Origin of the sequence: Streptomyces sp. NBC_01635, from assembly GCF_045209715.1 — a bacterium.
Classification (GTDB): Bacteria; Actinomycetota; Actinomycetes; order Streptomycetales; family Streptomycetaceae; genus Streptomyces; species Streptomyces hirsutus.
On sequence record NZ_CP109277.1, the window covers coordinates 3,643,842 to 3,759,184 of the forward strand.

Annotated in this window: 86 protein-coding genes, 3 rRNA genes and 2 pseudogenes (2 of these 91 cut by a window edge); 37 read left to right on the forward strand and 54 right to left on the reverse strand. The window is 71.2% G+C overall.

Annotated features, from left to right (window positions below; all coding sequences use genetic code 11):
* The 4 genes from betT to ftsE form a co-directional block, all read right to left on the reverse strand.
* Positions 1-87, reverse strand: the beginning of a protein-coding gene (gene betT / locus OHB56_RS17010; protein WP_406354218.1) for a choline BCCT transporter BetT. It extends 2,190 nt beyond the left edge of the window; the window shows 87 of its 2,277 coding nt (coding positions 1-87); the start codon lies at positions 85-87; its stop codon lies beyond the left edge, outside the window.
* Positions 88-755: 668 nt separating this feature from the next.
* The gene (locus tag OHB56_RS17015) at positions 756-1,919 is read right to left on the reverse strand and encodes a S41 family peptidase (RefSeq protein ID WP_326753033.1); all 1,164 of its coding nucleotides are present in this window, start codon (positions 1,917-1,919) and stop codon (positions 756-758) included.
* A gap of 67 nt (positions 1,920-1,986) precedes the next feature.
* Positions 1,987-2,904 carry a permease-like cell division protein FtsX gene (gene ftsX, locus OHB56_RS17020; RefSeq protein ID WP_326753034.1) on the reverse strand — a complete coding sequence of 306 codons (918 nt, stop codon included), beginning with the start codon at positions 2,902-2,904 and terminating at the stop codon, positions 1,987-1,989.
* 29 nt (positions 2,905-2,933) lie between these two features.
* Positions 2,934-3,623 carry a cell division ATP-binding protein FtsE gene (gene ftsE / locus OHB56_RS17025; RefSeq protein ID WP_055595116.1) on the reverse strand — a complete coding sequence of 230 codons (690 nt, stop codon included), beginning with the start codon at positions 3,621-3,623 and terminating at the stop codon, positions 2,934-2,936.
* A gap of 231 nt (positions 3,624-3,854) precedes the next feature.
* Between ftsE and OHB56_RS17030 the strand changes: the two genes are divergently transcribed.
* The gene (locus tag OHB56_RS17030; RefSeq protein ID WP_055629368.1) at positions 3,855-4,046 is read left to right on the forward strand and encodes a hypothetical protein; all 192 of its coding nucleotides are present in this window, start codon (positions 3,855-3,857) and stop codon (positions 4,044-4,046) included.
* A 231-nt stretch (positions 4,047-4,277) separates the two neighbouring features.
* Here the strand turns inward: OHB56_RS17030 and OHB56_RS17035 are convergent, their stop codons facing one another.
* The 4 genes from OHB56_RS17035 to OHB56_RS17050 form a co-directional block, all read right to left on the reverse strand.
* Positions 4,278-4,928: a hypothetical protein gene (locus tag OHB56_RS17035; protein WP_326753035.1), complete on the reverse strand. Its 651-nt coding sequence runs from the start codon at positions 4,926-4,928 to the stop codon at positions 4,278-4,280.
* A 308-nt stretch (positions 4,929-5,236) separates the two neighbouring features.
* Positions 5,237-6,343 (reverse strand): peptide chain release factor 2, encoded by a 1,107-nt coding sequence (prfB, locus tag OHB56_RS17040; protein ID WP_326753036.1) that lies wholly within the window; start codon positions 6,341-6,343, stop codon positions 5,237-5,239.
* 131 nt (positions 6,344-6,474) lie between these two features.
* A complete protein-coding gene (locus tag OHB56_RS17045) occupies positions 6,475-7,725 on the reverse strand; it encodes a serine/threonine-protein kinase (RefSeq protein WP_406354222.1) in 1,251 nt (416 codons plus the stop codon).
* Between the two features lie 173 nt (positions 7,726-7,898).
* A complete protein-coding gene (locus OHB56_RS17050; RefSeq protein WP_406354224.1) occupies positions 7,899-9,620 on the reverse strand; it encodes a serine/threonine-protein kinase in 1,722 nt (573 codons plus the stop codon).
* Positions 9,621-10,153: 533 nt separating this feature from the next.
* Between OHB56_RS17050 and OHB56_RS17055 the strand changes: the two genes are divergently transcribed.
* From OHB56_RS17055 to OHB56_RS17070, 4 genes are all read left to right on the forward strand, one after another.
* The gene (locus OHB56_RS17055) at positions 10,154-13,804 is read left to right on the forward strand and encodes an FHA domain-containing protein (protein WP_406359114.1); all 3,651 of its coding nucleotides are present in this window, start codon (positions 10,154-10,156) and stop codon (positions 13,802-13,804) included.
* Between the two features lie 342 nt (positions 13,805-14,146).
* Positions 14,147-15,574 (forward strand): ABC transporter substrate-binding protein, encoded by a 1,428-nt coding sequence (locus OHB56_RS17060; protein ID WP_406354226.1) that lies wholly within the window; start codon positions 14,147-14,149, stop codon positions 15,572-15,574.
* 7 nt (positions 15,575-15,581) lie between these two features.
* The gene (locus OHB56_RS17065) at positions 15,582-16,931 is read left to right on the forward strand and encodes a carbohydrate ABC transporter permease (RefSeq protein WP_406354228.1); all 1,350 of its coding nucleotides are present in this window, start codon (positions 15,582-15,584) and stop codon (positions 16,929-16,931) included.
* Positions 16,928-17,920 (forward strand): carbohydrate ABC transporter permease, encoded by a 993-nt coding sequence (locus tag OHB56_RS17070; RefSeq protein WP_406354230.1) that lies wholly within the window; start codon positions 16,928-16,930, stop codon positions 17,918-17,920. The genes OHB56_RS17065 and OHB56_RS17070 overlap by 4 nt, the downstream gene beginning before the upstream one ends.
* Positions 17,921-18,015: 95 nt before the next feature.
* Here the strand turns inward: OHB56_RS17070 and OHB56_RS17075 are convergent, their stop codons facing one another.
* A complete protein-coding gene (locus tag OHB56_RS17075) occupies positions 18,016-18,429 on the reverse strand; it encodes an organic hydroperoxide resistance protein (RefSeq protein ID WP_388928144.1) in 414 nt (137 codons plus the stop codon).
* 136 nt (positions 18,430-18,565) lie between these two features.
* On the opposite strand from OHB56_RS17075, the gene OHB56_RS17080 reads away from it, so the two are divergent.
* Complete coding sequence (locus OHB56_RS17080) at positions 18,566-19,063, forward strand: MarR family winged helix-turn-helix transcriptional regulator (RefSeq protein ID WP_406354233.1); 498 nt, start codon at positions 18,566-18,568, stop codon at positions 19,061-19,063.
* Positions 19,064-19,191: 128 nt separating this feature from the next.
* A complete protein-coding gene (gene galE, locus OHB56_RS17085; RefSeq protein WP_406354235.1) occupies positions 19,192-20,172 on the forward strand; it encodes a UDP-glucose 4-epimerase GalE in 981 nt (326 codons plus the stop codon).
* A 12-nt stretch (positions 20,173-20,184) separates the two neighbouring features.
* On the opposite strand, the gene OHB56_RS17090 is transcribed toward galE, so the two are convergent.
* Positions 20,185-20,811 carry a TetR/AcrR family transcriptional regulator gene (locus OHB56_RS17090; protein ID WP_406354237.1) on the reverse strand — a complete coding sequence of 209 codons (627 nt, stop codon included), beginning with the start codon at positions 20,809-20,811 and terminating at the stop codon, positions 20,185-20,187.
* Between the two features lie 334 nt (positions 20,812-21,145).
* Between OHB56_RS17090 and OHB56_RS17095 the strand changes: the two genes are divergently transcribed.
* Positions 21,146-22,072, forward strand: coding sequence for an ABC transporter permease (locus tag OHB56_RS17095; RefSeq protein ID WP_406354239.1), 927 nt, complete (start codon positions 21,146-21,148; stop codon positions 22,070-22,072).
* Complete coding sequence (locus OHB56_RS17100; RefSeq protein ID WP_406354241.1) at positions 22,065-22,985, forward strand: ABC transporter ATP-binding protein; 921 nt, start codon at positions 22,065-22,067, stop codon at positions 22,983-22,985. Before OHB56_RS17095 ends, OHB56_RS17100 begins: the two co-directional genes overlap by 8 nt.
* Before the next feature lie 104 nt (positions 22,986-23,089).
* Here OHB56_RS17100 and OHB56_RS17105 read toward each other — a convergent pair whose 3' ends face one another.
* From OHB56_RS17105 to OHB56_RS17115, 3 genes are all read right to left on the reverse strand, one after another.
* Positions 23,090-28,018 carry an NAD-glutamate dehydrogenase gene (locus tag OHB56_RS17105; RefSeq protein WP_406354243.1) on the reverse strand — a complete coding sequence of 1,643 codons (4,929 nt, stop codon included), beginning with the start codon at positions 28,016-28,018 and terminating at the stop codon, positions 23,090-23,092.
* Between the two features lie 539 nt (positions 28,019-28,557).
* The gene (locus tag OHB56_RS17110) at positions 28,558-29,223 is read right to left on the reverse strand and encodes an HAD family hydrolase (RefSeq protein ID WP_055597945.1); all 666 of its coding nucleotides are present in this window, start codon (positions 29,221-29,223) and stop codon (positions 28,558-28,560) included.
* Positions 29,224-29,348: 125 nt separating this feature from the next.
* Entirely contained in the window at positions 29,349-29,846 is a 498-nt protein-coding gene (locus OHB56_RS17115; RefSeq protein ID WP_326757018.1) for a DUF6912 family protein, read from the reverse strand.
* A gap of 377 nt (positions 29,847-30,223) precedes the next feature.
* Between OHB56_RS17115 and OHB56_RS17120 the strand changes: the two genes are divergently transcribed.
* The gene (locus OHB56_RS17120) at positions 30,224-31,015 is read left to right on the forward strand and encodes an Rv3235 family protein (RefSeq protein WP_406354245.1); all 792 of its coding nucleotides are present in this window, start codon (positions 30,224-30,226) and stop codon (positions 31,013-31,015) included.
* A 161-nt stretch (positions 31,016-31,176) separates the two neighbouring features.
* Here OHB56_RS17120 and secA read toward each other — a convergent pair whose 3' ends face one another.
* Positions 31,177-34,023, reverse strand: a complete 2,847-nt coding sequence (gene secA, locus OHB56_RS17125) for a preprotein translocase subunit SecA (RefSeq protein ID WP_326753049.1) — start codon at positions 34,021-34,023, stop codon at positions 31,177-31,179.
* A gap of 278 nt (positions 34,024-34,301) precedes the next feature.
* Between secA and OHB56_RS17130 the strand changes: the two genes are divergently transcribed.
* Together OHB56_RS17130 and OHB56_RS17135 are read left to right on the forward strand one after the other, a co-directional pair.
* On the forward strand, positions 34,302-34,871 hold the full coding sequence (locus tag OHB56_RS17130; protein ID WP_406354248.1) for a GNAT family N-acetyltransferase: 570 nt from the start codon (positions 34,302-34,304) through the stop codon (positions 34,869-34,871).
* 449 nt (positions 34,872-35,320) lie between these two features.
* The gene (locus OHB56_RS17135) at positions 35,321-36,508 is read left to right on the forward strand and encodes a DNA glycosylase AlkZ-like family protein (RefSeq protein WP_326753051.1); all 1,188 of its coding nucleotides are present in this window, start codon (positions 35,321-35,323) and stop codon (positions 36,506-36,508) included.
* A gap of 6 nt (positions 36,509-36,514) precedes the next feature.
* Here OHB56_RS17135 and OHB56_RS17140 read toward each other — a convergent pair whose 3' ends face one another.
* The 7 genes from OHB56_RS17140 to mtnA form a co-directional block, all read right to left on the reverse strand.
* Positions 36,515-37,285, reverse strand: a complete 771-nt coding sequence (locus OHB56_RS17140; RefSeq protein WP_055595157.1) for a response regulator transcription factor — start codon at positions 37,283-37,285, stop codon at positions 36,515-36,517.
* Positions 37,286-37,492: 207 nt separating this feature from the next.
* Complete coding sequence (gene hpf, locus OHB56_RS17145) at positions 37,493-38,185, reverse strand: ribosome hibernation-promoting factor, HPF/YfiA family (protein WP_355898134.1); 693 nt, start codon at positions 38,183-38,185, stop codon at positions 37,493-37,495.
* Positions 38,186-38,499: 314 nt separating this feature from the next.
* Entirely contained in the window at positions 38,500-39,528 is a 1,029-nt protein-coding gene (locus tag OHB56_RS17150) for a ComF family protein (RefSeq protein WP_406354251.1), read from the reverse strand.
* A gap of 133 nt (positions 39,529-39,661) precedes the next feature.
* Positions 39,662-41,527: an LpqB family beta-propeller domain-containing protein gene (locus OHB56_RS17155; protein ID WP_406354253.1), complete on the reverse strand. Its 1,866-nt coding sequence runs from the start codon at positions 41,525-41,527 to the stop codon at positions 39,662-39,664.
* On the reverse strand, positions 41,517-43,706 hold the full coding sequence (gene mtrB / locus OHB56_RS17160) for an MtrAB system histidine kinase MtrB (RefSeq protein ID WP_406354255.1): 2,190 nt from the start codon (positions 43,704-43,706) through the stop codon (positions 41,517-41,519). Before mtrB ends, OHB56_RS17155 begins: the two co-directional genes overlap by 11 nt.
* Position 43,707: 1 nt before the next feature.
* The gene (gene mtrA / locus OHB56_RS17165) at positions 43,708-44,397 is read right to left on the reverse strand and encodes a two-component system response regulator MtrA (RefSeq protein ID WP_193478414.1); all 690 of its coding nucleotides are present in this window, start codon (positions 44,395-44,397) and stop codon (positions 43,708-43,710) included.
* A 4-nt stretch (positions 44,398-44,401) separates the two neighbouring features.
* Positions 44,402-45,550, reverse strand: coding sequence for an S-methyl-5-thioribose-1-phosphate isomerase (gene mtnA / locus OHB56_RS17170; protein ID WP_326753056.1), 1,149 nt, complete (start codon positions 45,548-45,550; stop codon positions 44,402-44,404).
* A 147-nt stretch (positions 45,551-45,697) separates the two neighbouring features.
* Here mtnA and OHB56_RS17175 point away from each other — a divergent pair, with 147 nt between their 5' ends.
* The 6 genes and pseudogenes from OHB56_RS17175 to OHB56_RS17200 all read left to right on the forward strand — a co-directional run.
* Positions 45,698-47,038 carry a hypothetical protein gene (locus tag OHB56_RS17175; protein ID WP_326753057.1) on the forward strand — a complete coding sequence of 447 codons (1,341 nt, stop codon included), beginning with the start codon at positions 45,698-45,700 and terminating at the stop codon, positions 47,036-47,038.
* 4 nt (positions 47,039-47,042) lie between these two features.
* Positions 47,043-47,825 carry a DUF4129 domain-containing protein gene (locus tag OHB56_RS17180; protein ID WP_406354259.1) on the forward strand — a complete coding sequence of 261 codons (783 nt, stop codon included), beginning with the start codon at positions 47,043-47,045 and terminating at the stop codon, positions 47,823-47,825.
* Positions 47,822-49,018, forward strand: coding sequence for a DUF4350 domain-containing protein (locus OHB56_RS17185; protein WP_406354261.1), 1,197 nt, complete (start codon positions 47,822-47,824; stop codon positions 49,016-49,018). The genes OHB56_RS17180 and OHB56_RS17185 overlap by 4 nt, the downstream gene beginning before the upstream one ends.
* Positions 49,018-50,007 carry a MoxR family ATPase gene (locus tag OHB56_RS17190; RefSeq protein ID WP_326757020.1) on the forward strand — a complete coding sequence of 330 codons (990 nt, stop codon included), beginning with the start codon at positions 49,018-49,020 and terminating at the stop codon, positions 50,005-50,007. The genes OHB56_RS17185 and OHB56_RS17190 overlap by 1 nt, the downstream gene beginning before the upstream one ends.
* Entirely contained in the window at positions 50,007-51,317 is a 1,311-nt protein-coding gene (locus tag OHB56_RS17195) for a DUF58 domain-containing protein (RefSeq protein ID WP_326753059.1), read from the forward strand. The genes OHB56_RS17190 and OHB56_RS17195 overlap by 1 nt, the downstream gene beginning before the upstream one ends.
* A gap of 27 nt (positions 51,318-51,344) precedes the next feature.
* A pseudogene (locus tag OHB56_RS17200) lies at positions 51,345-51,581 on the forward strand (transposase); the annotation flags it as partial.
* Between the two features lie 26 nt (positions 51,582-51,607).
* Here the strand turns inward: OHB56_RS17200 and OHB56_RS17205 are convergent.
* The 8 genes and pseudogenes from OHB56_RS17205 to OHB56_RS17240 all read right to left on the reverse strand — a co-directional run bounded on the left by OHB56_RS17205 (position 51,608) and on the right by OHB56_RS17240 (position 60,627).
* On the reverse strand, positions 51,608-52,054 hold the full coding sequence (locus tag OHB56_RS17205) for a hypothetical protein (protein WP_406354263.1): 447 nt from the start codon (positions 52,052-52,054) through the stop codon (positions 51,608-51,610).
* A 66-nt stretch (positions 52,055-52,120) separates the two neighbouring features.
* Positions 52,121-52,757: pseudogene (locus tag OHB56_RS17210) on the reverse strand (transposase family protein); the annotation flags it as partial.
* Positions 52,758-52,888: 131 nt separating this feature from the next.
* Complete coding sequence (locus OHB56_RS17215) at positions 52,889-53,278, reverse strand: hypothetical protein (protein ID WP_406354265.1); 390 nt, start codon at positions 53,276-53,278, stop codon at positions 52,889-52,891.
* 107 nt (positions 53,279-53,385) lie between these two features.
* Positions 53,386-53,712, reverse strand: a complete 327-nt coding sequence (locus OHB56_RS17220; protein ID WP_406354267.1) for a transposase — start codon at positions 53,710-53,712, stop codon at positions 53,386-53,388.
* A gap of 178 nt (positions 53,713-53,890) precedes the next feature.
* Positions 53,891-54,007 (reverse strand): 5S ribosomal RNA (rrf, locus tag OHB56_RS17225).
* A gap of 84 nt (positions 54,008-54,091) precedes the next feature.
* Positions 54,092-57,216, reverse strand: a 23S ribosomal RNA gene (locus OHB56_RS17230).
* A gap of 307 nt (positions 57,217-57,523) precedes the next feature.
* Positions 57,524-59,053 (reverse strand): 16S ribosomal RNA (locus tag OHB56_RS17235).
* The 16S, 23S and 5S rRNA genes sit together here, the layout of an rRNA operon.
* A gap of 566 nt (positions 59,054-59,619) precedes the next feature.
* On the reverse strand, positions 59,620-60,627 hold the full coding sequence (locus OHB56_RS17240; RefSeq protein ID WP_406354269.1) for a stage II sporulation protein M: 1,008 nt from the start codon (positions 60,625-60,627) through the stop codon (positions 59,620-59,622).
* A gap of 171 nt (positions 60,628-60,798) precedes the next feature.
* Between OHB56_RS17240 and OHB56_RS17245 the strand changes: the two genes are divergently transcribed.
* Positions 60,799-61,803: an RDD family protein gene (locus OHB56_RS17245; RefSeq protein ID WP_406354271.1), complete on the forward strand. Its 1,005-nt coding sequence runs from the start codon at positions 60,799-60,801 to the stop codon at positions 61,801-61,803.
* A 30-nt stretch (positions 61,804-61,833) separates the two neighbouring features.
* Here the strand turns inward: OHB56_RS17245 and OHB56_RS17250 are convergent, their stop codons facing one another.
* The 9 genes from OHB56_RS17250 to OHB56_RS17290 all read right to left on the reverse strand — a co-directional run bounded on the left by OHB56_RS17250 (position 61,834) and on the right by OHB56_RS17290 (position 72,342).
* Entirely contained in the window at positions 61,834-62,448 is a 615-nt protein-coding gene (locus OHB56_RS17250; protein ID WP_406354273.1) for a hypothetical protein, read from the reverse strand.
* Between the two features lie 181 nt (positions 62,449-62,629).
* Positions 62,630-64,087, reverse strand: coding sequence for an adenosylhomocysteinase (gene ahcY / locus OHB56_RS17255; RefSeq protein WP_055628619.1), 1,458 nt, complete (start codon positions 64,085-64,087; stop codon positions 62,630-62,632).
* Positions 64,088-64,446: 359 nt separating this feature from the next.
* Positions 64,447-65,421: a cation diffusion facilitator family transporter gene (locus OHB56_RS17260; protein WP_326753063.1), complete on the reverse strand. Its 975-nt coding sequence runs from the start codon at positions 65,419-65,421 to the stop codon at positions 64,447-64,449.
* Positions 65,422-65,564: 143 nt separating this feature from the next.
* On the reverse strand, positions 65,565-66,716 hold the full coding sequence (gene manA / locus OHB56_RS17265; protein ID WP_326753064.1) for a mannose-6-phosphate isomerase, class I: 1,152 nt from the start codon (positions 66,714-66,716) through the stop codon (positions 65,565-65,567).
* A gap of 161 nt (positions 66,717-66,877) precedes the next feature.
* Entirely contained in the window at positions 66,878-68,005 is a 1,128-nt protein-coding gene (locus tag OHB56_RS17270; protein WP_055628456.1) for an SIS domain-containing protein, read from the reverse strand.
* A 93-nt stretch (positions 68,006-68,098) separates the two neighbouring features.
* On the reverse strand, positions 68,099-68,269 hold the full coding sequence (locus tag OHB56_RS17275) for a Trm112 family protein (RefSeq protein ID WP_079034855.1): 171 nt from the start codon (positions 68,267-68,269) through the stop codon (positions 68,099-68,101).
* 242 nt (positions 68,270-68,511) lie between these two features.
* Positions 68,512-69,876 carry a phosphomannomutase/phosphoglucomutase gene (locus OHB56_RS17280; protein WP_326757021.1) on the reverse strand — a complete coding sequence of 455 codons (1,365 nt, stop codon included), beginning with the start codon at positions 69,874-69,876 and terminating at the stop codon, positions 68,512-68,514.
* Positions 69,877-70,030: 154 nt separating this feature from the next.
* Complete coding sequence (locus OHB56_RS17285; RefSeq protein ID WP_326753065.1) at positions 70,031-71,647, reverse strand: L-lactate permease; 1,617 nt, start codon at positions 71,645-71,647, stop codon at positions 70,031-70,033.
* 236 nt (positions 71,648-71,883) lie between these two features.
* Positions 71,884-72,342, reverse strand: coding sequence for a DUF3499 domain-containing protein (locus tag OHB56_RS17290; RefSeq protein ID WP_406354277.1), 459 nt, complete (start codon positions 72,340-72,342; stop codon positions 71,884-71,886).
* 347 nt (positions 72,343-72,689) lie between these two features.
* Here OHB56_RS17290 and OHB56_RS17295 point away from each other — a divergent pair, with 347 nt between their 5' ends.
* Positions 72,690-73,139: a metallopeptidase family protein gene (locus OHB56_RS17295; protein WP_326753066.1), complete on the forward strand. Its 450-nt coding sequence runs from the start codon at positions 72,690-72,692 to the stop codon at positions 73,137-73,139.
* Between the two features lie 100 nt (positions 73,140-73,239).
* Here OHB56_RS17295 and OHB56_RS17300 read toward each other — a convergent pair whose 3' ends face one another.
* From OHB56_RS17300 to OHB56_RS17310, 3 genes are all read right to left on the reverse strand, one after another.
* Positions 73,240-74,805 carry a DUF5719 family protein gene (locus OHB56_RS17300; protein WP_406354280.1) on the reverse strand — a complete coding sequence of 522 codons (1,566 nt, stop codon included), beginning with the start codon at positions 74,803-74,805 and terminating at the stop codon, positions 73,240-73,242.
* Positions 74,802-78,662 carry a glycosyltransferase gene (locus OHB56_RS17305; protein ID WP_406354282.1) on the reverse strand — a complete coding sequence of 1,287 codons (3,861 nt, stop codon included), beginning with the start codon at positions 78,660-78,662 and terminating at the stop codon, positions 74,802-74,804. The genes OHB56_RS17300 and OHB56_RS17305 overlap by 4 nt, the downstream gene beginning before the upstream one ends.
* Positions 78,663-78,928: 266 nt before the next feature.
* A complete protein-coding gene (locus OHB56_RS17310) occupies positions 78,929-79,192 on the reverse strand; it encodes a WhiB family transcriptional regulator (RefSeq protein WP_010986447.1) in 264 nt (87 codons plus the stop codon).
* Between the two features lie 759 nt (positions 79,193-79,951).
* Here OHB56_RS17310 and OHB56_RS17315 point away from each other — a divergent pair.
* The 4 genes from OHB56_RS17315 (at position 79,952) to OHB56_RS17330 (ending at position 84,171) form a co-directional block, all read left to right on the forward strand.
* Positions 79,952-80,500 (forward strand): cysteine dioxygenase, encoded by a 549-nt coding sequence (locus tag OHB56_RS17315; RefSeq protein WP_406354284.1) that lies wholly within the window; start codon positions 79,952-79,954, stop codon positions 80,498-80,500.
* A gap of 129 nt (positions 80,501-80,629) precedes the next feature.
* Complete coding sequence (locus tag OHB56_RS17320; RefSeq protein ID WP_406354286.1) at positions 80,630-81,670, forward strand: 2-phospho-L-lactate transferase; 1,041 nt, start codon at positions 80,630-80,632, stop codon at positions 81,668-81,670.
* Positions 81,667-83,019 carry a coenzyme F420-0:L-glutamate ligase gene (locus tag OHB56_RS17325; protein WP_326753070.1) on the forward strand — a complete coding sequence of 451 codons (1,353 nt, stop codon included), beginning with the start codon at positions 81,667-81,669 and terminating at the stop codon, positions 83,017-83,019. Before OHB56_RS17320 ends, OHB56_RS17325 begins: the two co-directional genes overlap by 4 nt.
* A 117-nt stretch (positions 83,020-83,136) precedes the next feature.
* On the forward strand, positions 83,137-84,171 hold the full coding sequence (locus OHB56_RS17330; RefSeq protein ID WP_326753071.1) for a DNA-3-methyladenine glycosylase 2 family protein: 1,035 nt from the start codon (positions 83,137-83,139) through the stop codon (positions 84,169-84,171).
* Positions 84,172-84,280: 109 nt separating this feature from the next.
* Here the strand turns inward: OHB56_RS17330 and OHB56_RS17335 are convergent, their stop codons facing one another.
* Both OHB56_RS17335 and OHB56_RS17340 read right to left on the reverse strand, forming a co-directional pair.
* On the reverse strand, positions 84,281-85,363 hold the full coding sequence (locus OHB56_RS17335; protein ID WP_364744970.1) for an NDP-sugar synthase: 1,083 nt from the start codon (positions 85,361-85,363) through the stop codon (positions 84,281-84,283).
* A 132-nt stretch (positions 85,364-85,495) separates the two neighbouring features.
* Positions 85,496-87,052, reverse strand: a complete 1,557-nt coding sequence (locus tag OHB56_RS17340; protein ID WP_406354289.1) for an N-acetylmuramoyl-L-alanine amidase — start codon at positions 87,050-87,052, stop codon at positions 85,496-85,498.
* A 129-nt stretch (positions 87,053-87,181) separates the two neighbouring features.
* Here OHB56_RS17340 and OHB56_RS17345 point away from each other — a divergent pair, with 129 nt between their 5' ends.
* From OHB56_RS17345 to OHB56_RS17370, 6 genes are all read left to right on the forward strand, one after another.
* Positions 87,182-87,937: a TIGR03089 family protein gene (locus tag OHB56_RS17345; RefSeq protein ID WP_360041230.1), complete on the forward strand. Its 756-nt coding sequence runs from the start codon at positions 87,182-87,184 to the stop codon at positions 87,935-87,937.
* 267 nt (positions 87,938-88,204) lie between these two features.
* Positions 88,205-89,494: an LCP family protein gene (locus OHB56_RS17350; protein WP_406354292.1), complete on the forward strand. Its 1,290-nt coding sequence runs from the start codon at positions 88,205-88,207 to the stop codon at positions 89,492-89,494.
* 239 nt (positions 89,495-89,733) lie between these two features.
* Complete coding sequence (locus OHB56_RS17355) at positions 89,734-91,581, forward strand: LCP family protein (protein WP_406354293.1); 1,848 nt, start codon at positions 89,734-89,736, stop codon at positions 91,579-91,581.
* A 345-nt stretch (positions 91,582-91,926) separates the two neighbouring features.
* Complete coding sequence (locus tag OHB56_RS17360; RefSeq protein ID WP_326753077.1) at positions 91,927-93,678, forward strand: LCP family protein; 1,752 nt, start codon at positions 91,927-91,929, stop codon at positions 93,676-93,678.
* Between the two features lie 153 nt (positions 93,679-93,831).
* A complete protein-coding gene (locus tag OHB56_RS17365) occupies positions 93,832-95,538 on the forward strand; it encodes an LCP family protein (RefSeq protein ID WP_406354294.1) in 1,707 nt (568 codons plus the stop codon).
* 509 nt (positions 95,539-96,047) lie between these two features.
* Entirely contained in the window at positions 96,048-96,413 is a 366-nt protein-coding gene (locus OHB56_RS17370; RefSeq protein WP_326753078.1) for a four-helix bundle copper-binding protein, read from the forward strand.
* Positions 96,414-96,542: 129 nt separating this feature from the next.
* On the opposite strand, the gene OHB56_RS17375 is transcribed toward OHB56_RS17370, so the two are convergent.
* Positions 96,543-97,817 (reverse strand): LCP family protein, encoded by a 1,275-nt coding sequence (locus OHB56_RS17375; RefSeq protein WP_326753079.1) that lies wholly within the window; start codon positions 97,815-97,817, stop codon positions 96,543-96,545.
* A gap of 117 nt (positions 97,818-97,934) precedes the next feature.
* On the opposite strand from OHB56_RS17375, the gene OHB56_RS17380 reads away from it, so the two are divergent.
* Positions 97,935-98,501 carry an acyl-CoA thioesterase gene (locus OHB56_RS17380; RefSeq protein WP_326753080.1) on the forward strand — a complete coding sequence of 189 codons (567 nt, stop codon included), beginning with the start codon at positions 97,935-97,937 and terminating at the stop codon, positions 98,499-98,501.
* A 121-nt stretch (positions 98,502-98,622) separates the two neighbouring features.
* On the opposite strand, the gene OHB56_RS17385 is transcribed toward OHB56_RS17380, so the two are convergent.
* A complete protein-coding gene (locus OHB56_RS17385; RefSeq protein WP_406354297.1) occupies positions 98,623-100,104 on the reverse strand; it encodes an LCP family protein in 1,482 nt (493 codons plus the stop codon).
* A gap of 231 nt (positions 100,105-100,335) precedes the next feature.
* Between OHB56_RS17385 and OHB56_RS17390 the strand changes: the two genes are divergently transcribed.
* A complete protein-coding gene (locus OHB56_RS17390) occupies positions 100,336-101,391 on the forward strand; it encodes a glycosyltransferase family 2 protein (RefSeq protein WP_406354299.1) in 1,056 nt (351 codons plus the stop codon).
* A gap of 108 nt (positions 101,392-101,499) precedes the next feature.
* Here OHB56_RS17390 and OHB56_RS17395 read toward each other — a convergent pair whose 3' ends face one another.
* The gene (locus tag OHB56_RS17395; protein WP_326753083.1) at positions 101,500-102,657 is read right to left on the reverse strand and encodes an acyl-CoA dehydrogenase; all 1,158 of its coding nucleotides are present in this window, start codon (positions 102,655-102,657) and stop codon (positions 101,500-101,502) included.
* A gap of 251 nt (positions 102,658-102,908) precedes the next feature.
* Between OHB56_RS17395 and OHB56_RS17400 the strand changes: the two genes are divergently transcribed.
* Complete coding sequence (locus OHB56_RS17400) at positions 102,909-104,252, forward strand: UDP-glucose dehydrogenase family protein (protein WP_406354302.1); 1,344 nt, start codon at positions 102,909-102,911, stop codon at positions 104,250-104,252.
* Positions 104,253-104,377: 125 nt separating this feature from the next.
* Here the strand turns inward: OHB56_RS17400 and OHB56_RS17405 are convergent, their stop codons facing one another.
* Positions 104,378-104,971, reverse strand: a complete 594-nt coding sequence (locus OHB56_RS17405; RefSeq protein WP_326753085.1) for a CGNR zinc finger domain-containing protein — start codon at positions 104,969-104,971, stop codon at positions 104,378-104,380.
* 148 nt (positions 104,972-105,119) lie between these two features.
* Between OHB56_RS17405 and OHB56_RS17410 the strand changes: the two genes are divergently transcribed.
* Positions 105,120-105,479, forward strand: a complete 360-nt coding sequence (locus OHB56_RS17410) for a VOC family protein (protein ID WP_326753086.1) — start codon at positions 105,120-105,122, stop codon at positions 105,477-105,479.
* Between the two features lie 14 nt (positions 105,480-105,493).
* Complete coding sequence (locus OHB56_RS17415; RefSeq protein ID WP_406354304.1) at positions 105,494-105,886, forward strand: VOC family protein; 393 nt, start codon at positions 105,494-105,496, stop codon at positions 105,884-105,886.
* Positions 105,887-106,015: 129 nt separating this feature from the next.
* On the opposite strand, the gene OHB56_RS17420 is transcribed toward OHB56_RS17415, so the two are convergent.
* From OHB56_RS17420 to OHB56_RS17430, 3 genes are read right to left on the reverse strand one after another with little or no spacing between them, the layout of a single operon-like run.
* The gene (locus OHB56_RS17420) at positions 106,016-107,224 is read right to left on the reverse strand and encodes a dipeptidase (RefSeq protein WP_326753088.1); all 1,209 of its coding nucleotides are present in this window, start codon (positions 107,222-107,224) and stop codon (positions 106,016-106,018) included.
* Positions 107,225-107,229: 5 nt separating this feature from the next.
* On the reverse strand, positions 107,230-107,760 hold the full coding sequence (gene purE, locus OHB56_RS17425; protein WP_406354307.1) for a 5-(carboxyamino)imidazole ribonucleotide mutase: 531 nt from the start codon (positions 107,758-107,760) through the stop codon (positions 107,230-107,232).
* Positions 107,757-108,896 carry a 5-(carboxyamino)imidazole ribonucleotide synthase gene (locus tag OHB56_RS17430; RefSeq protein ID WP_326753090.1) on the reverse strand — a complete coding sequence of 380 codons (1,140 nt, stop codon included), beginning with the start codon at positions 108,894-108,896 and terminating at the stop codon, positions 107,757-107,759. Before OHB56_RS17430 ends, purE begins: the two co-directional genes overlap by 4 nt.
* A 196-nt stretch (positions 108,897-109,092) precedes the next feature.
* Here OHB56_RS17430 and OHB56_RS17435 point away from each other — a divergent pair, with 196 nt between their 5' ends.
* On the forward strand, positions 109,093-109,656 hold the full coding sequence (locus OHB56_RS17435; protein ID WP_360030749.1) for a GtrA family protein: 564 nt from the start codon (positions 109,093-109,095) through the stop codon (positions 109,654-109,656).
* A gap of 67 nt (positions 109,657-109,723) precedes the next feature.
* On the opposite strand, the gene OHB56_RS17440 is transcribed toward OHB56_RS17435, so the two are convergent.
* Entirely contained in the window at positions 109,724-110,995 is a 1,272-nt protein-coding gene (locus tag OHB56_RS17440) for an ATP-binding protein (protein WP_406354310.1), read from the reverse strand.
* Between the two features lie 38 nt (positions 110,996-111,033).
* Positions 111,034-111,711 carry a response regulator transcription factor gene (locus OHB56_RS17445; protein ID WP_055592785.1) on the reverse strand — a complete coding sequence of 226 codons (678 nt, stop codon included), beginning with the start codon at positions 111,709-111,711 and terminating at the stop codon, positions 111,034-111,036.
* A gap of 512 nt (positions 111,712-112,223) precedes the next feature.
* Here OHB56_RS17445 and OHB56_RS17450 point away from each other — a divergent pair.
* Positions 112,224-113,720, forward strand: coding sequence for an oligopeptide:H+ symporter (locus tag OHB56_RS17450; RefSeq protein ID WP_406354312.1), 1,497 nt, complete (start codon positions 112,224-112,226; stop codon positions 113,718-113,720).
* Positions 113,721-114,286: 566 nt separating this feature from the next.
* Here OHB56_RS17450 and OHB56_RS17455 read toward each other — a convergent pair.
* Both OHB56_RS17455 and OHB56_RS17460 read right to left on the reverse strand, forming a co-directional pair.
* A complete protein-coding gene (locus tag OHB56_RS17455; RefSeq protein WP_326753093.1) occupies positions 114,287-114,883 on the reverse strand; it encodes an ATP-binding protein in 597 nt (198 codons plus the stop codon).
* A gap of 309 nt (positions 114,884-115,192) precedes the next feature.
* Positions 115,193-115,343 carry the end of an STAS domain-containing protein gene (locus OHB56_RS17460; protein WP_326753094.1) on the reverse strand. The gene runs 227 nt beyond the window's last position, so 151 of the gene's 378 nt are visible here — the last part of the coding sequence; its start codon lies off the right edge, out of view — the gene reads right to left on this strand; the stop codon is at positions 115,193-115,195.

Genomic DNA, 115,343 nt, shown 5'->3' on the forward strand with positions numbered 1-115,343 from the left:
CCGTTCGGTGCCGCCGAGGTGGCGGCGCTCGATCGGGGCCTTCGGCTGCTCGCTCGCGGGGCGGGGCGCGTCTACGGCTTCGGGCATGCAGTCCTGCTCCTGTCGGTAACGAGTTCGGCGGGCGTCGGCGTGAGCAGAGGTCCGCGGCCTCGATCCCGAAAGGATGGGGGGAGAGGCTGTGCACAGGGGGGACTCTGCCGTACGTCCTGTCTGGCCATGTTAGCCCCGATATCGGGCATTCCCTCCGGGCGGCGGCTCACGGCGCAGGGGGCCGGGGCGCCGCGCGGGGCCCGCCGGGACCTGTCCGGTACGTGCCCGTCGTCCGCCCGGAGCGCGGGTCCGGTGGCGTCAGGGAGGTGGCCCCTCACCGCTGCTCACAGGGGTTCCCCTGTGCGGTCGGAGCCGGGAGGGGGAGGAGCCGCGCGGGCGTTTCGGCAACACGGCCGGGGTCTTCCCCTGCTCGCGGAGCCCGGGAAAGAGTGTGCCCGACGTCACCGGGCGGGCGGGTGCCCGACGGCCGGGGTCCTGGTGCCCCCGCAGACGACGTCCGCCCCGTCGCGACGGACGTCCGCCGCGACGCGAGGCCCGGCACACGCCCCCGAGTTCCCGGGTTCGTCCGAGCAGGGAGGTCCCCCCTTCGCCGCACCGGCCGAAAGCACCAGGCCGTCCCGCACGAGGACGTCCGGGCGGCACACCGGGAGCACGCACCGGACGGCCGCTCCTCGACGGGTGAACACGGCTTCGGGTCAATACGCCTAGCGGCCGAGACCGGCGAGGATCGTGCCCACCTGCTGGAGCGCCTGCTCCTCGGCCTCCAGGTCGGGGGTGATGCCCTGACCGTCGACGCCCCGGCCGGACGGGGTGCGGTAGTGGCCCACGGTCAGTTCGGCGACCGAGCCGTCGGGCAGCCTGCCGGGCATCTGCACCGCGCCCTTGCCGAAGGTGCGGGAGCCCACGACGACCGCCCGTCCGCGGTCCTGGAGAGCGCCGGTGAGCAGTTCGGCCGCGCTCATCGTCCCGCCGTCGACGAGCGCGACCAGGGGTCTGACGGTGTCGCCGCCGGGCTCGGCGTGCAGGGCGTGCTGCTCGCCCTCGACGTCGTACGTGGCGACCAGGCCGCCGTCGAGGAAGGCGGAGGCCGCGGTGACCGCCTCGGCGACCAGTCCGCCGGCGTTGCCGCGCAGGTCGAGGACGATGCCCGCGTCGGCCGGGGCCTTCCGCACGGCGTCCCGGACCTCGTCGCCGGAGCCCTTGGTGAAGGCGGCGACCTTGACGACGGTGATCCCGCCGGGGAGTCCGTCGACGGTGACGGCGTCGCGGGAGAGCCGGGCCCGGCGCAGGGTCTCGCTCCAGGTGCGCGTGCCGCGCTCCAGGCCGAGGCGGACGGTGGTGCCGGCGGATTCGTCGGTGTCGTCACCGCGCAGTAAGGAGACAACCTCGGTGACGGGCCTCCCGTCGACCGTCGCGCCGTCGACGCTGCGCAGCCGGTCGCCCGCGCGGATGCCGGCGTCGGCGGCGGGGGTGCCGCTGCCCACCCCGGTCACCTCGATGCGGCCGGACCGTTCCCGGGCCCACAGACCCACGCCGGTGTACCTGCCGTCGAGGGCGTCCGCGAACTCCTCGTACTCGTCCGGGGAGTAGACGGCACCCCACCGGTCCCCGCTGCGGCTGACGGCGCGCTGCGCGGCCTCCACGGGGGACGTGCCGGCGGCCATGGCCGCCTCGGCCGCCTCGGCGACCTCTGCGTGGCGGCCGACGGGGGCGGCCGCCTGGGTACTGCCCGCGGCGGGCTTCCGGTCGGTCGGCCCGGGCAGGCTGCCGGTGACCGCGCCGGCTACGAGCACACCGGTGAACACCAAGGCCAGGGCGCCCCCTCGACGGATCCGACGGGGCTCGCAGAACAGGGCACGACCTGACATGCCGGCGAGTCTAGGACAACACGAAGGGGCGCACGGCCCGTTGACCGTACGCCCCTCTTGGCAAGAGTCACACCTTCAGATACTTGCGCAGCGCGAAGAAAGCGGCCAGGGCCGGCATCAGGAGACTGGTGGCGAGAATCAGCGGAAGCTTCGTCAGCACCGCGTCCCAGCCGATGAAGCTGATCAGGTTCAGCTTCTCCGACAGCGCCAGTCCGGCGTCGATGATGAAGTACCGGCCGACCAGCAGGAATCCGCAGGCGAGGGCGCCGCCGATGAGTCCGGCGACGGCGGCCTCGGCGATGAACGGCGCCTGGATGTAGAAGCCCGAGGCGCCGACCAGCCGCATGATCCCGGTTTCACGCCGACGGCTGAACGCCGAGACGCGCACCGTGTTGACGATCAGCATCAGGGCGACGATCAGCATCAGCGCCATCACCGCGAGAGCGGCCAGGTTCATGCCCTCCAGCAGCCCGAAGAGGTTGTCCAGGGTGCCCTTCTGGTCCTGTACCGACTGCACCCCGTCCCGCCCGTCGAAGGCGGTCGCGACGACCTTGTACTTCTCCGGGTCCTTGAGCTTGATCCGGTACGACTCCTGCATCTGGTCCGGCGTGAGGGAGCTGGCCAGCGGGGAGTCGCTGAACTGCTCCTTGTAGAGCTTGTACGCCGTGTCCTGGGACTCGTAGGTGACCGAGTCGACGACCGTCATCTTCTCCAGGTCGCCCTTGATCTGCCCCTTCTGGTCCTCGGTCACCGCACCCTTGGCGCAGTTGGGGTCGGACGCGGCGTCACTCTTGTTGCACAGGAAGATGGAGACGTTGACCTTGTCGTACCAGTAGCCCTTCATGCTGGTGACCTGGTCGCTCAGCAGGAGCGAGGCACCGAACAGGGTGAGCGACAGGGCGACGGAGACGACGACGGCGAAGGTCATCGTCAGATTGCGGCGGAGACCGACACCGATCTCCGACAGAACGAACTGGGCGCGCATGGCGTGGGGTTAAGCCTTTCCGTTCCTCGTCAGTGCTGGTAGCCGTAGACGCCGCGTGCCTGGTCCCGGACGAGGCGGCCCTTCTCCAGCTCGATGACGCGCTTGCGCATCTGGTCCACGATGTTCTGGTCGTGCGTCGCCATCACCACGGTGGTGCCCGTCCGGTTGATCCGGTCGAGCAGCTTCATGATGCCCACCGAGGTCTGCGGGTCGAGGTTGCCGGTGGGCTCGTCGCAGATGAGCAGCTTGGGCCGGTTGACGAAGGCCCGCGCGATGGCGACGCGCTGCTGCTCACCGCCGGAGAGCTCACCGGGCCTCCGGTCCTCCTTGCCGCCGAGCCCCACGAGGTCGAGCACCTGCGGCACGGACTTGCGGATCTCGCCGCGGGACTTGCCGATGACCTCCTGCGCGAAGGCGACGTTCTCGGCGACCGTCTTGTTGGGCAGCAGACGGAAGTCCTGGAACACCGTCCCCAGTTGGCGCCGGACCTGCGGCACCTTCCAGTTGGAGACGCGCGCGAGGTCCTTGCCCAGGACGTGCACCTGCCCGTGGCTGGCCCGCTCCTCGCGGAGGATCAGCCGCAGGAAGGTGGACTTGCCGGAGCCCGAGGACCCCACGAGGAACACGAACTCGCCCTTCTCGACCTCCAGGGAGACATCCCGGAGGGCTGGACGGTTCTGTTTGGGGTAGGCCTTGGAGACGTTGTCGAATCGGATCACGGGTGCACCACGGGTCGCCGGGGGTAGATGTGCGTGACCTTACGCGAATCGGAAGGCCGCCCGCAGTCACCGGCCCGGGTTGCGTAACACTTGCGCGCTATATACCGGATGTGCGGGACGGCACACGGAGGGCCGCGCCGATTGCCGCGGAACCTGGCACAGTGGTAGGAGGAACGTTCGCGTGGTCGTGGGCGTTGTACTGACCGGAACCGGTGCGAGGAGGGCGAGCGCATGACGTACGACCGGCTGGTGTGCGCCAACTGCGCCGCACCCGTGAGCGAGGGCCGGTGCCCGGTGTGCCGCGCGAACCGTGAGCGGCTGCAGCAGGTGAACTTCTTCACGGGTCTGAACCCGACGGCGCTGATCGCGCTGCTGGTGGTGCTGGTCGCGGCAGTGGCGCTGCTCGCCCACCAGACCGTCTGACGCCGCGGAGCGGCCGCACCCGCGAGGACACCCGGGCCACCGGGGCCCCGGGCCCGTACGGCACGGCTCCCGCACGGGACGGCAGGGGGCCACGGGACGGCGGGAGCGGGGACAGCGGCAGGGGCGAGGACGGAGAAGCCGGACGCCCGAGGGGCCCGGAGCGGCGAACGCGCTCCGGGCCCCTCGGCCTGTCTCCCGCCGTGCGTACGGTACGTACGCGCGCCGTCACCGTCAGGCGGCAGCGGCCCCGCGGTTGCCCATGAGGCGCGGCAGCACACGGAAGCCGATGCCACCGGCGATCATCGTGGCGGCGCCGATCACCAGGAAGGTCATCTCGGCGGCACCGGTCTCGGCGAGCTCCTTGCCGTTGCCCTGGGCCGACGGGGCGGGCGCGTCGCCCGTGTCGGTGAGGGCCGAGGAGCCCTCCTCCTGGACGGAGGCACCGGCACCGCCGGCCGGGGCGTTGCCGCCACCGCCGCCGCTGCCGCCGCTGCCACCGCCGGTGCCGCCACCCGGGGTGGTCGGGGCCTCGGTGGGCTCCTCCGGGTCGGTGGGCACCTCGGGCTCCGTGGGCTCCTCCGGGTCGGTGGGCACCTCGGGGTCCGTCGGCACCTCGGGGTCGGTCGGCACCTCCGGGTCCGTCGGCACCTCCGGCTCCTCCGGAATGGTGGTCGGCGGGTCCGTCGGCTCCTCCGGCTCGTCGGTCGGGTCCTCGTCGCCGGCCTCCAGGCTGACGCCGACGTTGACACCCTCGCTCCCGACACCGGCGCTCACGCCTATGTCGAGGGCGGAGGCCGCGCCGGCGGCGGTCAGCGAGGCGCCGGCCGCGATCACGGCGCCGGCCGCGATCCGTGCGACACGGACGCGCGTCTTCTTGGTCATGTGGTTGCTACCCCCAGTAGCTCATCGTCAGTGAGGCGGCGCTCGGGGCGGTGATCAACAGGGCCGACTGCGTTGGCAAGCCCCCCGGTTCACATGCGCCCCAGAGATACGCATGCCGAGCTTCACCTTTCCCACTTTTCAAATGAACGTCAAGGCCGTTGCGTACGCGATGTCCACGTAAGCGCGCTTTGCCGAGAGTGGAAGCTGTGATTGTGATGTAAAAGCCCGACATCCCCGACGCGCAAAAGGCAACTGCCGCCACTGGGGCGGCAGTTGCCTTGTCGATAAAGCGCTGTTCGCGCGCGGGGTTACTTCTCCCGCTGCTTGCGCCAGCGAATTCCGGCTTCCAGGAAGCCGTCGATCTCACCGTTGAACACGGACTCGGGGTTGCCGACCTCCTGCTCCGTGCGCAGGTCCTTGACCATCTGGTAGGGGTGCAGCACGTACGAACGCATCTGGTTGCCCCAGGAGTTGCCGCCGTCGCCCTTGAGGGCGTTCATCTTGGCCTGCTCCTCCTGGCGGCGCCGCTCCAGCAGCTTGGCCTGGAGGACGTTCATCGCGGTGGCCTTGTTCTGGATCTGCGAGCGCTCGTTCTGGCAGGAGACCACGATGCCGGTGGGGAGGTGGGTGAGCCGCACCGCGGAGTCGGTGGTGTTCACGCCCTGGCCGCCGGGACCGGACGACCGGTACACGTCCACCCGCAGCTCCGACTCGTCGATCTCGATGTGGTCGGTCTGCTCGACGACGGGCAGCACCTCGACGCCCGCGAACGAGGTCTGGCGCCGGCCCTGGTTGTCGAAGGGCGAGATGCGCACCAGCCGGTGGGTGCCCTGCTCGACCGAGAGGGTGCCGTAGGCGTACGGCGCCTGCACGGCGAAGGTGGTCGACTTGATGCCGGCCTCCTCCGCGTACGACGTCTCGTAGATCTCGGTCTTGTAGCCGTGCTGCTCGGCCCAGCGCAGGTACATGCGCTGGAGTTTCTCCGCGAAGTCGGCGGCGTCGACGCCGCCGGCCTCCGCGCGGATGTTGACGAGCGCCTCACGCGCGTCGTACTCGCCGGACAGGAGGGTGCGGACTTCCATCTCGTCGAGCGACTTGCGGACGTTGGTCAGCTCGGACTCGGCCTCCGCGCGGGTGTCCGGGTCGTCCTCCTCCTCGGCCATCTCGAAGAGCACGGCGAGATCGTCGATCCGCCCGCGCAGCGTCTCCGCCTTCCTGACCTCGGCCTGGAGGTGGGAGAGCTTGCTGGTGATCTTCTGCGCCGCCTCCGGGTCGTCCCACAGGGACGGAGCGGCCGCCTGCTCCTCGAGCACGGCGATGTCTGCCCTCAGCTTGTCGAGGTCCAGAACGGCCTCGATCGACTCCATGGTCGAGGAGAGGGACTTGAGCTCTTCGGAAACATCGACGACTGCCACACCCCCAGCGTAACGGCTCGCCCGGGCACACCACGCCGGACGCCCGCCCCCAGGGCCCGTCGCGGACATCGGGGCAGGTCGGGGCCGTGGGGCGCGGCAGGGCCGTGGCCGGGATCAGGGGGTGGCGGGGGTCAGGGCGTGGCGGGAGCCGAATGGTTCGAGTCGCGCGGGTCCGCTCCCGGCTCGTCGTCCGAGGCGGCCAGCAAGGCGCCCGCGCCGACGGCGGCCAGCAGGGTCACCGCCAGCGCGGCCAGGGTGAGCCGGCGCCGGCGGGCCACCGCGCGGTTGCGGGCCGAGCCGGGACGGCGGGCGCCGCTCGCGCGGGGCGCGCGGGCCGTGCCGCGGGCGCCTCCGGCCAGCTCGTCGGGGCCCGGAACACGCATCGACGTGTGGGTGTCCCGGTTGGAGTCGGCCGGTTTCGCGCCCGGGACCAGCGGGACCGCGCCGCGCCGCCGCGCGGGCGCCCCGGCCGCCGGCGCCGGGCCGGAGGAGAGGGTGTCCTCGCCCCCCTGCTCCGTCGGCTCGGCGTCCGGCTCGTCCACGTCCAGTGGCGGCATCCCCGCCAGCAGGGGCAGCAGCTCCCGCAGCCGGTCCCCGAGCTCCGAGGCCCGCAGCCGCGAGGCCGGCGCCTTGGCCAGGCACTGCACGAGCAGCTGCCACAGCTCGTCGGGGATACCGGGAAGCGGGACGACCGACTCGGTGACGTGGCGGCGCAGCACCGCTCCCGGGTGTCCGCCGCCGAACGGCGTGAAGCCCGCGAGCAGCTCGTACAGGACCGTGGCGAGCGCGTAGATGTCGACCGACGCGCGCGGCGGCAGGCCCTCCACGATCTCCGGCGCCAGGTAGTCCGGCGTTCCGATGATCTTCGTGGCGCGGGTGCGGCGCGGGGTGTCGATGAGCTTGGCCACCCCGAAGTCGGTCAGCAGCGCGCGGTGCGAGCCGCCGGGGCCGACCGGGCCCTGCATGTCCAGCAGGATGTTCTCCGGCTTGACGTCCCGGTGGATGACCCCCGCGGCGTGCGCCGCCGCCAGGCCGTCCGCGACATCGGCGACGATCGCCACGGCGGCCTCCGGGGCGAGCCTGCGCTCGCGGTCGAGGCGGGTCCGCAGATCCGTACCGCGGACCAGGTCCATGACCAGCGCGAGATCGTTGCCGTCGACCACCAGGTCGCGCACCGAGACGACGTGCGGATGCTCCAGACCGAGCAGCGCCGTCCGCTCCTGCACGAAGCGTCCGACGAGCTCCTGGTCCGAGGAGAGGTCCTCGCGCAGCAACTTGACGGCGACGGGCCCGTCCGGCCCCTCACCGAGCCACACCGTGCCGGCGCTGCCCCGCCCGAGAATCTGGTGGGCGGTGTACCGGCTGCCGATCTTCCGTGCCAAGACTGCTCCTACCGACGCGTGTTGCCGCCAAAGCTACGCGCCCCGGAAGCCAACCTTCACGGGGGATCCGGAAATCACCCGGCGGGTGTCGACATATCAGCAAACCGGCCGGACGCGCCCCGGACGGCCGGCGGCTCCGGACCACGGAGTCACCGGCCGTCCGGGGCGCCGGACTACTGCGACGGGTCGGACCCGGACCCGCCCAGATCCTGGAACCAGTCCACCGTGCTGGTGAACCAGTCGGTGAGCTGCTCCCAGTAGCCCTTGCCGCTGCCGATCCAGTCCTGCAGCGGGCTCAGCTCCCAGATCAGCCAGCTCGCGACGACCAGGATGACGATCGTGAACAGGCAGCCCTTCAGGCAGCCGAGGCCGGGGATGCGCATCGGGTTGGCGCTGCGCTGCCGGGGCTCGCGCGCGGGGCGTCGCGGCTCCGGCGGCGGGGTGTACCGCTGCGGCTCCGGCTGGCGCGGCCGCTGGGACCGCTGGGACCTCTGGGGCCGCTGCGGCGGGGGCGGGGCGTACTGCTGGGGCTGCTGAGGTTGCTGTGCCTGCTGGTACGGCTGCGGCTGACCGTAGCCGGAGCCGGGCTGGGGCTGCGGGCGGTGCTGCGGGGGCTGCTGCTGCCGGGAGACCTGCCGTTGGGGGCGGCGGCGCAGCGGGTCCTCGCCCGGGTCGAGGTACTGGACCTGGGTCTGCTCGTTGCGGTCGCGGGCCGCGCGCATCTGGTTCTGCCAGGGGTGCGGGTCGTCGGACCCGGGCTGCCCCTGGCCGCCCTGACCGGGCGGGCCGGGCGGCACCGGGGGCATGACGGCGGTCGGGTCGGCGGCGCCGGAGGGGCCGCCGACGCCCGCCGAGGCGTTGGCGCCGGTCTGCGGCAGGACGCTGGTCGCGCCGTTGGGGTCGTACGCACCCCCGGTGTGCGGCAGCACCTGCGTCGGGTCGGCGGAACCGGGCGCGCCGGGTGTGCCGGGCACGGGGGCGGGCGCGGGGTCGGGCATGAGGAGCGCGCCGACGTTCTCCGCGGCGGAGATCTGCGCGGAGTTCACGTGCACGCCGATGCCGTCGGCGACGACACGCAGGCCGCGCGCGAGGTTCTCGGCGCTGGGCCGCTGCTCGGGGTTCTTGCTGAGGCAGCGCTCGATGACCGTCCAGAGCGGGTCCGGGACGGTGGAGGGGCGGCGCGGTTCGGCGTTCAGGTGCTGGTGCAGCACCTCCAGGGCGGAGCCGCCGGAGAACGGCGGGCGGCCGGTGACCAGTTCGTACAGCAGGATGCCGGCGCCGTAGATGTCGACGGCGGAGGTCTGCGGGCGGCCCTCGGCGGACTCGGGCGCGATGTACGCGGGTGTGCCGACGAACTCGTGGGTGCGGGTCAGCCCCGGGGAGTCGGCCAGCCGGGCGATGCCGAAGTCGGTCAGCATCGGGTGCAGCTCGCCGCCGCCCTGCTTGAGCAGCACGTTGGCGGGCTTCAGGTCGCGGTGCACCACGCCGTCGGCGTGGCTGGCGCCGAGCGCGTCGGCGATCTGGGCGGTCATGAGGGCGGCGGCCGCGGGGGTGAAGGGGCCGTTCTCGCGCAGGTACCGGTGCAGGTCGGGACCCTCGACCAGGTCCATGACCAGGGCCAGCAGATCACCCTCGACGACCAGGTCGCGGACCTGGACGATGTTGGGGTGGGTCAGTCTGAGCAGGACGGAGCGTTCCCTCAGGAAACGCATCACGATGTCCGCGTCGTTCGCGAGCTCCTCCTTGAGGACCTTGATCGCGACGGTCTCTCCCGGCCGGCCGGGCACTGCCGCCTCGGCCCCCGCGGTCTCCCGCTGGCGGGCTCGCCAGACGGTGCCCGTGGCGCCGCGTCCGATCGGCTCCTCGAGCAGGTACTTGCTGCCTACCGGCCGCACGTCATGCGCTCCCTGCTGCTTGCTTGACTGGCGTACACCGTGATGCGTCGTGCTCGGAAATGTTCCGCCCCACTGTAATGCCGCAACGCGGGGCACCGGCCTGACACCGTCGACGACTTCCTTCCCGGTTCTCGTACGGGTAGGCCGTGATCTCCCCCGGGCGCAGCCCGGAACAGGGCCCGGACCAGGGCCCGGACCAGGGCCCGGGCGGGGACCGCGGGGGTCCTGCCCGTGTTCGAGGAAAGACGCTCGACCCGGTCTGTTGGTTGCCGATGGCCGGACGTGACCGATCTCAAGTAGCGCTGGAACGATCATCCATGACGCATTGGTCAGGCACTTTTGAGGGCAGAGCCGACCAATCAAGATCATTTGATGCGGGGAGGCGGGCGCGTTGTCGGTGGCAGGTGCGAAGATGCCTGCAGCACTGGCCGTACGTGCGCGTGTGGTGGTGGGGGAAGTCCGCGGTGGGGGACCGCGGGGCGGTTCCGTCCTCCATGCCGCGGGCGCTCGCGCAGAAGGGACCGCTCACGGCGATGCAGATCCGGCTGACCGTGGTAGATCCGCTGGGTTTGACCTCCCCCGCGCGAGGCCATGTGGTCGTCACCGCCCCCGCCGGTACGGCCCTGGCGGCGGTGGCCGCCGCGCTGGTCTCGGCGGTCTCCGGCGGCGACGGCGCCTCCGGTTCCGCGGGCTCCTCCGGCGCCCCGGTGCTGTACGCCGGTGACCAGCGGCTGGACGCCCAGCGCTGCACACTCGGCGAGCCCCCGCTGATCGACGGCGCGGTACTGGCCGTGGGCGCCCCGGGCGAGCCGGAGCCGCACCCCGAGCTGGACGACACCCCGACCAGGCTCCATGTCGTCGCCGGTCCCGACGCGGGCGGCGTCCATCTGCTGCACGGCGGCGAGATCCGCATCGGGCGCTCGGCCGACGCCGATGTGCCGCTCGACGACCCGGACGTCTCCCGGCTGCACTGCGCGGTGACGGTCGGCCCGGACGGCAGGGTCTCGGTCGCGGACCTCGGCTCCACCAACGGCACGACCCTGGACGGCCGGCGGGTGGGCTCCCGGCCGGTCGGTCTGGCCCCGGGCGCGCTGCTGCGGATCGGCGAGTCGGCGCTGCGGCTCACCCCGGCCGCGGGGCCGGGGGCGCGGGCACGGACGACGCCGGACGGCGAGGGGCACGTCCGCGTGCCGGAACCGCCCGCGGGGACGTTCGCGGAGCCTCCCGCGAGGGCGGGGGCAGGGCCGGCGGCCGTGCGTCCGCCGGACGGGCCCACGCACCACGGCCACGGTTCCCCGGCGGCCGGGACCACCGGGGAGACCCCGCTGGTGCCCGGCCAGGGGGGCGCGCCGGGGATCGAGAACCACGGGACGGGCGACGCTTCGGACGCGGGCTCGGGATCCGGCTCCGGTGCCGGTCCCGGCTCCGACACCGGCTTCGACTCCGACTCCGGAAGCACGGGCCGCAACAGCGGCAGCGGCAGCGGCAGCGGCAGGCGTACGGTCCACACGGCTTCCCGGGGCGAGGTGCCACGGGTCCCCAAGGGGCGCCGGGTGTCGCAGCCGAGGCCCGCCGACGGCGGGTTCGACCCGGTGTCCGGGACGGAGACCGGTACCCGCGCGGGCAGCGCGGGCGCGTCCACCGGCCACGGCGCCGACGACGGGCTCACCGCCCGGCCCGCCGGAGGCCGCAAGGGCACGCCGGTGCACGGCACCGACCCGGTCGACGCCGGTCTCGCACCGCAGCCCTCCGGCGGGCGCCGACGCGGCGGGCTCTCGGCGTGGGCGCGCCGGCTGGCCGGGGGACGTCCGGAGCCGGAGGAGCGCACCGGGCCGGAGACGTACGGCGCGGAGGCGGCCGGTGCCGTCCCGGTCGAACCGGCCGTCGCCCTGCCCGGCCCGCCCGAGACCTGGCCCGACCCCGCCACCCTGCTGCTGACCGCGCTGGGTCCCGGACCCCGTCTGTGGGAACGCGGGCCCGGCCACCCGGAGGCCCTCGCGATACGCCTCGGCACGGCCGACCGGGCGGTCCCCGGCGGCTCGGGCCTGCTGCCCGCCGTACCCGTGACGTCGGGGCTGCGCGAGGTGGGCTCGCTGGGCCTGGCCGGTCCGCGCGAGCGGCTCTCCGGGCTGGCCCGCGCGGTGCTGGCCCAGCTCGCCGCGCTGCACTCCCCCGACACGCTCGAGATCGTCCTGATCACCGCCGACCGCTCCCGCACCCTGGAGGAGCGCACCGCGGAATGGGCCTGGCTGGGCTGGCTGCCGCACGTGCGGCCGGGACACGGGCAGGACTGCCGGCTGCTCCTCGCCCACGACCGCGACCAGGCCGCGGCCCGCGCCGAGGAACTGCTGCGCCGCCTGGGCGACCACGACCACGCGGCCCGCACCTCCCCCGCCCCGGCCTCCCCTCCCGCCTTTTCCTCCCGGTCCGGCCCCTCCGCCCAGGTCGCCCCGCTCATCCCCGAGCAGCCCCGGGCCTCCGGCGCCGACCGGGGCGCGCCCCGGCGGCCCGTCCGGGAGGCCGGCGAGGGTCCGGCAGGCGGCTTCAGCGGGCCGTACACCGTGGTCGTCGTGGACGGTGACCCCGGGGAACCCGAGGTGCGCGAGGCGGTGGCACGGCTGGCGGTGGAGGGGCCGCGGGCCGGTATCCACCTGGTGTGCCTCGCCGAGACGGCCGCCGCCTCCGCCTCGTCCCCGATGACGGAGACGTACGAGGCGGCCTGCGCGGTGACGCCCGCGTTCCGGGAGTGCGGTGCCGTCGCCCTGCTCAGCGGGGACGTGGCGACCACCCTGCGGCTGCTGCGGGTGGCCGCCACCGGCTCGGGGCCGGGTCCGGTCGGCCACGGCACGATCGCCACGGTCGACGCGGTCTCCCCCGCCTGGGCCGAGCGGTTCGCGCGGGCCCTGGCGCCCCTGCGCACGGCGGGCGTCCCCGGTACGCGGCACGCGCGCGTGTCGGCGCCGCTGCCCCGGTCGGCGCGGCTGCTGGACGAGTTGGGCCTGGCCCGCGCCACCCCGGCCTCGCTGATGGCCCGTTGGGCGGACGCGGCCGACGACAAGGAGCGGCTCGGCGGCCGGGTGTGCGCGGTGCTGGGCGCCGGGCCGCGCGGCCCGGTGTCCGCCGACCTCGTGGCCGACGGGCCGCATCTGCTGGTGGAGGGGCCGTCCGGCAGCGGCCGTACGGAACTGCTCCGGGCCGTCGTCGCCTCCCTGGCAGCGGCCGAACGGCCGGACCGGCTGGGCATCGTGCTGGTGGACGGCCGCGCCGGCACCACGGGCGGCGGACAGGGCAACGGGCCGGGCGACGGGCAGGGCGACGGACTGCGTGTGTGTACGGACGTACCGCATGTCACCACACATCTCAGCGCCAACGACCCGGTGCGGATGCGGGAGTTCGCCCAGTCACTGAGTGCCGAGCTGAAGCGGCGTGCCGAACTGCTCGGCCGGTCGGACTTCGTGGAGTGGCACACCGGGCGCGAGTTGTCGGACCGTATGGTCGCCCAGCGCACGGTCGCACCCCGCGGCCCCGCGGCCGCCGGCGGCGAGCACTCCGGGGGCGACCTGGAGGTCCCGTCCAGTTCCACGTTGCGGCTGCGGCCCGGGGCCGCGCGGCTCAGGGCCCAGGCTCCGCCGCCGCTGCCCCGGCTGGTGGTGGTCGTCGACGACCTGGACGCACTGGTCTCTCCCGCGCTCGGTTCGCCCGGGCGGCCCGCCGCCGGGTCGGTGCTGCGGGCGCTGGAGGCGGTGGCGCGGGAGGGCGAGCGGCTGGGCGTGCACCTGGTGTCGGCCACCGGCCCCTGCGCCCGTACGGCGGAGTCCGAGCCGGCGCGCCGTGCGGCCCTGCGCGTGGCGCTCGACGCTCCCGCACCGGGCCGCGGGGCCGCTTCCTCGTTCGAACCGAGCCGGGAGAGCGGAGGCGAACCGGCGCCGGGCCGGGGGCGTTTGTCCCATGCGGACGGCAGGGTGACCGCGTTCCAGGGCGGGCGAGTGACCGGGCGCATCCCGCGCACGGCGACGCTGCGGCCCACGGTCGTGCCGCTGGAGTGGCACCGCATGGGTGATCCGCCCGCCCGCCGCCCGGTCCGGGAGCTCGGCAACGGCCCGACCGATCTCGCCCTGCTCGCCAGCGCGCTGGAACGCGCGGGCCGCGAGGTCTCGGCCACCGAGGTGCCGTCGCTGCTGTGACCCCGCGCCCCTCTCGCCGCTCTCCCTCGCTCGTGCGGGAAGAGCGGCGAGAACGGCGAGGGCGCGCAACGCCTCGGCCCTCACGACCCTCGCGTCACCCCATCAGCCCTACCAGCACCGCCGACCCCGGTCCGTGACACCCGCGCCCTCGACGGGCGGTGCGGGCGTCCGGGCCTGCCTCGGCGGGCCGGCCCGGACGCCTTCGCGCCGGAGAGTCACGACGCGGTCACGATCCCGGACTTGACACGAGACGCACTCTTGCCGATCTCGACCTCACGGGCGTACACCAGAGCGCACGGGACAGCGCTCGACGTTCGACGAGGTACGAAGAACGGGGCAGTGATGCGCAGGACGAGCAGGATCATCCGGGCACGCAGGTCGTCCGGCACACCCACAGCGACAGCGGCCGCCCGCACCCGCAGGGCCGGCAGAGCGGGGGCCGCCGTCGTCGCGGGCGTGCTCGCGGTCTCGCTCACCGCGTGCGGGGGCGGCGACGACGACGGCGGCAAGGACGAGACGGGCAGCGGCGCCGACGAGACCGCCTCCACCGTCACCCTTCCCCGGCTGGACGGCCAGAGCCTCGAGGTGGCCGCCGTGTGGACCGGCACCGAACAGGCCAACTTCAAGAAGGTCCTCGCGGAGTTCGAGAAGCGCACCGGCGCGAAGGTGACGTTCGTTCCCGCCCAGGACCCCATCATCAACTTCCTCGGTTCCAAGATCGCGGGCGGCGCCCCGCCCGACGTGGCGCTGCTGCCGCAGCCGGGCGCCGTCAAGCAGGCCGTGGAGAAGGGCTGGGCCAAGCCGCTGGGCGCCGAGGCGCAGGCGGAGCTCAAGAAGAACTACTCGCCGGGCTGGCAGGACATCGGCTCGGTCGACGGCAAGCCGTACGGCGTCTACTACAAGGCCGCCAACAAGTCGCTGATCTGGTACAACGCCCAGGTCTTCGAGAACGCGGGCGCGAGCGAGCCGAAGACCTGGAAGGACCTGCTCACCACGGCGCAGACGGTCTACGACTCCGGTGTCACCCCGTTCTCGGTCGGCGGCGCCGACGGCTGGACGCTCACCGACTGGTTCGAGAACATCTACCTCTCCCAGGCGGGCCCGGAGAAGTACGACCAGCTCGCCGCGCACGAGATCAAGTGGACGGACCCGTCCGTGAAGGACGCGCTGACCACGCTGGCGGAGATCTGGGGCAAGGCGGACTACCTCGCGGGCGGTCCGGGCGGCGCGCTGCAGACCGAGTTCCCCGCCTCCGTGACGCAGACCTTCACCGGCGGCGACCAGCCCAAGGCGGGCATGGTCTACGAGGGCGACTTCGTCCAGGTCAACATCGGCGAGACCGAGGCGAAGGTCGGCACGGACGCGAAGGTGTTCCCGTTCCCCGCGGTCGGTGACAGCCCGCCGGTGGTGTCCGGCGGCGACGCGGCGGTGATCCTGGAGGACTCGAAGGCGGCGCAGGCGCTGGCGACGTTCCTCGCCTCCCCGGACGCGGCGGGCATCCAGGCGAAGCTGGGCGGCTACCTCTCGCCGAACAAGAACGTGCCGAACTCAGCGTACCCGAACGAGGTGCAGCAGAAGATGGCCCAGGCGCTCGTCGACGCCGGGGACGACTTCCGCTTCGACATGTCCGACCAGGCCCCGCAGGCCTTCGGCGGCACCCCCGGCAAGGGCGAGTGGAAGGCGCTCCAGGACTTCCTGAAGAACCCGAAGGACGTCGCGGGCACCCAGCGGCAGCTGGAGGCCGACGCGGCCGCGGCGTACGGGAACTGATCCGGCGATGAAGTCGGACACGGCGGCGGGGCCCTCCGGGGCCCCCGCCGCCGCCCCCACGTCGCGCAGGAGCGTCACCGGCACCCGCAGAACCGTCGCGGCGCTGTTCCTGCTGCCCGCGCTGCTGCTGCTCGGTGCGCTCGTGGTCTACCCGATCGGGTACTCCGTCGTCCGCAGCTTCTACGACCAGTCCGGCGACGGATTCGCCGGATTCGACAACTACCAGGCCCTGTTCACCGACGACGGCATCCGCACCGCCCTGAAGAACAACGTCATCTGGGTGGTGTTCGCGCCGACGGTCGCCACCGCGCTCGGCCTGATCTTCGCGGTGCTGACCGAACGGATCCGCTGGGGCACGGCGTTCAAGCTGGTCGTCTTCATGCCGATGGCGATCTCGATGCTGGCCGCGGGCATCATCTTCCGTCTGGTGTACGACCAGGACCCGGACAAGGGCGTCGCGAACGCGGTGTGGGTGGGCGTCCACGACACCTTCGCCGAGTCGTCGGCGTACCCGAAGGCGCACCCGGGCCGTGAGTCGCCGCTGGAGGCGGCCGGCGGGGGCGCCTTCGTCACCAAGGGGACGGTGGGCGTCGGCGAGACCGTCGCGCTGCCGCTGGTCGGCGTCGCCCCGGACCTGATCCCCGACGACGCCGCGCGGGCGGCGGCGCCGAAGCCGGAGACGGACCGAATCACCGGCACGACCTGGCAGGACTTCACCCGCGGCAAGGGCGTCGGCACGCTGAACGGGGTCGACGCGGACGAGCTGGGCTATCCCGGCATGAAGATCGAGGCCGTCAGGGACGGCACGGTGGTGGAGACGGCCACGGCGGCCGCCGACGGCACGTTCTCCCTGTCGGCGAAGGCGGACGGCGCACAGCTCAGGCTGCCGGCGAGCAACTTCCAGGAGCCGTACAACGGCCTGGACTGGCTGGGCCCGTCGCTGGTCACGCCCGCCATCATCGGCTCGTACATCTGGATGTGGGCGGGCTTCGCGATGGTGCTGATCGCGGCCGGGCTCGCGGGCATGCCCCGGGAACTGCTGGAGGCCGCGCGGGTCGACGGCGCCAACGAGTGGCAGGTGTTCCGGCGGATCACGGTGCCCCTGCTGGCGCCGGTGCTCGCGGTCGTCACCGTCACCCTGATGATCAACGTGCTCAAGGTGTTCGACCTGGTCTTCATCATCGCGCCCGGCTCCTCCCAGGACGACGCCAACGTCCTCGCGCTGGAGCTGTACCGCAAGGGCTTCTCCGAGGACCAGCCGGGCATCGCCAGCGCGATCGCGGTGTTCCTGCTGCTTCTGGTGATCCCGGTGATGTGGTTCAACGTGCGGCGGCTGAGGCGGGAGGTCAGGCGATGAACTCACGTCCGGAGGGCGACGGTTCACCGGAGTCCGGGACGCCGGGGTCCGGGCTTTCGGGGGCCGGGCCTTCAGGGGCCGTGGCGCCGGAGTCCGAGGCGCGCGGGTCCCGGTCACTCGGCTCCCGGTCGCTCGGGTCCCGGTCGCTCGGTTCCCGGCTGGCCGAGTGGGTCAGCGGTGGTCTGGTGCGGGTGTTCCTGATCGTCGTCGGCCTGTTCTGGCTGGTCCCGACGCTCGGCCTGCTGCTGGCCAGCCTGCGCACCCCGCAGGACATGGCCGCCGACGGCTGGTGGACGGTGTTCACCGAGCCCTCGCAGCTCACCTTCGGCGCCTACGAGACCCTGCTGGAGAACGACGACATCACCGGTTCGCTGCTGAACACGGTGTACATCACCGTCCCGGCGACGGTGCTGGTGGTGGTGATCGGCTCGCTCGCCGGGTATGCCTTCGCCTGGATGGAGTTCCCGGGCCGGGACTGGTGGTTCCTCGGTGTGGTGGGGCTGTTGGTGGTGCCGGTGCAGGTGGCGCTGATCCCGATCGCCGAACTCTTCGGCAATATCGGCATCTTCGGCTCGCTCGTCGGCGTGATCCTCTTCCACGTCGGCTTCGGTCTGCCGTTCGCGGTGTTCCTGCTGCGCAACTTCTTCGCGGAGATCCCGAAGGAGCTGCTGGAGGCGGCCCGGCTGGACGGCGCCGGCGAACTGCGCCTGTTCGCGCGGGTGGTGATGCCGCTGGGCGGGCCGGCGATCGCCTCGCTGGGCATCTTCCAGTTCCTGTGGGTGTGGAACGACATGCTGGTCGCGCTGATCTTCACGGACTCCGGGAGCCAGCCGATCACGGTCGCCCTGCAGACCCAGGTACGGCAGTTCGGCAACAACATCGACGTGCTGGCGCCGGGCGCGTTCATCTCGATGGTGATTCCGCTGGCCGTGTTCTTCGCCTTCCAGCGGCAGTTCGTCTCCGGCGTGATGGCGGGCGCGGTGAAGTGACGTGACGCGTTCGGGCCCCGGCGCGCACGGTGCGCGCCGGGGCCCGAAGCGGTGCCGAACCCGGGGCGATGCCTGACCCGGGCGGGGACCGGTGACTACTCGATGACGAGCTCGACCGGGACGTTGCCGCGCGTGGCGTTGGAGTAGGGGCAGACCTGGTGCGCCTGCTCGACCAGCTTGCGGCCGGTCTCCTGGTCCACGGTGTCGGGCAGCTCGACGCGCAGCGTCACCGCGAGCGCGAAACCCTCGCCCTGCTTGCCGATGCCGACCTCGGCGGTCACCGCGGCTTCGCTGACGTCCACCTTCGCGGCCCGGCCGACCAGCCCGAGGGCGCTGCCGAAACAGGCCGCGTAACCGGCGGCGAACAGCTGCTCCGGGTTGGTGCCCTCGCCGTTGCCGCCCAGCTCCACGGGGGCGCTGAGGCCGAGGTCCAGCTTGCCGTCGGAGGTGACGGCGCGGCCGTCGCGGCCGTGGGTGGCGGTGGCGACAGCGGTGTAGAGCGCGTCCATGGGGAAACCTTCCCTTTCGAGTCGTGGTCGTGGGGCGGCCGGTCCCGTCCGAGGGCCCCGGCCTCCGCACACCCCAAGTAGAGCACACAACTAAATTGCACACAACTAAATGACTCGAGAGAGATACCCTGGAGGCATGACACCGACCCCGAACCCCGGACCGGCCACCCCGGAGGCACCCGGGTCCGCCGGCGACTGGCTCCGCCTCGACCAGCAGATCTGCTTCTCCCTGCAGTCCGCCTCGCGCGCCTTCAACGGCGTGTACCGCGTGGTCCTCAAAGACCTCGGCCTCACCTACCCGCAGTACCTGGTGATGCTGGCTCTCTGGGAGCACGGCACGCTGCCCGTGCGGAAGCTCGGCGAGCACCTGCGGCTCGACTCCGGCACCCTGTCACCGCTGCTCAAGCGGCTGGAGGCGGCCGGCCTGGTGCACCGGGAACGCAGTGCGCGCGACGAGCGCTCGGTGGAGGTGCGGCCCACCGAGGAGGGCCTCGCGCTGCGCGAGCGGGCCCTCGACGTCCCGCGCCGGATCGTCACCGCGACCGGGTTCGGACTCGACGAGATCCAGGGCCTGAAGGCCCGTCTGGACCGTCTCACCACCGCACTGGACACGGCGGCGGCGAACGAAGCCTAGGATCCTGCCGAACGGTGGAAACCGGACGACCGGTGGAGACGGACCGCCCACCGCACGCCACGGCACCACCGGAGCACCACCCGCACCACCCGCACCACCACGGGTCAACGACGAGGGGACGGCCGCACATGACCTGGTTGATCACCGGCGGCGCCGGCTACATCGGGGCGCACGTCGTACACGCGATGACCGAGGCGGGGGAACGGGCGGTGGTGTACGACGACCTGTCCACCGGCATCCCCGACCGCGTGCCGGACGGAGTGCCGCTGGTGGTCGGCTCCGTCCTGGACGGCGAGCGGGTGGCGCGCGCCCTCGCCGACCACGAGGTCACCGGCGTCGTGCACCTGGCGGCGAAGAAGCAGGTCGCCGAGTCGGTGGACCTGCCCCTGCAGTACTACCGGGTGAACGTCGAGGGCCTGCGCGTCCTGCTGGAGGCAGTGACGGCGGCGGGCACGGCGTCGTCCTTCGTGTTCTCGTCCTCGGCGGCGGTGTACGGCACGCCGTCCACCGGCGCCGAACTGGTCACCGAGGACACCCCCTGCCTGCCGATGTCCCCGTACGGCGAGACGAAGCTGGCCGGCGAGTGGCTGGTCCGCGCGACGGGCCGGGCGACCGGACTGTCCACGGCCTCCCTGCGCTACTTCAACGTGGCGGGCGCCGCACGCCCGGAACTCGCCGACGCGGGCGTCTACAACCTCGTCCCCATGGTCTTCGAGAAGCTGACCGCGAACGAGCCCCCGCGCGTGTTCGGCGACGACTACCCGACCCCGGACGGCACCTGCGTCCGCGACTACATCCACGTCGTCGACCTCGCCGAGGCCCATGTGGCCGCCGCCCGCGCCCTGCGCGCCGCACCCGGCCGGGACCTCACCCTCAACATCGGCCGCGGGGAGGGCGTCTCGGTCCGGGGCATGATCGACCGCATCAACGCCCTCACCGGCCACGACCTCCCGCCCACGGTCTCCCCCCGCCGCCCCGGCGACCCGGCGAACGTCGTCGCCTCGGCCGACCGCGCCGCCGCCGAACTCGGCTGGAAGGCCCGCCTCAGCGTCGACGACATGATCGCCTCGGCCTGGACGGGCTGGCAGCGCCTCCACCCCGGAGCCTGACCGCGACCTGCCCTACAGCGCCTTGAGCGCCGCGGTCGTCGCCCTCGCCAGCGTCGCCAGGTAGCCCTTCGGCAGTTTCGGGTTGCGGATGATCACCGAGCGCCAGTACAGCGGGCCCGAGATCAGGTCGAGGGCCAGGGCGTGGTCGATGCCGGGGCGCACCTCGCCCCGCTCCTGTGCCGCCGCGACGATGCCCTTGGCGACCCCGTCCTGCCCCTCCCGCAGCGCCTTCTGCAGGGCCTCGGCGATGTCGGGGTTGCGGGCGGCCTCGGCCTGGAGGTCGGGGAGGATCTGCGAGGCGACGGGGTGGCGCAGGGCGCGTGAGGTGACCTCGTAGAGCAGGCGCAGGTCGCCCTCGAGGGAGCCGGTGTCCGGCGCGGGCAGGCCCTGCACGGCGAGGGCGGAGACCAGGTCCAGGACCAGGTGCAGTTTGGAGCGCCAGCGGCGGTACACCGCGGTCTTGCCGACGCCCGCGCGGCGCGCGATGCCCTCGATGGACATCCGCGCGTAGCCGACGGCCGCGAGTTCCTCGAAGACGGCCGCCCGGATCGCCTCCGTCACGTCCTCGCGCAGCACGGCCGCCCCGGCGGGGGCCCTGCGGCGCGGACGCGGCTGGGGCTCGTCGGCGTTCGTCGTCATGCGGCCCAGCATAGGGCGCGACGACGATACGGGCCCGTTCTGACGACAGCACGTACACCGATTCGACACGGACAGGCACCGGCCGGGCCCGCTCCGGATCCGCTCCGGAGCGGGCCCGGACCTGCTCCGAACCTGCTTCGAACCTGCTCCGGACCCGGGCCGTCACGACGAAACGGTTGCGTTCCGACGTGCGTTCCGCCTACGCTCGCGTGGCGACGATACGGTGCCGTCCCGACGTAGGTGAACACGCGAAGACACGCGGGGAAACACCGGGTGGGACCCGGCACCGCACCATCCCGCCGCCACCCCCACCCCCCTAGCGAAAGCAGCGGATGTGAGTCAGGCCCTCCACACACCGCCTCCCGCACCGGTCCCCCCGGCCGCCGAGGACGACCTCCCGGCCCTCGCCGCCCGCCACGGCCTCACGGTCAGCGGCGCCCGCCCCACCCTGCCCGGCTACGTCCGCGAGCTGTGGGCGCGCCGGCACTTCATCCTCGCCTTCTCGCGGGCGAAGCTGACGGCGCAGTACAGCCAGGCCAAGCTGGGCCAGCTGTGGCAGGTGGCCACCCCGCTGCTGAACGCGGCCGTGTACTTCTTCATCTTCGGTCTGCTGCTGGGCGCCCGTGAGGGCATCCCCAGCGACATCTACGTGCCGTTCCTGGTCACCGGCGTGTTCGTGTTCACCTTCACGCAGAGCTCGGTGCTCGCGGGCGTGCGCGCCATCTCCGGCAACCTGGGCCTGGTGCGGGCCCTGCACTTCCCGCGGGCCGCGCTGCCGGTCTCCTTCGCGCTGCAGCAGCTCCAGCAACTGCTGTTCTCGATGGTCGTCCTGGTCGTCGTGGTGATGGCGTTCGGCAGCATGCCCGCCCTGTCCTGGCTGCTGGTGATCCCCGCGCTGCTGCTCCAGTTCGTCTTCAACACCGGCCTGGCGCTGCTCTTCGCCCGCCTGGGCAGCAGCACCCCCGACCTGGCCCAGCTGATGCCGTTCGTGCTGCGCACCTGGATGTACGCCTCGGGCGTCATGTTCAGCATCCCGGCGATGCTCGCCGACAAGGACGTCCCGCCCTGGCTGGCCGACGTCCTGCAGTGGAACCCGGCCGCGGTCTACATGGACCTGGTCCGCTTCGCGATGATCGACGACTACGGCTCCTCGTACCTGCCGCCGCACGTGTGGGCCTTCGCGGCGGGCTGGGCCCTGCTGGCCGGCGTGATCGGCTTCATCTACTTCTGGAAGGCTGAGGAGACCTACGGCCGTGGCTGACAACACCGACGAGAAGATCCCCACCGTCGTCGCCGACGGCGTCGACATCGTCTACCGGGTCAACGGCACCGGCGCCGGACGCGGCTCCGCCACCGCGGCCCTCAACCGCATCGTGCGCCGCCGCAAGACCGAGAAGGCGTCCGGCGTGCGCACCGTGCACGCGGTGCGCAACGTGTCCTTCGCCGCCTACCGGGGCGAGGCCATCGGCCTGATCGGCACCAACGGCTCGGGCAAGTCGACCCTGCTCAAGGCCGTCGCCGGACTGCTCCCGGTGGAGAACGGCCGGATCTACACCGACGGCCAGCCCTCCCTCCTCGGCGTCAACGCGGCCCTGATGAACGACCTCACCGGCGAGCGCAACGTCATGCTGGGCGGGCTCGCGATGGGCATGTCCCGCGAGCAGGTCCACGAGCGCTACCAGGAGATCGTCGACTTCTCCGGCATCAACGAGAAGGGCGACTTCATCACCCTGCCGATGCGCACCTACTCCTCCGGCATGGCCGCCCGGCTGCGCTTCTCCATCGCCGCCGCGAAGGACCACGACGTCCTGCTCATCGACGAGGCCCTGGCCACCGGCGACCGCTCCTTCCAGAAACGCTCCGAGGGCCGCATCCGCGAGCTGCGCAAGCACGCCGGGACGGTGTTCCTGGTCAGCCACAGCAACAAGTCGATCCGCGACACCTGCGACCGCGTGCTGTGGCTGGAGCGGGGCGAACTGCGCATGGACGGCCCCACGGACGAGGTGCTCAAGGAGTACGAGAAGTTCACCGGCGGCCCGGACAAGGTCCGCAGGCCGAAACCGAAGCCGAAGCCGAAGGCCGAGCCGAAGCCGAACCTCGAGCAGCCCGAGCAGTCCGAGCAGCCCGAGGTGAAGACCCGAACCGAGCCCGAGTCCGCTTCGAAGCCTGCCTGAAGCCGGCACCGCAACGCCGCAGGGGGCGCCCCGGACACGACGGTCCGGGGCGCCCCCTGCGGGTTGTGCTGTGCGCCGTGAGCGGGGCGGGCGCGTACGGCCCCCTACGCGTGCGAGCGCAGCAGCGTCCGCATGGTCCGCATCGCCACCGACAGGTTCGCCAGGTCGAAGGTGTCCGAGCTCTGGATCTCCTCCAGGGTGGTGCGGGCCCGGCCGATGATGGCCTCGTTCTTCGCCTCCCACACCTTGAACCGCTGCTCCGGTGTCGACGTGCCGTTGCCCGCCGCCAGCACGTCGGCCGTGACCGCCGCGTGCGCCGCGTACAGGTCCTCGCGGATCGCCGCGCGGGCCATGGACTGCCAGCGGTCGGCGCGGGGCAGCTCGCTGATCCTGTCCATCAGCTGGGTGATGCGCAGCCGGTCGGCGAGGTCGTAGTACACCTCGGCGACGTCCAGCGGCTCCTTGCCCGTGCGGTCGGCCACCGAGACGATGTCGATCGCCGCGAACACGGAGGAGAACCCTGCCACACGGGTGGCGAGTTCCGCCGGGACACCGACGCCCGCCAGCTCGTCGTGGATCTTCTGGAACCACTCCAGGTCCGCGCCGCGCAGCAGCTTCGGCAGCTGCGACCAGACCAGTTCGACGCGCTCGGCGAAGAACGTCACCGTCTCCTCGAGCTCCAGCGGCTGCGGCCGGTTGTTCAGCAGCCAGCGCGTGCCGCGCTCCACCAGCCGGCGCGAGTGCAGCCTGATCCGGGTCTGGACGTCCGCCGCGACCACGGTGTCGAGGTCCTCGACCCCGTCCCACACCATGGCGGACCGGAAGATCGCGCGGGCCGCGGTCTGGGCCCGGACGATCTCCTCCAGCGACGCTCCGGTCTCCTCCCGCATCCGGTGCAGGTACGTCGTACCGCCCGTGTTGACCGTGTCGTTGACCAGGACGGTCGTGGTGATCTCGCGGCGCAGCGGGTGCGCGTCGATCCGGTCGGCGAACTGCTCGCGCAGCGCGGCCGGGAAGTACGAGTGCAGCAGCACCTTGAGATACGGGTCCTCGGGCAGTGAGGTGCTCAGCAGCTCGTCGGCGACCGTGATCTTCGTGTAGGCCATCAGGACGGCCGTCTCCGGGCCGGTCAGGCCCTGCCCGGCGCTCAGCCGCTCGCGGATCTGGCGGTCGGTGGGCAGGAACTCCAGGGCCCGGTCGAGGTGGCCCTCGCGCACCAGGTGCTTCATGAAGCGCTGCTGGGCGTGGAGCATGTCCTTGGACTGGGCCAGGGCGTTGGCGAGGGCGGTGTTCTGCGCGTAGTTGGTGCGCAGCACCAGCCGGCCGACCTCGTCGGTCATCGAGGCGAGCAGCTTGTTGCGCTGCTTGACCGTCATGTCGCCGTTCGCGACCAGGGTGTTGAACAGGATCTTGATGTTCACCTCGTGGTCGGAGGTGTCCACGCCGGCGCTGTTGTCGATGGCGTCGGTGTTGATCCGGCCGCCGTGCAGCGCGACCTCGATCCGGCCGAGCTGGGTCATGCCCAGGTTGCCGCCCTCGCCGACGACGGCGACCCGCAGGTCCCTGCCGTCGACGCGGATGGGGTCGTTGGCCTTGTCGCCGACGTCGGCGTTGGACTCGCTCGACGCCTTGACGTACGTGCCGATGCCGCCGTTCCACAGGAGGTCCACCGGCGCCTTGAGGATCGCCTGCATCAGGTCCGCCGGGGTCATCTTGGTGACGCCGGAGTCGAGGCCGAGGGCCTCGCGGATCTGGGCGTTGACCGGGATGGACTTGGCGGTGCGCGGGAACACGCCGCCGCCGGCCGACAGCAGGTCGGTGTTGTAGTCCTCCCAGGAGCTGCGCGGCAGCTCGAACAGGCGGCGGCGCTCGGCGTGGCCGAGGGCCGCGTCCGGGGTGGGGTCGATGAAGATGTGCCGGTGGTCGAAGGCGGCGACCAGCCGGATGTGCTCGCTCAGCAGCATGCCGTTGCCGAACACGTCACCGGACATGTCGCCGATGCCGACGACCGTGAAGTCCTGGCTCTGGGTGTCCACGCCCAGTTCCCGGAAGTGCCGCTTGACGGACTCCCAGGCGCCGCGGGCGGTGATGCCCATGCCCTTGTGGTCGTATCCGGCGCTGCCGCCGGAGGCGAAGGCGTCACCGAGCCAGAAGTCGTAGGCCTGGGCGACCTCGTTGGCCGTGTCCGAGAACCTGGCGGTGCCCTTGTCGGCCGCGACGACGAGATAGGTGTCGTCCCCGTCGTGCCGGACCACGTCGACCGGGGGCACGACCTCGCCGGCCACCATGTTGTCGGTGATGTCGAGCAGCGCCGAGATGAACGTCTTGTACGCGGCGATGCCCTCGGCCATCCAGGCGTCGCGGTCCACGGACGGGTCCGGAAGCTGCTTGGCGACGAAGCCGCCCTTGGCGCCGACCGGCACGATGACGGTGTTCTTCACCATCTGCGCCTTGACCAGGCCGAGGATCTCGGTGCGGAAGTCCTCCCTGCGGTCCGACCAGCGCAGGCCGCCGCGCGCGACCTTGCCGAACCGCAGGTGCACGCCCTCGACCCGCGGCGAGTACACCCAGATCTCGAACGCCGGGCGGGGCGCCGGCAGGTCGGGCATGGCCTGCGGGTCGAACTTCATGGAGACGTAGTCGTGCGGGCGGCCGCCGCTCGTCTCCTGGAAGAAGTTGGTGCGCAGCGTCGCCTTGATCACCGTGAGGAAGGAGCGCAGGATGCGGTCCTCGTCGAGCGAGGCGACTTCGTCGAGGGCGGCGTCGACCTCCTCCAGCAGAGCGTCCACCAGCTCGAAGCCGGCACCCTGCCGCTCCGGCGACATCCTCGCCTCGAACAGGGAGACGAGCAGCCGGGTGGTGTGGACGTTGTTGCGGAGGGTGTCCTCCATGTAGTCCTGGCTGAAGGTGGAGCCCGCCTGGCGCAGGTACTTGGCGTAGGAGCGCAGCACCACCGCCTGACGCCAGGTCAGTCCGGCGCTCAGCACCAGGGCGTTGAAACCGTCGTTCTCCGCCTTGCCGGTCCAGGTCGCCGCGAAGGCCTCCTGGAACCGCTCACGGGCGTCGTCGCCGAGGTGGTCGGCGCCGCCGGCGGCCTTGGGCAGCCGCAGTCCGAAGTCGTAGACCCAGGCCACGCTGCCGTCGTCGCGGCGCAGCTCGTAGGGCCGCTCGTCGACGACCTCGACGCCGAGCCGCTGGAGCACGGGCAGCACGGCCGAGAGGGAAACGGCCTCACCCTTGCGGTAGATCTTGAAGCGGCGCACCTCGGGGGTCGCGCCCACCGGCTCGTACAGGCTGAGATCGAAGTTCTGCTCGTCGTCGAGCTGTTCGATCCGGACCAGGTCGGCGACGGCGCCGCGCGGGGTGTGGTCGGCCTTGTACCCCTCGGTGAAGGCGTTCGCGTAGCGGCGCAGCAGTTCGGCGGCGCGCTCCTCGCCCAGTTCCGCGGTGAGGGCCTCGCCGAAGCCGTCGGCCCAGGAGCGGGCGGCCTCGACCAGCCGGGTCTCGATGCGCTCCCGGTCCTGGTCGGACAGCTGCGACAGCTCGGTGCCCTGCGGGACGCGGACCACGAAGTGCAGCCGGGAGAGGATCGACTCGGTGTTCCAGGCGGTGAAGTCGACGCTGATGCCGCCGAGTTCCTCCTTGAGGATGTCGATGATCCTCAGCCGCACACCGGTGGTGTACCGGTCGCGGGGAAGGTAGACGAGGGCGGAGTAGTAGCGCCCGTACTCGTCCTGACGCAGGTAGAGCCGCAGGCGGCGGCGCTCCTGGAGGTAGAGCACCGAGGTGGCGATGGCCCGGAGCTCGTCGGGCGGGGTCTGGAAGAGCTCGTCGCGCGGGTAGGTCTCCAGGATCTGCAGCAGGTCGCGCCCGTCATGGCTGTGCGGCGAGAAGCCGGCGCGCTCGAGGACCTCCTCGACCTTGCGGCGGATCACCGGGACCCGGCGGACGGACTCGGTGTAGGCGGCCGAGGAGAACAGGCCGAGGAAGCGGCGCTCGCCGACGACGTTGCCGTCCGCGTCGAACTTCTTGACGCCGATGTAGTCCAGGTACGACGGCCGGTGCACGGTGGCCCGGCTGTTGGCCTTGGTCAGGACGAGCAGCTTGTGCTCGCGCGCCTTGGCCCGGGCGTCGGCGGGCAGCCGCTCGAAGGACGGGCTGACCGGGTGGTCCTCGTCGGTGGCGTGGTGCGGGTCGGAGCGCAGGATGCCGAGGCCGGTGCCGGGGACGGCGGCCAGCGAGTCGTCGTCGCGCAGCTGGTACTCGCGGTAGCCGAGGAAGGTGAAGTGGTCGTCGGCGAGCCAGCGCAGCAGCTCCCGGGCCTCCTCGACCTGCGGGCCCGGCACGTCCACGGGGACGGGTTCGTCGGGCAGGTCCTCGGCCAGCAGGGTCGCCACCTGCCGCATCTTGCCCCAGTCCTCGACGGCCTCGCGGACGTCGGACAGGACGCGCAGCAGGTCGGCGGTGATCTGCTTGAGGTCGCCGCGGTCGCTCTCGCGGTCGGTCTCGACGTGGATCCAGGACTCGATGTGGGCGTCGTGCGGGAGTTCGCCCCCGGCGGGTGCGGCGGACACCTCGATCAGTTTGCCGGTGAGGTCGCGGCGCACCACCACCTGCGGGTGGATGACGACGTGGATGCCGCGGCCCTGCCGGGTCAGCTCATTGGTGACGGAGTCCACGAGGAAGGGCATGTCGTCGGTGACCACCTCGACGACGGAGTGGCTGCACGTCCAGCCGTTCTCCTCGACGGTCGGGGTGTGGACCCGGACGTTGGCCGTGCCCTGGGGACGGTTCTCGGCCAGCCGGAGGTGCGAGAAGGCGGCTCCGAAGACGTCGACCGGGTCGCGGCCGACAAGGTCCTCCGGGGCAGTGTGCAGGTAGTAGCGCTGGAGGAACGCGAGCACGGTGTCCCGGTCGGGCATGCCCTTGTCCGTGGTCCCGGTCGGCAGTTTCCCCCCGGCCGGGCTGTTCTCAGCTACCCGGGCGGCCTTTTCGAGCAGCTCGGCCTTTGCTTCGTCCAGCTTGGTCTGCATTGTCCTCTGGCTCCTGTCGCGCGCCATTGCGTGACGTAGAAGGAAGTACGGTCTCTGCGCCCGCGGTGCGGTGGTACGGCGCGGGGTGTCCGCTCCGTACCGACGCTATGCCGCAGGATGAGACGAGCGGGGGCTTCTCTGCCAATTCCGGCGCGCCCGACGGGTGTGACGCTGCTCTCCGCGACGTCCGTACCCGGGAGATGTGGCGCGCCTCGGGGACCCTCCGGGTCCCGTCCCGCCCGCGAGGACCAGCGAGCGCCGCCCGGTCACGGATGTCGTCCGTGCTCTCCGGGCGCACAACGGGGACGACGAGGCCCCCGCGAGCTATCGCGCTGATCACGCCACCCAGGCTATCCCCCCTCGCGGGGGGCCCGTCATGAGCCGTATGTGTACAAAACATGGGGTGGAACTTTGACGTTCTGCACAGTGCGTTTCCGGCGACATTCGGTCGTCCGCCGTCCGCTTCCTGGTCGTCCGCCGTCCGTTTCCCGCCGACCGCCCTTCGCCGTGGCGCCCGGCGTCCGGCTCAGGCGTCCGGCTCAGGCTGCCAGGCGTTCCGCTTCCTCGACGGCCTCCGCCAGCGTGTCCACCACCGGCACCCCCACCGCTTCGAGGCTGGCTCTGCTGTGCGAACCGCCGGTGTAGAGCACGGCTCCCGCCCCCACGTGCCGCGCGGCCAGCGCGTCGTCGGCGGCGTCCCCGATCACCACCGTGCGGGCCGGGTCCACGCCGGTCAGCGCGCCGAGGTGGCGCGCCATGTGCTCCGACTTGCCGCCACCGGACGGGCCGGTCCGCCCGTCGACGCGCAGGAAGTGGGACTCGATGCCGAAGCCCCGGACCAGGGGCACGAGGTCCTCGTGCCCGTACATGCTGAGGATCGACTGGCTGCGCCCCGCCGACGACCATCCGGCCAGCAGCTCCGCCACCCCCTCGGCGAGCGCGCACCGCACCCGGTGCTCGGTGTAGTACCGGTGGAAGGTCGCGTCCATCAGCTCCCACTCGGCCTCGGTGGGCAGCCGTCCCATCAGCCGCTCGTAGAACTTCGGCACCGGCACGCAGTACAGCTCCCGGTACCGCTCCAGCGTGAGCGGCTCCAGGCCGAGCTCGGCGAAGGCGGCGTTCGTCGCTCCGATGACCGCGTCGACGTCGTGGAACAGCGTGCCGTTCCAGTCCCAGACGATGTGCGCGTCCCTGTGCATCCCCATGGGAAAAAAGTACCCGCCGCCACTGACAGCCGGGAGACCACCGGATCGGCGCCGCACCCGGCGGCCGGGAACGCGACGCCGGCACCGGGCCTCTCCCCGGTCCGGCCCGGTGCGAACGGAAGACCTCAGACCGCCGGCCCCAGCAGGTTCGGGATCTCCTGCGTGGCGTACCACAGCAGTTCGTGCTCCTCCGCCCCGTCCACGACGGACTGGGCGCCGTCGTCCCCGCCGTCCGCCGCGGGCAGCGCCTGCGCGGCCGCCGTCACGTCCGGCTCCGCGTCCGCCGCGTCCACGTGCACCGCCGCCGCCCGGTCCAGCCGTACGGGCCCGTCGACCCACAGCGCACCGGGGCCGGCCGGATCGGCCGAGACCGCCCCGTCGGGCACGTCCACGGCGACCACGACCCGGCGCCGCGGCGCGCCGGCGTCCGCGGCCAGCAGCCGCAGCGAGGCCAGCGCGGCGAAGCCCAGCGCCGCGTACTCCTGGTCCTCGGCGTACTCGGAGGGGTACCACTCTCGCAGCGCGGGCGTCACACCGTAGGCGGGGAACCGCCCGGCGCCCAGCTCTCCCGTCCGGTACGCCTCGGCGAGACCGGAGAGGGTCAGGGGGACGTAGACGCGCATGTCGGCGGCTTTGACGCGCATGTGGGCAGCTTTCGTGGTCGGAGGTCCGCCGGGGATCGCGGGGCACCTCTGGGGCGGCCGCATCCGGCCGGGTGAGCCTTCAGGGTACGTGCGGCGTCCCCCATCGGGTTCCCGCCCACCCCCTCGGCGGTGTCCACCCCGAGCCCGGAATTCACCCGGCACGCCCGCTCCCGGACGGGATCGACCGGCCGTCATTCACTCGGATAAGTGAATCCTCCCGCCGTCCCGACACGGCTCACGGCGCCTTGCCGTCGCCCTCCGCCGCCCCGTACAAGATCCCCAACCACGAAGTTACCGCCCGGTATCGCCCCGGTCCCCCGGCCGGCGGCGACGCCCGGCCCGTCGAACGGGGTCCCGTGAACAAGGTCATGACCAGGGCTCAGCACCGCACCGGTACGCGTCCTCCCGGCCGCCGCGACATGCGCCGCCCGACCGGCACCACCCCTCCCCGCATCCCCTCGGGTGGCACCGCGCCCGCCCCGTCACCCGGTGAGGGCCGTCCCTCTCCCTCGGCCGGCGCCGCCTCCACCCGCCCCACCGACAACCGCCCGCCGTCCTTGACCGCGACAGCCGCGGCGGCGCCCGGACGTCCTCACCCCCTGCCGCTGTCCGCCGGCCCCGCGCAGGAAGCCTCCGTACGCGCCGCGAGGGCCGTCCCGGCCCGGGCCCCGCGTCCCGCCGCCCTCCGACCGCCGTACCTCACCGACGTTCCCGCGCCGCCCGCCGTCCCCGCACCGCTCATCCGTCCCGCACCTGCTCCGGCCGTCCCCCGGGTGCCCGCCCGGACCCCCCGCCGGCCCGTTCCGCAGCCCCGCCCCACCGACCACTTCGCCGAACTGCTCCTCGCCGTCCTGAGCGGTCAGCGGCCCGTCCACTCCATGCTCCGGCACACCGCGGGCCGCGCCTACGACGAGCTGGCGGACCTCGCCGAACGCGGTCCGCTGCGTACCCGCGGTACCCGCCCGGTCGTGCGCGACATCGGCTACTACGTCCCCCGCGAGGGCGCCCTCGAGGTGTTCGCCCGGATCGGCGCGGGCGACAGGCTGCGGGCCATGGCCTTCCGTCTGGAACAGGGCCACGACCTGCGCTGGCGCTGCACCGCCGTGGAACTGGGCGGCCCCCGTCCGCCCCGCCCGCACGGCCACTGAGCGCCGCACCCCGCCACCGGGCCGTGCGGGCCCCGCACGGCCCTGCCAGGCCCCCTACGCCCCTGCCTGGCCCCGTAGACGCCCGAGGGCCGGACACCCCAGGGGTGTCCGGCCCTCGGGCCGTCTCCGCCGGCAGCTCATCGCTCCCGGCGGAGCCGTGGTCACTTCTTGCGGCGGCGTCCGCCCCGCGCCTGCTTGCGGCGCTCGGCGCGGGTGAGGCCGTCGGCCTCGGAGCGCACCGGCTCGTCCTCGGCGAACTCGCCCTCGACGGTGCCGCCCTCGCCGTCCACCGTCGGCGCGGAGAAGTGCAGGTTCCGCCGCTGCGGGGCATCGAGCCCCTTGGCGCGGATCTCCGGCCGGGAACCCGCCTGCGCGGGCACCGCGTCCTGCGGGGTCTTGGCCAACGACGGCGCCGCCTCCTCCTCGACCGGGACCTCCTCGACCTGCTGCTCGACCTGGACCTCCAGGTTGAACAGGTAGCCGACGGACTCCTCCTTGATGCCGTCCATCATCGCGGTGAACATGTCGAAGCCCTCGCGCTGGTACTCGACCAGGGGGTCCTTCTGCGCCATCGCGCGCAGGCCGATGCCCTCCTGGAGGTAGTCCATCTCGTAGAGGTGCTCGCGCCACTTGCGGTCCAGGACCGACAGCACGACCCGGCGCTCCAGCTCCCGCATGATCTCCGAGCCGAGCTGCGCCTCACGCTGCTCGTACTGCTCGCGGATGTCCTCCTTGATGGTGTCGCCGATGTACTCGGCCGTCAGCCCGGCCCGGTCGCCGGCCTCCTCCTCGAGTTCCTCGACGGTGATCCTGGTCGGGTAGAGCTGCTTGAAGGCGCCCCACAGCCGGTCCAGGTCCCAGTCCTCGGGGAAGCCCTCGGCCGTCTCCGCCTGCACGTAGGCGTCGATGGTGTCGTCCATGAAGTGGTGGATCTGCTCCTGCAGGTCCTCGCCCTCCAGGACGCGGCGCCGCTCGCCGTAGATGACCTCGCGCTGGCGGTTGAGGACCTCGTCGTACTTCAGGACGTTCTTACGGGTCTCGAAGTTCTGCGTCTCGACCTGCGACTGGGCCGACGCGATCGCGCGCGTGACCATCTTGTTCTCGATCGGCACGTCGTCCGGCACGTTCGCCATGGACATCACACGCTCGACCATCTGGGCCTTGAACAGGCGCATCAGGTCGTCGCCGAGCGACAGGTAGAAGCGGGACTCGCCGGGGTCGCCCTGACGGCCGGAACGGCCGCGCAGCTGGTTGTCGATCCGCCGCGACTCGTGCCGCTCGGTGCCGAGCACGTAGAGCCCGCCGAGCCGCTCGACCTCGTCCTTCTCGGCCTTGACCGCGTCCTCGGCCCGTCCGAGCGCCTCCGGCAGGGCGTGCGCCCACTCCTCGATGTGCTCCTCGGGGTCGAGGCCGCGCTGGCGCAGCTCCGCCTCGGCGAGGTCCTCGGGGTTTCCGCCCAGCTTGATGTCCGTACCGCGGCCGGCCATGTTGGTCGCCACCGTGACGGCGCCCCTGCGGCCGGCCTGGGCGACGATCGTCGCCTCACGGTCGTGGTGCTTGGCGTTCAGCACCTCGTGCTGGATGCCGCGCTTGCTGAGCTGCTGCGAGAGGTACTCGGACTTCTCCACCGAGGTGGTGCCGACGAGGATCGGCTGGCCCTTGCCGTGCTTCTCCTCGATGTCGTCGACGACGGCCTCGAACTTGGCGACCTCGGTGCGGTAGATCAGGTCCGCCTGGTCCTTGCGGACCATGTCCCGGTTGGTCGGGATGGGCACCACGCCGAGCTTGTAGATCTGGTGGAACTCGGCGGCCTCGGTCATCGCCGTACCGGTCATGCCGGACAGGCCGGGCTGTTCCTTGCCCCCGTGGTCGCTGCGCTTGTAGAGGCGGAAGAAGTTCTGGAGGGTGATGGTGGCGAGCGTCTGGTTCTCGTCCTTGATCGGCACCGCCTCCTTCGCCTCGATCGCCTGGTGCATGCCCTCGTTGTAGCGGCGACCCGCGAGGATACGGCCGGTGTGCTCGTCGACGATCATGACCTCGTCGTCGATGATCACGTAGTCCTTGTCGCGCTTGAAGAGCTCCTTCGCCTTGATGGCGTTGTTCAGGTAGCCCACCAGCGGGGTGTTGACCGACTCGTAGAGGTTGTCGATGCCCAGCCAGTCCTCGACCTTGGCGACTCCGGACTCGTGGATGGCGACCGTGCGCTTCTTCTCGTCGACCTCGTAGTCGCCGGTCTCCTCGATGCCCTTGAGGGGGTTGCCGGGCTCGCCGCGCTTGAGGCGCTTGACCAGCTTGGCGAAGTCGCCGTACCACTTGGTGGCCTGGTCGGCCGGGCCGGAGATGATCAGCGGCGTACGGGCCTCGTCGATGAGGATCGAGTCGACCTCGTCGACGACGGCGAAGTTGTGGCCGCGCTGGACCAGCTCGTCCTTGGACCACGCCATGTTGTCGCGCAGGTAGTCGAAGCCGAACTCGTTGTTCGTGCCGTAGGTGATGTCGCAGCCGTACTGCTCGCGGCGCTGGGCCGGCGTCATGTTGGCCAGGATGCAGCCGACGTCCAGGCCGAGGAACTTGTGGACGCGGCCCATCGTCTCGGAGTCGCGCTCGGCCAGGTAGTCGTTGACGGTGATGATGTGGACGCCCTTGCCGGACAGCGCGTTGAGGTACGCGGGCAGGGTGCCGACGAGGGTCTTGCCCTCACCGGTCTTCATCTCGGCCACGTATCCCATGTGCAGGGCGGCGCCGCCCATGATCTGCACGTCGTAGTGCCGCTGGCCCAGGGCGCGCTTGGCGGCCTCACGGACGGTGGCGAAGGCCTCGGGGAGCAGGTCGTCCAGGCTCTCGCCGTCGGCGTACCGCTGTTTGTACTCATCGGTGAGGGCCCGCAGCTCGGCGTCGGAGAGGTCGACGAAGTCCTCTTCGATGGAGTTGACCTGGCCCGCGATGCGGTGCAGCTTGCGCAGGATCTTGCCTTCGCCTGCACGCATGATCTTGGAGAGGACGGACACGGGGGGTGGTCTCCTTGCCGGTCGGGCCTGGGACGGTCGGTTTCCATTTCATTGCTGAGCAACGGCCATCGTATGCGAGGACCCCACCACGCCGGGAGGCCTGCCGTGACCGTGGCCGCGCACAGCGTCATATCTGTTTCACGGCCGCTTTCAAAGGGACAACGCCCGTGCCCTCCGGATGGTGCCGCCCCGCCCACCGAATTGCACGAAGGGTGACTCTTTCCTCACACACGGCAAAGAGTTGGCGTCTCCTTCTCCTCCGCGAGCAGAATCGGCCGATGGACCCCGTCACCCTCACCACCGACCGTCTTCTGCTGCGCACGGCCGGCCCCCAGGACACCGACGCCGTGTACGCCGCCTGCCAGGACTCCGACATCCAGCGCTGGACCACGGTTCCCTCCCCGTACCTTCCCGAGCACGCGCGGGGCTTCACGGAGCAGATGGTCCCGGACGGCTGGGCGAGCGGTTCGATGTTCACCTTCGGCCTCTTCCTCCCCTCCGGGGAGCTCACCGGCATGCTCGGCATCACCATGCGGTCCCTGGGGGTGGGGGAGATCGGCTACTGGGGCGTCAAGGAGCACCGCGGACACGGCTACATCACCGAGGCCGCGGTCGCCGTGTCGCGCTGGGCCTTCACGAAGATGTCCGTCGACCGCGTGGAATGGCGCGCCGAGGTCGGCAACCGGGCCTCCCGCGCGGTGGCGGAACGGGCGGGCTTCGTCCTCGAGGGCACCCTGCGCTCCTCGCTCAACAACAAGGGGGTGCTGCGCGACTGCTGGATCGGCTCCCTGCTCCCGTCCGACCTGGGCCTCGCCTCGACGGTCCCCTACCTGCCCGCCAAGCAGTGACGCCCTCCGGCCCCGGACCGACCTCGGATCACCCCGGCCCGGCCTCCGGGCCGCTCCGGTCCGGCTTCCGGGCCGCTCCGGTCCGGCTTCCGGGCCGCTCCGGTCCGGCTTCCGGGCCGCTCCGGTCCGAAAGCCGGGGCTCGGGCGAGGCTCCGGGGCGGTCTGCGGGCCTCCCCGGTCCGATCTCCGGACGGTCTCCGGTCCGGATCAGGGGTGGCAGGGGGCGACGAGTGGCGGCAAGGAACCGCTCGGATCGTCCCCGGGCCGCGGTGCCCGCCCAGGGCCCGACGGCCCGTCAGGCGGATCGTGCCGGAGCCCCCTGTCCTGACAAACACCGCCGACCGCCTCCGGTCTTGATCCGCCGGGCAGGTCCCAGCCCGCCGCCCGGCCGTTTCCAGTGCCGCCCTCTGTCCGGCCGTTGTCAGTGCCGCCCTCTATCGTGCGGACGTATGACGACCCTCCCTCGTCCGTCCACGGACCTCTCGGCAGCCGAGGCCCGCCGCATCGCCCTGCGGGCGCAGGGCTTCCTGGGCGCCCCCGACCGCCGCTCCGGCATCCGGGGGGTCCTGCGTCACCTGGGCGCGGTGCAGCTCGACACCATCTCCGTCCTCGCCCGCTCCCACGAACTGATCCCCTACGCCCGTCTCGGCGCCGTCGGCCGGGCGACGGTCGAGGACGCGTACTGGAAGTCCGGGGCCGAGCCGCCGCGCGCCTTCGAGTACTGGTCGCACGCGGCCTGCCTGCTGCCGATCGAGGAGTGGCCGCACTTCGCCTTCCGCCGCCGCGCCTACCGCGCCCGCCCGCACTGGAACCACGAGCTGCCCGACGGCGCCTACGACCAGGTCGTCAAACAGCTCCGCGCCCGGGGCCCGCTCACGGCGACCGACCTGGGCGGCGCGAAGCGCACCAGCGAGTGGTGGGACTGGTCCGGCTCCAAGGTCGCCGTCGAGCGGGCCCTGATGTACGGCGAGGTGGTGTGCGTCGAGCGCCGCGGCTGGAAGCGGGTCTACGACCTCGCCGAGCGCGCGATCCCCACAGCCCTGCTGCACGACGAGCTGGACGACGCCGAGTGCCTGCGCCGGCTGGTCGGCCTGGCCGGCAGGTCACTCGGCGTCGGCACCCGCGCGGACCTCGCCGACTACCACCGGCTCAAGGGGGAGCAGGTCGACGCGGTGATCGCCGACTCGGGCCTGGTGCCGGTCGCGGTCGAAGGCTGGTCCAAGCCGGCCTGGGCCGATCCGGAGGCCCTCGCCACTCCCCCGCGCGGACGCCACCGTACGACGTTGCTGTCCCCGTTCGACTCCCTGGTCTGGGAGCGGGCGCGCACCGAGCGGATCTTCGGCTTCACGCACCGCCTGGAGGCCTACGTGCCGAAGCCGAAGCGGGTGCACGGCTACTTCGCGATGCCCGTGCTCGCCGGGGGCCGGCTCGTCGGCCGCGTCGACCCGGCCCGCGAGGGCCGCACCCTGGTGGCGAAGCAGGTCACGCTGGACGGCCCCAAGGCGGTCCCCGCCGTCGCACAGGCCCTGGTGGAGGCGGCGGGCTGGGTGGACTGCACGGACGTCCGCGTGGAGCGGGTCGACGCACCGGAGTTGCGCGAGCCGCTCACCGCGGAACTGTCCCGCGCCCTCGCCTGACGGCGCTCAGCGGATCTCGAGGATCTTCTCCCGCATCGCGTAGACCACCGCCTCCATCCTGGAGTGCAGCTGCAGCTTCTCCAGGATGTTGCGCACATGGTTCTTCACGGTGTTCTCGGAGATGAACAGCTCCTTGGCGATGTCCCGGTTGTTCATCCCCGTGGCGACGAGCTTGAGTACTTCGAGTTCACGGTCCGTCAGCCGGGGCGCGGGCACCAGCCGGCGCTCGTCGGTGCGCTGGATCATCGACTTGAACTCGGTGAGCAGCTTCGACGCCATGGACGGGCTGATCTGCGACTGCCCGTCGGCCACCGCCCGGATGGCGGTGGCCACCTCGTCCGTGGAGATCTCCTTGAGGAGGTAACCGGTCGCGCCCGCCTTGATGGCGTCGTAGAGGTCGGCTTCCTCGTCGCTGATCGTCAGCATGATGATCTTCGCGCTGGGGGCCACCTCCTTGATGGAGGTGCACGCCTCGATACCGCCCCGCTTGGGCATCCGCACATCCATCAGGATGATGTCCGGCAGCAGGTCGGCGGCCTTCTCCACCGCTTCCGCGCCGTCCCCCGCCTCGCCGACGACCTGGATGTCCTCCTCGGCCGCGAGCACGATCTCCAGACCGCGACGGAACAGCGCGTGGTCGTCCACCACGAGGACTCTGATCGGCTCCCGGTCCGCCTCCTTCGCCGGCTCCCCGTACCGGGAGCCCGCGTCCGGCCCCGTGCCGGTGCCGCTGTCGTCGGAGTCCTCTCCACGCATCGGTCCGAAGCTGTCCGCCATCGTTCCTCCCCCTGAAGGCTGTGGCCTGTGGTCCTGAGCCATCGCCAACCCAAGGCAACGGCCCACCGTTTGGGCCGTTGCCGCCATGATTCCATGCCCGGACGGCACCGGGGTGACAGCTCGGGGTGCGAAGTGGTCGCACACCGATGCCCCTGGGGGCGCACATGCGCGCACCAGGGGCACCGGCCCAGCTGTGACTCGGTTCGGTCAGCCGCCGAGCATCCCGCCCGCTTCGGGAGCATGCGGCTGCGTGACCATGGTGTCCGTGCTGAGGTGGATCACGCCGTAGTCGTAGGCGTGCCGCCGGTAGACGACACTGGGTTCCTTGGTCTCGGAGTCGACGAACAGATAGAAGTCGTGCCCGACCAGCTCCATCTCGTAGAGCGCCTGGTCCAGGGTCATGGGGGCGGCCACGTGGGTCTTCTCACGGACGATGAGGGGCCCCTCGCCCTGCACCTCCAGCGAGCCGATCTTCTTGGTGGGGACGGCTTCCGACCCCTCCTCGGAGGACAGTGCTCCCGTACCGTTGAGTGTCGCCGCGTCGGGGACGTGGGCGGGGACCTCCGCTGCCGAGATCCTGCGCGCTCCGCGCCGCGAGTAACGCTTGTCGTGCTGCTTGCGCAGCCGGGCGTCCAGCTTCTCCGCTGCCAGGTCGAGCGCCGCGTACGGGTCGCCCGCCGCTGCCTCCGCCCGGATCACCGGACCGCGGGAATGGAGCGTGATCTCCACCCGGGCGCTGCGGTCGGCCTGTCGGGGGTTGGGCTCCTTGGACACCTCGACGTCGAGGCTGATCACCTTGCCGTCGAGCTTCTGGATCTTCTCCAGCTTCAGCTTCTCGGCCACGTGCTTCCGGAACCGCTCGGGCACCTCGGTCTTGCGGCCCTTGACGACGATGTCCACGCAGAACTCCGTTCCCGGATCACTCCGCCTCGGTGCGGAGTGTCTCCCTTTTACACCAGGCTCCGGTTCAGCCCCGGAACCTCGGACTCGGCGACTTCCGCCTCCTCCCCCATGGGCGAGATCTCCGGTCCACCGGCCCGGGTGATTATGAAAAAAACCCGCAGCACGGCATTCGGATTCGAGAGGTGTGGCCTGCGGCTTTCCCTCACGACCGAACATATCTCGCCCGGACGGATGTCGTCACCCTCTCCTACCGCATACCTCCGTTCAGGTGAATTTACACTCTCACTACCTGCAACGATGCAAGTTCCCCATCAGTTCCGGTTTATTTTGAAAGAACCCGGTGAAGCCGCAACAACCGCAGCGCACTTCACGTCAATGGGCCGGTCGGCCCTGTCCGTACCCGCCGTGCCCACTGACCAGCCGAACCGCCGACCCGCCCTCACGTGAGCCGGTCCGTTTCGTTGTTCTCCTCTCCTTTCCCACCTCTCCCCTCTGTACACGAACGCGGGCGCCGAAATACTCGAATCGACCCCGAGATCCTCTTGCGCCCGCACCTGCGCACCCACTCCCGTACGTACTTCCGTACGTACTTCCGTACGTGTCCGCGTGCATGTCCCGGCGGACAGCACGTGCTCCACCGCGTCCGGGCCCGGGGCCCGCAGCGCGGTCCGCACCGCCCGCGCGGCCTCCGCCAGCGAGGCCCCGGTGGTCATCAGATCGTCCACGAGGACGACCTGCCCACCGCGCAACAACAGCCGGCCGCAGCCCGGTGCCACCGCCAGCGCGCCGGCGAGATTGGCCAGCCGCTGCCGGGCGTCGAGTTCCGACTGGTCGGCCACGCCCCGCCGCTGCCGCAGCGCGGGAAGTACAGAAGCGGGTACCCCCTGGCGCCGCAGTACACCCGCCGCCGCCCGGGCGATCCGCAGGGCCGGGTCATGACCGCGGGCCCGCACGGCTCGTGGCGCGGACGGCACGGGCACCAGCAGCACCGCGCCGCGATCGCCGTGGACCGGCCCCACCAGCCCGCCCGAGCCCAGCCGCGCCGCCTCCCGCAGCCCCGCGCGCACCGCTCCCGCCAGGGCTTCGCCCAGCGGCCGGGTCAGGGCCAAGGCGCCACGCTCCTTGTGGGCCAGCAGCGCGGCGCGCACCTCGTCCGCGTACCGGGCCGCGGCGTGCGTCACCGGCAGCCCGGCCGGCTCCGGCTCCGGCCGCACCCGGCGAGGCGCGGCACCGCTCAGCGCCGCACGGCACCGGGCGCACAGCACCGCACGGGGCCTGCCGCATCCGCCGCACTCGGCAGGAAGCACCAGGTCGGAAAGGTCCTGCCACCAACCCCGCATGACCCCACTGTGCCAAGGCCCACCGCACCCGGCCACCCCTGTGGAAAACTCCACCGGACCGGCCCTGCACTCCCGGCCCCCGGCCGGTGACGCCGGGCCCGCCCGGCACGCCCGGCCCCCGGCCGGTGAGCGCTCACCCCGGATAGACCGGCGCGATCCCTTCCGTCACCTTCTGCCACTGGGCCCCCGAGGGCAGCCGGACGATCCCGTCCACCGAGTGCGCCACCAGCGGCATCTTGTCGTCGGCGGATGCGGTGACCGCCTCGACTCCGGTCAGGGCGGCGGGCTGCGGGACCTCCGGTACGGAGCCGTCGACCTCGACGTACCGCATCTGCTCCACCCCTCCCTCCTCGCGCCCGACCACGACGAGCCGGCTGTCGCCGGTCCACGACATGGCGGTGACCTTCTCCAACTCGGGCGTCGCGGGCCGCATCTGCAGCACGGTCACGGCGGGTCGCGCGCCGGTCTTCTCGGCCGGCCCGGCCGGCCCCTCCTGACCGTTCGTCCCGCTCCGCTCGATCCGTCCGATCATCAGGGAGCGCCGGTCGCCCTTCGCCACGACGAGCGCGATCCTGACCCCGTCGGCGGCCACCCGGACCGCCTGGATACGCCCGTCCAGGCCCGGAGTGCGCACCTCCAGCGGCTCACCCGAGCCCTCCTCGAGAAGCAACAGCCGCGGATCGGCGGGATCACGGTCGGCCACCCACAGGCCACCCTGCGCGTCCCAGCTGGGCGCGGTCAGCCGGTCCTCCTCGGACGTGCCCCGGCTGCTCAGCACGGGCTCCCCGAGCGAACCGCCCGGCACGAGCGATCCGACGTACAGTGCCCCTCCGTCGAGCGCGACCCCGGCCGCCGCGCGTTCGTCCCGTGAGACGGCCACCGACCGCAGCAAGGTCTCGCCCTCGCCGAGCGCCCCGGGCACCGGGTCCGGCTGGGCGGCGTCGCTGTCGGCGGGGATCCGCACCAGCCGGTGCTCCCCGTCGACGAAGTACAGGTAGTTGGGGCTGTTGGGCGAGCCCCGGTCGGCCACGGTCCCGATGGCCTCCTGGGTCAGCGAGCACAGCTGCTTCCCGTCGGCCCGCAGCTCGACCTCGTCCACGGCGGGGCTGAGGTTGCGCAGCGTGAACAACAGCTGGGCGGCCATCTCCTTGCACCGCTTGGTGCCGGTGCCGGCCGCCTTGCCGTTGAGCGGCACGGTCAGCTTGCCGCGGTCGTCCGCCGTCAGCGGCCCGGCGTCCTCGTGCAGCGCCACGCCCTCGGGGAAGCCCGACCTGACGACCGGGTCCAGCCAGGTCGTGGGCCCGCCCAGGAGGGAACGCACCATCTGGGTGGTGGGCTCCACATGGCTGCGGACGTACACCGGGTCGGCGACCGCCATCGGCGGCCCGTCCGCGGCGGCCCTCATGGTGTTCGAGGCGAAGTAGTACTTGCTGACGGACATGTAGTTGCGCTGGAAGTCCGACTTCCCCATGACGACGCCCTGCGGCACCCCGGCGATACGCCACTGCCCGCTCTTCGCGTCCTGCGTGAGACGCACGAGCTTGTCGTACGGCCCGGTGGCGGACGCGTACGCCTGCTGCGCGTCCACGGTGGCGACCTTGTCGCCGGTCAGGGTGAAGGAGACCTCGCCTGTTTCCTCCCGGCCCGGCGGGTCGGCCTGCGCGCCCGGCCCGTCCGCCAGCACCGTGGTGGACAGCTCGGGTTTCCAGGCCTCGGCCGCCTCGGCGGTCAGATACTGGCGCGCGGTCCTGTAGTCCGGATCGTCACTCGTCAGCGCCTCGAGGAAGCCCTGCACGATCTGCGTGGGCGACGCGTCCTCGCTCGGCGGCATCGCGAACACCCGCACCTGCGCGTCCTGCCGGGGCGTGGACTCCACGCCCCGCAGATCCCCGCTGTCGGGCATCGAGGCGCACCCGGTCAGCAGTACGGCACCGCTGGTGGCGTACGCGATCATCCGTGCCGGCGTCCTTCGGCCGCGTCCTGCGCGCTCACCGCCCACGCGAAGTCTCCCCCTGCCTGTCCCCGAGGCCGTCGAACCCTTCCAGACCGTCCACATCGTCCAGGCCGTCCAGCTCGTCCAGCTCGTCCAATTCGTCCACGTCACCGGCGTCGGCAGTCCCACCGGCATCGGCCTCCGCGCCGGCAGGCGCCGCGTCCCCGGCGGCCGGTCCCGCCGGCTCCCCCCGGAGCGGAGCTCCCGCGGCCGACCGCGGCACCACGCGCGCGCCGTTGCCGGGCAGCGCCGTCGGGTCGGCCGTAGGCGTCACCGCGGCCGACAGCGGGCCGAGCGGATCGCGGGCCGCGCGGGCCGATCCCTCGGTGTCCGCGGGCGGTGCGGGCAGGGTGGCCCGCTTCTCGCCGTCCCCGCCGCCGTGCGGGGCGCCGGCGTCGTCGAGTCCGCGGTTGCGCCGCGAGTCCCTGGGCTCCAGCGGTATCGGAGAGCCCCGCAGCGGCTCGTCCGCCGTCCGGGGCAGGGTCAGCCGGAACTGCGAGCCGCCGCCCGGCTCGCCCCATGCCTGGAGCCAGCCGCCGTGCAGCCGCGCGTCCTCCAGGGCGATGGACAGGCCCAGCCCGGTACCGCCCGTGGTCCGCGCGCGTGCCGGGTCCGCCCGCCAGAAGCGGCTGAAGACGCGGGTCGCCTCTCCGGGCTTGAGTCCGACGCCGTAGTCCCGCACCGCGATCGCGACCGCCCCGCCCGCCGCGGCGAGCTTGACGACGACGTCCTTGCCGTCGCCGTGCTCCACGGCGTTGACGACGAGGTTGCGCAGGACGCGCTCCACGCGCCGGGCGTCGACCTCGGCGACGACGGGCTGCTGGTCGCCGACCACCTTGATCTGCGTGCCCTTGCGCTCGGCGAGCGGCTCGGCCCCGCCGGCCACACGCCGTACGACGGTCCGCAGGTCGACCGGCTCCGCCTCCAGGGCGGCCGCGCCCGCGTCGAAGCGGCTGATCTCCAGCAGGTCCGAGAGCAGTGACTCGAACCGGTCGATCTGGTCGGCGAGCAGTTCGGCCGACCGGGCGGTCACCGGGTCGAAGTCCTCACGCGCCTCATGGATGACGTCCGCCGCCATCCGTACGGTCGTCAGCGGTGTCCGCAGTTCGTGGGACACGTCCGACACGAACCGGCGCTGCATCCGCGACAGGTCCTCGAGCTGGTTGATCTTCAGCTGGAGGTTCTGCGCCATCTTGTTGAAGGCCTCGCCGAGCCGCGCGATGTCGTCCTCGCCGGTGACCTTCATCCGTTCCTGGAGCCGTCCGGCGGACAGCCGCTCGGCGATTCCGGCCGCCATCCGCACCGGCGTCACGACCTGCCGCACCACGAGCCAGGCGATGGCCCCGAGAAGGACGACGACGAACAGACCGGCGGTCGCCAGCGTGCCCTTGACCAGGCTCAGCGACTTCTCCTCCTGCGTCAGCGGGAAGAGGTAGTACAGCTGGTACGGATCACCGTTGGGGTCGTTGACCTGTTTGCCGATGACCAGACCCGGCTGGGAGTCGGCGCCGTTGCTGTAGACGATCCGCGTGTACCGCTGCGCGGCCCCGGTGTCGGTGTCGATCCGCTCCCGCAGATTGCCGGGCACGCTCTCCGCCGGGTCGACGTGCCCGGAGGCGCGCGGACCGCGCCCGCCGCCGCTCTCGTCGCCCATGGGCAGGGTGACCACGTCGAAGGCGCCCTGGCCGCCGCTGGAGAGCGACTCCACGAGGTCGCTCATCCACTGGATGACGCTCTGCGAGGACCGGCCGTCCACCGTGGACGCGTCCTCGCGGGTGCCGCTCGCGGCCTCGTCGGCCTGCTGCTTGGCCACCGCGAACCCGCCGGTGGCCTGGCTCTGGGACGCCTTCACCTTGGCGTCCAGCAGGCCGTTGCGCACCTGGCCGATGACGACGAAGCCCAGCAGCAGGACCACGCCCAGCGACATCAGCAGCGTGGTGACGACGACCTTGAGCTGGATGTTGCGCCGCCACAGCCGCATGACGGGCAGCAGCGGTCGGCGCACCCAGCGCACGAACAGGCGGATGACCGGGCTGCCCTGAACTCCGCCCTGGAGCAGCCCGCCCTCCCTGGGGCGCCCCCAACGGGAACGCCCCGAGGGGCGGCCCCGGGGCGTCCGGCCGACAGGCCGCTCCGGTCGGTCCCCGGGCCGGCCGGAGCCCGAAGCGGCGCTGTCACCGGACATGTCAGCTCGGTCCTGCCTTGTAGCCGACGCCACGGACGGTCACCACGATCTCCGGCTTCTCCGGGTCCTTCTCGACCTTGGAGCGCAGCCGCTGGACATGGACGTTCACCAGCCGGGTGTCGGCCGCGTGGCGGTATCCCCAGACCTGCTCGAGGAGCACCTCACGCGTGAACACCTGCCAGGGCTTGCGGGCCAGCGCGACCAGCAGGTCGAACTCCAGCGGGGTCAGCGCGATCGACTGCCCCTCCCGCTTCACGGAGTGCCCGGCCACGTCGATCACCAGGTCGCCGATGGCGAGCTGTTCCGGCGCCGGCTCCTCCGACCTGCGCAGCCGCGCCCGGATCCGGGCGACCAGCTCCTTCGGCTTGAACGGCTTGACGATGTAGTCGTCGGCGCCGGACTCCAGCCCGACCACGACATCGACGGTGTCGCTCTTCGCCGTGAGCATCACGATCGGCACCCCGGACTCCGCCCTGATCAGGCGGCACACCTCGATGCCGTCCCGGCCCGGCAGCATCAGATCCAGCAGCACCAGATCGGGCTTGGCCTCACGGAAAGCGGCCAGCGCCTTGTCGCCGTCGGCTACGAAAGACGGCTCAAAACCTTCACCACGCAGCACAATGCCGAGCATCTCGGCCAGTGCGGTGTCGTCGTCGACGACAAGGACTCGTCCCTTCATAAACGACATCATCCCATTAGCTATTCGTGACCTGGCGTGACCTGGCACACAGTGCGGCCAGGGCCTCTGCCGTCACGGGTGAGACGGCACCTTCCTCCGTGACGATCGCCGTGACCAATTCCGGTGGTGTCACGTCGAACGCCGGGTTGTACGCCTGGGTCCCCAGGGGTGCCACAAGAATCCCGCCTCCCGCTTCGGTTCCGGCCATCGGCACCTGCGGTGCCGTGACCTCGGTCACTTCATGGCCGGGGCGCTGCTCGACCTCGATGGAGGCCCCGTCCGGTGTGCGGGCATCGACCGTCGTCACCGGTGCCACCACTATGAACGGCACGTGGTGGTACCGCGCGAGCACGGCGAGCGGATAGCTCCCCACCTTGTTCGCCACCGAGCCGTCGGCCGCGATGCGGTCCGCCCCTATCAGTACCGCGTCCACCTCGCCCGCCGCGAACAGCGATCCCGCCGCACTGTCGGTGAGCAGCGTGTACGCCATTCCGCTGCGGGCGGCCTCGTATGCCGTCAGGCGAGCACCTTGCAGCAACGGACGTGTTTCGTCCACCCACAGCCGCCTGAGCCTGCCCGCCCGGTGCGCGGCCAGCGCCACCGCGAACGCCGTGCCCTCGCCGCCCGACACCAGCGAACCGGTGTTGCAGTGGGTGAGGATCCGGTGCCCGCCGCCGGGCATCAGCTCGTCCAGCAGTGCCAGCCCGTGCCGGGCCATCCGGGCACTGGCCTCGGCGTCCTCGCGGTGCAGCTGCCGCGCCGCGGCCAGCGCGGCCCCGGCCGCCTCCGGGAGACCGCCACCACGGGCGAGAACACCCTGATGGGCACTCAGAGCCCGGCGCACCCCCACCCCAAGGTTCACCGCGGTGGGCCGGGCACCCTCCAGCGCGGCGGCGGCGTCGTTCACGTCGAAGCCCCGTACGGCGGCGAGGGCGACGCCGTACGCCCCGGCGATGCCCAGCAGTGGCGCACCGCGCACGGCGAGCGAACGGATCGCCTCCACGAGCGCGGGGGCGTCCGTGCAGACGAGCTCCACCTCCTCGACCGGCAGCCTGGTCTGGTCGAGCAGCACCAGGACGGGTCCTTCCGGTGGCTCCTCCCAGCGGATCACCGGGATGTCGGTCAGCGGCTTGCGGTCGTCGCTTTGCGCGTACTGATCAGCCATGCGGTCAGTCTGCCCCCTGGAGCGCGGACAATTGAAGGCACAGTCCTCACCTCGGCCGGTCCGACAGGTCCGTTGAGGAACACCCCATGGCACGATGGCAGCGAACCTGCCGCCGCGACCGCGGACGGGCACCGTGAAGGAGCGACGATGAACGACACTCCGGGCTGGGCTTCGCCCGGATCCGCCCCCTCCGAAGGGCAGGGACCGGGTGCGTCCGGGCCTGCCGAGCCCGCAGAGCGCCCGAACCCCGAGCAGTCCGCCCCGCAGGGGCCGGGCTGGTCGAAGGAGCAGCCGCCGAGCCAGTGGTCCGCGCCCACCGACCGGCCCGGCGCAGCGGACCCCGGCCGGACTCCCCCACCGCCTCCGCCGGGCTGGGGCGCCCCGCCCCCCGGCGGACCCGGTTACGGCGGTCCCGGTTACGGCGGTCCCGGTTACGGCGGTCCCGGGGGATACAGCGGCTACGGCGGGTACGGGTCCTGGGGAGGAGGCTGGGGCGGGCCCCCGCCCGCGGCCAAGCCCGGTGTGATCCCGCTCCGCCCGCTCGGCGTGGGCGAGATCCTCGACGGCGCGGTCTCCACCATGCGCACCCACTGGCGCACGGTCCTCGGCATCGCACTGACCGTCGCCGTCCTCACCGAGATCGTCATCGTCCTCCTCCAGGGCTTCTTCCTGGACAGCCCCAGCTCCGCGGCCCTCAACGACCGGAGCGCCACCTTCGACGAGCTGACCGCCGCCATGGGCGACTCCCTGATCAACACCGGGGTCGTCTACGTCGTCGGCCTGATCGGCACCGTCGCCGCCACCGCCCTGCTCACCACCGTCACCAGCCGCGCCGTACTCGGCACGTCGGTCACCGCCGCCGAGGCCTGGCGCGACGCCCGTCCCCAGGTCCTGAGGCTGTTCGGCCTGATCTGCCTGCTGATCCTCATCACCGTGGCCGTCGTCCTGGTGGGCGCGGTGCCGGGCATCGTCATGGCCGCCACGGTCGGCGGTGCGGGCGCGGTGGTGCTCAGCGTCCTGGGCATCCTCGGCGCCGGCATCGTCGCCCTGTGGCTGATGATCCGCTACTCGCTGGCCTCCGCGACGCTGATGCTGGAGAAGCAGGGCGTCCTGAAGGCGATGAGCCGTTCCGCGAAGCTGGTGCGCGGCTCCTGGTGGCGGATCTTCGGCATCCAGCTGCTCGCGGGGATCATCGCGGGCTTCGTCGCGTCGATCATCGTCATCCCCTTCACCTTCATCGCCGCGGCCTTCACCGGCGACGGCATCACCGGTTTCCTCAACAGCGCCGGCGGGGACATCGGCTGGACGTTCCTCATCATCACCGGTATCGGCGCGGTCGTCGGGGCCATGATCACGTACCCGATCCAGGCCGGCGTCACGGTGCTCCTCTACATCGACCAGCGCATCCGCCGCGAGGCCCTCGACCTCGAACTGGGCCGCGCCGCCGGTGTCCAGGGCTACGGGCCCGGCACCGTCCCGGGGAGCTGAGAGGGTGTACATCGCGGGGGGAGCACTGACCGTGCTCATATCGGCGCAGACACTGCCCGAAGCCGCCGGCAGCGCCGTCCGGGCCCTACCGCTCGGTGACGGCGAGCCGCCCGTCACCATCCCGCGTGACCCCGCGCGGGAGGCGGCCCGGCGCGAACTGTCCAAGCAGATGTACCACGAGAACGACCCCAGCTGGTTCCAGCGGGCCCTGGACGCCTTCTGGGAATGGGTCGGCAAGCTGTTCGACGCCGCCTCCACCGCGACACCCGGCGGTGCGCTCGGACTGATCGTCATCGTCGTCGCCGTGCTCGCCGTCCTGGGGGCCCTGTGGTGGCGCCTGGGGACCCCGCGCCGCGGGCCGTCCTCCACTCCCGTCCTGTTCGACGACCGCCCCCGCAGCGCCGCCGAACACCGCGCGGCCGCCGAGGCCCACGCCGTCCAGGGCCACTGGAACCAGGCCGTCCAGGAACGCATGCGCGCCGTCGTCCGCGCTCTGGAGGAACGCACTCTGCTCGACCTCCACCCCGGCCGCACCGCCGACGAGGCCGCCGCGGAGGCCGGCCGCGCCCTGCCCGCCCACACCGGCCGGCTGCACACCGCGGCCCGGAGCTTCGACGACGTGACATACGGCGGCCGCACCGCGTCGGAAGAGTCGTACCGGCAGATCACCGAACTCGACCGCGACCTGGAACGGACCAAACCCCGGCTCGTGAGCACCTCCGCCGGTGGCCGGAACCACAGCGACAGCGCCACGGACGACAACGCCCGCCAGGGAGCCGCCGGATGACGACCGAGGTACCGCTCCCCTCCACCTCGGCCTCGCCCACCGCACGCCAGGTGTGGACCCGCGCGCGAGGTGTCGTCCTCGCGCTCGTGCTGCTGGTCGTGGCGGCCGTGGTCATCGCCGTGGTCCGCTCCGGGGCCCAGCACGGCGAACTCGACCCGCGCTCCGCCGACCCCCTCGGCAGCCGCGCGGTCGCCGAACTCCTGGCCGACCGCGGTGTGGACACGCGCGTGGTCACCACCCTGGAAGAGGCGTCGGCCGCCGCGAAACCCGACACGACCCTCCTGGTCGCCGTCCCCGACCTCCTGACGCACCGCCAGCAGTCGCGGCTGCACTCCGCCTTCGCCGAATCCGGCGGCCGCACCGTCCTGGTCTCCTCCGGCAGCGCGTCCGTCGACCGGCTCGCCCCGGGCGTCGTCGCCGATCCGGCCACCAGCTTCGGCTCCACCCTCGACCCGGTCTGCACCCTGCCCGCCGCCCGCAGCGCGGGCTCCGCCGACACGGGCGGCATCCGCTACACCACCACCCACCTCGACGCCGACAAGTGCTACCCCAGCGAGCGCCTGGCCACCCTCGTGCGCGTCCCGGCGGCCTCCGGGGCCGGCGACACGGTCCTCCTCGGCGCCCCCGACATCCTCCTCAACGACCGCCTCGACGAGCACGGCAATGCCTCGCTCGCCCTCCAGCTCCTCGGTTCCCACCCTCATCTGGTCTGGTACCTCCCCTCCCTCGCCGATGCCTCCGCCGCTTCCGAAGAAGGCGAACGCGGCTTCTTCGACCTGATCCCCTCCGGCTGGGTCTGGGGCACCGCGCAGCTCTTCGTCGCGGCGGCCCTGACCGCCCTGTGGCGGGCACGCCGGCTCGGCCCGCTCGTGCCCGAAAGGCTCCCCGTCGCGATCCGCGCCTCCGAAACCGTCGAAGGCCGCTCCCGCCTCTACCGCAAGGCGAACGCCCGCGACCGCGCGGCCGCCGCTCTCCGCTCCACCACCCGCACGCGCCTCGCCCCCCTCGTGGGCGTCCCCGTGTCCCAGGCACACACGCCCGAGACCCTGCTTCCCGCCCTGTCCACCCAGCTCCACGACGACGGGCAGTCCCTGCACGATCTCCTGTTCGGCCCGCCACCCGGCGACGACGCAGCCCTGACAGCCCTCGCCGACCGACTCGACGCCCTCGAAAGAGAGGTACGCCGTCCATGATGGACCCGACCACTGACAACGCCGCGCACACCGGGGACCCGGCTGCCGCCCGTGCCTCCCTGGAGGCCCTGCGCGCCGAGATCGCCAAAGCCGTGGTCGGCCAGGACCCCGCTGTCACCGGCCTCGCCGTCGCCCTGCTGTGCCGCGGGCACGTCCTCCTCGAAGGCGTCCCCGGTGTCGCCAAGACCCTGCTCGTCCGCACCCTCGCCGCGGCCCTGGACCTCGACACCAAGCGCGTCCAGTTCACCCCCGACCTGATGCCGAGCGATGTCACCGGCTCCCTGGTCTACGACGCCCGCACCTCCGAGTTCTCCTTCCAGCCCGGCCCGGTCTTCACCAACCTCCTCCTCGCGGACGAGATCAACCGCACGCCCCCGAAGACCCAGGCATCTCTTCTGGAGGCCATGGAGGAGCACCAGGTCACCGTCGACGGCACCCCCCGCCCCCTCCCCGACCCCTTCCTGGTCGCCGCCACCCAGAACCCCGTGGAGTACGAGGGCACCTACCCCCTCCCCGAAGCCCAGCTCGACCGCTTCCTCCTCAAACTCACGATCCCGCTGCCCTCCCGGCAGGACGAGATCGACGTCCTCACCCGCCACACCGAGGGCTTCAACCCCCAGGACCTGCGCGCCGCCGGCGTACGCCCCGTCGCGACCGCCGCCGACCTGGAAACGGCCCGCGCCGCGGTCGCGAAGACGACGGTCTCCCCCGAGATCACGGCCTACGTCGTCGACATCTGCCGCGCCACGCGCGAGTCACCGTCCCTCTCCCTCGGCGTCTCCCCCCGAGGAGCCACCGCTCTCCTGTCCACCGCCCGCGCCTGGGCCTGGCTGACGGGACGCGACTACGTCATCCCCGACGACGTGAAGGCCCTCGCCCTCCCCACCCTCCGCCACCGCGTACAGCTCCGGCCGGAGGCCGAGATGGAAGGCGTCACGACCGACTCGGTCATCAACGCGCTCCTCACCCACGTCCCCGTCCCCCGCTGATGGCCCTCACCGGACGCGCCGCCCTCCTGGCGGCACTCGGCTCTCTCCCCGTCGGCCTCTGGGAACCTGGCTGGACGGGTCTCCTCGCCGTCAACGCCCCCCTGGCGGTGGCCTGTGCCTGCGACTTCGCCCTGGCCGCCCCCGTGCGCCGGCTCGGCCTCAGCCGCTCCGGCGACACCTCGGTACGACTGGGCGACACCGCCGACATCACCCTGACGGTCACCAACACGTCCCGTCGCCCGCTCCGGGCCCGTATCCGTGACGCCTGGCCCCCCAGCAGCTGGCAGCCGGGCACCGAGGTGACGGCCTCCCGGCACCGTCTCACGGTCCCCGCGGGGGAGCGCCGCCGCATCACCACCCGGCTGCGCCCGACCCGCCGGGGCGACCGCCGGGCCGACCGCGTCACCGTCCGGTCCTACGGTCCGCTCGGCCTGTTCGCCCGCCAGGGCACCCACGTGATCCCCTGGACGGTCCGTGTGCTGCCGCCGTTCACCAGCCGCAAGCACCTGCCGTCCAAGCTGGCCCGTCTGCGCGAACTGGACGGCCGCACCAGCGTTCTCACCCGCGGCGAAGGCACGGAGTTCGACAGCCTGCGCGCGTACGTCCCCGGTGACGACACCCGCTCCATCGACTGGCGTGCCACGGCCCGCCAGTCCGCCGTGGCGGTACGTACGTGGCGCCCCGAGCGCGACCGGCACATCCTGCTGGTGCTCGACACCGGCCGCACCTCCGCGGGCCGGGTCGGCGACGTCCCCCGCCTGGACGCCTCCATGGACGCGGCGCTGCTCCTCGCGGCCCTCGCCTCCCGGGCCGGCGACCGCGTCGACCTCCTCGCCCACGACCGCCGCCTCCGCGCCCTCGTACAGGGCCGCTCGGCAGGGGACGTCCTCCCTTCCCTGGTCAACGCCATGGCCACCCTCGAACCGGAGCTCGTCGAGACCGACGCCCGAAGCCTCACGTCCACGGCCCTGCGCACAGCCCCTCGCCGCTCCCTGATCGTCCTGTTCACGACGCTCGACGCGGCCCCCATCGAGGAGGGCCTGCTTCCCGTGCTGGCCCAGCTCACCCAGCGCCACACGGTCCTGCTCGCCTCGGTCGCCGACCCGCACCTGGCCCAGATGTCCAAGGCCCGCGGAAACGCCGACGCGGTGTACGAGGCAGCGGCAGCAGCCCAGGCCCAGACCGAACGCGACCGCACCGCGGAACAACTCCGCCGCCATGGCGTCACGGTCGTCGAAGCGACCCCGGACAACCTGGCACCGGCCCTGGCAGACGCCTACCTCGCCTTGAAGGCAGCCGGACGCCTCTGAGAGGGCGTTTGAGATCTGCCGTGTCCCATGGCGGAAGCGGCCGTTGAACCTGTAGTGACCGGTAGTGGAGAGTATCCGTCGGACCTGACCGATGCGCAGTGGACGTTGGTGGAGCAACTGCTCCCGCCACCACGGACGGGACCGAAGGGCGGACGGCACGAGAAGCACCCGCGCCGCCGAATCCTGGATGCGATCTTCTACGTGGTGCGGACCGGCTGTGCATGGCGGCAGCTACCGCACGACTTTCCGCCCTGGCAGACCGTGAGCCTTTTCCAACCTCACGCTGTGTCTCAGTCGTCAGGCCACATCTGAGCGACCCACACCTCGAGGGGATCTTCGTGAGGCCCCTGCGGTGGGAAGGGGTCGAGCGCAACAAGGGCTTCCACGTGATCCCGGCCCCGACAGAGCAACCGCAGCTGATAACGCCCCGGCCGAAGAGCGATCTCGCCGTAGACAACGCCACCCAAGTCGACGACGCACAGACGCTCTCCCAGTGGGGAACGGAAAACCCGCTCGTAATCCCAGGAACCTGTCGGCTCACGCGCGGGTCCGTCCCAGACTTCCAAGCGCACCATGGGGTAAAAGTCGTTGTCGCTGGACGTAAGACTCCAGCCGTCTCCAGGGATCTGGACAATAGCGTCTTCCGCCGGTGATTCTTCGAAGAAGATGGGGCCGACCTGGATGGTCCTGTAGGACACACGCGGACGCACATCAACCGAGTTGATCAGACTGGGCACTTACTCTCCTCACCAGGCTGAACGAGCAGGCGCTGTCAGGCTAACCCCGACGCGAGCCGCACGCTCTCACCTTGTCACGCAAGGACCAGAAACAAGCACTGAGGCGAGGTGAAGGGCGAGGACGGCCTTGACGATATCGGTGATCCAGGTGGTACTGCAGCGCAGCTTGCGCAGCAGTCGCCAGCCTTTGATGGTGGCCATGGCCTGCTCGCCGACAGCTCGGATCTTGGCGTGGACGACGTTGACCGCCTGCTTGCCGGTGGAGAGGTTCCGGTGCTTGCCACGGAAGGGGACGACCGCGGTGCCACCCGCGCCCTGGTAGTCCTTGTCCGCGAACTACTTGATGTCCGCCTCGGCCAGGGCCTCGATGATCTGGTGTGTGCGGGCGCGGCGGTGAGGTCGTGGGTGGCGCCAGACAGGGCGGGCGAGGCCCAGATCGGGCGGCCGAAGGGGTCGGTGATCACCTGCACGTTCATGCCATGGCATTTGTGTTTGCCGGAGCAGTACGGGCGGTCGGCGGCGATCCGGTCGATGGGCAGCAGTGCGCCGTCGAGGATGACGAATGCCTTGGCGGAAGCGGCGGCTACGGCTTCTTCCAGGGTGGGGCAAGAGCGGCCAGGACGGTGATCGCCTCGTGTATGTCGCAGTAGACGGGGGCGATACCGATTCCGAAGCCGGCGGCGAGCCGGGCGTTGGGGGTACCCCCGGCCGGAGGCTAGATGATCAATTCCAAGGGATGCCTGCGGAGGGTGTGGGGTGGGCGGCGGCCGAAGCCACCGCGAGACGGTCAGGCGGCGAGCTGCCGGCCCTGGTTGTCGAGGTGGCAGCGGGCGGTCAGGCGTCAGGGTCGACTTCGGGGTGCGTGAACCGCACGGGCTTGCCCAGCGACCGGGCGTAGGCGATTTCGGCTCGGGTGCTGTCTCCGATGTAGTCGCCGACTACGAACACCTCATCAGCGAGCCGGATCTTCGCCCGGTGCAGATCGTCGAGTCGAACCTTCAGCGCCTCGGCCTCGACAGGATCGGACCAAAGTTCGTGCGGCGACTTCATGTCACAGCCCGGTTTGACGACAATCTTTCCGGCTTTGGTCTCCCGCAGATCGGCCTCGTTCATCTCGGTCATGAAGCGGGTGGAGCCGCAGATCACGACGATACGCGGGAGGCTCAACAGCTTCTTCGCGTCGGCGAGCTTCTCCTCGGGGGTGGGCAGTTGCGGGTATGACACTGGTTCCTCCTGGTGGTGTGTGGTCCAAGGGGTGCCTGCGGAGACGAGAACGAGGGTGTCCAAGATCGTTTTGTGACGAACGACGTGGACACCCTCTCGACAGCACTCTATGGACGACCGACGACATGCTGAAGGAGCATCCCAACCTGGCGCCGTGGCGCCCGCCGGTCGGCATTACGCCCCGCCTGAGCTATGCCGAACTGGTCACCCTCGCCACGATGCAGGCCATACTCGGCTACACCTCCGGTGAAGTACCAGTACACCGTGGGCCACGGCGCGAAGTCCTTCGGAAGCTGACGCCAAGCGCAGCCGGTCCGCACCACGTAGAAGATCGCATCCACGATCCGTCGCCGCGGATGCTTTCCCGCCGCCCACCCTTCGGGCCCACCCTCGCCGGCGGCAGCAACGGCTCGACCAGCGCGCCCACTGTTCATCCGTCAGGGCCGACGGATACCCACTCCCAGTACTGCTCACAACAAGCTCAACAACCAACACGGCAGATCTCAAACGCGGTCTGAGAGAGAAGAACAGAAAGAAAAAGAAAGGGACCTAAGGCCCCCAAGAATGCAGAAAGCCCCGTGCCATTGGCACGGGGCTTTCTCTGCAAGAATTGTTCGGCGGCGTCCTACTCTCCCACAGGGTCCCCCCTGCAGTACCATCGGCGCAATAAGGCTTAGCTTCCGGGTTCGGAATGTAACCGGGCGTTTCCCCTACGCTATGACCACCGAAACACTATGAAACAGACAACCGCACCATGTGTGGCACATGGGGTCGTTCGTGGTTTCAGAACCAACACAGTGGACGCGAGCAACTGAGGACAAGCCCTCGGCCTATTAGTACCGGTCAACTCCACACGTTACCGTGCTTCCATATCCGGCCTATCAACCCAGTCGTCTACTGGGAGCCTTACCCCATCAAGTGGGTGGGAGTCCTCATCTCGAAGCAGGCTTCCCGCTTAGATGCTTTCAGCGGTTATCCCTCCCGAACGTAGCCAACCAGCCATGCCCTTGGCAGGACAACTGGCACACCAGAGGTTCGTCCGTCCCGGTCCTCTCGTACTAGGGACAGCCCTTCTCAAGACTCCTGCGCGCGCAGCGGATAGGGACCGAACTGTCTCACGACGTTCTAAACCCAGCTCGCGTACCGCTTTAATGGGCGAACAGCCCAACCCTTGGGACCGACTCCAGCCCCAGGATGCGACGAGCCGACATCGAGGTGCCAAACCATCCCGTCGATATGGACTCTTGGGGAAGATCAGCCTGTTATCCCCGGGGTACCTTTTATCCGTTGAGCGACGGCGCTTCCACAAGCCACCGCCGGATCACTAGTCCCGACTTTCGTCCCTGCTCGACCCGTCGGTCTCACAGTCAAGCTCCCTTGTGCACTTACACTCAACACCTGATTACCAACCAGGCTGAGGGAACCTTTGGGCGCCTCCGTTACTCTTTAGGAGGCAACCGCCCCAGTTAAACTACCCATCAGACACTGTCCCTGATCCGGATCACGGACCCAGGTTAGACATCCAGCACGACCAGACTGGTATTTCAACGACGACTCCACCCGAACTGGCGTCCGAGTTTCAAAGTCTCCCAGCTATCCTACACAAGCCGAACCGAACACCAATATCAAACTGTAGTAAAGGTCCCGGGGTCTTTCCGTCCTGCTGCGCGAAACGAGCATCTTTACTCGTAGTGCAATTTCACCGGGCCTATGGTTGAGACAGTCGAGAAGTCGTTACGCCATTCGTGCAGGTCGGAACTTACCCGACAAGGAATTTCGCTACCTTAGGATGGTTATAGTTACCACCGCCGTTTACTGGCGCTTAAGTTCTCAGCTTCGCCACCCCGAAGAGTGACTAACCGGTCCCCTTAACGTTCCAGCACCGGGCAGGCGTCAGTCCGTATACATCGCCTTACGGCTTCGCACGGACCTGTGTTTTTAGTAAACAGTCGCTTCTCGCTGGTCTCTGCGGCCACACCCAGCTCAGAGGGAAAACCTCATCACCGGACATGGCCCCCCTTCTCCCGAAGTTACGGGGGCATTTTGCCGAGTTCCTTAACCATAGTTCACCCGAACGCCTCGGTATTCTCTACCTGACCACCTGAGTCGGTTTAGGGTACGGGCCGCCATGAAACTCGCTAGAGGCTTTTCTCGACAGCATAGGATCATCCACTTCGCCACAATCGGCTCGGCATCGGGTCTCACCCTTATGCCATCCGGATTTACCTGGATGACGGGCTACACCCTTACCCCGGGACAACCACCGCCCGGGCTGGACTACCTTCCTGCGTCACCCCATCACTCACCTACTACGGGTTGGGTTCGTCGGCTCCACCACTTTCCTTTCCCCGAAGGGTCCGGAACGGCTTCACGGACTTAGCATCGCCCGATTCAATGTTTGACGCTTCACAGCGGGTACCGGAATATCAACCGGTTATCCATCGACTACGCCTGTCGGCCTCGCCTTAGGTCCCGACTTACCCTGGGCAGATCAGCTTGACCCAGGAACCCTTGGTCAATCGGCGCACACGTTTCTCACGTGTGTATCGCTACTCATGCCTGCATTCTCACTCGTCAACCGTCCACCACTGCCTTCCGGCGCGGCTTCACCCGGCAGACGACGCTCCCCTACCCATCACAGCGGGCGTTGGCCCTATAGCTGCAATGACACGACTTCGGCGGTACGCTTGAGCCCCGCTACATTGTCGGCGCGGAATCACTAGACCAGTGAGCTATTACGCACTCTTTCAAGGGTGGCTGCTTCTAAGCCAACCTCCTGGTTGTCTGTGCGACTCCACATCCTTTCCCACTTAGCGTACGCTTGGGGGCCTTAGTCGATGCTCTGGGCTGTTTCCCTCTCGACCATGGAGCTTATCCCCCACAGTCTCACTGCCGCGTTCTCACTTGCCGGCATTCGGAGTTTGGCTAAGGTCAGTAACCCGGTAGGGCCCATCGCCTATCCAGTGCTCTACCTCCGGCAAGAAACACGCGACGCTGCACCTAAATGCATTTCGGGGAGAACCAGCTATCACGGAGTTTGATTGGCCTTTCACCCCTAACCACAGGTCATCCCCCAGGTTTTCAACCCTGGTGGGTTCGGTCCTCCACGAAGTCTTACCTCCGCTTCAACCTGCCCATGGCTAGATCACTCCGCTTCGGGTCTTGGGCATGCTACTGCGTCGCCCTGTTCGGACTCGCTTTCGCTACGGCTTCCCCACACGGGTTAACCTCGCAACACACCGCAAACTCGCAGGCTCATTCTTCAAAAGGCACGCAGTCACGACGCCGGATGACAAGTCATCCGACGCGACGCTCCCACGGCTTGTAGGCACACGGTTTCAGGTACTATTTCACTCCCCTCCCGGGGTACTTTTCACCATTCCCTCACGGTACTATCCGCTATCGGTCACCAGGGAATATTTAGGCTTGACGGGTGGTCCCGCCGGATTCACACGGGATTTCTCGGGCCCCGTGCTACTTGGGTGTCTCTTCAACGAGCCGTTGACGTTTCGGCTACGGGGGTCTTACCCTCTGCGCCGGACCTTTCGCATGTCCTTCGCCTACATCAACGGTTTCTGACTCGCCTCATGGCCGGCAGACCATGAAATAAGAGATCCCACAACCCCGCATGCGCAACCCCTGCCGGGTCTCACACGCCTGCGGTTTGGCCTCATCCGGTTTCGCTCGCCACTACTCCCGGAATCACGGTTGTTTTCTCTTCCTGCGGGTACTGAGATGTTTCACTTCCCCGCGTTCCCTCCGCATACCCTATGTGTTCAGGTATGGGTGACAGCCCATGACGACTGCCGGGTTTCCCCATTCGGACACCCCCGGATCAAAGTCTGGTTGACGACTCCCCGGGGACTATCGTGGCCTCCCACGTCCTTCATCGGTTCCTGGTGCCAAGGCATCCACCGTGCGCCCTTAAAAACTTGGCCACAGATGCTCGCGTCCACTGTGCAGTTCTCAAACAACGACCAACCACCCGTCACAACCCGCCGGAGCGGATTTTTACCGGGGTCGGCACTGAAGGCAGCCGATACGGCCGTGCCCTCAGACACCCAACAGCGTGCCCGGCGCTCCCTGCCGCGCTGCTCGTTCGTTCCATGCCCCGGGGGGCCGTACTGGAAAGAGCAGACGGTCGAGAGTGCCGACTAATCAACGTTCCACCCATGAGCTGACCACCGCCGGACAGGTGCCGGCGTAGTGGCTCTGGCCGCCTTGCGGCAGCTAGATGCTCCTTAGAAAGGAGGTGATCCAGCCGCACCTTCCGGTACGGCTACCTTGTTACGACTTCGTCCCAATCGCCAGTCCCACCTTCGACGGCTCCCTCCCCACGAGGGGGTTGGGCCACCGGCTTCGGGTGTTACCGACTTTCGTGACGTGACGGGCGGTGTGTACAAGGCCCGGGAACGTATTCACCGCAGCGATGCTGATCTGCGATTACTAGCAACTCCGACTTCATGGGGTCGAGTTGCAGACCCCAATCCGAACTGAGACCGGCTTTTTGAGATTCGCTCCACCTCGCGGTATCGCAGCTCATTGTACCGGCCATTGTAGCACGTGTGCAGCCCAAGACATAAGGGGCATGATGACTTGACGTCGTCCCCACCTTCCTCCGAGTTGACCCCGGCGGTCTCCCGTGAGTCCCCAACACCCCCGAAGGGGCTTGCTGGCAACACGGGACAAGGGTTGCGCTCGTTGCGGGACTTAACCCAACATCTCACGACACGAGCTGACGACAGCCATGCACCACCTGTACACCGACCACAAGGGGGCGCCTGTCTCCAGACGTTTCCGGTGTATGTCAAGCCTTGGTAAGGTTCTTCGCGTTGCGTCGAATTAAGCCACATGCTCCGCTGCTTGTGCGGGCCCCCGTCAATTCCTTTGAGTTTTAGCCTTGCGGCCGTACTCCCCAGGCGGGGCACTTAATGCGTTAGCTGCGGCACCGACGACGTGGAATGTCGCCAACACCTAGTGCCCACCGTTTACGGCGTGGACTACCAGGGTATCTAATCCTGTTCGCTCCCCACGCTTTCGCTCCTCAGCGTCAGTAATGGCCCAGAGATCCGCCTTCGCCACCGGTGTTCCTCCTGATATCTGCGCATTTCACCGCTACACCAGGAATTCCGATCTCCCCTACCACACTCTAGCCTGCCCGTATCGACTGCAGACCCGGGGTTAAGCCCCGGGCTTTCACAATTGACGCGACAGGCCGCCTACGAGCTCTTTACGCCCAATAATTCCGGACAACGCTCGCGCCCTACGTATTACCGCGGCTGCTGGCACGTAGTTAGCCGGCGCTTCTTCTGCAGGTACCGTCACTTGCGCTTCTTCCCTGCTGAAAGAGGTTTACAACCCGAAGGCCGTCATCCCTCACGCGGCGTCGCTGCATCAGGCTTGCGCCCATTGTGCAATATTCCCCACTGCTGCCTCCCGTAGGAGTCTGGGCCGTGTCTCAGTCCCAGTGTGGCCGGTCGCCCTCTCAGGCCGGCTACCCGTCGTCGCCTTGGTGAGCCGTTACCTCACCAACAAGCTGATAGGCCGCGGGCTCATCCCTCACCGCCGGAGCTTTCAACCCCCACCCATGCGAGTGGAAGTATCATCCGGTATTAGACCCCGTTTCCAGGGCTTGTCCCGAAGTGAGGGGCAGATTGCCCACGTGTTACTCACCCGTTCGCCACTAATCCACCCCGAGGGGCTTCATCGTTCGACTTGCATGTGTTAAGCACGCCGCCAGCGTTCGTCCTGAGCCAGGATCAAACTCTCCGTGAATGCTTTCCCGTGATCGGGAGAACACCACGAGAGCGGAACGGTCGGGCGGAATAGGCCCCACCGTTCACAGCGTCCTCGCTGTGTTGTTCTTCAAAGGAACCTCGTCCCGGCCTGCTGGCCGAAGACGGGGTATCAACATATCTGGCGTTGATTTTTGGCACGCTGTTGAGTTCTCAAGGAACGGACGCTTCCTTTGTACTCACCCTCGCGGGCTTTCCTCCGGGCGCTTCCCTTCGGTCCTGCGTGTCCGACTCTATCAGATCTTTCCGATCCGATTTCCTCGGGCTGTTCGCCTTCCCGGTTCCCGCATTTCGCGTTTCCCTTTCCGGCGACTCCGACTTTATCAGAAGTTTCGCGCCGGACTTGCCGGTCGAATTTTTCCGATTTATCGGGAGGGGCTTCGTCGAAATCTGAAGTTTCGAGAAGCAGTCAGATGTTCACACTTACCCTTGCGGACCATAGCCCAGCTCCAGGCAACTGTTCAAATCTACCTCCCCGCTCGGTCCGTGTCAACGGTTCCTGCGGGGCGAAGAGGAGACTAGCAGCTGGACGGAGCTCCACGCACATCAGGCTGCCGTCGGCACGACGGCGCTGCGTTCGGCCGTCTCCAGGTCGCCGGTCTCGCCGGCCCGAGCCGCGCGCCCGCCCAGGACATAGACGTAGGCCAGGAAGGCCAGCTCCGCGACGACTCCGATGGTGATGCGGGCCCAGGTGGGAAGGCCGGACGGGGTGACGAAGCCTTCGATCGCGCCGGAGACGAAGAGGACCAGCGCGAGACCGATCGCCATGGCCAGTGCCGCCCGGCCTTCCTCCGCGAGGGCCCTGCGTCGTGGCCGTGGTCCGGGGTCGATGAGGGTCCATCCGAGGCGCAGGCCGGTGCCGGCGGCGACGAAGACCGCGGTCAGTTCGAGGAGGCCATGGGGCAGAACCAGGCCGAGGAAGGTGTCCAGCCGACCCGCGGAGGCCATCAGGCCGAAGCCGACGCCCAGGTTGAGCATGTTCGTGAAGAGGATCCAGATGACCGGCAGGCCCAGGAAGACGCCCAGGATCAGACAGAGGGCGGCGACCCACGCGTTGTTCGTCCAGACCTGGGCGGCGAACGAGGCCGCGGGGTTGCTGGAGTAGTACGTCTCGTACTGGCCGCCGGGGCGGGTGAGCTCGCGCAGCTCGGCAGGTGCGGCGATGGATGCCTGGACCTCGGGGTGGGTGCCGATCCACCAGCCGAGGAGGGCCGCGACCGCGGTGGACAGGAGTGCGGTGGGCACCCACCAGTGACGGGCCCGGTACACGGCGGCCGGAAAGCTGTGCGAGAGGAAGTGCGTGGCGTCCCGCCAGGATGCGCGCCGTGCCCCCGTCACCGCGCCCCGCGCGCGTGCCACCAGCTGGCTGAGTCTTCCGGTCAGCTGGGGGTCGGGGGCCGCGGACTGGATCAGCGAGAGGTGGGTGGCCGTGCGTTGGTAGAGGAGGACGAGTTCGTCGGCCTCGGCGCCGGTCAGCCGGCGCTGGCGCCGTAGTAGGGCGTCGAGGCGGTCCCACTCCGCGCGGTGAGCGGAGACGAAGACGTCGAGGTCCATCGGTGTGCCTGCTCCTCGGCTGTTCGTCGGCTCCCGCCGCGAGCTCTTCGGTCGTACGGACCGGCCGGCTCGGCGGTACGGGATGATCGGCTGGTCGTACTCCGGTGCGATGTGCCATCAGCTTGGCAGACTGGCGGTGTTCCGGGCAGGGCAGGGGAAGGGCGGGCGGACGTGAGTGAGCTGGTGACGGGCGAGGCTGTGGCGTTGGAGCTGCGCCCCGCGAAGCTGCCCAGTAGGGCGCTGGCCGTGCTGCTCGACCTGGTCGCGGCGGTGACGGTCTATGTCGTGGTGACCATCGCGCTGCTGGCTGCCACCGCTTCGCTGGACCAGGCGGCTCAGACGGCGATATCCCTCGCGGTCTTTCTGTTGTTGCTGGTGGGCGTGCCGATAGCGGTCGAGACGCTCAGCCATGGACGGTCGCTCGGGAAGATGGCGTGCGGGCTGCGGGTGGTGCGGGACGACGGGGGGCCGATCCGTTTCCGGCACGCGCTGGTGCGGGGCCTGATAGGTGTGATCGAGATCCTGATGACGATGGGCGTCGTCGCGTGCATCGCCTCGCTCGTGTCGTCGCGGGGGCGGCGGCTCGGAGACGTCTTCGCCGGGACCCTCGTCGTTCGGGAGAGGCTGCCGGTCGGTCCCGTGGACTCGGTACCGCCGCCTCCGCCCTGGCTGGCCGGCCGGTTCGCGGGGCTCGATCTGTCCGCGGTGCCGGACGGGCTGTGGCTCGCCGTACGCCAGTACCTGACGCGGATGCGGCAGCTGGACCCGCAGGTCGGCCACGCGATGGCGGAACGGCTGGCGGCGGACCTGGCGGACCGGACGGGAGCGCCGGTGCCGCAGGGCGTGCCGGCGGCGGCGTACCTGGCGGCCGTGGTGCAGGAGCGGCAGGCCCGGGACGCCCGGCGTGCCTTCGGGCACGGCGCCGGTGGAGCGGCCTTCATCGGAGGCGGACCGGACGGCGCCTCCGGACCGGCGGATGCGTACGCCCCGCCGCCCGCCCCTCGGGCGGCTCCACCGACCGCATACCCCTCCGTTCCCGCTGCCCCCTCCCACCCCGCCGGTTCTTCGCACCCTTCTGTTCCCTCCGGTCCCGCCACACCCGGCGTTCCCGCCACGCCCGTGTCGCCCCCACCGGCGGCCGAGAGGCCGTCGACCGGGTTCGTGCCTCCGGCGTAGGGCGCATTCGGAACGGTCTCCGGGAGGCGGTCAGTCGAGGGCCGAGGGGGGTGACTCGAGGTCCTCGAGTTCGATGCCGGGGGCTGCGAGGACCACGTCCCCGGAGAGGTGCACGGTGTGCTGCTCACCGGTGTCCAGGGCTGTGACCTGGTACGCGTCCACGGTCAGGGGTCCGTTGTCAGTGGCGTGTGCTTCTCTTTCCACCAAGGTCCAGGACTGGTCCACGGTGAGGGGGGCGAGCACCGGATCCGTGAAGGCGACGAGCCGTACCCGGGTGGCCGGGGCGGAGGGGGTGAGGCGCAGGAGACGGGCGGTGGCGATGAGGAACGCGGGTGAGGAGCCGGTGAAGGCGTGGGCGCGCACATTGCCTTCGGTGGCGTGGGTTCCGGTGGGATCGGTACGGACCCAGGTGACGCCGTCGAGGGCGGCACCGCGGACCTGCCAGCTCGCGGCGTGCAGTTCGAGGCGGAGAGGGCGGCCGAGTTCGTCGAGGGTGAGGTCGACCGAGCCCAGGTGATCGCCGGACGGGGCGGTGAGCTGGGAGACGTAGCGCCAGCCGGAGGGGCCGGGGGCGCATTGGAAGTGTTCTTCGGCGAGGGGGGTGTGATCGTGCGGATCGTGGAGCGAATAACGGCCGCGGGGCATGGGGGTCCTGGGTCTTGACGGGCCGGCCCGGTCACTGGCCGGACAACGGGATAGGCCCCCGACACGGGGGTGCGGGGGCCTGTCCCGGAAGGTCCTGCCGCCGGGGAGCGCGCCGGTGCACGGGCGCGTTCCCCGCGGCGGGAGCCTCGGCCCGGTGGGCGTCGGCTCCTCGGGCGTCGGATCAGTAGCGGTAGTGGTCCGACTTGTACGGGCCCTCGACCGTCACACCGATGTACTCGGCCTGCTCGGGGCGGAGGGTGGTCAGCTTCACGCCGAGCGCGTCGAGGTGCAGCCGGGCGACCTTCTCGTCCAGGTACTTGGGCAGCACGTAGACGCCGGTCGGGTACTCGTCGGGCTTGGTGAACAGCTCGATCTGGGCCAGGGTCTGGTCCGCGAAGGAGTTGGACATCACGAACGACGGGTGGCCGGTGGCGTTGCCCAGGTTCAGCAGGCGACCCTCGGAAAGGACGATGAGGACCTTGCCGTCGGGGTACCTCCAGGTGTGGACCTGCGGCTTGATCTCGTCCTTGACGATGCCGGGGGTCCCGGCGAGGCCGGCCATGTCGATCTCGTTGTCGAAGTGGCCGATGTTGCCGACGATGGCCTGGTGCTTCATCTTGGCCATGTCCGCGGCCATGATGATGTCCTTGTTGCCGGTCGTGGTGATGAAGATGTCGGCCTTGTCGACGACCTCGTCCAGCGTCGTGACCTGGTAGCCGTCCATCGCCGCCTGCAGGGCGCAGATCGGGTCGATCTCGGTGATGATCACGCGGGCGCCCTGGCCGCGCAGCGACTCCGCACATCCCTTGCCGACGTCGCCGTAGCCGCAGACGACGGCGGTCTTGCCGCCGATCAGGGTGTCGGTGGCGCGGTTGAGGCCGTCGATCAGGGAGTGGCGGCAGCCGTACTTGTTGTCGAACTTCGACTTGGTGACGGCGTCGTTGACGTTGATCGCCGGGAACAGGAGGGTGCCGTCGCGGTGCATCTCGTACAGGCGGTGGACGCCGGTCGTGGTCTCCTCGGTCACGCCGCGGATCTCGGACGCCAGCTGGGTCCACTTCTGCGGGCTCTCGCTCACCGTGCGGGTGAGGAGTTCGAGGATGACGCGGTGCTCGTCGGACTCGGCGGTGTCGACCGAGGGGACCTTGCCGTCCTTCTCGTACTCGACGCCCTTGTGGACCAGGAGAGTGGCGTCACCGCCGTCGTCCAGGATCATGTTCGGGCCGCCGGTGGGGGTGTCCGGCCAGGTCAGCGCCTGCTCGGTGCACCACCAGTACTCCTCCAGCGTCTCGCCCTTCCAGGCGAAGACCGGGACGCCCTGCGGGTTCTCGGGCGTGCCGTTCGGGCCGACGGCGATGGCGGCCGCGGCGTGGTCCTGGGTGGAGAAGATGTTGCAGGACGCCCAGCGGACCTGAGCGCCGAGGGCGGTCAGGGTCTCGATGAGGACGGCGGTCTGCACGGTCATGTGCAGGGAGCCGGTGACACGGGCGCCGGCCAGAGGCTGGGCCTCGGCGTATTCCTTGCGGATCGCCATCAGGCCCGGCATCTCGTGCTCGGCGAGGGTGATCTCCTTGCGGCCGAAGGCGGCCAGGGAGAGATCGGCGACCTTGAAGTCCTGTCGGGTGTCGACAGTCGTCATGGAGAGCTGCTCCTCGGGGTGTGGGTCGAGGTGGGTACGGCTGTTCTGCGCGGCGGCGGACACAAGGGTGCCCGGGGAGGGCACAGGCATGCCCGCGTGCGCGCAGCGCAGTCCGTCGGAGGCCCTCTCTCCCTCGGCCGGTCCGCTGGGGGACCGCCCGACCGCCATCAGCAGCGACGTCTGGCTCCGTCCCAAGCTACACCGACGGGCGCGGCCGCCCCCAGCCGGTTGCCGAACACATCAGACCGAACACGGAGGGCGACGAAACGCGACGACCACCGGGGCCGGTGGTCGTCACCGGTCGGTGGTCGTGGCCGATCAGGGGGTGCGCCGGCCGGTGGGGCCGGGCGGGGGCGGGCTCAGTGCTCCGTCGGGGCCGGGCCGCCCGGGGTGGCTGCGGCGTCGGCGCCCTTGGCGGCCTCGGCCGCGCGGTAGACGTCGGGCTCCAGGTAGATCACGCGGGCGATCGGGACGGCCTCGCGGATGCGGGACTCGGCGGCGTCGATGGCGGCGGCGACCTTCGTGGCCGTGTCGTCGTGGTGTACGGCGATCTTCGCGGCGACCAGGAGTTCCTCGGGGCCGATGTGGAGGGTGCGCATGTGGATGATGCGGGTGACGGTGTCGCCGTCGACGAGGGCGGTCTCGATCTTCCGGGTCTCCTCGGCGCCCGCGGCCTCGCCGAGCAGCAGCGACTTCGTCTCGAGCGCGAGGACCACGGCGATCAGGATCAGCAGGACGCCGATGCAGAGGGTGCCGATGCCGTCCCAGACGCTGTCGCCGGTGAGCAGGGCCAGGCCGACGCCGCCGAGGGCGAGGACGAGGCCGACGAGGGCGCCGAGGTCCTCCAGGAGGACGACCGGCAGCTCGGGGGCCTTGGCGTGGCGGACGAACTCCTTCCAGGAGCGCTCGCCGCGCACCGCGTTGGACTCCTTGATGGCGGTGCGGAAGGAGAAGGTCTCGGCGATGATCGCGAAGACCAGCACGCCGACCGGCCAGTACCAGTGCGTCAGCTCGTGCGGGTTCTTGATCTTCTCGTAGCCCTCGTAGATGGCGAACAGGCCGCCGACCGAGAACAGCACGATGGAGACGAGGAAGGCGTAGATGTAGCGCTCGCGGCCGTAGCCGAAGGGGTGTTGCGGGGTGGCCTGCCGCTGGGCCCGCTTGCCGCCGACCAGCAGCAGGGCCTGGTTGCCGGAGTCGGCGACGGAGTGCACGGACTCGGCGAGCATCGACGAGGAGCCGCTGAAGAGGAACGCCACGAACTTCGCTACCGCGATCGCCGCGTTGGCGGCGAGTGCCGCGACGATCGCCTTGGTTCCGCCTGACGCGCTCATGTGTCCGCGTTGTCCCTTCGTACGCCGTTCACGGGCCCGGGCGGGCGTCTTCGTACGCCGCCCGGGTGTTGTCCGTGCTGTAACGGGGGGACATTGTTGCAGCCCGACGGGCCGACGGGGGTCGGATCGGCGTCGTCCGGCGGTCAGGCGACGACCGTTGCCCTGAACAGAGTTCCGGTACCGGACACTTCGGCCTTTTCGCCTGCGGGAACGAACACGGAGGTGCCCGGGGACAGCTCGTGCTCGCCCGCGCGTACGGAGCCCGCCGTGCAGAGCAGGATCTGAGGGGTGGCCAGGGTGAGGTCGTGGGTGGCGCCGCCGGCGGGCAGGACGTAGCGGGAGAGCCGGAACTCGTCGGTGGGGGTGTCGTAGAGCTCTTCGCCGTCCGGTGCGGCCTCCGGGCGCAGCACGCCGGGGTCGCGGGGCTCGAAGCGGACGATGCGCAGGAGTTCGGGGACGTCGACGTGCTTGGGGGTCAGTCCGCAGCGCAGGACGTTGTCGGAGTTGGCCATGATCTCGACGCCGAGGCCGTTCAGGTAGGCGTGCGGGACGCCGGCGCCGAGGTAGAGGGCCTCGCCGGGCTGGAGCCGGACGTGGTTGAGGAGCATGGCGGCGATGACGCCGGGGTCGCCCGGGTAGTGGTGGGCGATGGCGGCGTACGGGGCGTGGTCTCCGCCGAGGCGGTCGCAGGCGGCGGCCGCCTCGGTGACGGTGCGGGCCATCTCGTCGCGGTCGGCGGTGAGGATCGCGGTGAGGACCTCGCGCAGGGCCGCTTCCTCGGGCTGGGCGTGCAGCAGGTCGACGTACGGCTTGAGGGAGTCCACTCCGAGGGCGTCGAGCAGTTCGGCGGCGCGCAGCGGGTCGCGGAAGCCGCAGAGGCCGTCGAAGTCGGTGAGGGCGCAGACCAGTTCGGGCTTGTGGTTGGCGTCCTTGTAGGTGCGGTGCGCGGCGTCGGCGGGGACGCCGCGTCGTTCCTCGTCCGCGTAGCCGGCCTTCGCCTGGTCCAGGTCGGGGTGGACCTGGAGGGACAGCGGCGCGCCGGCGGCGAGGAGTTTGAGGAGGAAGGGCAGGCGTGGACCGAACTTCGCGACCGAGGCCGCGCCGAGTTCCCGCTCCGGGTCGGCGTCGATGACCTCGGCCAGGGTGCCCCGGCCGGTGCGCGAGGGCGCGCCGGGGTGGGCGCCCATCCACATCTCCGCCTGCGGCTCACCGGTCGGTTCGACGCCGAGCAGCTGGGCTATGGCGGTGGTGGAACCCCAGGCATAGGGGCGGACGGTGTTGTCGAGGCGATCCATGGGGTTCTCTCTGGGTCGTTCGGCAGGTTCTCGGCGAAGGGCGGGACGAAGGAGCGGGACAAAGGGGCGGTCCACCCGGTCGTCCCTGTGGACGCGGCACGGTGGACGCCCTCGCCGAAGTCCTGCTCAGGGCTTCCCGGGTGGGACTGTCCTCCGCATGATCAGGCTCTCGAAGTGAGCGCCAGGTAAACGGCGGCGAAATCCGTGACGGCGATCAGTTCGGCGAGGGTCTCCAGTTCGCCGCCCTCCTCCGGTTCGAGTTCGCTGATCGGCGTGTCGTGGCCGAGGGCCATCTCACGGGCGGCCGGGGCGGCGGTGAGGCCGCCGATCGGGCGGTCGCGGAGCAGCACCACGCGCGCGTGCAGGGCGGGGGCCTCCTCCACGCGGTCGCGGAAGAAGTCGTCCGGGTCGGCGCGGCCGGCGAGCGGGCCGGCCAGCAGGGCGCTGTGCGCGCCGAGCGCCTCGGGGAGTTCGGCGACGACGGCGGGGGTGCCGGACAGTTCCGCGAGCGCGGCGGCGAAGCGGCGGCCCGCCGGGCCGGCCGAGGTGCCCTCGGTCCACACGACGGGCAGCGCGTCGGCGAGTTCGGCGGCCAGGGTCTTGGCGGGGTTGCTGTAGGTGGCGAGGGCCGGGCCGCAGCGTTCGGCGATGCGGTCGAGGCGGTCGGCGACCTTCTCCAGGGCGTCCGGCGGGGCGGTGAGCAGACCGACGCGGTCCAGGAGCGCGAGCAGCGGGGTGAGCAGCGCCCACAGAACTCCGGGGGCGGAGGCGGCGAGGGGTTCGTCCTGGTCGTAGGACGTGGTCGCCATGGGGACGAACAGGCCGTGGGAGCCGCTGACCGTGTCGGCGAGCGGGGTCCGGGCGGGGGCCACGGCGACGACGGTGCAGCCGCGGCGGTAGGCCTGTTCGGCGAGCAGGGACAGGCCCGGCTCGGTGCCGTCCGGGGTGGCGATCAGGAGCAGGTCCACGGAACCGGCCCAGCCGGGCAGTTCCCAGCGCAGCGCGCCCGCGACGGGGGCCACGCCGGTGGGCGCGAGCCGGGTGACGGGGCTGCCCGCGCCGGCGAGCGTGCCGAGGAGGTCGGCGGCCTGGGTGGCGGCCGCGCCGGGGCCCGCGATGAGGACGGCGCGGGGACGGCCGTCGGGTTTGAGGTCGTGGACACCGGCCTCGGCGGCATGCCGCGCGGCGGTGCGGACACAGGCGCCCGCTTCGGCGGCGCCGCGGAGCAGCCCGCGGCGGTCGGCCTCGGTGAGGCCCTCCGGTGAGTCGAGCAGCGATTCGTCGAGCATGGGGCGGCTGCCTCCGATCGGCGGGGCGTCGTACGGGGGGCGGCGGTACTCGGAGCGGCGGGTCGCTGGTGCGCAGGGTCGCCGGATCGTCGGTTACGCGGGGCGGCGGGCCTCGTCGACGAGGAGGACGGGGATGCCGTCGCGGACCGGGTACGCCAGGCCGCACTCCTGGCCGGTGCAGATCAGCTCGTTGTCCTGCTCCTCGAGGGAGGAGTGGCAGGCCGGGCAGGCGAGGATCTCCAGGAGGCCGGTTTCCAGCGGCATGGGTGGGTTCCCTTCGGGCGGGCGTATGCGGATGTGCCTGGTCAGGGTACCGCCGGTGGGGACGCGGCGGACGGGAGGCGGCGGACGGGTCCGGCACCGCGGTCCGGCGGGGCTCGCGGTGACCGTCGGCCTGGGCCCCGGGCCCGACGTGACCGGGTGTGCGGCGGCCGGTTCGTCCCGGCCGCCGCACACCGTCGTACGCCGTCGCACGGGGACGGTTCCCAGGCCGTCCACGGACCGGATCAGCCTCGGATGACGGCCAGGGCCTCGTCGCGGATTCTGGCCATGGTGGCCTGGTCGCGGGCCTCCGCGTTCAGGCGGAGGAGGGGTTCCGTGTTGGAGGGGCGGACGTTGAACCACCAGTCGGCGGCGGTGACGGTGAGGCCGTCCAGTTCGTCCAGGGTGATGCCGTCGCGGTCCTCGTAGGCGGCCCTGATCGCGGCGAGGCGGGCCGCCTGGTCGTCGACCGTGGAGTTGATCTCGCCGGAGCCCGCGTAGCGGTCGTACTGGTCGACCAGGGCGGACAGGGTGCCCTGCTGGCCGCCGAGGGCGGCGAGGACGTGCAGGGCGGCCAGCATGCCGGTGTCGGCGTTCCAGAAGTCGCGGAAGTAGTAGTGCGCCGAGTGCTCGCCGCCGAAGATGGCGCCGTTGGCGGCCATCTCGGCCTTGATGAAGGAGTGGCCCACGCGGGTGCGGACCGGTGTGCCGCCGTTCTCCTCGACGACCTCCGGCACCGACCAGGAGGTGATCAGGTTGTGGATGATCGTGCCCTTGCCGCCGTTGCGGGCGAGTTCGCGGGAGGCGACCAGGGCGGTGATCGCGGACGGGGAGACCGGCTCGCCGCGCTCGTCGACGACGAAGCAGCGGTCGGCGTCGCCGTCGAAGGCGAGGCCGAGGTCGGCGCCCTCCTCGCGGACCCGCTGCTGCAGGTCGACGAGGTTGGCCGGGTCGAGCGGGTTGGCCTCGTGGTGGGGGAAGGTGCCGTCGAGTTCGAAGTACATCGGGACGACGGTGAGCGGCAGGCCGGCCAGGACGGTGGGGACGGTGTGCCCGCCCATGCCGTTGCCCGCGTCGACGACGACCTTCAGGTGCCGGACGGAGGTCAGGTCGACGAGGGAGCGCAGGTGCGCCGCGTAGTCGTCCAGCGTCTCGCGCCGGGTGACGGTTCCCGCCGTGGCGGCCGGCTCGGGGACCCCCGTCTCGCTCCACTTCTCGACGAGTTCGCGGATCTCCGTCAGGCCCGTGTCCTGGCCGACGGGCGCGGCGCCCGCGCGGCACAGTTTGATGCCGTTGTAGCGGGCCGGGTTGTGCGAGGCGGTGAACATCGCGCCGGGCAGGTCCAGGGCGCCGGAGGCGTAATAGAGCTGGTCCGTGGAGCAGAGGCCGATCTCGGTCACGTCGACGCCCTGGGCCGCGGCGCCGCGGGCGAAGGCGCCCGACAGGCCGGGCGAGGAGGGCCGCATGTCGTGCCCGGTGACGAGGGCGCTCGCTCCGGTCACGCGCGCGAAGGCGGCGCCGAAGAGTTCGGCCAGGGACTCGTCCCACTGGTCGGGGACGATCCCGCGTACGTCGTACGCCTTGACGATCTGTGACAGATCAGCAGCCACGGCCAGCCCTCCGGAGGTCATGTCGGTCACCACAAACTACCCGCAGAGGATGACACTCCGCTGCGGGCAGTCCCGTGGTGACCGGCAGGCCCGTGCCCGGGGACCGGCCGGACTCGTGCCCGGGGACCGTCCGGTCCCCGGGCGCCGCCTCGGGTCAGGGCAGCATCCACCCGAGCACGAAGGTGCTCTGCCCCACCACGATCAGGCACATGACGAGCAGTAGGCCGAGGCTCCAGGGCAGCACCTTGCGCAGCAGGTCTCCTTCCTTGCCCGCCAGGCCGACGGCGGCGCAGGCGATGGTGAGGTTCTGCGGCGAGATCATCTTGCCGAGGACACCACCCGAACTGTTGGCGGCGGCGAGCAGGTCGGGCGACAGTCCGGACTCCCGTGCGGCGGTCACCTGGAGGGCGCCGAAGAGCGCGTTGGCCGAGGTGTCCGAGCCGGTGACGGCGACGCCGAACCAGCCGAGGACGGGTGACAGGAAGGCGAGTCCGGCACCGGCGGCGGCCACGAAGTAGCCGATCGTCGCCGCCTGACCGGAGAGGTTCATGACGTAGGCGAGCGCCAGGACCGAGGTCACCGTGAGGATCGCGAACCGCAGTTCGTGCACGGTCGCGAGCCATTCCTTGAGCGCCACGCGCGCGTGCAGGCCGAGCACGACCGCGGTGGCCACGCCGGCGAACAGGACGAGGGTGCCGCCGGTGGAGACGATGGGCCAGGTGAACACGTTGGCCCCGACCGGTTCGCCGTTCGGCGCGGCGACGTCGAGAAGGGGCCAGTCGAACTTCTGGGTCGCCCCGGCCAGCCAGTCCTTGATCACCGGGATCTGCGCGAGGGAGAAGATCACCACGATCAGCGCGTACGGGGCGTACGCCCGCACGACCTCGCGGCGCGGGTCCTCCTCGTCCAGTTCCTCACTGCGCACACCGGTCAGCACGGAGGCGCGTACGGCCTCGGAGGCGGGCACGCGCGAGTGCGGTACGGCGACCAGGGCGCCCGCGCCGGCCAGGGCCGCGGCGATGTCGGCGAGTTGCGCGGAGACGTAGTTGGAGGCGACGAACTGGGCGATGGCGAAGGCGACTCCGCAGGCCACCGCGGGAATCCAGGTGTCCCGCAGCCCGCGCCGCCCGTCCACCAGCCAGACCAGCACCAGCGGCACCACGAGGGCGAGCAGCGGGGTCTGGCGGCCGACGACGGACGCCACCGAGTCCAGCGGCAGACCGGTCACCTGGGCGAGCGTGACGACCGGTGTGCCCATGGCCCCGAACGCCACCGGAGCGGTGTTGGCGACGAGCGCGACGACGGCGGCCCGGACCGGGTCGAAGCCGAGGGCCACGAGCATCACGGCGGAGATCGCGACGGGGGCTCCGAACCCGGCGAGCGCCTCCAGCAGTGCCCCGAAGCAGAAGGCGACGACCAGGGCCTGGATCCGCGGGTCGTCGGAGAGCCGTCCGAAGGAGCGGCGCAGGATGTCGAAGTGCTGGGTACGGACCGTCATCCGGTACACCCACAGCGCGTTGACGACGATCCACATGATGGGGAAAAGGCCGAAGACCGCTCCCTGGGCGGCGCTGGAGAGCGTCTGGTCCAGAGGCATGCGGTAGGCCAGGCAGGCCACCAGAACGGCGCCTAACAGACCGATCAGGCCCGCCAGGTGCGCTTTCATGCGCAGGCCGCCGAGCAGGACGAGCACGGTCACGAGGGGCAGCGCCGCCACGAGGGCGGACAGACCGAGTGAGCCGGCGACGGGTTCCAGTTCCTGGACGTACACGGACGCGCCTCCTGGATTCCGCAATGCGGAAGAAGATTCTCGCTACGTCCTCGGAATGGTCGTGTCCTCGACAAGTGCGCGTCAATGGGCGTGCGGCACCTTACTCACGGGACAGGTGGGGTGAGAGGGGAGCAAGGGCCGACGCACACGGGCCACCGGCACGACCGTGCGAAAGACCGCGCGGGGAGAAGGCCGTTCAGGGCTCGGGCGTCACGGCCGGAGCGCGGTCGCCGACGTCAGTTGTCGGGAGAGCGGAGCACGCGCAGGTGGCCGCGTCGCGCGACCTCCATCGGGTCCGCACCGCGTCCCGCACCGCCGGCCGACCGCTCCTGGGGGCGGGCCGCTTCACGCACCGCGTCCGCGAGCGCCTCGAGATCGTCTCCGCTGGGCCGCGCCGGGGCCGAACCGTCGAGCAGACGGACGACCTCCCAGCCGCGCGGCGCGGTGAGGCGCTCGGAGTGCTCGGCGCACAGGTCGTAGCAGTGGGGTTCGGCGTAGGTGGCGAGCGGGCCGAGGACCGCGGTCGAGTCGGCGTAGACGTACGTCAGCGTCGCAACGGCGGGACGGCCGCAAGCGGTGCGCGAACAGCGACGTACAGGGCTCACGGTGTTGGACGGTACCGCACTCTTGAGCGGGCCGCGACGACTCCCCTCCTGCGCGTTCCCCCGTGTCGTGGCCTGAAAGGTCCCCTGCACCCCGGTCGGCACACACCGTTTGACCTGCTCCGACGCTCTTGTTCGGAAGGTATGCGGTTTTCCCTCCGGTCATCACTTGGTACAAACACCGTCAAATACCTTGAGATCACCGGCCCATGAAAGATATGGAATCGAGCCGAACCTTGGCCGGAATGGTCATGCGGCGACATGCCGATCGGACGGCCCGCCACCGCGCCCCGACGCCGTACGGAGCGGCGCCCCGGCGCTGCGCGGGGGCCGGGAACCGAAGCGGGAGGCGAGCCGGGAGCCGAGCCGTGCGAGGTCGGGGTCCGGAAGCCGTGTGGGGGTCGGGCGCGTCGGACCGGCGGAGACTACGCTGCACCGTGATGGACACCCCTGTGACGCCCCGTGCCGCCGACCGCGGGCCCCGCCGTCGTGATCGCCACGGCCGGGGCATGCGCGGGCCGATCGCGCCGCCCCAGGTGCCGCTGGCCGCCAGCCGCGCGGAGACGTTCGCGGATCTGGTGCAGGACTCCGTGGAACGGCTGGAGCGTCGGTGGCCGCAGCTGGCCGACATCGACTTCCTCGTGCTGGAGGTCCCCCGCCTGGACGCGCCCGGAGCGGGGTGGAGCGACGAGCCGGTGCCGCTGGGCGGCACCGTGCCGACCCACGAGGGGAACCCCGCCCGGGTCGTGGTCTACCGCCGGCCGGTGGAGATCCGCACCAAGGGGCGCGACGAGCGGGCGGCGCTGGTCCACGAGGTCGTCGTGGAGCAGGTCGCCGAACTGCTGGGACTGACGCCGGAGACCGTGGATCCCCGGTACGGCGAGGACTGACACGCCGAGGCCCGAGGCACCCGGGCCTGCCGCGCCGAGGCCCGCACGGCCGCCCCGGCGCCCGAGCGGAGTGAATCTTCCGTACGGGCGCCGGCGGTTCCTACCTCTGCAGGACCGACAGGTCCTCCTCCGTGTGCGGTACAGCCACCATGCCCCGGTCGTCGGGGAGGGTCTGGACGGTGAAAGCGGGGACGCCGTCGTCCGGGGCGGTGAGGGTCCGGGAGGCGTAGACGGGGGCGTCGTCCGACTCGGGCTCGACCGTCAGCGCGTACGTCCCCTCGACGTCGTCCGGGACCGGGACCTCGATGTTCTGGGTGGTACCGGCCTTGATCGTGTACGTCTCGGTCGCCGGCGTACCGCCCTCGCTGCCCGCGGACACGGTGACCCTGACCTTGGCGGCGCCCTCGGGCGCGGTCACGGCGAGGGTGCTGCCCTCGGCCGTGTTGTCGACGGACGTCGCCCGCAGGCCGACCTCGCGGGCCGCCGGGACGAAGGCCGACTCCTGGTCGTCGCCCTGGCCGCGCAGCACCCGGACGGCCGCCACGACGGGCACCGAGCGGTCCGTCGGCGTGAGGACCAGGGAGCCCGCCTCGCCGCGCGTGACGTCACCGAGGTCGACGGCGGTCGTCATCCCGCCCTTCACGTGCACCGTCTCGTTGCCGGCCGGTGTGATCAGCCCGGAGGGCGACGCGAGCTGCACCTTCAGGTCGGCGTCGACGTTGCCGGGGGTGAAGACGACCAGGCGTACGGCGGTGGCGTCCTGGGGGATGCCGGGCAGGACCAGGCTGCCCGCCGGATCGGCCGACGCGGCCAGCCAGTCACCGCCGAGCGAGTCGTCCAGGGCCTGCACGGCCGCGCCGACCCGCCCGCTGCGCACGACGACGTGGACCGTCACATCGGTCTGCTCCTCGTCGGTGATCGTGGACAGCAGCACCGGTTCGGAGGAGTACGGCTTGACCGTGATGCCCTCCCCCACCTCGGTCTCGAGGGCGCCGTCCTTGCCGTAGACCTCGATGTCCACGACGGCGGCGGAGCCGTCGGGGTTGGTCAGGTGGACGTAGTCGGTGCGCTCGGTCGCGGTGCTCGCACCGGGGAACCAGAATTCCGTGTCCGGGGCGGTGCAGGTGACGCCCTGGAGGCCCCGGCCGGTGCCCGCGGCGACCTCGGTGGTCTGCTGCACGGTCCAGCCGGGAGCGAAGCGGCCCTCGGCGGTGCCCAGGAGCGCGGGCGCCTCGCCCCCGGAGGTGTCCGCGGTGACCGGCTTGCCGGGCTCCTTCTTGTGCTCCAGCACCGGCTTCTCGGGCTTCGCGGACGCGGCGGCCTCCTCCCCGCCGTCGTCCTCCCCGCTCTCCTTTTCGCTCTCCTTCTCGTTCTCCTCCGTGCCCTCCTCCGCGGGCCGTCCCGCGGTGGCCGGCCGGAGTACGGCGCTGCCCTCGTTCTCCGTGCCCTTCGTGACGGGCGTGAAGGACGTGTACCTCGTCTCGGCGAGGTCGGAGCTGCTGGGTGTGGGGCACAGCAGGCTCGAGCGTTCCACGGGCAGGCGGGCCGCCGCCGTCGCGACGCCGTCGTCCGCGGCCGTGGGGTCCGGCGCGGTCAGGACGGCGAAGCCGGTGACGGCGGCGAGTGCGGTGGCTCCCGCGATCAGGGACAGGGTGGTGCGGTTCACTGCTGGCTCCCGTCGGGACGCTCACTGCCCGGCTGCGGGCGGTGCGGCTGCTCGGGGTCGTACGACGCGTCGTAGCCCTGCGCGTAGGTCTGGTCGTAGCCGTCGTAACCCTCGTAGCCCTGTCCGTACGCCGACGGGTCGTGCGTCGTCGGGTTGTACGTCGGGTCGTACTGCGGCTGCTGGGGCGTTCCCTCGTAGGCGTACGGGTCGTACGGGCTGCCCGGACCGTCCTGGCCGCCCTGGTACGGGTCCGCCTGGTAGGGCTGTCCGTAGCCGTCCGGCGCGTACTGCTGCTCCTGTTGTTGCTGCTCCTGCTGCGACGGGGGCTGCTGCTGTCCCTGCGGGTACGGGGCGGCGGCGGTGTGGGCGCCGTCGTACTCGGGGTTCGGATCCGGGTTCGGATCCGGGTAGCTCGACGCGTCCCATTCGTCGTAGGGCCGCTGCTGCGGAATGGCCACGGGCTCCGGCGGGGCGTCGGATCCGTCGGCCGCGCCGTCGCCCGTGTCGTCGGCCACGTCCCCGTCCGCACCGCGGCCCGTGCGCGCCTCCTCGGCGGCCGCGGCTTCCGCCTCCGCCTCGGCCTGGGCGCGCAGGCGGCGGGCGCGGCGGCCGTCGCCGGCGAGTGCCTCGGCGGGGACGGCCGGTTCCTCGGGCAGGTCGTCGTCGATGTCACGGCGCCGGCCGGGCAGCGCGAGCACGACGAGGACGACGGCGAGCAGGCCCTGCGCCCACAGCCAGGCGGTGTGGGTGAACTGCTCCTCGTAGGTCACGGCCAGGCGTCCGCCGGTGGCGGGGAGCTGGAAGCCCTGGGCCCAGCCGTCGACCGTGGTGCGGGTCAGCGGCTTGCCGTCGAGGGTGGCGGTCCAGCCGTCGGCCGCGGCGTCGGCCAGACGCAGGACGCGTCCCCCTGCGCCGGCGGGGATCTCGGTGCTGATCTCGACCGGTCCGGCGGCCACGGCCTGCGGCTCGTCCTCGCCGTCCTTGGCGGGGACGATGGTCGCCCGGGACACGTTCTGGTCGACGCGCCACAGCGCGCCGCCCGCCTGCTGGCTGAGCCGGGTCAGGCCGGGCGTGGCGTCCAGGACGCGGGTGACGTCGCGGGGCGCGCCCGGGTGGACGAGGACGTAGCGCACCGCGAACCCGCCGAGCTGGTCGGCCTGGTCGGCGCCGGAGCCGGCGACGAGGTTGGCGACGACCTTGTCGAGCCCGGTGTTCACACCGGCCGAGCCCGTGATCTCGGCATCGCCCATGCGGGCGCCGGAGCCGCGGACCAGCACGTAGTCGACACGGGCGGCGGAGTCGCTGTCCAGGACGAGGGTGCGGGCCTGGTCGCGGGTTCCGCTCTCCTCGGCGACAAACGCGGGCACCTGCACGGGATCGCGCCGCTCGAGCGGTCCGTCGGCGCCGCGGAGCACCCAGCCGGCGGCGGCCAGCAGCGGGCCGACCGCGCAGGCGAGGGCGATCAGCACGGCGACCGGCTGACGCCAGCCGAAGCTCTGCTCGGCGACCCGTGAGCGCGCCCCGTCGGCGCCGAGCGCGGCCGCGGCCAGCAGGGCGATGCCGTAGACGAGCGTCGCGGGCCCGGCCCAGGTGGAGCCGTTGGACAGGACCGCGAAGACGAGTCCGACCAGGGCGGCCGCCCAGGCGGCGCGGATGGCGAGCAGACGCTCGGAGCGGAGCAGGGCCGCGAGGGCGGCGAGCACGATGCCGATGAGTACCGGCCCGCCGGCCGCACCGGGGCCACCGGGGCTCGCGCCGAGCAGGTCGAGGGCGGAGGCGGCGGAGGCGCCGTACTCCAGGCCCGCCTCCTGGAAGAAGCCGAACGGGAGCAGCGTCAGCGACCAGGGGGCGAGGACCAGCAGCGGGGTGCCGAGCTGGGCCAGGAAGCGGAGCCCGTACGCCGGGAGCTCGGACCTGCGCAGGGCGAGGACGCCGAGGCCCAGGACCAGGGCGATGGGCCAGACGATCGGGGTGAACGCGGTGGCGAGGGTCAGCAGCAGCGCGTACGCCCAGGTCGCGCGCCAACTGCCGCGGACGCCGGGGAGGCTGATGAGTCCGCTCGCGGCGATGCCCGCACGGGCGATCAGCGGCAGCAGTACGGCGAGCACGGCGGTGCCGATCCGGCCGCCGGCGAGGGCGCCCGCGACGGCGGGCAGGAAGGCGTAGGCGATCGCGGCCCAGGCGCGCAGCAGCCGGGATTCGACGAGCGGGCGGGAGGCGAAGTAGGCACTGAAGCCGGCCAGCGGCACCGAACCGATGAGCAGGACCGTCACGGCGAGCCCGGTCGAGCCGAGCATCAGGGCGGCCAGGGACGCCATGACGGCGAGGTAGGGGGGTGCGGAGCCGGTGCCGCCGGCGCCCACCGCGTGCCAGGCGTCCGTGTACCGCGCCCACAGCTCGCCGGAACCGGCGGGGGCGGGCAGCAGGGCGCCGCCCGCGAGCGCGCCGCTGCCGAGGAGGGCGCGGCAGGCCGCGAGGGAGACGAGCAGCAGGAGCAGGAAGAGCACCGGGCCGGGTTTGCGGGCGATCCGCTTGAGCCGGGCGAACTGCTCGACCTCGATGAAGTCGGCGTCGTCCCCGCCGGGTCCGGACTCGACGGCGCCACCGTGCCGTCCGGCACCGGTGGTGGCCTCGGGGTCGGAGCGGCCGACGAGGTCGCCCGCGACCTGTTCGACGGTGACGCGGATGGTCGCGCCGGGGGGCGGGAACAGGGCCCGCAGTTCGTCCTTGTCGATCTGCGGGCTGCCGCGGCGGCGGCGTCCGGCGAGGATGCGTTCGGGCCGCAGCAGAGTGCCCACGAGGCCGCGTATCTCGTCGACGGCCTGCCCCGGGACCTTGCCGACGAGATAGGCGAAGGTCCGCAGCACGGTTCCGAGGACGAGCCGCAGCAGTACCCAGGGCAGTGCCGCGGTACGGGTGTTGACGAGCAGGGTGTGGACGGCGCCCGCCTTGTCCACCTTGTGCGGGGAGGCGGCGGTGCGGCCCACGCAGTCGACGGCGCGGCGCTCGCGGGAGGCGGCCTCGGCGTGCCGTACGACCGCGTCGGGGGCGACGAGCACCCGGTGACCCGCCGTGTGCGCGCGCCAGCACAGGTCGACGTCGTCCCGCATCAGGGGCAGATGCCGGTCGAATCCGCCGAGTTCGTCGAAGACGTCGCGGCGGATCAGCATGCCCGCGGTGGACACCGACAGAACGGACCGGACCTGGTCGTGCTGGCCCTGGTCCTGTTCGCGGCGGTCCAGGCCGGTCCAGCGGCGGCCGGAGTTGGCGATGGAGACGCCGACCTCCAGCAACTGCCGGCGGTCGTACCAGCCGCGGAGCTTGGGGCCGACGACGGCGACGTCGTCACGGCCGAGTTCGTACTCGTTCTCCACGACGCCCAGCAGCCGGGCCAGAGCGTCGGGTTCGGGGGCGCAGTCGTCGTGCAGCAGCCACAGCCACTGGACCGGCTCCCCGTGCGGGAGGTCGGGCAGGTCGTACGCGTCGTCGTGCCAGCTGCGCGTGACCGGGTCCCAGCCGCTGGGCCGCTTCAGGTAGGGCAGGTCGTCCGGGGTGAGGTGCGGCGCGGCACGATGGCACTCCTCGACGGCCTGGCCGAAGCCGGTGCGCCGGGCGAGGTGCAGGACGTGGTCGTCGCCGAGGGCTTCGCCGACCAGCAGGGCGGAGTCGTCCGCGCTGCCGGTGTCGGCTCCCATGGCGAACTGGACGGGGCGTTCCTGGCCGAGTAGCCCGGCGAGCGCGTCGGGCAGCCAGCGGGCTCCGTCATGGGAGACGAGGACCGCGGTCACCACATGACGCGGGAACTCTGGTGCGGCAGCGGCGTCTTGACGGGCTGCCGGGTGACTGTGCACGGACATCGAGGTACGGGCCCCGGTTCAGTGGACTGTGGGGGACGCCCGTGCCCGGTGGGGGCGGCGTGGCGTCTCGGACGAGCAACCACACTATCGGCTGGGCGACAAGGCGGCCCGCCGCCTGTGGACAACCCACACGCGACGGGCCGTAAACGATACATGCCGGACACATGCGCACACTCGGTGCATAGGGCGCGTGCACGGACAAGGCGTGCATGCGGACGCAGCGAACAGGGCGCGCGGGGGAGGGGCGTGAGCGAAGTGCCGCCCCCTCAGATGGCGGCCTTCTTCAGCCGGCGGCGCTCCCGCTCGGACAGGCCGCCCCAGATGCCGAAGCGCTCGTCGTTGGCGAGGGCGTACTCGAGGCACTCGGAGCGGACCTCGCAAGCGAGGCAGACCTTCTTGGCCTCCCGGGTGGAACCGCCCTTCTCGGGAAAGAAGGACTCGGGGTCGGTCTGGGCGCACAGCGCGCGCTCCTGCCAGCCGAGTTCCTCGTCCGCGTCGTCGACCAGCAGTTGCTGCACCAGCTCCGTCATGTGCGCCCCTCGTCCGTCTTTCGCGTCCCCGTGATGCTGCCGTTACCGATTCCGGCCGAACGACACGAGTGAAATTACAAGTGCGCCGATCCGGGCGAGTCAAGCCGAGATCTGCTATTGGCTCCCTTATTCACTCTGCGGAACCAAGCCCGAGCCGAAAGTGTTCAAATCGCCATAAACGTTGACACATAGGCGGGCTGCACGAGCAACTCGCCCCGCGCAGACCGTTCACGCAGTGAGATGCCCGGTCGATCGACCTCGTTGACACACCAACGCCGCAGCGCCCCGGATCACATTCGGATCACAGGACCGCAACGGCACTTGTGCGCTCGACCATGTGCGCCTTGTGTCCCCGGAATCACGTGAGCAAACCTTTCGCCCCGCAGTGAACCGGATGGGGTGAACCGTGCCCACGAACCGTGGGTCGAGTTGACACTGGAGGCATGAGCCGCTGTCCTTGAGGGCATGCTCGCGAACTCGGCACTCACCTCGACCCGCTCCGCCGGGTCCCTCGGTGCTGCCCGCGCTCGCTGTAGCTGTCGCTGTTCCGGTTGTTGAGCCCAACGCGCTCCTGCCCTTCGGGTCACCCTCGATCCGCCCGCAGTTTCCTCCGCTCTCATCAGGGCACTTCCCGCCGCCGTCCGTGACCCGGACACCCGCGGCACCTCGTCCCCGGCAGGCCGGTTCCCCACCGGACCTCGTCCGGCGGCCCCACCGACTGCTTCCCGACCGCTTCTCCGCCGAGGAACCACCGCATCCATGAACAGCGACAGCGACCTCCAGATCGCCGGCGACATCCTCGAAGTACCCCACCTCCTGCAGACCCCGCGCGAGCACCCGGCGACCGTGGCCGAGTTCGTCGGTCTGGCCCGCTCCCTCGCCGCCGACCGGTCCCGGTGGGAGCACCTGGTGCGCTACGACGCGAGCAGCCGCTGGTACCACCGGCTGCTCACCGTTCCCCGGGCCCCCGGCTCCGCTCGAGCGGAGGAGACCCCGGCCGGCTACGAGGTGTGGCTGCTGTCCTGGGTGCCCGGCCAGGGCAGCGGACTGCACGACCACGGCCGCTCCTCCGGTGTCCTGACCGTCCTGGACGGCGTCCTCACCGAGCACACCGAACGCGGCGTCCGCACGCTGACGGCGGGCACGGAGCGGGTGTTCGCGCCGGGCTACGCGCACGAGGTCGTCAATGACACGCTGGAGCCGGCGGTCAGCCTGCACGTGTACTACCCGGGCCTGACCGAGATGCCGATGCACCCGGCCGCCCCGCACTGCGAGGCGCGTACGGAGCCCCGGACGCTCACCGCCTGACCCACCCCCCTGCGCGCCCCCTGCCCGGCCGCGTGCGTGCCCCCACACCTGACCCCGTGCGCGACCCCGTGTGTGACCGACCGCCTGGCACGGTGCCGCGGCCCGCCCTGCGGCTGACAGACTGTTTCCATGCGCATTGTGGTTCTGGCAGGCGGCATCGGCGGTGCCCGTTTCCTTCGCGGTCTGAAGCGGGCCGTGCCGGACGCGGACATCACGGTCATCGGCAACACCGGGGACGACATCCACCTCTTCGGGCTGAAGGTCTGCCCGGACCTCGACACGGTGATGTACACCCTCGGCGACGGCATCGACGAGGAGCGGGGCTGGGGGCGGACCGACGAGAGCTTCCGGCTCAAGGAGGAGCTCGCGGCGTACGGCGTCGGCCCGGGGTGGTTCGGGCTCGGCGACCGGGACTTCGCCACGCACATCGTGCGGACGCAGATGCTCGCCGCCGGCTATCCGCTGAGCGCGGTGACGGAGGCCCTCTGCGACCGCTGGCAGCCGGGCGTCCGGCTGATTCCGATGACCGACGACCGCGTGGAGACCCATGTCGCCGTCACCCTGCCCGACGACGATCCGGCAGCGGGGCCGTCGGCGGGGCCCGGGGCCGGATCCGGGGCCGGGGCCGGGGAGACCCCGCCGGGCTCCGGTGTGCGCAAGGTGATCCACTTCCAGGAGTACTGGGTGCGGCTGCGGGCGTCGGTCCCGGCCGAGGCGGTGGTGCCGGTCGGCGCGGAGCAGGCGAAGCCGGCGCCGGGTGTGCTGGAGGCGATCGCCGCCGCCGACGTGATCCTCTTCCCGCCGTCCAACCCGGTCGTCTCCATCGGCACGATCCTCGCCGTCCCCGGCATCCGGGAGGCGATCGCCGAGGCGGGCGTGCCGGTGGTCGGCCTGTCGCCGATCGTCGGCGACAGACCCGTGCGCGGCATGGCCGACAAGGTGCTCGCGGCGGTCGGCGTCGAATCCACGGCGTGGGCGGTGGCCGAGCACTACGGCTCGGGCCTGCTGGACGGCTGGCTGGTCGACACCGTCGACGCGGCCGGCGTGGAGCGCATCGAGGAGGCGGGGATCCGCTGCCGGGCCGTACCCCTGATGATGAGCGACGCCGACGCCACCGCGCGGATGGCCCGGGAGGCGCTGGCACTCGCGGAGGAGGTGCGGGCGGTATGAACGGCACGCGCGTGCACGGCGACGGCGTCCCCGCGGGCGGCGCGGCGTCCGACGGATACCGGGTGTGGGCCGTCGCGGGACTGCCCGAGGTCCGGCAGGGGGACGACCTCGCGAAGCTGATCGCGGCCGCGGAGCCGGGGCTGGCCGACGGGGACGTGCTGCTCGTCACCTCCAAGATCGTCTCCAAGGCGGAGGGCCGGATACAGGAGGCCTCCGACCGGGAGGCCGCGATCGACGCGGAGACGGTACGGGTGGTGGCCCGGCGCGGCCCCCTGCGCATCGTCGAGAACCGGCAGGGCCTCGTCATGGCCGCGGCCGGGGTCGACGCCTCCAACACGCCCCCCGGCACGGTGCTGTTGCTCCCCGAGGATCCGGACGCGTCCGCGCGGGCGATCCGCGAGGGCCTGCGGGACACCCTCGGGGTCACGGTCGGGGTGCTCGTCACCGACACCTTCGGACGCCCCTGGCGGACGGGGCTGACGGACGTCGCGATCGGCGCCGCGGGCGTCCACGTCCTGGACGACCTGCGCGGCGGGACGGACGCGTACGGCAATCCGCTGAGCGCCACCGTGGTCGCCACCGCCGACGAACTCGCCGCCGCGGGCGACCTGGTCAAGGGCAAGGCCGCAGGCCTGCCGGTGGCCGTCGTGCGCGGGCTGTCCGCCCTGGTGGCGGCCGACGACGAGCACGGCGAGGGCGCGCGGGCCATGGTCCGCGACTCCCGCGACGACATGTTCCGCCTCGGCACGTCGGAGGCGGTGCGGCAGGCGGTGACCCAGCGCCGCACGGTACGGGCCTTCACCGACGAGCCGGTCGACCCGGAGGCGGTGCGCCGTGCGGTGGCCGCGGCCGTGACGGCTCCGGCACCGCACCACACCACCCCCTGGCGCTTCGTCCTGCTGGAGTCGCGGGAGTCCCGGACCCGGCTGCTCGACGCGATGCGGGACGCCTGGATCGCGGACCTGCGCCGGGACGGCAAGTCGGAGGAGTCCGTCGCCAAGCGGGTCCGCCGCGGCGACGTCCTGCGCAACGCGCCCTGCCTGGTCGTGCCCTGCCTGGTCATGGAGGGCTCGCACACCTACGGGGACGCGCGGCGGGACGGCGCGGAGCGGGAGATGTTCGTGGTCGCGACGGGTGCCGGCGTGCAGAACTTCCTGGTCGCGCTGGCCGGTGAGCGGTTGGGCTCGGCATGGGTGTCGTCGACGATGTTCTGCCGGGACGTGGTCCGCGAGGTCCTGGACCTGCCCGCGGGCTGGGACCCGATGGGTGCGGTGGCGGTGGGTCATCCCGCCGAGGACCCGCGGCCGCGGCCGGAGCGGGACGCGGCCGCGTTCATCGCCGTGCGATGAGCCGGGCTGCGGTGGGTCGGACGGGACGCGCGGGGCGCCTACCCTCGTAGGAGCCCCGTCTTCCCCACCGCCTCCGCACCACTCCCCACCTCCGCCCCTCTCTCCCGGGAACCCTTCGTGGCAGGACGTTTCGCTCCCCGGCCCACCCCCCGGCCCGCTTCCCGCCCCGCTCGTACGACCGTGCGGGGCGGGCGGGGCGCCGACCCGACGGGGGTGCCGCGGCAGGCACCGGCCCCCGCCTCCCCGCCGTCGGTCCGGACGTGGGAGCCGGAGGGACCGCTGGACCTCGGGCTGGTCCTCGGACCGCTGCGGCGCGGGTCCGGGGACCCGACGTTCCGCGCGCTGCCGGACGGTTCCGTGTGGCGGACGGGTCTGACGCCCGCCGGGCCGGGGACGCTACGGGTGACGTGGCACGGTGACGGAGTACGGGGCGAGGCGTGGGGAGCGGGGGCCGGATGGTTCCTGGACCGGCTGCCGGACCTGCTCGGCGCCGCCGACGACCCGGCGGCGTTCGTCCCCCGGCACACACTGCTGGCGCTCACCCGGCACCGGCGGCCGGGACTGCGACTGGCCCGGACCGGGCTGGTGCTGGAGTCGTTGATCCCGTCGGTCCTGGAGCAGAAGGTCACCACCGGTGAGGCGTACCGGGCGTGGCGGCTGCTGGTACGGAAGTACGGGGAGCCGGCCCCCGGGCCCGCGCCCGAGCGGATGGCGGTCATGCCGTCGCCCCGGACCTGGGCGCTGATCCCCTCCTGGGAGTGGCACCGGGCCGGTGTCGACGACAAGCGGGCGTCCACGGTGCTGCGGGCGGTCCGGGTCGCGGCGCGGCTGGAGGAGGCGGCCGGGATGGCTCCGGCGGCGGCGCGGGCGCGGCTGGAGCTGGTGCCGGGCATCGGGCCGTGGACGTCGGCGGAGACGGTGCAGCGCAGTCACGGCGCGCCGGACGAGGTGACCACGGGGGACCTGCACCTGCCGGGCATCGTGGGGTGGGCGCTGGCCGGGGACCGGTACGCGGACGACGCGGCGATGCTGGAACTGCTGGAGCCGTATGCCGGTCAGCGGCACCGGGCGGCCCGGCTGATCCTGCTGAGCGGCAGAACGCCGGCCCGGCGGGCGCCGAAGATGCCGCGCTGGGACATCGGACGGCTGTGAGGCCCGAGCGCCCGACCGCCCGTGCCCCGACCGTCCGAGCCCTTCAGCCGCCCGGGCCCGCAGCCGCCCGCGCCCGCACCAGACCTGTGCGCGGCCCGGTTCCGCAGGGTCACTCGTCCGAGGAGAACCGCACCGACCCCGCCGGGATCCGCGCGTCGCACCAGACCCTGACCCCGTCCCGGAGTTCGTTGCGGGCGCCGACGACCGCGCCGTCGCCTATCACCGTCCCGGTGAGGACCGACCGCTCCCCCACTCGCGCGCGCGTGCCGATCAGCGAGTCGGTGACGACCGCGCCGGGTTCGATGACCGCACCCGGCAGGATCGTGCTGCCGAAGACGCGCGCGCCCTCCGCCACGAACGCGCCCTCGCCCACCACGGTCCCGCCCGCCAGTTTGGCGTCCGGTGCCACTCTCGCCGTCGGCAGGACCAGCCGGTCGCCGCAGCGCCCCGGGACCGCCGGGGACGGGGCACGGCCCAGCACCAGGTCCGCGGAGCCCCGCACGAAGGCCGCCGGGGTGCCGAGGTCCAGCCAGTACGTGGAGTCGACCAGGCCCTGAAGGTGGGCTCCGGCCGACAGCAGGTCCGGGAACGTCTCCCGCTCCACCGACACCGGCCGGCCCGTCGGGATCGTGTCGATGACCGAGCGGCGGAAGACGTACGCCCCCGCGTTGATCTGGTCGGTGACGATCTCCTCGGGTGTCTGTGGTTTCTCCAGGAACGCCAGGACGCGGCCCGTGTCGTCGGTGGGGACCAGTCCGTACGCCCTGGGGTCCGTCACCTTCGTCAGGTGCAGCGAGACGTCCGCGCCCGTCGTTCGATGGGTGCGCACCAGCGCCCGGATGTCCAGGCCCGTGAGGATGTCGCCGTTGAAGATCAGCACCGGTTCGTCCGGGCCGGAGTGCAGCCGGGAGGCGACGTTGCGGATGGCGCCGCCCGTGCCGAGGGGCTCCTCCTCCGTCACGTACTCGATGTGCAGCCCCAGCGACGAGCCGTCGCCGAAGTACGGTTCGAAGACCTCGGCCAGATAGGACGTGGCCAGGACGATGTGCTCGACGCCGGCCGCTCTGGCTCTCGCCAGCTGGTGCGTGAGGAAGGGCACCCCGGCCGCCCGGACCATGGGTTTCGGGGTGTGCACCGTGAGCGGGCGCAACCGTGTGCCCTTGCCGCCGACCAGGAGAATCGCTTCTGTCACCTGTCGTCTCTGCTTCCTGCCGGGACCGGCCGAACTGTCTTTCGGCCGGCCAGTGTATGCAGACCGTCGCACAGCGGTTTCGACGGTGGCGTCTCCGGCAGGAAGGAACGCGGCCCGGTGGTCCGCCCCCTCTCAGCGGCCCTGGTAACCGGCCGCCGCGGAGCGGGCGGTGCCGAGCTTGTCGTAGAGCTTCCCCCCTGGGCACAGGGTGTTGAACCCGTCCCGGTGACCGGAGATCACGTTCAGTCGTACCTTCGTGCCCTTTTCATAGAGATTGCCACCACCGGACGTCAGGTATGTCTTCGCGCTCGGATCCATACCGTGCAGCCCGAGCTTCCACGCGGTGAGCTGGGCGACGCCCGTCACCGCGACGGCCGGCGGATTCGTGGAGTCGAAGGTGCCGAGAACCGCCACGCCCATGGTGTTGCTGTTGAACCCCAGAGTGTGGGCGCCCAGGACCGGGTTGGCCACTCCCCCGGCACGGCCCTCGTAGATCTTGCCGCACTTGTCGACGAGGAAGTTGTAGCCGATGTCCCGCCAGCCCATGCTTCCCGTGTGGTAGCGGTAGATACCGCGGATGACCGAAGGGGCCTGCTCGCACGTGTAGTTGTTGCCGGTGGCGCTGTGGTGCACGAAGGCCGCGCCCACCTTGTCGGTGTACACGAAGCTCTTCTCCCGCAGGCTCTCGTCCGCACCCCACCCGCTGCGCGTGACGATGCCGGGGCGCGGGCCGATGTACGGCTCCGCCTGCGGCTTCCCGCCGCTGTTCGCCTTCTGCCCGGCCGCCTCGGCGCCGCGCAGAACGTGGTACTCCTCCTCCGTCTCCGCCCGGGTCAGCGCCGGGATCTCGGTGGCGCCCAGGGGGACGAGCGGGGCGTTGGCAGCGGAGGCGGCGGTCGTCTCGGCGCTCATCACACCGGTACGAGGGGTGTCCACCGGGGTGCCCGCGGAGCCGTCGGCGGGGTCCGGACCGGGGTTCTGGCCGGGCTTCTGGCCGGGGTTCTGATCGGGACTCTCGTCGGCGCCGTCCTCGGACGAGGCGTCCCGGGGCGGAGCGTCCTCCCCGGGGTCGACGAGTTCGAGGCGCATCCCGGACGGCAGCAGCGGGGTGGGCTCCTCGGCGCCTTTCCCGGCGCCTTTCCCGGCGGTAGAACCGGCGGACTCGGAGCCGGCCTTCGGTTCCGGTTCCGAGCCGGGTCCGCTTTCCGCCCGGACCCGGATCTCCACACCGTCCGACGCCCCCACCCACAGCGGTGCGGTGGCGCCGCGGACCCGGCCCGAGGTGCGTTCCGCGGTCTCGGGGTCGGCCGCGTGGTCGGCGTTGTGGGTCTCGACGTCCTGCCAGCCGGACCAGGCGCCGGTGCCCGCCGCGCGGGCGCGGACCTGGACCTGGCCCTGGAGTTCGGCGGCGGGGTCGTCCCAGACGACGCCGACGAGGGAGAAGGGCCGTACGGACAGCGGGGCGAGGCCGAACGTGACGGCGCCGGTGACACGGTCGGGGTCGAGGGGCCGCAGGGGCAGCGACTGGGTGCTGCCGGGGATACCGGACTCGGTCGTCACCGCTGCGCGGGTGACCGCCGGCGCCGTTTTGCCCGGGCCCGCGGCCGCCGCTGCGGCAGACGGGGCGAGGGGCAGGGCGAGTGCGGCCGCACAGGTGACACCGAGGGAGGAAACAAGAGTTCTACGCATGCCCCTGAGCTTGGACATACTCATACAAATCTGTCCATCGGGGAATTGACGGGCTGTCGGGATCCGTTCCCCCGAACCGGTGCCCCGGGCACTCGGTACGCACGGCCGTGTCCGCGTACGCTTGCGCAGGTGAACGCCACCGACCGCACCCCCGCCGACCTGCTGGGTTCCGCACTCGCCGCGGACCCGGGACGCCCCCTGGTGACCTTCTACGACGACGCCACGGGCGAACGCGTCGAATTGTCCGTGGCCACCTTCGCCAATTGGGTGGCCAAGACCGCGAACCTGCTGCAGGACGAACTGGCCGCCGAGCCCGGTGACCGCGTGGCGCTGCTGCTGCCCGCTCACTGGCAGACGGCCGTGTGGCTGCTGGCGTGCGCGTCGGTGGGTGTGGTCGCGGACGTGTCCGGCGACCCGGCGGCGGCCGATGCCGTGGTGAGCGGGCCGGACGCGCTGGAGACCGCGCGGGCCTGCTCGGGCGCACGGATCGCGCTGGCCCTCAGGCCGCTCGGCGGACGGTTTCCACAGCCTCCGGAGGGCTTCGCCGACTACGCCGTCGAGGTCCCGGGGCAGGGCGACCGGTTCGCGCCGTACGTGCCGGTCGACCCCGAGGCGCCGGCCCTGATCGTGGCGGGCCGGGAGTTCACCGGGGCCGAGGTGGTGCAGCGGGCTCGCGCGGAGGCGACGGATCTCGGGCTGACCGGACCGGCCTCGCGCATCCTGTCGGGGCTGCCGTACGACACCTGGGAGGGTCTCCACGCAGGCCTGTACGGACCGCTGGCGACCGGCGGCTCGGTGGTGCTGTGCCGGAACCTGGACCGGCTCGGGGACGACGCCCTGGACAAGCGGGTCGAGAGCGAACGGGTCACCGTCATCGCCCGCTGACGGCCTGTCCGTCCCGCCGCTCCCCCCTACCCACACCCGGCGGAAGCGGGACCGGAACCGGACCGGTCGCCCGCACCGCACCCGCCGGGCCGTCCCCCGTCCGGCACCCTCCCTCCCCCGTTCGGCTCAGCAGCGCCCGCCACCGCCGCACATCCGGGTCATCGTCGTATCAGCGGCACATCCCAACGCCCGTACGTCCGCACGCCGTCCCGCAGTTCCGTATGCCGCCGCAAGCCGTCCCGTACGCCATGAGGGGGTGGACCGGTCATGAGCGACACCACAGGCGCGCCCCCCGCGGGCCCCGCGGGCGGGGGCACCCTCGGGCCGGGGGCGGGAGCCTCGGCGAGCGGGGCGGGGCTCCCGCGGCGCAGGCGGCGGCGGTGGACGACCCGTGCCGGGCTCGGTGTCGCGGCACTGCTCGTCGCGGCCACCGGAACCGGGTGGGCGGTGTACGTGAAACTCGACAGGAACATCACCGCGGACGAGGCGGCCGCGGCCGAGCTCGCCCGGTTCGAGAGGGAACGACCCACGGCGCTGGCCGAGGACGCCCGGAACATCCTGCTGATCGGCTCGGACTCGCGGTCCGGGGACGAGAACGGCCACTACGGCCGGGACCCGGGGACCGAGCGGTCCGACACCGCGATCCTGCTGCATCTGCCGGCGGGCCGGGGCAGTGCCACCGCGGTGTCCCTGCCCCGGGACCTGATGGTGGACGTGCCGGGCTGCCTGCGTCGGAACGGCACCCGCGCCGAGCCCGTGTTCACGATGTTCAACCAGGCATTCCAGCAGGGTGGTTCCGCCTGCGCCATCCGCACCGTGGAGAAACTCACCGGCATTCGCATGGACCATCACATCGTCGTGGACTTCCGCGGCTTCAAGGAGATGGTCGAGGCGGTCGACGGCGTCGAGGTGTGCCTGCGCGAACCCATTGACGACAAGGCGGCCGAACTGAAGCTGCCCGCGGGCCGGGTGAGACTGAACGGGGAACAGGCCCTCGGTTATGTCCGCGCCCGCAAGTCTCTCGGTGACGGCAGCGATACGCACCGTATGGAACGCCAGCAGCGGTTCTTCGGGGCGCTCGTCAACAAGGTGAGCGGCAATGACGTTCTGCTGAATCCGGCCAAGTTGTATCCCGTTCTGAACGCGGCCACTTCGGCGCTGACGACCGACCCGAGACTGGCGAATCTGCGGGGTTTGTACGAACTCGTCCGCGGGCTCCGCGACATCCCCACGGAACATGTGCAATTCCTCACCGTCCCCCGGGAGCCGTACGCGAACGACGCCGATCGGGACCAGCTTTCGCAGCCCGCGGCGGAGGGGCTGTTCGAGCGGTTGCGCAGGGACGCGCCGGTCGCGGTCGCACGGAGCGCGGCACGGGGCTCCGTCGCGGAATCCGAGTCCCGCACTCCGCCCGGCAATCCGGACGGAGAAACCACGGAGAGTGACGGAAAGGTCACTCGAAATGAATCCGGGGAGCAGTCGGGGGGAGCAACCGAAAGAGCTTCTCCCACACCGACGTTCCCCGGAAACACGGCCGCCGAGGACACCTGCGCGTAAAGCCGGCCCCAGGCGACTCCCGGACTGCGACGTCATGTCAACAGATATGAGCGAATTGCCCAGTTGTATGGATGTGGAATGTGCCACGGGCGTCGCCGGAAGCCGTTCCTTGCCGTTAGTGTGAGCGCTCCCGGTGCGCGTGTTCCTGAGATTCACCCTGCAGTCGCGCACTGTGTGACCGACCGAGCGCCTAGGAGGGAAAAGGCGCCGCGTGGCACCGACGGAGGATTCAGACGACCGTGGACGCGCAAGGCCGTGGACGGGGTAACGACATCGACCCCGCAGACCAGTGGGTACTCAATCCGGACACCGGCGATTACGAACTGCGACTGAATCGTTCCGCACCGCAGCGGCCGGTCCCTTCTCCCCGCAGAGCGCGCTCCTCCGGCGGAAGCCCGGAGGGCGGCGCGGGTACGGGCAAGAGCTCCGGTGCCGGTACTGGTGCCGGCACCGATGCACCGCGCGGCCGCTCCGGCGCTTCCGGGCGTACGGCGGAGCGGCCCGCCGGCCGCAGGGCGGCCGAGCGCGGAACGCCCGAGCGCGGAACGCCCGAGCGTGAAGGACCGCCCCGCAGACGTCGGGACGCGCCCGAGGAGCCGCCGGCGGGCCGGCGCGGACGCCGGCCGGTGAAGAAGAAGTCGAAGGCGAAAAAAGCCCTGCTGTGGACCGGCGGGACGATGGCGTTCGTGGTGCTCGCCACCGCCGTGGGCGGCTATCTGTATCTGGAGCACCTCAACAACAACATCAACTCGGTCCCCGACGACGGCGCGAGCACCGGTGGCTTCCAGAAGGACAAGGCCATCAACATCCTGCTGATCGGCACCGACAAGCGCACCGGCTCGGGCAATGAGGGCTACGGCGACACGGGCAGCGCCGGGCACGCCGACACCACGCTCCTGCTGCACGTCTCCAAGGACCGCACGAACGCCACCGCGCTCAGCATCCCGCGCGACCTGATCGTCGACATCCCCGACTGCCCCACGACGATGGAGGACGGGACGGAGAAGACGATCCCGGGCTCCAGGGACCGCTTCAACACCAGCCTCGGCCAGAACGAGCGCACGCCGAGCTGCACCATGCGGACGGTCACCGAGCTGACCGGGATCACGCCGGACAACTTCATGGTGGCCGACTTCAACGCGATCAAGACCCTGACCACGGCGGTCGGCGGGGTCGATGTCTGTGTCGCCGAGGACGTCAACGACAAGGACTCCAAGCTCGAACTGTCCAAGGGCAAGCACACCATCCAGGGCGAGCAGGCCCTGGCGTTCGTCCGCACCCGGCACGCGTGGGGCAACAAGGGCGACCTCGACCGCATCAAGGTGCAGCAGCAGTTCCTCGGCGCGCTGATGCGGCAGCTGAAGTCCAACGACACGCTCACCAGCCCGACGAAGATGGTCAAGCTCGCGGAGGCGGGCACCGAGGCGCTCACCGTCGACTCCCAGCTGGACAGCATCAACAAGCTGAAGGACCTCGGTCTGGAGCTGGGCAAACTCAACGTCAAGAACCTGGCGTTCATCACGCTGCCGGTGAAGGACAACCCCGCGGAGACGACGGTGAAGGCGACCGTCGTCGTGAACGAGTCCCAGGCACCGGAGATATTCGACCTGCTCAAGAACGACGTGTCGTTCACCGAGGTCAAGCAGCAGGAGAAGAAGGAGAAGGCCGCCGTCGCCGCCCGCCTCAAGGGCACCAAGGCACCGGCCTCGGACGTCCGGGTGCAGGTCCTCAACGGCGGCGGCCCGTCGGGCAGCGCCCAGGAGACCGTCACCTGGCTCCAGCTCACCGAAGGCGTCAGCAAGTCGGAGAACGCCGGCAACGCCGACGATACGCTCAAGAAGACCACCCTCGAATACGCGCCCGAGCAGGCCGACCAGGCCCGCCGCCTCGCCGACATCCTGGGCATGTCCGGCTCGGGGATGAAGCCCGGCGAGAGCGTCACCAACTCCCAGGGGCTGCCCACGATGACGCTGACCCTCGGCGAGGACTTCAAGGGCGCGGGCGTCTCCCTGACCCCTCCGTCCAAGGCGTCGGACGACATCAAGAAGTCCACGTCCACGGCGGACAAGGTCGAGTGCGCGCAGTGACGCACCGCACGACACGCCTCGCGGTGCGTCGTGCGGTGGGTCGCGGGGCGCCTTGCGGAGCGTGTGACGAACTCGTGTGCGGGGCGCCCGGACGGCGCGAATCCGGTGGAGGCGGCACCTCCACAGCGTCATTTCCCCACCCAATGGGGCGGTTTACCCCTTTTCGTGGACGAGGAATTCGTCACTGAAGCCCCGTCCCGCTCAGGTCGGCAGTTAGTGTGAACGCTCCAGTGCCCCGGCCGCGAGGACCGTTCTGGCGTCGCGTGCACGGTGGTGACCAGTACGCGCGGACACCCTCCGGAGGGGGAAGGATGCCGTGTGGCCCCGACGGAGGATCGGACGAGCGTGGACGCGCAGAGCCGTGGGCGGGCGGACAATGTCGACCCCGCAGACCAATGGGTACTCAATCCGGCCACCGGTGAATACGAACTGCGACTGGGCCCTTCCGCACCGCAGTCACCCGTACCCGGTCCCCGCCGAAGCTCCCCGCACACCGCGCACCACCCCGTCGGCCCCGGCGGCATGGGCCACCCGTACGGTGCCGCGCCCGGCGGCCCCCCGCGGGCACCCGGCCGCGAGGTCCCGGCGCCGCGGCGCGGCACTCCCGAGCCGCCGCCCGGACGGCGCTCGGGCCGGTCGGGGCAGCGGAAGCCGAAGGCGCGGAAGGCCCTGCTGTGGGCCGGCGGGACGATGGCGTTCGTGGTGCTCGCCACCGGCACGGCCGGCTACGTCTATCTGAAGCATCTCGAGGGCAACGTCGACACGACCGACGTCGGCGACGCGGGCTCGGGCGACTTCAGCAAGGACGAGGCCTTCAACATCCTCGTCCTCGGCACCGACAAGCGCACCGGCTCGGGCAACGACGGCTACGGGGACGCGGGCAGCGTCGGGCACGCCGACACCACGATTCTGCTGCACGTCGCCAAGGACCGCACCAACGCCACCGCGCTCAGCATCCCGCGCGACCTGATAGTCGACATCCCCGACTGTCTGACGAAGCTGGAGGACGGCACGGAGAAGGTGATCCCGGGGCTGCAGGGCGCCCGCTTCAACCGGAGCCTCGGTGAGGGCGGCCGGGACCCGGGCTGCACGATGCGCACGGTGGAAAAGGTCACCGGCATCAAGCCCGACCACTTCATGATGGCCGACTTCAACGCGGTCAAGACCCTCACCTCGGCCGTCGACGGCGTCGACGTGTGCGTGGAACACCCGGTGAACGACAAGCAGTCGAAGCTGGCGCTGCCCGCGGGCAAGTCGAAGGTGGAGGGCGAACAGGCCCTCGCCTTCGTCCGGACCCGGCACAGTTTCGGCAACGAGGGCGACCTCGACCGGATCAAGGTGCAGCAGCACTTCCTGGCCTCGCTGATGCGCAAGATGTCCTCCGGCGACACCCTCACCAGCCCCACCAAGCTGGTGAAACTGGCCGAGGCCGCCACCGACGCGCTGACCGTGGACACCGGCATCGGCAACGTGAGCACGCTCAAGGACGTCGCCCTGGAGCTGAAGAAGGTGCCGCCGAAGAACATCTCGTTCACCACGGTGCCGGTGAAGGACAACCCCGCGGAGACGGTGAAGGCGACGGTCGTCGTGGACGAGTCCAAGGCGCCGCGGCTGTTCGCCGCGATCGCCGGCGACGTGTCGCTGACCGAGGTCGAGAAGAAGCGGGAGAGGAAGGAGAAGGCCGCCGTCGCCGCCCGCCTGCAGGGCGCCAAGGCACCGGCCTCCGAGGTCCGGGTGCAGGTCCTCAACGGCGGCGCCCCGGCGGGCAGTGCGCAGCAGATGCTCAGCCGGCTCCAGGTGGAGGAGGGCGTCAGCAAGTCGGAGAACGCCGGCAACGCCCCCGAGACGCTGAAGAAGACCACCCTCGAGTACGCCCCCGACCAGGCCGACCAGGCCCGCCGCCTCGCCACCATCCTGGGCATGTCCGGTTCCGCGCTGAAGCCCGGCGAGAGCGTCACCAACTCCCAGGGGCTGCCCGCGATGACGCTGACCCTCGGCAAGGACTTCACGGGCGTCGGCTCGCAGCTCGGCGACTCCGCGGCGGGGCCTTTGGACGTGGAGAAGTCCACGGCCGACAAGGTCGAATGCGCGAGCTGAGGCTCGACCGGACCGCGTTCGGGGGCTCCTCAAAAGTTGTTGCCGTGGAATTGCGTTCCTGGGGCAACTGACAGGCTTGTCGTGCGTCTAACAAGAGCAGGACAGGCCAGTTCCATGAGGCGAGGAGTACCAGGGGTGGGGAGGGCGACGGAAGTGACGCAGCGCGCCGCGCGGAAGACACTACGCGACGACCGGCGTGACCCGGGCCCGGACGACGGCCCCTCCGGCGTCCCGGACGACGGCGGCAACGCCGCGGCCGGTGACGACAGCGGCGGGGCGCCCACGTCGGACGGTGACGACGGCGGCATACCCGCGTCCGGCGGTGACACGCCCACACCCGGGGGAGGCGGCGGCCGCCGCCCGCGGCGCCGGATGCTCAAGTGGGTCGCCGCGGTCCTCGCGCTGCTCCTTCTCGGCGCGGCCGGGGCCGGCTACGTCTACTACCGGCACCTGAACGACAACATCAAGCAGAACCCCCTGAACCTGGGGGACAACAAGGTCGCCAAGCCCACACCGAACGCCGCCGGGCAGACCCCGCTGAACATCCTGCTGATCGGCTCCGACGCCCGGGACAGCAAGAAGAACCAGGACCTCGGCGGCGCCCGCGAGACGTTCGGCTCGACACCGCTGGCCGATGTGCAGATGCTGCTGCACCTGTCCGCCGACCGGACCAACATGTCCGTGATCAGCATGCCCCGCGACACCCTCGTCCGGATCCCGAAGTGCACCGACCCCGAGGACGGGACGGTGTACGAGGCGAGCATCGGGCGGACGATGACCAACCAGAGCCTCGGGCACGGCGGTCCGGGCTGCACCGTGGCCACCTGGCAGGAGCTCACCGGCATCCACATCGACCACTTCATCATGGTCGACTTCGCCGGTGTGGTCTCCATGGCCGACGCCGTCGGCGGCGTCCCCGTGTGCGTGGACGCCAACATCCTCTCGCGCGACAGCCAGGGCCACGGCTCCGGGCTGAAGCTGCCCGAGGGCACCCACCCGATCAAGGGCGAGCAGGCCCTGCAGTGGCTGCGTACGCGCTACGGCTTCATGGACGGCAGTGACCTCGCCCGCGCCAAGGCCCAGCACATGTACATGAACTCGCTGGCCCGCGAGCTGCGCGAGAACACCGACCTGAGCAATCCCAACAAGCTGCGCAGGCTGGCCGAGGAGGCCACCCGGGCGCTCACCGTCGATCCCGGCCTCGACACCGTCAAGAAGCTGTACGACCTCAGCAACGAGCTGCGCGGGGTGGATCCGGAGCGCATCACCATGACCACGATGCCCAACCGGTACGTGGGGGCCCGCGTGGAGCCGACCGAGGACGCCGAGCAGCTGTTCCGGCTGGTCCGCGAGGACATCGCCCTGGACGGCAAGGACGAGAAGCCGGCACGGACCGCGGAAGCGGCGAAGGAGAAGAGGCCGGCCGTGACCGCCGAACCGGCCGCCCCCGACGACAGGATCGCGGTCCAGGTCGTCAACGGCACCCGCACCGACACCCTCGGCTCGGCGTCCGGCCGCGCGAGCACCGTGGCCGGACTGCTTCAGGAGAAGGGGTTCACCGGCGCGACCGCCGACACCACCGGCTCCCTGAGCGAGCAGCTGACGCTGGTGCGCTACCCGAGCGCCGACCTGAAGGGCGACGCCCTGCGGGTCGCCGAGTCGCTGGGCGTTCCGGAGAGTTCGGTACGGCGGTCCACCGACGTGTCCGGGGTCACGCTCGTCGTCGGCGCCGACTGGCGCGAGGGGACGGCGTACGAGGCACCCGAACAGGACGACACGACGCCCGAGTCGGCCAAGGCCCTCAACGGGGCGGACGACTCCGCCTGCATGGAAGTCAACCCGGCCTTCACCTGGTCCTGACCGGAATCCCGTCGCATGTGGCGGGCCCTGCCCGGGACCGCCGGGAGCGGCCCTTCACGATCCGCCGTCCGACGGAGACACATCAATTCCATGTTCTTGTGAGAATCCGGTGAGGGGACCGCTGCGCACAGTGGTCCCCTCACCGGGAAGAGGCCCGGCGAAGTTCAGGAACAGGACCGTCAGGAACATCACGTCGAGGGCGGCCGTCCCGGCGGGCACGGCCGGTTTCTCCCCGGCCACCGCCCCGCCGCGAGCTCCGCCCCGTACGGCCGCGGCGGTTCCCGGACCGGCGGGTGGAACCTGAACGGCGACCGCCTCGTCCAGGACCGCGTTCCCCGCTCGGACTGCTTCCCCTGCGGCTGAACCAGCCGGTGACGAGGCTCCGTTTCCCACGGAACACGCAGGTCACGGCGGAGATCGTTCGTCCTGTGGTGGTCATGGGACAAGGGGCGTAGGACTGAAGGACGGAGGCCGGTCCGCGACCCCCGCTGTTCCCCCTGGGAGGAATCATGACCCAGCAGTCTGCCGCCGCGACCCCGATGAGCAAGGAGATGCAGGACTGCGTCCAGGCGTGCATGGCCTGCCACAGCACCTGCGAGGAGACCATGAGCTCCTGTCTGCGGATGGGCGGCCAGGCCCCCACGCAGGTCATGGGAGCCCTCATGGACTGCGCCGACATGACCCGCATGTGCGCCGACATGATGATGCGCCGCTCACCGCTGGCCACCGAGATGTGCGCGATGTGCGCCCAGGCCTGTGACCTGTGCGCCGAGGCATGCATGTCCATGCCGGACGACGCGCAGATGATGCGCTGCGCGGAGTCCTGTCGCCGCTGCGCCGAGTCCTGCCGCGCCATGGCGGGCGCCACGATGTGACGCCGCCGGACGCCGACGCCGGAACAGGCCGGACGGCCGACGCCGGACGCCGGACACGGTCGAGGGCACCCCGCGGGGTGCCCTCGGTCGTTCTCCCGCCCCGCCCGTCCGCCGTCGGCGCCGTGGGGCTCAGTTGCCCTTGACGGTGACCTTCTCGTCGTTGTTCAGCTGGTTCACCAACTGCTTGACCTTCGCCTTGTCCCAGAGCAGGTTGCCGCCCGAGGAGCCCGCGAGGGGCATGTTCAGGGAGGTGCCGTCGCCGCCGCTGACGCCCTTCATCGACCAGAACATGTCGGCCAGGCCGAACAGGCTCATGTCCTTGTCGACGATCAGCGAGTCCAGCCCCGCGCCCATGGTCGGGTACAGCTTGAACGGGTTGAGGACCGTGCCCGGCGTCGCCACCTGGTTCGCCAGGGCGGAGAGGAACTTCTGCTGGTTCTTCGTACGGTCCAGGTCGGAACCTGCCAGCGCGTACCGGGTGCGGACGAAGGCGAGGGCCTCCTCGCCGTTCAGCGTCTGCTTGCCCTTCTTCAAGTCGGCCCCGGACTTGGTGTCCTTGATGTCCTGCGGGATGTCCATCTCCACGCCGCCGACCGCGTCCACGATGTTCGCGAAGCCGGCGAAGCCGATCTCCACGTAGTGGTCGATGTGCAGGCCGGTGTTGAACTCGACCGTGCGGACCAGGAGTTCCGGCCCGTCCTCGGCGTAGGCGGCGTTCAGCTTCACCTGCCGGCCCGTGCCCTGGAACGTCTTGCCGGACTCGGACCCCTTGAAGGTGGGTATCTCCACGTTCGAGTCGCGGGGCAGCGAGATCAGGGTGGGGCCGTTGCTGCCGGTGTGCAGGATCATCATGGAGTCCGTGCGCTTGCCCTCGGCCGACCCGGTGCGCAGCTTCTTCTTCTGCTCGTCGGTCAGCCCGGCCCGGCTGTCGGAGCCGACGATCAGGTAGTTCGTGCCCTCGCCCGCCTCCGGCCGGTCGAGCACGATCGACAGGTCGACCTCGCGGTTGAGCTTCGAGTCGGCCCAGAAGTAGGTGCCCACGGTCGTCACGACCAGCACGGCCGCGACCGTGATCGACGTCACCTTGATCCGGCGGCGCCAGTCCGGCGCGGGACGCTGCGCGTAGCGGCCGTCGCCGCCCGGACCGCGGGGACCGCCGCCGCCCGGGGAGCCGTAGACCTGGCCCGTGTTGTAGTCGTCGTAGCCGCCGCCGTGCCCGCTGCCGTCCACGTAGGACGGCTGCTGCGGCACCGAGCCGCCGTAGGCTCCCTGGCCGGGCGGGGCCACCGGGCCGCGGCGGACCTGGCGCATGACGCGGGCGCTCTCGGGCTGCGCGCTCGCGCTCCCGCGTCCGTAGCGGGGGCCGCGGTTGTCGTTGGGCCGTGCCTCGGGCCATTCAGTCATGCGCAACAGTGTGCAGGTCCGGGCCGTGCGCCGTACCAGTCCTCGGGAAATAGGAGCAGCGCTGTTGCGAAGCTGACACAAAATTCCCGGCCGCCGCCTCGGCATAAGGTGGAGGCCATGACAGATCAGGCTCCGGCCCCACTCACGGAGAGTCCCGACAGTCCCGACATCCCGGGCAAGCCCGTCTCGGCATCGCGGACGACCCTCAGCCACATCATGACCCACAACGACACCAACCTCCTGGGCACGGTGCACGGCGGCGTGATCATGAAACTCGTCGACGACGCGGCGGGCGCGGTCGCCGGCCGGCACTCCGGCGGCCCCGCCGTCACCGCGTCGATGGACGAGATGGCCTTCCTCGAACCGGTCCGTGTCGGCGACCTGGTCCACGTCAAGGCACAGGTCAACTGGACCGGCCGGACGTCCATGGAGGTCGGTGTGCGCGTCCTGGCCGAGCGGTGGAACGAGTCCGCCCCGGCCACCCAGGTCGGCTCGGCGTATCTCGTCTTCGCGGCCGTCGACGCGGACGGCAGGCCGCGCCGCGTGCCGCCGGTGATATCGGAGACCGAGCGGGACCGGCGCCGCAACCAGGAAGCCCAGATCCGCCGCACCCACCGCCTGGCCCGCCGCCGGGCGATCGTGGAACTGCGCGAGAAGCGGGCGGCGGACGGAATCGAGGACTGACCACCCGGCGCCCTCGCGGCCCCGGCAGCACCTGCGGCCCGGGGCCGGGGTCCTCTCCGGATCGGGCCGGACCCGTGAGCCCGGCACGATCCGAACGCCGTCGGGCGCCAGGAGCCAGGCCCTACGAGCAGCCCACCTCGTCGCCCCGCACCACCCCGAACTCGTCCCTCCCGGGGTCCTCGGCCCGGACCTTGCGGACCTTCTCGAAGTCGGCGCCGGCGATCACCCTCAGCGTGGCGCCCTGGCCCTTGACCGCACGCAGCTCGCTGCCCGGCAGGGCGGCGGCGAGGGACTTCGCGGAGCGGTCCCAGCGGGGGTCGTAGGCGACGACGGTCCGCCGCACGGAGTGGTCCGCCGCGTTGACCGGAACGTGGGTGGTGCGGAAACCGGTGGCCGCGAGGGCCGCGTCCACCCGGCGGCCGAGGCCTTTCGTCTCCGTGCCGTTCTCGACCTGGACGCGGATCTGCCGGGGGTCCACCGGCACGCGCCGGGCCGCGTCGGGCGACGGGCGCGTGGAGAGCGGCTTGTCCTCGCGCAGCGCCGCGAAGATGTTCTCGGACTTCTCGGGGTCCCACTTCAGCGTCGACCCGATGCCCTTGACCGTGTGCCCCTCCTTGTCGAGCGGCACGGTGGTGAACTCGGACGAGGCGGGCGAGAAGTTCCGCAGCGCCCGCCCCAGATCGAGCAGTTCGCCGGTGCCGAAGCCCTTGTCGGCGCGGACCGAGCCGAGCACGGCACGGGTCACGTCCCGGAACTTCATCGGGTTCAGCACGATCCCGGAGGACGTGGCCCGGTCCAGCAGGGCGGCCATGAAGTGCTGTTGCCGTTTCATCCGGCCGAGGTCGGCGGCGCCGTCGACGTACCGGGCGCGCACGTACTGCAGGGCCTCGCCGCCCCCCAGGGTGTGCCGGCCGGCCGGCAGGTCGAGGCCGGTGTGACTGTCCTTCAGGGGCTCGGTGGTGCACAGCTCGACGCCGCCGACCACGTCCACGGTCTTCATGAAGCTGGTGAAATCGAGCTCCAGGTAGTGGTCGATCTTCACCCTGGTCATCTTCTCCACCGTGCGCACGGCCAACTGCGGGCCGCCCTCCGCGTACGCCGCGTTGAGCTTGACGGGATGCCCCTCGTGCTCCTCGCCGCTCACCTGGTCGGTGTGCGGGGGCGTCATGGCGTACGAGTCGCGCGGCAGGCTGACGACGCTGGCCCGCTCCCGGTCCTCGGAGATGTGCACGATCATGATCGTGTCGGTGCAGTTGCAGGGCGCCCCGCCGAGCCGGTACTTCCGCCGCGTCTCCGCGGCGATCTCCTCACGGCCGTCCGTGCCGACGAGCAGGACGTTCATGCCGTGGCCCGCCTCGGGACGGTTCTTCATGTCCCGGAACGGGTCGACCCGGTCGATTCCCGCGTCGAGGCTGCTGACCACCGCGTGCCCGATCCCGGCCGAGGCCAGCACCAGGACCGACAGGGTGGTCACCGCCCGCGGGCCCCAGCGCGGTCTCCGGCGTCCCGGTGGTCGCGGGCCGCCCTCCCGTGGTGGCTGCGGTCGGCGTTGCGGCGTGGTGCGGGGCCGGGGGGGCCGTGGTGACGCGGGCAAGAGGGACACCTCCGGACGAGGCCGTACGAGGGGGGATGTAAGAGGGGAGCAGGACGCGGGCAGGGAGGGCGAACGGGAACAGGAAAAGGGGAGGGCGGAAGAGAAGCGGGCGGGAGTGAGGGGGCGTACGGGGGCGTACGCGGGATCGTGAGCACCGTAGGCCGATACGATCTGCAGCCCGGCGCAGCCGCACCCGGCACGCGCACCGCTGTCCCCCGTTCGCGGTAACGTGAGGCTCCTATGAACGCCAATCCCGACGTGCGGCTCCCCGCCGTTTCCGTGATCATGCCCGTGCTCAACGAGGAGCGGCATCTGCGTGGCGCCGTCCACGCGATCCTCGCCCAGGAGTACGCCGGCGAGATGGAGGTCGTGATCGCCCTCGGTCCGTCCGCGGACCGCACGGACGAGATCGCCGCCGAACTCGTGGCCGAGGACCCGCGGGTGCGCACCGTGCCCAATCCGACCGGCCGCACCCCGGCCGCCCTCAACGCGGCGATCAAGGCCTCGCGCCATCCGGTCGTGGTCCGCGTCGACGGGCACGGGATCCTCTCGCCGGGCTACATCGCCACCGCGGTACGGCTCCTGGAGGAGACCGGCGCGCAGAACGTCGGCGGCATCATGCACGCCGAGGGCGAGAACGACTGGGAGCACGCGGTCGCCGCCGCGATGACGTCCCGGATAGGCGTCGGCAACGCCGCCTTCCACACCGGCGGCGCGGCGGCCCCCGCCGAGACCGTCTACCTCGGGGTGTTCCGGCGCGAGGCGCTGGAGCGGCAGAGCGGCTACAACGTGGAGTTCATCCGCGCCCAGGACTGGGAGCTGAACTTCCGCATCCGCGAGGCCGGCGGGCTGATCTGGTTCTCGCCGGAGCTGAGGGTGTCGTACCGGCCCCGGCCGAGCCTGCGGGCGCTGGCCAAGCAGTACAAGGACTACGGCCGTTGGCGGCACGTCGTCGCCCGCTACCACGCGGGTTCCATCAACCTGCGCTACCTGGCCCCGCCGGCCGCGGTGTGCGCGATCGCGGCCGGGATCCTGGTCGGCGGTCTGCTCACCCCGTGGGGTTTCGTCGTGCCCGGCGGCTACCTCGCGGCGATCGTGCTCGGCTCGATACCCGCGGGCAAGGGTCTGCCGCCAAAGGCGCGGCTGCAGATCCCGGTGGCGCTGGCCACCATGCACATGTCGTGGGGCTGGGGCTTCCTGACCAGTCCGCGCTCGCTCGCGAAGAAGGTCATCGCCTCCCGCCGGCCCGCGGTCCACTCCGCCGCGGACACGGACGCCGGCACCCCGGCCTCCTGACCCGCGCTCAGCAGCGCGACAGACCCCTCCCCGATACGAGAAGACCGAAGGGCGCCCGAGTACGCGTACTCGGGCGCCCTTCGGCTGTCCGTGCCCCAGGGGCCGGGGTTACGGAAGGTTCCTGGCCATCACGATCCGCTGGACCTGGTTCGTGCCCTCGTAGATCTGCGTGATCTTCGCGTCGCGCATCATGCGCTCCACCGGGTAGTCACGGGTGTAGCCGTAGCCGCCGAGGAGCTGGACGGCGTCGGTGGTGACCTCCATGGCGACGTCGGAGGCGAAGCACTTGGCGGCGGCGCCCTGGAAGGTCAGGTCGGCGTCGCCGCGCTCGGACTTGGCGGCGGCGGCGTAGGTCAGCTGGCGGGCGGCCTCGATCTTCATGGCCATGTCGGCGAGCATGAACTGGATGCCCTGGAAGTCGGCGATCGGCTTGCCGAACTGCTTGCGCTCCTTGACGTAGCCCTTGGCGTAGTCGAGGGCGCCCTGGGCGATGCCGAGAGCCTGGGCGGCGATGGTGATGCGGGTGTGGTCGAGGGTCTGCATCGCGGTGGCGAAGCCGGTGCCCTCCTCGCCGATCATGCGGTCCGCGGGTATGCGGACGTTGTCCAGGTAGACCTCGCGGGTCGGGGAGCCCTTGATGCCGAGCTTCTTCTCGGGGGCGCCGAAGGAGACGCCCTCGTCGGACTTCTCGACGACGAACGCCGAGATGCCCTTGGAGCGCTTGGACGGGTCGGTGACGGCCATCACCGTGTAGTACTCGGAGACGCCGGCGTTGGTGATCCAGCGCTTCACGCCGTTGAGGACGTAGTGGTCGCCGTCGCGGACCGCCTTGGTCTTCATGCCGGCCGCGTCGGAACCGGCGTCCGGCTCGGAGAGGCAGTACGAGAACATCCCGTCGCCCTGGGCTAGCGGGGTCAGGTACTTCTTCTTCAGCGCCTCGGAACCGGAGAGGATCACCGGGAGGGAGCCGAGCTTGTTCACGGCGGGGATGAGGGAGGAGGACGCGCAGACGCGGGCCACTTCCTCGATCACGATGACGGTGGCGAGCGCGTCGGCGCCCGCGCCGCCGTATGCCTCGGGAACGTGCACGGCGTGCAGGTCGTTCGCGAGGAGCGCGTCGAGCGCCTCCTGCGGGAAGCGGGCGTCCTCGTCCACCGCTGCGGCGTACGGCAGGATCTTCGCCTCGGCCAGCGAGCGGACGGCGTCGCGGAGCATGTCGTGCTCCTCGGACGGGCGGTACAGGTCGAAATCAGCCGATCCGGCCACGGTCTCTCACTCCAAAGACGACGAGGTGCGACGAGAGGCAACGCTCTGAATGATGCTCTGACGATGCTAACTACTGTTAAGTAACTCCTATTTTAGAACTCCTGCCCCCGCCTCCGTGCGTGAGTTTGGTGACAACGGAAAGGCCGTGAGGCCGCAATGAGCGGGAACGAGCGGGATCGCCCCGTGCCGCGCGCCCGGAAGCCCCGGATATGCTCAGCCCGCACTGGCTTCCGTATACCCCTGGAGCACGCATGGCCCTCAAGATCACCGTGATCGGCACCGGTTATCTCGGTGCGACCCACGCGGCGGCCATGGCGGAGCTCGGGTTCGAGGTGCTGGGCCTCGACGTCGTACCGGAGAAGATCGACATGCTCCGGCGGGGCGAGGTCCCGATGTACGAACCGGGGCTCGAGGAACTGCTGCGCCGGCACGTGGCGGGGATCGAGGGGTCCACCGGCCGGCTCCGGTTCACCATGGACTGGGCGGAGGTCGGCGCGTTCGGCGACGTCCACTTCGTCTGCGTGAACACTCCGCAGCGGCACGGCGAGTACGCCTGCGACATGTCCTACGTCGACTCCGCGATCGCCTCGCTGGCCCCGCACCTGACCGGCCCCGCGCTGGTCGTCGGCAAGTCGACCGTGCCCGTGGGCTCGGCCGACCGGCTGGCCGCCTACCTGGCCGAGCACGCGCCGGCCGGCGGGGACGCCGAGCTGGCCTGGAACCCGGAGTTCCTGCGCGAGGGCTTCGCCGTCCAGGACACGCTGCACCCGGACCGGGTCGTGGTGGGGGTCCGGAGCGAGCGGGCCGAGAAGCTGCTGCGGGAGGTGTACGCGACGCCGGTCGCCGGGGGCACCCCGTTCGTGGTGACCGACTTCCCGACCGCGGAGCTGGTGAAGACCTCCGCGAACTCCTTCCTCGCCACCAAGATCTCCTTCATCAACGCCATGGCGGAGCTGTGCGAGGCCACGGGCGGTGACGTGGCCAGGCTGGCGGAGGCCATCGGGTACGACGACCGGATCGGCCCGAAGTTCCTGCGCGCCGGGATCGGCTTCGGCGGCGGGTGCCTGCCGAAGGACATCCGGGCGTTCATGGCGCGCGCCGGCGAGCTGGGCGCGGACCAGGCGCTGACGTTCCTGCGGGAGATCGACTCGATCAACATGCGCCAGCGCGGCCGCATGGTGGAGCTGACCCGGCAGGCGCTCGGCGACGGGGCCTTCCTGGGCAAGCGGGTCGCGGTCCTCGGCGCCACCTTCAAGCCGGACTCGGACGACGTACGGGACTCGCCGGCGCTGAACGTCGCGGGCCAGATACACCTCCAGGGCGGCCAGGTCACCGTGTACGACCCGAAGGGCATGGACAACGCCCGGCGTCTCTTCCCGACCCTTGGGTACGCGGACTCGGCGCTCGACGCGGTGCGGGGCGCGGACGTGGTGCTGCATCTGACGGAGTGGCGGGAGTTCCGCGAGCTGGACCCGGCGGCGCTGGGCGAGGTCGTGGCCCAGCGGCTGGTCCTGGACGGGCGCAACGCGCTCGACGCCGAGGTGTGGCGCCGGGCCGGCTGGCGCTACCGCGCGATGGGACGCCCCACCGCCTGACGGAACGGGTGACACGCCCGGCGGAACGAACGGGTGACGCCGGTTCGGCCGAGGCTCAGTCGGCCGAACCGGCGTCTGTCTGCATTCTGCACCACGGGGCGGGCCCGGTGGTGCCGCTGTGATGCCTACGACCCTCCCGGCTCCGGCTGCGGCTCCGTCGCCCGCTTCGGTTCCTGCCGCGTCCCGGCCCGCTCCGGCTGCGGCTGCGGTCGCTTCGAGCGGTAGCGGCGCATCTTGGCGCGGGCTCCGCACACCTGCATGGAGCACCAGCGGCCGCGTCCCGCGGGGCTGCGGTCGTAGTACGCCCAGTGGCAGTCGGCGGCCTCGCAGGCCTTCAGCCTGATCCACGTACCCGCCGCTACCCCCTCCGCCACGGCCGCCGCGACCCGGGAGAGCAGGGCTCCCCGGTCGACGGGTGCGAGCGCGGCGGAGCCGTCCGCCGGGTCGACGGTGACCACCAGGGGGGCCTTCGCGAGCAGCGTGCCGAGCGGGACGACCCCGCGGTGCGGCGGATGGCCGGCGTGGGCGAGCAGGACCGCGCGCAGCGCTTCGCGCAGGGTGCGCGCCGACTCGACGCCGGCCGCGTCGCCCTCCGGAAGCCCGAAGCGGGCACGGCCGTCCGCCGTGTCCAGGGTGTCGGCGCCCGACTCCAGGTCGAGGGTGTTGACCAGGTCCTGGACCAGGACCAGCGCACCGGGCGCGGCCGATCTCTCACTCATGTCCGGACGGTACCTCCCGCGTCCCCTGCATTCCCCCTTGCGACGTTACCCCCCATGCGGCAGCATGCAGTAACGGTTACCGGTTGCCCGCTCATGGCGGTAACCGGAAGAATGAGGAATCGGGAATCAGGGATTCGAGGAGGAATTCATGCCCGTTGCCAAGGTGGGCGCCGTCGTCCTGGACTGCGCCGATCCGCGTGCGCTGGCCGGTTTCTACGCCGGACTGGTGGGCGGCACGATCAAGGACGAGGGCGACTGGGTGGACCTCCGGGTGCCCGGCGGGCCGGTGCTCGCGTTCCAGGAGGCCCCCGGACACGTACCGCCGCGCTGGCCGGCGCCGGACCACTCGCAGCAGTTCCACCTGGACCTGACCGTCGAGGACCTGGACGCCGCCGAGAAGGAGGTGCTGGCACTCGGCGCGAAGCCGCTGGAGGCGGAGGACCGCTCGCGGAGCTTCCGGGTTTACGCGGACCCGGCGGGGCACCCCTTCTGTCTGTGCGCCTGCTGACACCGGGAGGACCCATGGCCGCCGTGGCCCGTCTGCGCTCCGTCGTCGTCGACTGTCCCGAGCCGCGCGAGCTGGCCCGCTTCTACGCGGCCGTCGGGGGCGGCATGCCCGAGGAGGAGGACCCGGACCGGGTGGTGCTCCAGATCCCCGCCGGGCCCCGGCTGGCCTTCCAGCGGGCCCCCGGGTACAGCCCGCCCGACTGGCCGCGGGCCGACCACGGCTCGCAGCAGTTCCACCTCGACTTCGACGCGGGCGGCACCTGGGGGGAGGTCGACGAGGCCGGGCAGAAGGTGCTGGCGCTGGGGGCGCGGGCGCTGGACCGGGAGGACTCCGAGGGGAAGGATTTCCGGGTGTACGCCGATCCGGCAGGGCATCCGTTCTGCCTCTGCCGGATCGAGCAGCCGTAGGGGTCTGGTCGGTCCCGGCCGCAGGGGTCTGGTCGGTCCCGGCCGCAGGGGTCTGGTCGGCGGATCCCGTCGGACGGACCCCTGCGGCCGGGCCGCCGCAGCTCTCGTGTCGGTGACGACCGGGCGGCCTCAGCCGTCGAGGGACTCCAGGGTCGCGTTCGACGGGGCGGTGGTCGCCCGGAGCTCGCGGGCGGTGTCCTCGGCGGCGCCCAGCACCCGTACCGCGTTCTGCCAGGTCAGCTTGGCCAGATCGGTCCTGGACCAGCCGCGGTCGTGCAGCTCGGCGATGAGGTTCGGGTAGCCGGAGACGTCGCGCAGGCCGTCGGGGGTGAAGGCGGTGCCGTCGTAGTCGCCGCCGATGCCGAGGTGGTCGATGCCGGCGACCTCGCGCATGTGGTCCAGGTGGTCGGCCACCGTGGACACGGTGGCGACGGGACGCGGGGTGGCCTCCTCGAAGGCGGCGTGCACCTTCATCGCCTCCGCGGTGGTGTCCAGGTGGTGGAAACCGTGGGCACGCATGTTGTCGTCGGCCTCGTTCGTCCAGTCGACGGCCGCCTGGAGCACGAACTTCGGCACGAACGTCACCATCGCGACACCGCCGTTGGCGGGCAGCCGTTCCAGCACGTCGTCCGGGATGTTGCGCGGATGGTCGCAGACCGCGCGGGCCGAGGAGTGGGAGAAGATCACCGGCGCGGACGTGGTGTCCAGCGCGTCCCGCATCGTCGTGGCGGCGACGTGCGAGAGGTCGACCAGCATGCCGAGCCGGTTCATCTCCCGGACCACCTCACGGCCGAACGCCGACAGGCCGCCCACGCCGGGCTCGTCCGTCGCCGAGTCCGCCCAGGCCACGTTGTAGTTGTGGGTGAGGGTCAGGTAGCGCACCCCGAGCTCGTACAACCCGCGCAGGGTACCGAGGGAGTTGGCGATGGAGTGGCCGCCCTCCGCCCCCATCAGGGAGGCGATACGGCCCTGTCCGCGCGCCGCCTCCATGTCGGCGGCGGTCAGCGCGGGTGCCAGGTCCTCGGGATGGCGGGCCAGCAGCTGCCGTACGCAGTCGATCTGTTCGAGGGTGGCCGGCACCGCGTCGGGCAGGTCCGCGCGGACGTACACCGACCAGAACTGCGCGCCGACGCCGCCCGCGCGCAGGCGCGGGATGTCGGTGTGCAGATGGGCGGTCTGGTCACCGGCGATGTCCAGGGCGTCGAGGTCGTAGCGGACCTTCTCGCGCAGCGCCCAGGGCAGGTCGTTGTGCCCGTCGACGACGGGGAACTCGGCCAGCAGCGCGCGGGCGGCCTCGAGTGACGCGGAGTCGCGGGACCCGGAGTCGGAGGACGTCATGGGGCTCACTTCCCGAAGCCGAAGCCGTTGCCGGAGCTTTCGACCCTGGCACGCAGGCGTTTGCCCTTCTCCGTGGCCTGGTCGTTCAGCTCCTGCTGGAACTCCCGCATCCGGGTAAGGAGTTCGTCGTCGTGGGCGGCGAGCATGCGGACCGCGAGCAGGCCCGCGTTGCGGGCGCCGGCCACCGAGACGGTGGCGACCGGGACACCGGCCGGCATCTGCACGATGGAGAGCAGGCTGTCCATGCCGTCGAGGTGCTTCAGCGGCACGGGGACGCCGATGACGGGCAGCGGGGTGACCGAGGCGAGCATGCCGGGCAGATGGGCGGCACCGCCCGCACCCGCGATGATCACCTTCAGCCCGCGGTCCGCGGCCTGCTCGCCGTACGCGATCATCTCGCGGGGCATGCGGTGCGCGGAGACGACGTCGACCTCGTGGCCGACCTCGAACTCGTCGAGGGCCTGGGCCGCGGCCTCCATGACGGGCCAGTCGGAGTCCGATCCCATGACGATGCCGACTACGGGGCTGGGGCTCATTCGGTGATCGTGCCTCTCAGGTAGCCGGCTGCGTGACGGGCGCGTTCCAGCACGTCGTCCAGGTCGTCGCCGTAGGTGTTGACATGGCCGACCTTGCGGCCGGGCTTCACGTCCTTGCCGTACATGTGGATCTTCAGCTGGGGGTCGCGGGCCATGCAGTGCAGGTACGCGGAGTACATGTCGGGGTAGTCGCCGCCCAGGACGTTGACCATCACCGTCCACGGGGCGCGCGGGCGGGGGTCGCCGAGCGGCAGGTCGAGGACGGCGCGGACGTGGTTGGCGAACTGCGAGGTGATCGCGCCGTCCATGGTCCAGTGGCCGGAGTTGTGCGGGCGCATGGCGAGCTCGTTGACGAGGATGCGGCCGTCGCGGGTCTGGAACAGCTCCACGGCGAGATGGCCGACGACGCCGAGTTCCTTGGCGATGTTGAGTGCCATCTCCTCCGCGCGCAGGGCGAGGTCCGCGTCGAGGCCGGGCGCGGGTGCGATGACCGTGTCGCAGACGCCGTTCACCTGCTGCGACTCGACGACCGGGTAGGCGACGGCCTGGCCGTGCGGGGAGCGGACCACGTTGGCGGCCAGCTCGCGCACGAAGTCGACCTTCTCCTCGGCCAGCACCGGGACCCCGGCCCGGAACGGCTCGGCGGCCTCCTCGGCGGAGTCGACGACCCACACGCCCTTGCCGTCGTAGCCACCGCGGACGGTCTTGAGGACGACCGGGAACCCGTCGCCCTCGGCCGCGAAGGCGGCCACGTCCGCGGGATCCGTGACGATGCGGTGCCGCGGGCAGGGCACGCCGATCGCGTCGAGCCGGGCACGCATCACGCCCTTGTCCTGGGCGTGCACCAGCGCCTCGGGGCCGGGGCGGACGGGGATGCCGTCCGCCTCCAGGGCCCGGAGGTGCTCGGTGGGCACGTGCTCGTGATCGAAGGTGATCACGTCGCAGCCGCGGGCGAACGCGCGCAGCGTGTCCAGGTCGCGGTAGTCGCCGACGACGACATCACCGACGACCTGCGCCGCGGAATCCTGCGGAGTGTCACTGAGGAGCTTGAACCTGATGCCGAGCGGGATGCCCGCCTCGTGTGTCATACGAGCGAGCTGACCCCCGCCGACCATGCCGACTACCGGGAACGTCACGCCCCCAGGGTATCGGTCGAGCCATGGTGGCCGATTCCACGGCTGTTCCCGGCCTGTCCGCGACCGTTCCCGGACAGGCGTGCGAACCCGGGGCCCATCCGCAGGAAGATCGCGCGGACGGGTGGTTAGCATGGTCTGATTGACGCCACCTCGGCGTCGCATCGACGCCACTCCACGGACGGGGGCCGGCACGACCATGGGACGCGGTTCCTCGGGGCCCTCGACGGGCGCCCCGGCCCCGCGCGGCTCCATGCGGCAGCGCCTCGACCGGCTCGTCCGTGAAGCCGTGAAGTTCGGCGCGGTCGGCGGGGCGGGGCTGCTGGTCAATCTCCTCGTGTTCAACCTGGTCCGGCAGGTGACCGATCTCCAGGTGGTGCGGGCTAGCGTCATCGCGACCGTCGTCGCGATCGTCTTCAACTACGTGGGCTTCCGCTACTTCACGTACCGGGACCGCGAGAAGTCCGGACGCACCAAGGAGATGTCGCTGTTCCTGCTGTTCAGCGCGGTCGGTCTGGTGATCGAGAACGGCCTGCTGTACACGGCGACCTACGGGTTCGGCTGGGACAGTCCGCTGCAGAGCAACATCTTCAAGTTCCTCGGCATCGGGGTCGCCACCCTGTTCCGGTTCTGGTCCTACCGCACGTGGGTGTTCCGCGCGCTGCCGGGGGCCGCGGCACCGGTGGCGGGTGCACCGGCGGGTCCCGTCGCGCAGGGCGGGCACGGGCCCGCGGGGCCGCCCTCCCACCAGCGCGTGCCGTAGGCGCCGGGTCCCGGACCCGGGCCGGCACCGGTGCGTGCGCTCTCGCACTCCCTGTTCACGACCCCGTTCACCGCACCGTCTGGCGGTTGTCGTCCCGGGTTTTCCGCGGCGGGGTGCGGGACAGGAACAGGCCGAAGACCGCGGGTTTGGCCTGGAGCATCTCCAGCCGGCCGCCGTCCGCCTCGGCGAGGTCGCGGGCGACCGCGAGGCCGATGCCGGTGGAGTTGTGGCCGCTGATCGCGCGCTCGAAGATGCGGGCGCCCAGGTCGGTGGGGACTCCCGGGCCCTCGTCCGTGACCTCGATGACGGCCTGGTTCCCGGTGACCCGGGTGCGCAGGGCGACCGTGCCGCCCCCGTGCATGAGCGAGTTCTCGATCAGCGCGGCCAGCACCTGGGCGACCGCGCCCGGCGTGCCGACGGCGCGCAGATGCCTCTTGCCGGAGGTGACGATCGCGCGGCCGGCGCTGCGGTAGGCGGGACGCCACTCCGCGAGCTGCTGCTGGATCACTTCGTCGAGGTCGAAGGTGACGGCCGAGCCGGTCCGCGGGTCCCGGGAGTTGGTCAGCAGCCGCTGCACCACGTCCGTCAGGCGCTCCACCTGCGCCAGTGCGATCGTCGCCTCCTCCTTCACCGTCTCGGGGTCGTCGGTGAGGGTGATCTCCTCCAGCCGCATGGACAGCGCGGTGAGCGGGGTGCGCAGCTGGTGGGAGGCGTCGGCGGCCAGTCGCCGTTCGGCGGTCAGCATGCGGGCGATGCGTTCGGCGGAGGAGTCCAGCACGTCCGCGACCCGGTCCAGCTCGGGAACGCCGTAGCGCCGGTGGCGGGGGCGCGGGTCGCCCGAGCCGAGGCGCTCGGCGGTCTCCGCGAGGTCGGTCAGCGGCGAGGCGAGCCGGTTGGCCTGGCGGACCGCCAGCAGCACGGCCGCGATCACCGCCAGCAGCGCCACCAGCCCGATGATCAGCAGGGTGCGGCCGACCTCACGGGTCACCGAGGAGCGCGGCTCCTGGACGGTGACCGTCTCGCCCTCCTCACCGGGCGCCGAAGCGCTGATGACGTCGCCCTCCGGCTTGTCGCCGATCTCGATGGGCGCCCGGCCGGGCAGGCGGACGACGACGTAGCGGTCCTCGCCGACCTGGTCCCTGAGGACCGCCGCGGTGACCTTCTCCTCGACGAGCAGCCTGCTGTCGACGATGCTGGCGAGCCGTACCGCCTCGGACTCGACCCGCTCCCTGGCGCTCTCGGTGATCGTGCGGGTCTCCACGAGCACCAGGGACACGCCGAACACGGCGATCACGACGAGCACCACGGCGAGCGTGGACTGGATCAGTCGGCGGCGCATGTCCTCATATCCGAACCGGAATCACGGGCGTACGGGGGTCAGCTCTTCTCGAAGCGGAACCCCACGCCCCGTACGGTCGCGATGTAGCGGGGGTTGGCCGCGTCGTCGCCGAGCTTCTTGCGCAGCCAGGAGATGTGCATGTCGAGGGTCTTGGTGGACGACCACCAGGTGGTGTCCCAGACCTCGCGCATCAACTGGTCCCGGGTGACGACCCGGCCCGCGTCCCGCACCAGGACCCGCAGCAGGTCGAACTCCTTGGCGGTGAGCTGGAGTTCCTCCTCACCCATCCACGCCCGGTGCGACTCGACGTCGATGCGCACCCCGTGCGTCGCGGGCGGCTGCTGCGGTTCGGTGGCACCGCGCCGCAGCAGGGCCCGCACCCGGGCGAGCAGTTCGGCGAGGCGGAACGGCTTGGTGACGTAGTCGTCGGCGCCGGCGTCCAGACCGACCACGGTGTCGACCTCGTCGGCGCGCGCGGTGAGGATCAGGATCGGGACCGTGTGCCCGTCGGAACGCAGCCGACGGGCGACCTCCAGGCCGTCCATGCCCGGCAGTCCGAGGTCCAGCACCACCAGGTCGACGCCGCCCTGCAGGCCTGCGTCGAGCGCGCTGGGTCCGTCCTCACGCACCTCCACCTCGTAGCCCTCCCGACGCAGGGCGCGGGCCAGCGGCTCAGAGATGGACGCGTCGTCCTCGGCGAGCAGTACACGGGTCATGGACTGATGGTAGTCCCGCCGCGACACGGTCCGGGGCGTGATCACGGCGGCCGGTTCCCACCGCGCGCACACCTGTTTCTCACCTCGGGGACCTGCGGGAGGGGCCTGGAACTGTGGGGTGCGATCCTGAAAAGAACCTTCGAATGAGTGATCACGGTTCCCCCGGAACCTGTGATCCCTGTCTCAAGTCCTTCCATATCCGGCACTGTCCTGCCGTATGGTGAACCAACGCCTGTTGCACCACGGGGACCTTTGGCGCAGTTGCCGCTGAAGGTCTCTTTTGCGTGCCGGTCGGCTTCGCGCCGGCCTCGTAAGAAATGACCTATGGCCGGGCCTCTACGCACATTGACGCGCGTAGAGGCGTGGATCCCGGTGGTCGCCGTCCCCCGCTCCGTGATCCGGAGCGGACTCCCCAAGGGCGTGGGGTGGACGGCACGGCCCGCCGGTGCCGGCCGCCCCCCACCGGGCGCGTACCCGCTTGCGCGTCGCGTCCCGACCAGCAAGGAACGACCATGGCGTCCAGCCTGACGAAGGACTCGGTCTCACCCGGCACCCCCGGCTCCGAGAAGACCTTCTTCGGCCACCCCCGCGGACTGGCCACTCTCTTCATGACCGAGATGTGGGAGCGGTTCTCCTACTACGGCATGCGAGCTCTGCTCCCGCTGTACCTCGTCGCCCCGGGCGGCATGGGCCTGAACGCCGGCACGGCGACGGCCATCTACGCGGTGTACCTGTCGCTGGTGTACCTGCTCACGATGCCGGGCGGCTGGTTCGGCGACCGGGTCCTGGGCCCGCGCAAGACCGTCGCCTTCGCCGGTGCGATCGTCGTGCTCGGCCACCTGACGCTGGCTCTGCCGTCCGCCGGCACCTTCTACGCCGGCCTCGGACTGGTCGCCCTCGGTTCCGGCCTGCTGAAGGCCAACATCTCCACGATGGTCGGCCAGCTCTACGACGGTCCGGACGACCCGCGCCGCGACGGTGGCTTCACCGTCTTCTACATGGGCATCAACCTCGGCGCCTTCTTCTCGCCGCTGATCATCGGCACCGTCGGTGAGGGCGTCAGCTGGCACCTGGGCTTCGGGCTCGCCGCGGTCGGCATGGGTCTCGGCCTGCTCCAGTTCCTGCTGGGCAGCCGTCACCTCGCCGCGCACTCCAGCGTCGTGCCCAAGCCGCTGTCCGCCGCGGAGAAGTCCTCCACGCTGCGCAAGGCCGCCTTCTGGGCCGGCATCGCCGTCGTCGCCTACGCCGTCCTCGGCTTCTCCGGCAACTACACCCTGAACTGGATCCTGGTCCCGCTGACGCTGCTCGGCCTGATCATCCCGGTGCTGGTGCTGGTCCGGATCAAGCGCGACCGGGACCTGGACCAGACCGAGCAGTCGAAGATGTCCGCGTACATCTGGTTCTTCGTGGCCGCGGCCGTCTTCTGGATGATCTACGACCAGGGCGGCTCGACCCTGGCGCTCTTCGCCGACTCGTCGGCCGAGAACAGCGTCCTCGGCTGGGAGTTCCCGGTCTCCTGGTACCAGTCGGTCAACCCGGTCCTGATCATGGCGCTGGCCCCGGTCTTCGCCTGGTTCTGGCTGGCGCTGAACCGGCGCGGCAAGGAGCCCAGCACGATCGTGAAGTTCGGCTCCGGTCTGGTGCTGGTCGGTGCGTCCTTCTTCCTGTTCCTCGCCCCGCTGTCCATCGCCGAGGGCGGTCACAAGGCGGCGGCGATGTGGCTGGTGGCGATCTACTTCACGCAGACCGTCGGTGAGCTGCTGCTCTCCCCGGTCGGCCTGTCGGTCACCACGAAGATGGCGCCGGCGAAGTACGCCTCGCAGATGATGGGCGTCTGGTTCCTGGCCGTCACCGCCGGTACCGCCACGACCGGCCTGCTGTCCCTCGCCGGTGTCGACCTGAACGGGTCGGGCGTGGTCGCGATGGAGGCCACCCTCGCGGTGGTCGCCGGTGTCGCGGTGTGGATGTACCGCAGCAAGGTCAAGGCACTGATGGGCGACGTCCGCTGATCTCGTGCGCATGACGCCGTGAGGCCGTGACCCGGTCGGCTCGCCGCCGCGGTCGCGCTCACGAGCCGGAGGGCCCCGCATCCGTACGTACAGCACGTACGCGGATGCGGGGCCCTCCGGGCGTTCACGGGGCGGACGCGGGCGGGCTCCCTCACCGTGCCCACGGGCGCCGTGCTCACGGAGCGGGGTGCGGGGTCCGCGTCGGCGTCGGCTCCGGCTCGCGGGGGACCGGAGCCGTCGGTGCCGGTCCCCGGGAGCGCGCGAGGTCCACCACGGCCGGCCCCGCGCGGAAAACGGCGCCCGGTACGACCGGGAGGACCACGGCCCGCAAGGGGGGTCGTTCCCCGGGAACGGGATTCTTCGCAAAGGACGTACCGGTACCGCCGGCGGTGCGTTCCCTGACGTCGGCTCGCATCCGACGGCCCGTCAAGGTACGCCGGGAACGAGGAAGGAAGACACGGTGCGCACCGGATCCGTGACGATCCGGTGCACGTACGGTGAGTGCGCGGTGGGCGCGCCCGGTGGGTACGCGCCGCACGGAGTCGTGGAAGGCGGGGCTCCGCCGGTCAGGCGGGCGCCCCGAGTTCCGCCCACACGGTCTTGCCCGCGACGCCCGGGGCACGCACGACGCCCCAGTCCAGGCAGAGCCGCTGGACGATGAACATGCCGTGCCCGCCGGGCCGGCCCGCCTGGTGCGGGGAACGCGGTGCCGGCTGGCCGGCGCCCCGGTCGGTGACCTCGAGCCGGATCACCTTGTTGTCGCAGACGATGCCCAGGTGGTCCGGCCCCTCGGCGTGCAGGCAGGCATTGGTGACCAGTTCGGACACGACGAGCAGGACGTCCTCGGCGGCGGCTCTCCGGTCGGCGGTGGCGGCGGGCAGCCAGCCCCACGCCTGCAGCGCCTGACGGGTGAAGTCGCGGGCGAGGGGAACGACGCCGCTCTGGTCCTCGAAGCTCAGCCGGCGGACCTGACGCCCTCCCGGCGAACCCGGGGACTCCGATGCCTCCGGCGGCCCCGTCGGCGTGGATGCCGCTGCGGCCTGCGCCCCGGACAGCGCCCCCTGGGGCGCGCTCGCCGTCGGCGCACCGCCCCCGGGCACCCCGGAAACGCCGCCGGGCTCCGGACCGCGGTCGCCCGGCGAATAGGGCCGGGTGGTGCTCATCAGCGCTTCACCTCACCGATTCACCAGTTCACCATTTCAAAAAAATCCGTACTCATTCAGTCACGCCGTGGGTGATCGTCCGGTTTCCGGCATCCCCTCGACCATGGCAGCGGGCACATTCCGCTTGTCTTCTGCCCGAGGCCGCCCAGGCAACACCCCCGCGTTCGCACAAGAAAGGCGCAACGATTCGGGAGCGGCTCGGAAGGGGGCCCGCGGAAAGAATCGCGGGGCGACACCTCACTCGACGCAGCGGAAGAAGACCGCCCGCCCCCGGACCCGCCGCGGGGTGGCGCCGGCCTGCCCGCACGGTCATCCGGAATCGTCGGCCAGAGCCGCCTCGAGGCTGTCATGGAGGGTGAACACCGCTTCAGCCCCGGTGATCTCGAATACGCGCGCGACCACGGGCTGCATTCCGGCGAGATGCACCCCGCCCCCGGCGGCGTCGGCCTTCAGCCTGGCG

Excerpts from the sequence above, each read along its gene's own strand:
- OHB56_RS17015 (WP_326753033.1), bottom strand. The coding sequence starts at position 1,919 with ATGTCAGGTCGTGCCCTGTTCTGCGAGCCCCGTCGGATCCGTCGAGGG.
- ftsX (WP_326753034.1), bottom strand. The coding sequence starts at position 2,904 with ATGCGCGCCCAGTTCGTTCTGTCGGAGATCGGTGTCGGTCTCCGCCGC.
- OHB56_RS17030 (WP_055629368.1), top strand. The coding sequence starts at position 3,855 with ATGACGTACGACCGGCTGGTGTGCGCCAACTGCGCCGCACCCGTGAGC.
- OHB56_RS17035 (WP_326753035.1), bottom strand. The coding sequence starts at position 4,928 with ATGACCAAGAAGACGCGCGTCCGTGTCGCACGGATCGCGGCCGGCGCC.
- OHB56_RS17055 (WP_406359114.1), top strand. The coding sequence starts at position 10,154 with ATGCAGATCCGGCTGACCGTGGTAGATCCGCTGGGTTTGACCTCCCCC.
- OHB56_RS17060 (WP_406354226.1), top strand. The coding sequence starts at position 14,147 with ATGCGCAGGACGAGCAGGATCATCCGGGCACGCAGGTCGTCCGGCACA.
- OHB56_RS17065 (WP_406354228.1), top strand. The coding sequence starts at position 15,582 with ATGAAGTCGGACACGGCGGCGGGGCCCTCCGGGGCCCCCGCCGCCGCC.
- OHB56_RS17070 (WP_406354230.1), top strand. The coding sequence starts at position 16,928 with ATGAACTCACGTCCGGAGGGCGACGGTTCACCGGAGTCCGGGACGCCG.
- OHB56_RS17075 (WP_388928144.1), bottom strand. The coding sequence starts at position 18,429 with ATGGACGCGCTCTACACCGCTGTCGCCACCGCCACCCACGGCCGCGAC.
- OHB56_RS17080 (WP_406354233.1), top strand. The coding sequence starts at position 18,566 with ATGACACCGACCCCGAACCCCGGACCGGCCACCCCGGAGGCACCCGGG.
- galE (WP_406354235.1), top strand. The coding sequence starts at position 19,192 with ATGACCTGGTTGATCACCGGCGGCGCCGGCTACATCGGGGCGCACGTC.
- OHB56_RS17090 (WP_406354237.1), bottom strand. The coding sequence starts at position 20,811 with ATGACGACGAACGCCGACGAGCCCCAGCCGCGTCCGCGCCGCAGGGCC.
- OHB56_RS17105 (WP_406354243.1), bottom strand. The coding sequence starts at position 28,018 with ATGCAGACCAAGCTGGACGAAGCAAAGGCCGAGCTGCTCGAAAAGGCC.
- OHB56_RS17110 (WP_055597945.1), bottom strand. The coding sequence starts at position 29,223 with ATGGGGATGCACAGGGACGCGCACATCGTCTGGGACTGGAACGGCACG.
- OHB56_RS17115 (WP_326757018.1), bottom strand. The coding sequence starts at position 29,846 with ATGCGCGTCTACGTCCCCCTGACCCTCTCCGGTCTCGCCGAGGCGTAC.
- OHB56_RS17130 (WP_406354248.1), top strand. The coding sequence starts at position 34,302 with ATGGACCCCGTCACCCTCACCACCGACCGTCTTCTGCTGCGCACGGCC.
- OHB56_RS17135 (WP_326753051.1), top strand. The coding sequence starts at position 35,321 with ATGACGACCCTCCCTCGTCCGTCCACGGACCTCTCGGCAGCCGAGGCC.
- OHB56_RS17140 (WP_055595157.1), bottom strand. The coding sequence starts at position 37,285 with ATGGCGGACAGCTTCGGACCGATGCGTGGAGAGGACTCCGACGACAGC.
- OHB56_RS17150 (WP_406354251.1), bottom strand. The coding sequence starts at position 39,528 with ATGCGGGGTTGGTGGCAGGACCTTTCCGACCTGGTGCTTCCTGCCGAG.
- mtrB (WP_406354255.1), bottom strand. The coding sequence starts at position 43,706 with ATGTCCGGTGACAGCGCCGCTTCGGGCTCCGGCCGGCCCGGGGACCGA.
- mtrA (WP_193478414.1), bottom strand. The coding sequence starts at position 44,397 with ATGATGTCGTTTATGAAGGGACGAGTCCTTGTCGTCGACGACGACACC.
- mtnA (WP_326753056.1), bottom strand. The coding sequence starts at position 45,550 with ATGGCTGATCAGTACGCGCAAAGCGACGACCGCAAGCCGCTGACCGAC.
- OHB56_RS17175 (WP_326753057.1), top strand. The coding sequence starts at position 45,698 with ATGAACGACACTCCGGGCTGGGCTTCGCCCGGATCCGCCCCCTCCGAA.
- OHB56_RS17185 (WP_406354261.1), top strand. The coding sequence starts at position 47,822 with ATGACGACCGAGGTACCGCTCCCCTCCACCTCGGCCTCGCCCACCGCA.
- OHB56_RS17190 (WP_326757020.1), top strand. The coding sequence starts at position 49,018 with ATGGACCCGACCACTGACAACGCCGCGCACACCGGGGACCCGGCTGCC.
- OHB56_RS17195 (WP_326753059.1), top strand. The coding sequence starts at position 50,007 with ATGGCCCTCACCGGACGCGCCGCCCTCCTGGCGGCACTCGGCTCTCTC.
- OHB56_RS17220 (WP_406354267.1), bottom strand. The coding sequence starts at position 53,712 with ATGAACAGTGGGCGCGCTGGTCGAGCCGTTGCTGCCGCCGGCGAGGGT.
- OHB56_RS17240 (WP_406354269.1), bottom strand. The coding sequence starts at position 60,627 with ATGGACCTCGACGTCTTCGTCTCCGCTCACCGCGCGGAGTGGGACCGC.
- OHB56_RS17250 (WP_406354273.1), bottom strand. The coding sequence starts at position 62,448 with ATGCCCCGCGGCCGTTATTCGCTCCACGATCCGCACGATCACACCCCC.
- ahcY (WP_055628619.1), bottom strand. The coding sequence starts at position 64,087 with ATGACGACTGTCGACACCCGACAGGACTTCAAGGTCGCCGATCTCTCC.
- OHB56_RS17260 (WP_326753063.1), bottom strand. The coding sequence starts at position 65,421 with ATGAGCGCGTCAGGCGGAACCAAGGCGATCGTCGCGGCACTCGCCGCC.
- manA (WP_326753064.1), bottom strand. The coding sequence starts at position 66,716 with ATGGATCGCCTCGACAACACCGTCCGCCCCTATGCCTGGGGTTCCACC.
- OHB56_RS17270 (WP_055628456.1), bottom strand. The coding sequence starts at position 68,005 with ATGCTCGACGAATCGCTGCTCGACTCACCGGAGGGCCTCACCGAGGCC.
- OHB56_RS17275 (WP_079034855.1), bottom strand. The coding sequence starts at position 68,269 with ATGCCGCTGGAAACCGGCCTCCTGGAGATCCTCGCCTGCCCGGCCTGC.
- OHB56_RS17295 (WP_326753066.1), top strand. The coding sequence starts at position 72,690 with ATGGACACCCCTGTGACGCCCCGTGCCGCCGACCGCGGGCCCCGCCGT.
- OHB56_RS17305 (WP_406354282.1), bottom strand. The coding sequence starts at position 78,662 with ATGTCCGTGCACAGTCACCCGGCAGCCCGTCAAGACGCCGCTGCCGCA.
- OHB56_RS17310 (WP_010986447.1), bottom strand. The coding sequence starts at position 79,192 with ATGACGGAGCTGGTGCAGCAACTGCTGGTCGACGACGCGGACGAGGAA.
- OHB56_RS17315 (WP_406354284.1), top strand. The coding sequence starts at position 79,952 with ATGAACAGCGACAGCGACCTCCAGATCGCCGGCGACATCCTCGAAGTA.
- OHB56_RS17320 (WP_406354286.1), top strand. The coding sequence starts at position 80,630 with ATGCGCATTGTGGTTCTGGCAGGCGGCATCGGCGGTGCCCGTTTCCTT.
- OHB56_RS17325 (WP_326753070.1), top strand. The coding sequence starts at position 81,667 with ATGAACGGCACGCGCGTGCACGGCGACGGCGTCCCCGCGGGCGGCGCG.
- OHB56_RS17340 (WP_406354289.1), bottom strand. The coding sequence starts at position 87,052 with ATGCGTAGAACTCTTGTTTCCTCCCTCGGTGTCACCTGTGCGGCCGCA.
- OHB56_RS17350 (WP_406354292.1), top strand. The coding sequence starts at position 88,205 with ATGAGCGACACCACAGGCGCGCCCCCCGCGGGCCCCGCGGGCGGGGGC.
- OHB56_RS17370 (WP_326753078.1), top strand. The coding sequence starts at position 96,048 with ATGACCCAGCAGTCTGCCGCCGCGACCCCGATGAGCAAGGAGATGCAG.
- OHB56_RS17375 (WP_326753079.1), bottom strand. The coding sequence starts at position 97,817 with ATGACTGAATGGCCCGAGGCACGGCCCAACGACAACCGCGGCCCCCGC.
- OHB56_RS17380 (WP_326753080.1), top strand. The coding sequence starts at position 97,935 with ATGACAGATCAGGCTCCGGCCCCACTCACGGAGAGTCCCGACAGTCCC.
- OHB56_RS17390 (WP_406354299.1), top strand. The coding sequence starts at position 100,336 with ATGAACGCCAATCCCGACGTGCGGCTCCCCGCCGTTTCCGTGATCATG.
- OHB56_RS17400 (WP_406354302.1), top strand. The coding sequence starts at position 102,909 with ATGGCCCTCAAGATCACCGTGATCGGCACCGGTTATCTCGGTGCGACC.
- OHB56_RS17405 (WP_326753085.1), bottom strand. The coding sequence starts at position 104,971 with ATGAGTGAGAGATCGGCCGCGCCCGGTGCGCTGGTCCTGGTCCAGGAC.
- OHB56_RS17410 (WP_326753086.1), top strand. The coding sequence starts at position 105,120 with ATGCCCGTTGCCAAGGTGGGCGCCGTCGTCCTGGACTGCGCCGATCCG.
- OHB56_RS17415 (WP_406354304.1), top strand. The coding sequence starts at position 105,494 with ATGGCCGCCGTGGCCCGTCTGCGCTCCGTCGTCGTCGACTGTCCCGAG.
- OHB56_RS17420 (WP_326753088.1), bottom strand. The coding sequence starts at position 107,224 with ATGACGTCCTCCGACTCCGGGTCCCGCGACTCCGCGTCACTCGAGGCC.
- purE (WP_406354307.1), bottom strand. The coding sequence starts at position 107,760 with ATGAGCCCCAGCCCCGTAGTCGGCATCGTCATGGGATCGGACTCCGAC.
- OHB56_RS17435 (WP_360030749.1), top strand. The coding sequence starts at position 109,093 with ATGGGACGCGGTTCCTCGGGGCCCTCGACGGGCGCCCCGGCCCCGCGC.
- OHB56_RS17440 (WP_406354310.1), bottom strand. The coding sequence starts at position 110,995 with ATGCGCCGCCGACTGATCCAGTCCACGCTCGCCGTGGTGCTCGTCGTG.
- OHB56_RS17445 (WP_055592785.1), bottom strand. The coding sequence starts at position 111,711 with ATGACCCGTGTACTGCTCGCCGAGGACGACGCGTCCATCTCTGAGCCG.
- OHB56_RS17450 (WP_406354312.1), top strand. The coding sequence starts at position 112,224 with ATGGCGTCCAGCCTGACGAAGGACTCGGTCTCACCCGGCACCCCCGGC.
- OHB56_RS17455 (WP_326753093.1), bottom strand. The coding sequence starts at position 114,883 with ATGAGCACCACCCGGCCCTATTCGCCGGGCGACCGCGGTCCGGAGCCC.